At 65.8% G+C, this 115,343-nt stretch carries 89 protein-coding genes and 1 tRNA gene (2 of these 90 only partly in view); 27 read left to right on the top strand and 63 right to left on the bottom strand.

Translation table 11 applies throughout. The features are described 5' to 3' along the window. From ACYQ4W_RS13685 to ACYQ4W_RS13660, 6 genes are all read right to left on the bottom strand, one after another. Positions 1-887, bottom strand: partial view of a GAF domain-containing protein gene (locus ACYQ4W_RS13685; protein ID WP_459857675.1) — the beginning only. The gene continues 1,297 nt to the left of window position 1, outside the view; only the first 887 of its 2,184 coding nucleotides appear in the window; it begins with the start codon at positions 885-887; the stop codon falls past the left edge of the window. 187 nt (positions 888-1,074) lie between these two features. Beyond that, positions 1,075-2,214 carry a UDP-N-acetylglucosamine 2-epimerase gene (gene neuC, locus ACYQ4W_RS13680; protein ID WP_459857673.1) on the bottom strand — a complete coding sequence of 380 codons (1,140 nt, stop codon included), beginning with the start codon at positions 2,212-2,214 and terminating at the stop codon, positions 1,075-1,077. Further along, positions 2,204-3,247, bottom strand: a complete 1,044-nt coding sequence (locus ACYQ4W_RS13675; protein ID WP_459857671.1) for an N-acetylneuraminate synthase family protein — start codon at positions 3,245-3,247, stop codon at positions 2,204-2,206. The genes neuC and ACYQ4W_RS13675 overlap by 11 nt, the downstream gene beginning before the upstream one ends. Positions 3,248-3,372: 125 nt before the next feature. Then, a complete protein-coding gene (locus ACYQ4W_RS13670; RefSeq protein WP_459857668.1) occupies positions 3,373-4,764 on the bottom strand; it encodes a sigma-54-dependent transcriptional regulator in 1,392 nt (463 codons plus the stop codon). Positions 4,765-5,013: 249 nt separating this feature from the next. Further along, the gene (locus tag ACYQ4W_RS13665) at positions 5,014-7,491 is read right to left on the bottom strand and encodes a c-type heme family protein (protein WP_459857666.1); all 2,478 of its coding nucleotides are present in this window, start codon (positions 7,489-7,491) and stop codon (positions 5,014-5,016) included. A 189-nt stretch (positions 7,492-7,680) separates the two neighbouring features. Next, positions 7,681-8,997 carry a 4Fe-4S binding protein gene (locus tag ACYQ4W_RS13660; RefSeq protein WP_459857663.1) on the bottom strand — a complete coding sequence of 439 codons (1,317 nt, stop codon included), beginning with the start codon at positions 8,995-8,997 and terminating at the stop codon, positions 7,681-7,683. Between the two features lie 288 nt (positions 8,998-9,285). Here ACYQ4W_RS13660 and ACYQ4W_RS13655 point away from each other — a divergent pair, with 288 nt between their 5' ends. Beyond that, a complete protein-coding gene (locus ACYQ4W_RS13655) occupies positions 9,286-9,966 on the top strand; it encodes a Crp/Fnr family transcriptional regulator (protein WP_459857661.1) in 681 nt (226 codons plus the stop codon). A 94-nt stretch (positions 9,967-10,060) separates the two neighbouring features. Here ACYQ4W_RS13655 and ACYQ4W_RS13650 read toward each other — a convergent pair whose 3' ends face one another. Then, complete coding sequence (locus tag ACYQ4W_RS13650) at positions 10,061-10,252, bottom strand: ferredoxin (RefSeq protein WP_459857659.1); 192 nt, start codon at positions 10,250-10,252, stop codon at positions 10,061-10,063. A gap of 92 nt (positions 10,253-10,344) precedes the next feature. After that, the gene (locus tag ACYQ4W_RS13645) at positions 10,345-11,685 is read right to left on the bottom strand and encodes a peptidase U32 family protein (RefSeq protein ID WP_459857657.1); all 1,341 of its coding nucleotides are present in this window, start codon (positions 11,683-11,685) and stop codon (positions 10,345-10,347) included. Between the two features lie 162 nt (positions 11,686-11,847). Here ACYQ4W_RS13645 and ACYQ4W_RS13640 point away from each other — a divergent pair, with 162 nt between their 5' ends. Continuing rightward, entirely contained in the window at positions 11,848-13,575 is a 1,728-nt protein-coding gene (locus ACYQ4W_RS13640) for an N-acetylmuramoyl-L-alanine amidase (protein WP_459857654.1), read from the top strand. Between the two features lie 201 nt (positions 13,576-13,776). On the opposite strand, the gene ACYQ4W_RS13635 is transcribed toward ACYQ4W_RS13640, so the two are convergent. The 9 genes from ACYQ4W_RS13635 to hmcA all read right to left on the bottom strand — a co-directional run bounded on the left by ACYQ4W_RS13635 (position 13,777) and on the right by hmcA (position 23,342). After that, positions 13,777-14,271: a chemotaxis protein CheW gene (locus ACYQ4W_RS13635; protein WP_459857651.1), complete on the bottom strand. Its 495-nt coding sequence runs from the start codon at positions 14,269-14,271 to the stop codon at positions 13,777-13,779. A 32-nt stretch (positions 14,272-14,303) separates the two neighbouring features. Next, complete coding sequence (locus ACYQ4W_RS13630; protein WP_459857648.1) at positions 14,304-16,358, bottom strand: HAMP domain-containing methyl-accepting chemotaxis protein; 2,055 nt, start codon at positions 16,356-16,358, stop codon at positions 14,304-14,306. Positions 16,359-16,581: 223 nt separating this feature from the next. Then, complete coding sequence (locus tag ACYQ4W_RS13625) at positions 16,582-16,998, bottom strand: RrF2 family transcriptional regulator (RefSeq protein ID WP_459857645.1); 417 nt, start codon at positions 16,996-16,998, stop codon at positions 16,582-16,584. Between the two features lie 75 nt (positions 16,999-17,073). Further along, complete coding sequence (hmcF, locus tag ACYQ4W_RS13620) at positions 17,074-18,471, bottom strand: sulfate respiration complex iron-sulfur protein HmcF (protein WP_459857642.1); 1,398 nt, start codon at positions 18,469-18,471, stop codon at positions 17,074-17,076. Positions 18,472-18,514: 43 nt separating this feature from the next. After that, the gene (hmcE, locus tag ACYQ4W_RS13615; protein WP_459857640.1) at positions 18,515-19,195 is read right to left on the bottom strand and encodes a sulfate respiration complex protein HmcE; all 681 of its coding nucleotides are present in this window, start codon (positions 19,193-19,195) and stop codon (positions 18,515-18,517) included. Positions 19,196-19,198: 3 nt separating this feature from the next. Continuing rightward, positions 19,199-19,354, bottom strand: a complete 156-nt coding sequence (gene hmcD, locus ACYQ4W_RS13610; protein ID WP_459857638.1) for a sulfate respiration complex protein HmcD — start codon at positions 19,352-19,354, stop codon at positions 19,199-19,201. Between the two features lie 12 nt (positions 19,355-19,366). Then, entirely contained in the window at positions 19,367-20,536 is a 1,170-nt protein-coding gene (gene hmcC, locus ACYQ4W_RS13605; RefSeq protein WP_459857636.1) for a sulfate respiration complex protein HmcC, read from the bottom strand. Further along, positions 20,537-21,625 (bottom strand): sulfate respiration complex iron-sulfur protein HmcB, encoded by a 1,089-nt coding sequence (hmcB, locus tag ACYQ4W_RS13600; protein WP_459857633.1) that lies wholly within the window; start codon positions 21,623-21,625, stop codon positions 20,537-20,539. 31 nt (positions 21,626-21,656) lie between these two features. Then, complete coding sequence (hmcA, locus tag ACYQ4W_RS13595; protein ID WP_459857631.1) at positions 21,657-23,342, bottom strand: sulfate respiration complex hexadecaheme cytochrome HmcA; 1,686 nt, start codon at positions 23,340-23,342, stop codon at positions 21,657-21,659. Between the two features lie 387 nt (positions 23,343-23,729). On the opposite strand from hmcA, the gene hisI reads away from it, so the two are divergent. The 3 genes from hisI (at position 23,730) to ACYQ4W_RS13580 (ending at position 25,268) form a co-directional block, all read left to right on the top strand. After that, positions 23,730-24,107, top strand: a complete 378-nt coding sequence (gene hisI / locus ACYQ4W_RS13590; RefSeq protein ID WP_459857629.1) for a phosphoribosyl-AMP cyclohydrolase — start codon at positions 23,730-23,732, stop codon at positions 24,105-24,107. Continuing rightward, a complete protein-coding gene (gene hisG / locus ACYQ4W_RS13585; RefSeq protein WP_459857627.1) occupies positions 24,104-24,985 on the top strand; it encodes an ATP phosphoribosyltransferase in 882 nt (293 codons plus the stop codon). Before hisI ends, hisG begins: the two co-directional genes overlap by 4 nt. Positions 24,986-25,061: 76 nt before the next feature. Next, the gene (locus ACYQ4W_RS13580) at positions 25,062-25,268 is read left to right on the top strand and encodes a hypothetical protein (RefSeq protein ID WP_459857625.1); all 207 of its coding nucleotides are present in this window, start codon (positions 25,062-25,064) and stop codon (positions 25,266-25,268) included. On the opposite strand, the gene ACYQ4W_RS13575 is transcribed toward ACYQ4W_RS13580, so the two are convergent. The 4 genes from ACYQ4W_RS13575 to ACYQ4W_RS13560 form a co-directional block, all read right to left on the bottom strand. Then, complete coding sequence (locus tag ACYQ4W_RS13575) at positions 25,265-25,612, bottom strand: hypothetical protein (RefSeq protein WP_459857623.1); 348 nt, start codon at positions 25,610-25,612, stop codon at positions 25,265-25,267. The two genes, ACYQ4W_RS13580 and ACYQ4W_RS13575, sit on opposite strands and share 4 nt — an antisense overlap. 169 nt (positions 25,613-25,781) lie before the next feature. Further along, on the bottom strand, positions 25,782-26,339 hold the full coding sequence (locus ACYQ4W_RS13570; protein WP_459857621.1) for a DUF2087 domain-containing protein: 558 nt from the start codon (positions 26,337-26,339) through the stop codon (positions 25,782-25,784). Positions 26,340-26,579: 240 nt separating this feature from the next. Further along, complete coding sequence (gene pgeF, locus ACYQ4W_RS13565; protein ID WP_459857619.1) at positions 26,580-27,326, bottom strand: peptidoglycan editing factor PgeF; 747 nt, start codon at positions 27,324-27,326, stop codon at positions 26,580-26,582. Further along, a complete protein-coding gene (locus ACYQ4W_RS13560) occupies positions 27,314-27,856 on the bottom strand; it encodes a 5-formyltetrahydrofolate cyclo-ligase (RefSeq protein WP_459857616.1) in 543 nt (180 codons plus the stop codon). Before ACYQ4W_RS13560 ends, pgeF begins: the two co-directional genes overlap by 13 nt. 242 nt (positions 27,857-28,098) lie before the next feature. Here ACYQ4W_RS13560 and ACYQ4W_RS13555 point away from each other — a divergent pair, with 242 nt between their 5' ends. From ACYQ4W_RS13555 to ACYQ4W_RS13545, 3 genes are read left to right on the top strand one after another with little or no spacing between them, the layout of a single operon-like run. Then, positions 28,099-28,767, top strand: coding sequence for a metallophosphoesterase family protein (locus ACYQ4W_RS13555; RefSeq protein ID WP_459857614.1), 669 nt, complete (start codon positions 28,099-28,101; stop codon positions 28,765-28,767). Further along, entirely contained in the window at positions 28,767-29,246 is a 480-nt protein-coding gene (locus ACYQ4W_RS13550) for a 23S rRNA (pseudouridine(1915)-N(3))-methyltransferase RlmH (protein WP_459857612.1), read from the top strand. Before ACYQ4W_RS13555 ends, ACYQ4W_RS13550 begins: the two co-directional genes overlap by 1 nt. Before the next feature lie 29 nt (positions 29,247-29,275). Next, on the top strand, positions 29,276-29,488 hold the full coding sequence (locus ACYQ4W_RS13545) for a hypothetical protein (protein ID WP_459857610.1): 213 nt from the start codon (positions 29,276-29,278) through the stop codon (positions 29,486-29,488). On the opposite strand, the gene ACYQ4W_RS13540 is transcribed toward ACYQ4W_RS13545, so the two are convergent. Both ACYQ4W_RS13540 and ACYQ4W_RS13535 read right to left on the bottom strand, forming a co-directional pair. Continuing rightward, positions 29,413-30,174, bottom strand: a complete 762-nt coding sequence (locus ACYQ4W_RS13540) for a 16S rRNA (guanine(527)-N(7))-methyltransferase RsmG (RefSeq protein WP_459857608.1) — start codon at positions 30,172-30,174, stop codon at positions 29,413-29,415. The genes ACYQ4W_RS13545 and ACYQ4W_RS13540 overlap by 76 nt on opposite strands. A 171-nt stretch (positions 30,175-30,345) precedes the next feature. Continuing rightward, entirely contained in the window at positions 30,346-30,882 is a 537-nt protein-coding gene (locus tag ACYQ4W_RS13535) for a hypothetical protein (RefSeq protein WP_459857606.1), read from the bottom strand. Between the two features lie 334 nt (positions 30,883-31,216). Between ACYQ4W_RS13535 and ACYQ4W_RS13530 the strand changes: the two genes are divergently transcribed. Both ACYQ4W_RS13530 and ACYQ4W_RS13525 read left to right on the top strand, forming a co-directional pair. After that, on the top strand, positions 31,217-31,921 hold the full coding sequence (locus tag ACYQ4W_RS13530; RefSeq protein ID WP_459857604.1) for a nitrite/sulfite reductase domain-containing protein: 705 nt from the start codon (positions 31,217-31,219) through the stop codon (positions 31,919-31,921). 62 nt (positions 31,922-31,983) lie between these two features. After that, positions 31,984-32,382, top strand: coding sequence for a PEGA domain-containing protein (locus tag ACYQ4W_RS13525; RefSeq protein ID WP_459857602.1), 399 nt, complete (start codon positions 31,984-31,986; stop codon positions 32,380-32,382). Between the two features lie 83 nt (positions 32,383-32,465). On the opposite strand, the gene ACYQ4W_RS13520 is transcribed toward ACYQ4W_RS13525, so the two are convergent. Further along, a complete protein-coding gene (locus ACYQ4W_RS13520; protein WP_459857600.1) occupies positions 32,466-35,141 on the bottom strand; it encodes a glycosyltransferase in 2,676 nt (891 codons plus the stop codon). A 457-nt stretch (positions 35,142-35,598) separates the two neighbouring features. On the opposite strand from ACYQ4W_RS13520, the gene ACYQ4W_RS13515 reads away from it, so the two are divergent. Continuing rightward, positions 35,599-36,492 (top strand): hypothetical protein, encoded by an 894-nt coding sequence (locus tag ACYQ4W_RS13515; protein ID WP_459857598.1) that lies wholly within the window; start codon positions 35,599-35,601, stop codon positions 36,490-36,492. 90 nt (positions 36,493-36,582) lie between these two features. Here the strand turns inward: ACYQ4W_RS13515 and ACYQ4W_RS13510 are convergent, their stop codons facing one another. From ACYQ4W_RS13510 to ACYQ4W_RS13495, 4 genes are all read right to left on the bottom strand, one after another. Next, complete coding sequence (locus ACYQ4W_RS13510) at positions 36,583-37,719, bottom strand: glycosyltransferase family 2 protein (protein WP_459857595.1); 1,137 nt, start codon at positions 37,717-37,719, stop codon at positions 36,583-36,585. A gap of 139 nt (positions 37,720-37,858) precedes the next feature. Beyond that, positions 37,859-39,154, bottom strand: coding sequence for a pentapeptide repeat-containing protein (locus ACYQ4W_RS13505; protein ID WP_459857593.1), 1,296 nt, complete (start codon positions 39,152-39,154; stop codon positions 37,859-37,861). A 265-nt stretch (positions 39,155-39,419) separates the two neighbouring features. Beyond that, a complete protein-coding gene (locus tag ACYQ4W_RS13500) occupies positions 39,420-40,226 on the bottom strand; it encodes a hypothetical protein (protein ID WP_459857591.1) in 807 nt (268 codons plus the stop codon). Between the two features lie 10 nt (positions 40,227-40,236). Continuing rightward, positions 40,237-41,754, bottom strand: coding sequence for a hypothetical protein (locus ACYQ4W_RS13495; RefSeq protein WP_459857588.1), 1,518 nt, complete (start codon positions 41,752-41,754; stop codon positions 40,237-40,239). Between the two features lie 209 nt (positions 41,755-41,963). Here ACYQ4W_RS13495 and ftsE point away from each other — a divergent pair, with 209 nt between their 5' ends. From ftsE to ACYQ4W_RS13475, 4 genes are all read left to right on the top strand, one after another. Continuing rightward, the gene (gene ftsE, locus ACYQ4W_RS13490; RefSeq protein ID WP_459857586.1) at positions 41,964-42,683 is read left to right on the top strand and encodes a cell division ATP-binding protein FtsE; all 720 of its coding nucleotides are present in this window, start codon (positions 41,964-41,966) and stop codon (positions 42,681-42,683) included. After that, positions 42,680-43,693, top strand: a complete 1,014-nt coding sequence (locus ACYQ4W_RS13485) for a cell division protein FtsX (RefSeq protein WP_459857583.1) — start codon at positions 42,680-42,682, stop codon at positions 43,691-43,693. The genes ftsE and ACYQ4W_RS13485 overlap by 4 nt, the downstream gene beginning before the upstream one ends. A gap of 42 nt (positions 43,694-43,735) precedes the next feature. Then, a complete protein-coding gene (ilvD, locus tag ACYQ4W_RS13480; RefSeq protein ID WP_459858557.1) occupies positions 43,736-45,406 on the top strand; it encodes a dihydroxy-acid dehydratase in 1,671 nt (556 codons plus the stop codon). A gap of 176 nt (positions 45,407-45,582) precedes the next feature. Continuing rightward, positions 45,583-46,398 (top strand): O-methyltransferase, encoded by an 816-nt coding sequence (locus ACYQ4W_RS13475; RefSeq protein WP_459857581.1) that lies wholly within the window; start codon positions 45,583-45,585, stop codon positions 46,396-46,398. A 205-nt stretch (positions 46,399-46,603) separates the two neighbouring features. Here the strand turns inward: ACYQ4W_RS13475 and ACYQ4W_RS13470 are convergent, their stop codons facing one another. The 12 genes from ACYQ4W_RS13470 to ACYQ4W_RS13415 form a co-directional block, all read right to left on the bottom strand. Beyond that, positions 46,604-48,103 carry a sensor histidine kinase gene (locus ACYQ4W_RS13470; RefSeq protein ID WP_459857578.1) on the bottom strand — a complete coding sequence of 500 codons (1,500 nt, stop codon included), beginning with the start codon at positions 48,101-48,103 and terminating at the stop codon, positions 46,604-46,606. Continuing rightward, positions 48,096-48,914 (bottom strand): hypothetical protein, encoded by an 819-nt coding sequence (locus ACYQ4W_RS13465; protein ID WP_459857576.1) that lies wholly within the window; start codon positions 48,912-48,914, stop codon positions 48,096-48,098. Before ACYQ4W_RS13465 ends, ACYQ4W_RS13470 begins: the two co-directional genes overlap by 8 nt. Before the next feature lie 21 nt (positions 48,915-48,935). Then, complete coding sequence (locus ACYQ4W_RS13460; RefSeq protein WP_459857573.1) at positions 48,936-49,415, bottom strand: rubredoxin-like domain-containing protein; 480 nt, start codon at positions 49,413-49,415, stop codon at positions 48,936-48,938. Positions 49,416-49,417: 2 nt separating this feature from the next. Further along, positions 49,418-49,822, bottom strand: a complete 405-nt coding sequence (locus ACYQ4W_RS13455; protein ID WP_459857571.1) for a response regulator — start codon at positions 49,820-49,822, stop codon at positions 49,418-49,420. After that, positions 49,819-53,259 carry a PAS domain S-box protein gene (locus tag ACYQ4W_RS13450; RefSeq protein ID WP_459857569.1) on the bottom strand — a complete coding sequence of 1,147 codons (3,441 nt, stop codon included), beginning with the start codon at positions 53,257-53,259 and terminating at the stop codon, positions 49,819-49,821. The genes ACYQ4W_RS13455 and ACYQ4W_RS13450 overlap by 4 nt, the downstream gene beginning before the upstream one ends. 22 nt (positions 53,260-53,281) lie before the next feature. Beyond that, positions 53,282-53,647 carry a response regulator gene (locus ACYQ4W_RS13445; RefSeq protein WP_459857566.1) on the bottom strand — a complete coding sequence of 122 codons (366 nt, stop codon included), beginning with the start codon at positions 53,645-53,647 and terminating at the stop codon, positions 53,282-53,284. A gap of 154 nt (positions 53,648-53,801) precedes the next feature. Further along, a complete protein-coding gene (locus tag ACYQ4W_RS13440) occupies positions 53,802-55,238 on the bottom strand; it encodes a sigma-54-dependent transcriptional regulator (protein ID WP_459857562.1) in 1,437 nt (478 codons plus the stop codon). Positions 55,239-55,526: 288 nt separating this feature from the next. Continuing rightward, positions 55,527-56,636, bottom strand: coding sequence for a glycosyltransferase (locus tag ACYQ4W_RS13435; protein ID WP_459857559.1), 1,110 nt, complete (start codon positions 56,634-56,636; stop codon positions 55,527-55,529). Further along, the gene (locus ACYQ4W_RS13430) at positions 56,621-57,493 is read right to left on the bottom strand and encodes a class I SAM-dependent methyltransferase (RefSeq protein ID WP_459857557.1); all 873 of its coding nucleotides are present in this window, start codon (positions 57,491-57,493) and stop codon (positions 56,621-56,623) included. Before ACYQ4W_RS13430 ends, ACYQ4W_RS13435 begins: the two co-directional genes overlap by 16 nt. After that, a complete protein-coding gene (gene asnB / locus ACYQ4W_RS13425; protein WP_459857555.1) occupies positions 57,490-59,427 on the bottom strand; it encodes an asparagine synthase (glutamine-hydrolyzing) in 1,938 nt (645 codons plus the stop codon). The genes ACYQ4W_RS13430 and asnB overlap by 4 nt, the downstream gene beginning before the upstream one ends. Before the next feature lie 209 nt (positions 59,428-59,636). Further along, the gene (locus tag ACYQ4W_RS13420; protein WP_459857552.1) at positions 59,637-60,455 is read right to left on the bottom strand and encodes a class I SAM-dependent methyltransferase; all 819 of its coding nucleotides are present in this window, start codon (positions 60,453-60,455) and stop codon (positions 59,637-59,639) included. Further along, the gene (locus ACYQ4W_RS13415; RefSeq protein WP_459857550.1) at positions 60,452-62,206 is read right to left on the bottom strand and encodes a lipid II flippase MurJ; all 1,755 of its coding nucleotides are present in this window, start codon (positions 62,204-62,206) and stop codon (positions 60,452-60,454) included. Before ACYQ4W_RS13415 ends, ACYQ4W_RS13420 begins: the two co-directional genes overlap by 4 nt. A 181-nt stretch (positions 62,207-62,387) precedes the next feature. On the opposite strand from ACYQ4W_RS13415, the gene ACYQ4W_RS13410 reads away from it, so the two are divergent. Genes ACYQ4W_RS13410 through ACYQ4W_RS13400 form a run of 3 tightly spaced genes read left to right on the top strand, consistent with a single transcriptional unit; the run spans position 62,388 to position 65,187 of the window. Further along, positions 62,388-63,134, top strand: a complete 747-nt coding sequence (locus ACYQ4W_RS13410; RefSeq protein WP_459857548.1) for a (Fe-S)-binding protein — start codon at positions 62,388-62,390, stop codon at positions 63,132-63,134. Further along, a complete protein-coding gene (locus tag ACYQ4W_RS13405) occupies positions 63,125-64,522 on the top strand; it encodes a LutB/LldF family L-lactate oxidation iron-sulfur protein (protein WP_459857546.1) in 1,398 nt (465 codons plus the stop codon). The genes ACYQ4W_RS13410 and ACYQ4W_RS13405 overlap by 10 nt, the downstream gene beginning before the upstream one ends. Next, a complete protein-coding gene (locus ACYQ4W_RS13400) occupies positions 64,522-65,187 on the top strand; it encodes a LutC/YkgG family protein (protein ID WP_459857544.1) in 666 nt (221 codons plus the stop codon). Before ACYQ4W_RS13405 ends, ACYQ4W_RS13400 begins: the two co-directional genes overlap by 1 nt. Positions 65,188-65,418: 231 nt before the next feature. On the opposite strand, the gene ACYQ4W_RS13395 is transcribed toward ACYQ4W_RS13400, so the two are convergent. From ACYQ4W_RS13395 to ACYQ4W_RS13340, 12 genes are all read right to left on the bottom strand, one after another. Further along, positions 65,419-65,874, bottom strand: coding sequence for an RrF2 family transcriptional regulator (locus tag ACYQ4W_RS13395; protein WP_459857542.1), 456 nt, complete (start codon positions 65,872-65,874; stop codon positions 65,419-65,421). Between the two features lie 10 nt (positions 65,875-65,884). Further along, entirely contained in the window at positions 65,885-67,714 is a 1,830-nt protein-coding gene (gene metX, locus ACYQ4W_RS13390; RefSeq protein WP_459857539.1) for a homoserine O-acetyltransferase MetX, read from the bottom strand. Next, positions 67,711-69,072 carry an O-acetylhomoserine aminocarboxypropyltransferase/cysteine synthase family protein gene (locus ACYQ4W_RS13385; protein ID WP_459857537.1) on the bottom strand — a complete coding sequence of 454 codons (1,362 nt, stop codon included), beginning with the start codon at positions 69,070-69,072 and terminating at the stop codon, positions 67,711-67,713. The genes metX and ACYQ4W_RS13385 overlap by 4 nt, the downstream gene beginning before the upstream one ends. 264 nt (positions 69,073-69,336) lie before the next feature. Further along, positions 69,337-71,193, bottom strand: coding sequence for a bifunctional metallophosphatase/5'-nucleotidase (locus ACYQ4W_RS13380; protein WP_459857535.1), 1,857 nt, complete (start codon positions 71,191-71,193; stop codon positions 69,337-69,339). Positions 71,194-71,529: 336 nt separating this feature from the next. Continuing rightward, positions 71,530-71,943: a nucleoside 2-deoxyribosyltransferase gene (locus tag ACYQ4W_RS13375; protein ID WP_459857533.1), complete on the bottom strand. Its 414-nt coding sequence runs from the start codon at positions 71,941-71,943 to the stop codon at positions 71,530-71,532. Positions 71,944-72,159: 216 nt separating this feature from the next. After that, complete coding sequence (locus ACYQ4W_RS13370) at positions 72,160-75,225, bottom strand: AAA family ATPase (protein WP_459857531.1); 3,066 nt, start codon at positions 75,223-75,225, stop codon at positions 72,160-72,162. Beyond that, positions 75,222-76,442 carry an exonuclease SbcCD subunit D gene (locus tag ACYQ4W_RS13365; protein ID WP_459857529.1) on the bottom strand — a complete coding sequence of 407 codons (1,221 nt, stop codon included), beginning with the start codon at positions 76,440-76,442 and terminating at the stop codon, positions 75,222-75,224. Before ACYQ4W_RS13365 ends, ACYQ4W_RS13370 begins: the two co-directional genes overlap by 4 nt. A 246-nt stretch (positions 76,443-76,688) precedes the next feature. Continuing rightward, positions 76,689-77,795, bottom strand: coding sequence for an ankyrin repeat domain-containing protein (locus tag ACYQ4W_RS13360; RefSeq protein ID WP_459857527.1), 1,107 nt, complete (start codon positions 77,793-77,795; stop codon positions 76,689-76,691). Positions 77,796-77,833: 38 nt separating this feature from the next. Next, on the bottom strand, positions 77,834-78,847 hold the full coding sequence (locus ACYQ4W_RS13355; protein ID WP_459857524.1) for an ankyrin repeat domain-containing protein: 1,014 nt from the start codon (positions 78,845-78,847) through the stop codon (positions 77,834-77,836). 11 nt (positions 78,848-78,858) lie between these two features. Next, positions 78,859-80,595, bottom strand: coding sequence for an ankyrin repeat domain-containing protein (locus ACYQ4W_RS13350; RefSeq protein ID WP_459857521.1), 1,737 nt, complete (start codon positions 80,593-80,595; stop codon positions 78,859-78,861). A 151-nt stretch (positions 80,596-80,746) separates the two neighbouring features. After that, the gene (locus ACYQ4W_RS13345; RefSeq protein ID WP_459857518.1) at positions 80,747-84,487 is read right to left on the bottom strand and encodes an autotransporter outer membrane beta-barrel domain-containing protein; all 3,741 of its coding nucleotides are present in this window, start codon (positions 84,485-84,487) and stop codon (positions 80,747-80,749) included. Between the two features lie 363 nt (positions 84,488-84,850). Further along, on the bottom strand, positions 84,851-86,845 hold the full coding sequence (locus ACYQ4W_RS13340; RefSeq protein WP_459857515.1) for a beta strand repeat-containing protein: 1,995 nt from the start codon (positions 86,843-86,845) through the stop codon (positions 84,851-84,853). Between the two features lie 635 nt (positions 86,846-87,480). Here ACYQ4W_RS13340 and ACYQ4W_RS13335 point away from each other — a divergent pair. From ACYQ4W_RS13335 to ACYQ4W_RS13315, 5 genes are all read left to right on the top strand, one after another. Then, a complete protein-coding gene (locus tag ACYQ4W_RS13335; protein ID WP_459857512.1) occupies positions 87,481-88,905 on the top strand; it encodes a sigma-70 family RNA polymerase sigma factor in 1,425 nt (474 codons plus the stop codon). 125 nt (positions 88,906-89,030) lie between these two features. Next, positions 89,031-91,166 (top strand): molybdopterin-containing oxidoreductase family protein, encoded by a 2,136-nt coding sequence (locus tag ACYQ4W_RS13330; protein ID WP_459857510.1) that lies wholly within the window; start codon positions 89,031-89,033, stop codon positions 91,164-91,166. Between the two features lie 12 nt (positions 91,167-91,178). Then, a complete protein-coding gene (locus tag ACYQ4W_RS13325; RefSeq protein WP_459857508.1) occupies positions 91,179-91,730 on the top strand; it encodes a 4Fe-4S dicluster domain-containing protein in 552 nt (183 codons plus the stop codon). Positions 91,731-91,803: 73 nt separating this feature from the next. Beyond that, complete coding sequence (locus ACYQ4W_RS13320) at positions 91,804-92,574, top strand: HPP family protein (protein WP_459857505.1); 771 nt, start codon at positions 91,804-91,806, stop codon at positions 92,572-92,574. A gap of 430 nt (positions 92,575-93,004) precedes the next feature. Continuing rightward, the gene (locus ACYQ4W_RS13315) at positions 93,005-93,433 is read left to right on the top strand and encodes a response regulator (protein ID WP_459857503.1); all 429 of its coding nucleotides are present in this window, start codon (positions 93,005-93,007) and stop codon (positions 93,431-93,433) included. Here the strand turns inward: ACYQ4W_RS13315 and ACYQ4W_RS13310 are convergent. The 11 genes from ACYQ4W_RS13310 to ACYQ4W_RS13260 all read right to left on the bottom strand — a co-directional run bounded on the left by ACYQ4W_RS13310 (position 93,414) and on the right by ACYQ4W_RS13260 (position 107,495). Further along, positions 93,414-94,481 carry a hybrid sensor histidine kinase/response regulator gene (locus ACYQ4W_RS13310; RefSeq protein ID WP_459857501.1) on the bottom strand — a complete coding sequence of 356 codons (1,068 nt, stop codon included), beginning with the start codon at positions 94,479-94,481 and terminating at the stop codon, positions 93,414-93,416. The genes ACYQ4W_RS13315 and ACYQ4W_RS13310 overlap by 20 nt on opposite strands. Continuing rightward, positions 94,478-95,959: an adenylate/guanylate cyclase domain-containing protein gene (locus ACYQ4W_RS13305; RefSeq protein ID WP_459857499.1), complete on the bottom strand. Its 1,482-nt coding sequence runs from the start codon at positions 95,957-95,959 to the stop codon at positions 94,478-94,480. The genes ACYQ4W_RS13310 and ACYQ4W_RS13305 overlap by 4 nt, the downstream gene beginning before the upstream one ends. A 43-nt stretch (positions 95,960-96,002) precedes the next feature. Beyond that, positions 96,003-100,028, bottom strand: coding sequence for a response regulator (locus tag ACYQ4W_RS13300; protein WP_459857496.1), 4,026 nt, complete (start codon positions 100,026-100,028; stop codon positions 96,003-96,005). Positions 100,029-100,299: 271 nt separating this feature from the next. Further along, positions 100,300-100,375: transfer RNA gene (locus tag ACYQ4W_RS13295), tRNA-Phe, on the bottom strand. Positions 100,376-100,456: 81 nt separating this feature from the next. Then, positions 100,457-100,654: a flagellar biosynthesis anti-sigma factor FlgM gene (locus ACYQ4W_RS13290; protein ID WP_459857493.1), complete on the bottom strand. Its 198-nt coding sequence runs from the start codon at positions 100,652-100,654 to the stop codon at positions 100,457-100,459. A 464-nt stretch (positions 100,655-101,118) separates the two neighbouring features. After that, positions 101,119-101,769: a 3'-5' exonuclease gene (locus ACYQ4W_RS13285; RefSeq protein WP_459857490.1), complete on the bottom strand. Its 651-nt coding sequence runs from the start codon at positions 101,767-101,769 to the stop codon at positions 101,119-101,121. After that, positions 101,762-103,378 carry a peptide chain release factor 3 gene (locus ACYQ4W_RS13280; protein WP_459857488.1) on the bottom strand — a complete coding sequence of 539 codons (1,617 nt, stop codon included), beginning with the start codon at positions 103,376-103,378 and terminating at the stop codon, positions 101,762-101,764. Before ACYQ4W_RS13280 ends, ACYQ4W_RS13285 begins: the two co-directional genes overlap by 8 nt. A 129-nt stretch (positions 103,379-103,507) precedes the next feature. Continuing rightward, complete coding sequence (locus ACYQ4W_RS13275) at positions 103,508-104,098, bottom strand: epoxyqueuosine reductase QueH (protein WP_459857486.1); 591 nt, start codon at positions 104,096-104,098, stop codon at positions 103,508-103,510. Then, positions 104,095-104,310: a hypothetical protein gene (locus ACYQ4W_RS13270; protein ID WP_459857483.1), complete on the bottom strand. Its 216-nt coding sequence runs from the start codon at positions 104,308-104,310 to the stop codon at positions 104,095-104,097. The genes ACYQ4W_RS13275 and ACYQ4W_RS13270 overlap by 4 nt, the downstream gene beginning before the upstream one ends. A gap of 36 nt (positions 104,311-104,346) precedes the next feature. Beyond that, on the bottom strand, positions 104,347-105,789 hold the full coding sequence (locus ACYQ4W_RS13265; RefSeq protein ID WP_459858554.1) for an Rne/Rng family ribonuclease: 1,443 nt from the start codon (positions 105,787-105,789) through the stop codon (positions 104,347-104,349). Positions 105,790-106,496: 707 nt separating this feature from the next. Continuing rightward, entirely contained in the window at positions 106,497-107,495 is a 999-nt protein-coding gene (locus ACYQ4W_RS13260; protein WP_459857481.1) for a radical SAM protein, read from the bottom strand. Positions 107,496-107,608: 113 nt separating this feature from the next. On the opposite strand from ACYQ4W_RS13260, the gene ACYQ4W_RS13255 reads away from it, so the two are divergent. The 4 genes from ACYQ4W_RS13255 to exbB form a co-directional block, all read left to right on the top strand. Next, on the top strand, positions 107,609-108,502 hold the full coding sequence (locus tag ACYQ4W_RS13255; RefSeq protein WP_459857479.1) for a tRNA (adenine-N1)-methyltransferase: 894 nt from the start codon (positions 107,609-107,611) through the stop codon (positions 108,500-108,502). 815 nt (positions 108,503-109,317) lie between these two features. Beyond that, positions 109,318-113,130 carry a beta strand repeat-containing protein gene (locus ACYQ4W_RS13250; protein ID WP_459857477.1) on the top strand — a complete coding sequence of 1,271 codons (3,813 nt, stop codon included), beginning with the start codon at positions 109,318-109,320 and terminating at the stop codon, positions 113,128-113,130. Positions 113,131-113,241: 111 nt separating this feature from the next. After that, positions 113,242-114,963 (top strand): ShlB/FhaC/HecB family hemolysin secretion/activation protein, encoded by a 1,722-nt coding sequence (locus ACYQ4W_RS13245; RefSeq protein WP_459857475.1) that lies wholly within the window; start codon positions 113,242-113,244, stop codon positions 114,961-114,963. Between the two features lie 21 nt (positions 114,964-114,984). Then, positions 114,985-115,343, top strand: the 5' portion of a protein-coding gene (exbB, locus tag ACYQ4W_RS13240) for a TonB-system energizer ExbB (protein ID WP_459857472.1). Its footprint extends 70 nt past the window's final position; 359 of the gene's 429 nt are visible here — the first part of the coding sequence; the start codon lies at positions 114,985-114,987; the stop codon falls past the right edge of the window.

Raw genomic sequence — 115,343 nt, 5'->3', positions numbered from 1 at the left:
AAGGCGCTGCGCAGGGGTTCGGTGTATTGCGCCGGCAAACGCTGGCCCAGGGCGCCGCCCACTTGGGCCAAGAAGTCCGCGCTGGCCGGATTGGCGCTGACGAGAGCGCCCTCGGCCGTCACGCGCATGACCGGGTTCGGGTTCTCCTCCGGAAAGCGCGCCTGGCTCCTGGCCTCGCACTCGGCAACCCAGGCCTTGGCGTAGGTTTGCGCCAGGTTTTCCTGCATGTCGTTCACGGCCAGGCATAAAACGTCCAGCTCGTCGCCGGCCCATTTTTTGTCCAGCCGCAGCTTGGGCAGGCGCATTCCCGGCTGGGCCAGGTCCAAGGCCTGGAAGTGCCGGGCCGCAGCGGAAAGATGCCGGGAAACCATGCCCCGGGTGAGCAGGAACACGGCCAGCGAAACAAGCAGCACCAGCCCGGCGCTGAAGGCCAGGGAAACCAGAGCCACGTCCAGGGCCTGGCCGCGGGCCTTGGCCATGTCCACTTGGAGCAGCAGCTGGCCCACGCGCAGCACTTGGCCGTCCTGCCTGCGCACCAGCTCCGAGGTGCTCGTCAACGCGTCCGCGCTCTGGCGCGCGCCGCTTTCCACCACCACGCGGTCGTGCTCCAGCACCGCGGCGTAGCTGATGGCCGAGGTGCTGCGGATGCCCTGCAACTGCGACTCGAGGTGCTCGGCGTCGAACTCCCACAGGCTGTTCGCCAGCGTGGGGGCCATGGCCTGCTCGATGCCGGCCATGAGCTGGGCCGAAGAATTCAGGACCGCGCGGTACTCCCACCCGGCGCGCGCGCCGGCGAACAGCAGCATGGACAGCGCGCAGACCAGGAGGATGCGGCGCAGCAGGCGCAGGGAGAGGGGCGCGCCGATGTGCGGCGGCGAAGGGTTCACGGCCGTGCCCGGAGACCGGACCGCCCCGGACGCGCCGAAAGGGCCGGACAAGAACGGCGGCAAAGGGCCAGAAGCCGGGGAGAAACGGCCTTGGATGGGAGCATGGTCGTTGTATACCTGGGGATGCGGAGTTTGGGCAAGGTGTTTGGCTCCTTGCGCGCCGGAAAAGAATCTTGCGCCGCGCACGTCACGGCATGCAGATGTCCAAAAAGTGCTTTTGTCTGGAGCGGTTCCACAGCTCGGGCCGGCGCAGGTGGGCCATGAACAGCTCCACGCTGTTGCCGCGGCCGAAGTGGAAGCACGGCGCGCACTCCTCGAGCTCCCAGCAGTCGCGCGTGGCCTTGAGCACGGCGGCATGACAGTCGGGCACGTTCAGGATGGAGTCGTGCAGGAAGCGGCCCCGCTGGCGCGAGCCCACGTTGATGGTGCGCACGCCGTAGATGGGCGCCTCGCGCACGCCGGCGCTGGAGTTGCCGATGATGAAGCGCGCGTTCTGCATGAGCCGCAGGAAGAACTCGAAGCGCATGGACGGGAACATGCGGAAACGCGGGTTGCCCGCGAGCCTTTCGTAGGCCTTGTGAATATGCTCGCTGCCGGCGTCGTTGTTGGGCGCAATGACCACGTAGCTGTGCCCGGAGTCGAGCAGGGCCTGCACGAAGTCGTTGGCGCGCGCGGCCTGCAGCTCCGGCTCGGTGGTCACGGGATGGTACAGGGCCACGGCGTACTGCGGAAAGGCGATGTCGTAGCGCGCGCGCACGGCGTCCAGGTCCGGCAGATCCGGCGAGAGCATGATGTCGATGTCCGGCGAGCCGATGACGAACACGGCCTCCGGCTGCTCGCCCATCTGGATCAGGCGGTGGCTGGCTTCCTCGTTGGCCACGAAGTGCACGTGGGCCAGCTTGGTCACGCTGTGGCGGATCATCTCGTCGATGGTGCCGCTGCGCTCGCCGCCTTCTATGTGGGCCACAAGGATGTTGCGGAACGCGCCCACGATGGCCCCGGCCAGGGCCTCCAGGCGGTCGCCGTGCACCACGATCATGTCCGGCGGATTGTCGGCCACATAGCGGCCCAGGGCCTGCACCGTGTTCGCCAGCACCAGGTCCATGGCCTCGCCGCCAAGCTGGTTCATGGCCGTGAACACGTTGGTGAAGCCCTCGCGCTCGATTTGGCGGTAGGTGTTGCCGTACTTGGCGAGCAGATGCATGCCCGTGACGAAGATGCGGCACTCGAAGTCCTCGCTGGCCTCCACCGCGCGCATGAGCGGCTTCAGCTTGCCGAAGTCGGCCCGGGTGCCGGTGAGAAAGAGGACGTTCCGCTTAACCGGCATGGACCATGTCCCAGGCGAGCTGCGTGTTCACGTCGATGTCGCGCGCGGCGGTGCGGCCCAGCAGCGACTCGAAGTGCTCGGCCAGAATCTCGCCGGTGCCGGGGCGCTTGACCCACAGATTGGCCTTGGTGAAGGCCTCGCCTTTTTTCACCGGGGCGATGGTGACGCAGGAGGCGTAGGCGAAGTCGATGGTCACCTGTTCCTCGGGCAGCACGGCCTTGGTGCCGCCCAGGGCCTTGTGGATGAGTTTGGAGCCTTCGATGAGCTGACGCATCTCCTCCGGGTCCATGGAAAGCGAAACGTCCGGGCCGGGCCAGCTCTTGTCGGAGGTGTAGTGCCGCTCCAGCATGCTGGCGCCCAGGGCCGCCGCGCCCAGGCAGGGGTAGATGGTCAGGGTGTGGTCGGAGAGGCCCACCACGGCGTCGGGGAATTCGCGCATCAGCTGCTGCATGGCGCCCAGGCGCACCTTCTCCGGCGGGGTGGGGTACATGCTGGTGGTGTGCATGAGCCCGAAGGGCACCTTGCGCGCGCGCAGAATCTCCACGCTCTTGGCCACGCTCTCCATGCTGTTCATGCCGGTGGACAATATCACCGGCTTGCCGAAGCTGGCGATGTGGTCCACCAGCGGGTAGTTGTTGCACTCGCCGCTGCCGATCTTGTAGCCGCACACGCCCATGGCCTCCAAACGGTCGGCGGCGGCGCGGGAGAACGGCGTGGAAAGATAGATCATGCCCAGGCTCTCCACCAGGGCCATGAGCCTGCGCTCGTCGGCCTCGGAGAGCTGGCAGCGCTCCATGATCTCGTAGATGGAGACGTCGGCGTTGCCCGGAATGACCTTCTTGGCCTGCGGGCTCATCTCGTCCTCCACCACGTGGCACTGGAACTTCACGCACTCGCAGCCCACGGCTGCGGCGTCGCGCACCATGCGTTCGGCCTTGGCGAAGTCGCCTTCGTGGTTGATGCCTATTTCGGCGATGACGAGGGGAGGAAATTCCGGGCCGATGCGGCGTCCGGCCAAAGAGATCTCGGGCATGCGGGGCTCCTTTCGCGCTTCGATGAGCGTGGGCGGACGATAGTGAAAAGGTGGCGAAGAATCAAGGCGGCAGGCGCCCGAGGCGGCGGCGCAGGTTCCGGCGCGGAGCCCAGCCCGGCCCCCTCTCAGCCTTCCGCGCCGCCCGCGCCGATGCGCTTCAAAATCTTCTGCAAACTCACGCGCTCAATGCCGCTGATGCGCGCGGCCTCGGAGATGTTGCCGCCGGTGGTCTCCAGCACCTGCTCCACGTAGCGGCGGGTGAAGCTCTCCAGCACATGGGCCTTGGCGTCCTTGTAGGGGGCCAGGGGCTCCGGCTGCACGCAGCCGTTCTGGCCGGGCAGGCCGCCCTCGGCCTGGCGCAGGTGGTTCATCTCTATCTGCGCGCCGGGGCAGAACACGGCCAGCCTGCGCACGAAGTTCTGCAGCTCGCGCACGTTGCCGCGCCAGGGGCGCTCCGCCAGGCAGACCATGGCTTCCGGGCTCAGAGCCTTGGGGGCCAGGCGCATCTCATTGCACGCCTGGACGAGGAAATGCGCGGCCAGCAGGGGAATGTCCTCCCTGCGCTCGCGCAGGGGCGGCGGGGTGATGGTCAGCACGTTCAGGCGGTAGAAGAGGTCCTGGCGGAACTGCCCGCTGTTGATGCGCGCCTCCAGGTCCTGGTTGGTGCTGGCGAGGATGCGCACGTCCACCTTGATGGTGTCGCTGGAGCCCACGGGCCGCACCTCGCGCTCCTGCAGCACGCGCAGCAGCTTGGTCTGCACGGCCATGGGGATGTCGCCGATTTCGTCCAGCAGGATGCTGCCGCCGGAAGCCGAGACGAACAGGCCCCGCCGGGACTTTTCCGCGCCGGTGAAGGCGCCCTTCACGTGGCCGAAGAGCTCGCTTTCGAGCAAATGCTCGGGAATGGCCGGACAGTTCACGGTGACGAAGGGCTGGCCCACGCGCGGGCTCAAGCGGTGGATGCTGCCCGCCACAAGCTCCTTGCCCGTGCCGGACTCGCCCCGGATGAGCACGGTGTAGTCCGAGGCGGCCACGGCGGTCATGGATTCCTTGAGCCGCCGCATGGCCGGGCCTTCGCCCACCAGGGTGCGCGAGAGCTCGGAGCGGCTGGCGACCTCGCGCAGGCTGCGGTTCTCGCCCAGCAGGCGGTCGCGCTCCAGGCCCTTGGCCACGGCGCGGAACAGCTCGCCCCGCTCGATGGGCTTGGTGAGAAAATCATAGGCCCCGGCCTTGAGCGCGGCCACGGCGGACTCCACGCTGCCGTGCCCGGTGAGCATGATGACCGTGAGGTTGGGTTCCAGCTCCAGGGCCTGGCGCAGCAGTTCCTGGCCGTCCATGCCGGGCATGCGCAGGTCCGTGAGCATGAGCCCCACTGGCCCCGCGGCCAAGCGCTCCAGGGCTTCGGCCCCGTTCTTGGCCACAAGGGTCTCCACGTCCGGAAAGCCCGTGGCCACCAGCCGGGCCAAACCCAGGGCGAAATCCGGCTCGTCGTCCACCAGCAGAATGCGTTGCTTCATGATCTTGGCGCTCCTCTCTTGTCCGCTTCCGGTCCTGTCCGGCCCGCGCTCTTGTCTGGTCGTTCCGCTTGCCGCGGCGCTGTGCCGGCCCGCGCCTTCATGCTCCCTGCGCCCGATACTGGCCCCACGCCGGGGAAACAGACGGGCAGGCCTCTGGGCAGACCTATAGACAAACAGGCGGGCAGACAGGCGCGCGGCAAAGCGCGGAACACGGCCGGCAGCACCGGCAGCCCGGTCCGGCGCCCTGCGTCACTCCGCCGCATCGCGTCCTCCCCCAGGCGCGGCTTCTCCACCGGATTCGCCCGCTCGGTCTGCTCCGTCCGCTCCGGCGGGCTCTGCCAGGGGCAGCAGCACCCGGAAGACCGCGCCGCCGCCAGGGGCGTTCTCCACCTCCACGCTGCCGTCCAAATCGCGCACCAAGCTGTAGACCACAGCCAGACCGAGGCCCGTGCCCTTGCCCACCTCCTTGGTGGTAAAGAAGGGGTCGAACACGCGGTCCAGATGTTCCGGGGCTATGCCCGGCCCGTTGTCGGTTATGGTCAGCAGCGCGTGGCCCGGCTGCGCGGCGAGGCGCACCTGAACGCGGCCTTCCTCCCTGTTTTCCGCCCTGCTGTCCGGCCGGCCCGCCACCGCGTCCAGGGCGTTCATGACGAGATTGGTCAGGATGTGCTCCAAGGCGTCGGACCCGGCGCGCACCAGAGGCAGGCCGGGTTCGGCCTCCAAGGTCAGGCTCGCCGGGCTGCTCTTGCCGCGCGGCCGCAGCACCTCCACCGTCGCCGCGGCCACGGCGGCAAGGTCGCTCGGGCCGCTCTGCGCGGGCCTGGGCCGGGCGAAGTCGAGCAGGTCGCGCACCACGCGCCGGGCCTGGTCCGTGTGGCGGATGATGATCTCAAGGTCGGCCTGGGCCTGCGGCTCCGGCTGCGAGGCCTGCAGCAGCTCGGCGTAGCAGCGGATGACGCCCAGGGGGTTGTTGATCTCGTGCGCGAGGCCCGCGGCCAGCTGGCCCACGGCCACGATGCGCTCATTGCGGCGCATCTGGCCCTCCATGCGCCGCTCGGCGGTCACCTCGCGCAAAGAGGCCACATGCCGCCGCCCGCCGCCGGATTCGGCAACGGGGTACAGGCTGGCCTCGAAAATGCGCCCGTCGGGCAGTTCGAATTCGCCGCTGCCGCCGCTGGCGGCCACTTGGCCAAGCAGGGCGAGCAGACCGTGGAACCGTGCGCCGGGCTTGCCCGCGGCCAAACCGGCGGCCAGATCGCGGGCCGGGCTGTTGGCCAGCAGCACGGAGCCGCCCGCGTCGAGCAGCAAAAGCGGGTCGGCTATGCCCTCGAAAATGGACGAAAGCATGGCGTTCTGCCGCAGCAGGCTGTCCAGGGCCTCCAGGTTCTCCATGGCGATGCCCAGCTGCTGGCCGATGGCCCGGGCCAGGTCGGCCAGGCGGCCGCTGCTCTCCTGGTCCGCATCCCAGTAGAGGATGAGCAGGCCCCGGCTGGTGCCGGAGGTCTGCACCGGAATGAACCAGGCCTGGGGGGTCAGGCGCGGCTCCCCGGCGGAAACGAGATCGTGCCAGTCCTCGGGCAGGTCGATCCGCGCCTCCGGGTCCGGCCAGCTGGCGTAGTCCGTGGCCGCCAGCACGCAAACATACCCGGCGCGGCTGGCGCCGAAGCGCTGGGCCGTGAGCGAAAGGGCCGCGGGCAGCATCTGCTGCTTGGTCTGGCTCTCGTTCAGGCTGTTCAGCAGGGCCACGAACAAGGCCACGTCGGCGCGGCGCTCGTCGGCCAGACGGGTGATGGCCGCCGTGCGCGCCGCCACCTTGTCCTCCAGGGTCGCGGCGTACTCGGTGAGGTCGAGCCTGGCTTGGCGCAAGTGCGCCGCAAAGAGCTCAAAGCCGTGCAGAATACCCTCGATCTCGTCGTCGCGGTGCAGGGGCTCCTGGGCGTGCTTGGCCTCCTCGGGGAAGAAGCGGTGCATCATGCCCGTAACCCGGCGCAGGCTCTGCACCACCAGACGGTGGAAAAAGCCCTGGATGGTGAGGAACAGCACCAGGATGCCGGCGGCGAACAGCATGGCGAAGGAAAGGGTGGCCTCGCGGATGCCGCCCAGGTCGCGCTGCACCTTAAGCCGCACCAGGTCGATGCCCGCCAGATCGCCCACCTTGCGGCCAAAGCCGCGCGTGGCGCCGTAGCGCTCAATGAGTTCGCGCGGGGCCTCGGCCGGGTCGCCGTGGCAGTGCAGGCAGCCTTCGTCAAAACGCTGGGAGCGCACGGTGACGAAGTAGCGCTCGCCCTTGAACTCGGCGAACTCCTCCAGACGCGTCAAACCCGGGTCGGCTTCAAACCGCTCGATGTAGGCCCGCTCGCGCTCGTCGGCCTCGTAGTCCGGGTTGCGCGCGCCCACGCCCACGCGGCGATAGGTGAAGGCCTCGCGCGCGAGGTTCTGGTCGCTCATCACGCCGCGGGTGATGTAGGAGGTGCTCATGGCCTCCAGCACGAACTGGTCGTCGGGCAGCAGGCGGTACATGGCCGGGCGCAGGCTGGCGCGCACGTAGCCCTGGATGGCCTCCACCTGCGAGAGGATGAGCGCGGCCTTCTCCCGCGCCTCGCCCTCCATGAGCCGCTCCAGGTGCAGGTTGAGGGCCAGGGCGAAGAAGCCCACCATGAGGACCATGACCAGGCCGAGTCCGGCCAGGAACTTTGATTGCAGGCTGTGCGGCATGATGCTGCGCATGATGGCGGCCCCCGTGTTCGGGCCTGTGTACCCGGCCCGGGGCGGGATGGCAACGCCCGGCTGCACCCCTGCCTCCGGCGGGAAACGGCATGCCAACGCGAGGATGCACCTGGCTATGCTTCGGCATTGCGAGAAAACGGCGCAATGCGCCCGGCCCAGGGCACAGGCTGCGCGCGCCCCCGCAGGAAGTCAGATGCGGGCCACGCCCAGGAACACCGCGTGCAGCGCCGCGACCAGGGTGAGGAACAACGCGCGGGCGGCGGCGGGCGAAAGGCCGGGGAAGCGGTAGTGCATGGAGTCGTGCGGGCAGGCGCCCACGCAGTCGCCGCACAGGGTGCAGGACAGGCCCGGCCGCCCGGCCTCGATCTCCTGCGATGTGAGGGCGCTGTAGCGGCAGGCGCGCCGGCACGAGCCGCAGCGCGTGCAGGTGTCCAGGTTGATGCGCATGCGCCAGGGCATGAGCTTGCCCAGCACGTTGCCCACAAGGCCGATGGGGCAGAAGACCGTGCAATGGACCATGGCCCCGGCCCGGCGCGAGGCCAGCAGCATGCCCCCCACGCCCACGAGCCCGAAGCCCGCGGCCAACCACACCGCGGTCAGCACCGGCACGTTGAGCAGACGCAGGGCCAGGGCCCCGCCGCAGGCCAGGGTGAGAGTCCCCAGCCGCGCGCCGATGGTCCAGCGCCGCGAAAGCGCTTGCGGCGGCTTCGGCCTCAGGCGCGAGGCCATGTCGTCCCACGCGCCGATGTAGCACAGGTGGCTGCACCACGCGGGCCCCACGAGCAGCACGGTGGAGGCGAAGAGGATGGGCATGAACAGGCCGCCGCCCCGGAAGATCGGCCCGGCGAGGATGAGCGCGGGCACGGGCAAATGCAGCCGCCCGGTCATGAGCAGATCGGAAAAGCCCGCCAGCCCCAGGGCCAGCTGCCCGAAGAACAGCGCGGAGAACAAGGCCCAGATGCGCGGCCGCAACCGCTTGTGCGCGCGGGCGTCCAGGAGGCGGCCGGCGAGCCATGCGGCGTACACGCCAAGGCCCAGCATCTCCAGCCAGCCGGAGCCCGGCCAGAAGCGGTCCGCCAGCAGCACGGGCATGCTGGCCTTGGCGCGCGCAAGCGACAACACCCCCACGACCAGCAAAAACGCCGCGGCCTGAGGCAGTTCCGCCTCGCGGCCATGCGGAAACAGGCCACGGGCGCGCTTGCCCAGCAGCCACAGCCCGGCGGCCAGGCTTGTCGCGAATACGGCGGCAAGAATCAGCGCCAGACGCAGCCAGGGCTCGCCGAAGGCCATGCGCATCCTCACAAAATCCGCTCCCAAAACGACCCACTGCCCAGCGCCCAGCACAAGCACCGCTGCGGCCGCCAGCCGCGCCGCGCCCCTGCGCGTCAAGAGCGTCAAAGGCAGCAAAGCCAGGGCGGCGCACAGGGACCAGTCGCCGCGCCGCAAAGCGTGAGCGGCCAGGAGCACATGGCCCAGCACCACCAAGGTCAGCATCATCTGCGGCATGGGCAGGTCTCCTGTCGGCTTACTGGCAAAGGGTTTCGGGCGCTCATGCTTGAAAGGCTCAACATCTCTGGAGAAATCCCGCCCGCGCCTCACGTCGGCTTGTGTGGCGGCAGTCAAGTCGGCCAGGGCGTAAACGCGCCCTGCCCTGCTGCACCGGCAAAACCATGGCAAAACAGGCGGAGGAGCAATTTGTTGAGCCCGTTCTTGGAACAATCGGCTCACAGGCACTCTGCCCATTGTGCTCTCCCTCTTCCATGACTAAAGTCAAAGCCATGCACTGGAGGCCACATGGAAAAAGATAAGCTCGCCGCGTTGGGGAGCGTCAAACTGTTCGAAGGACTGCCCAGGGAACAGCTGGCAAGCCTCGCGGAAATCGCCGTGCTCAAACGCTTCAAGGCTGGAGACATCCTGTTCGAGGCCGGGCAGCCGGGCACGCATCTCTATGCCGTGGCTTCGGGCAAGGTGCGCGTGTTCCGGGCCGCGCCCTCCGGCAAGGAGCAGATTCTGCATGTCTTCGGCCCGGGCGAGGCCTTTGCCGAGGTGCCCGTCTTCGAGGGCAAGACCTATCCGGCCAGCGCGCAGGCGCTGGAAGACAGCCTCATGGTGAGCATTGCCCGCAAGGGATTTGTGGAGGTGCTGCGCCGCGAGCCGGAACTGGCCCTTGGCGTCATGGCGCTGCTGTCGGCCCGGCTGCGCTCGTTCGTGACGCAGATCGCCCAGCTGAGCCTCAAGGAAGTGCCGGAGCGGCTGGCGGGCTACCTGCTGCTGCTGCGCGCCACGCAAAACACGGACGAACTCACCCTGGACCTGCCCAAGGGGCAAATCGCCGCCTATCTGGGGACCATACCGGAGACCCTTTCGCGGGCGCTCAAGAAGCTCGCCGACCAAGGCCTGATAGAGATTTCGGGCAACCGCGTGCGTCTTGTGGATGCCGAGTCCCTGGCCCACTTGGCGGAGGCCGGCCGCTAAGCGGCGCGCAGCCCCATGCAAGAGCGGGCCAAAGGGGCGCGGCCGCCCTCCCCGCCTGCAACCGGCCGGGAGGCAGCCGCGCCGCCCTCAGCCGCTATTTCCAGGAAATGCAGGTGACCGGGCAGGCGTCGATGGCCGCCTGGATCTCGTCGTCCGAGGCGCCGGTGGGGTCCACGACCTTGGCCTTGCCGGAACCGGCGTCAAACTGGAAGACGCCGGGGGTCAACTCGCAACAGGTTTCGCAGCCAATGCATTCGTCTTCGTCAATCGTCACAGTGCCAGCCATATGATCCTCCATTTGATCTCACCGTATACCAGCCGCAGGTCGGTTGCCAAGGGGGGGGCGTGGAATGCCTCGCCCGGAAGCGCCGTGCTTTGCTACCGGGCGAACACGCCGGGGCGCAGGGCGGGGTGCGCGGCGTGCAGCACCAGCCGCATGCCGGGGTGGCCTTCCTCCACAGGCAGGCCGGGCAAGGCCGAGTCCGGCCCCTGCTCCAGGCGGTAGCCGCCGGGCGGCAGCACCGGGCGCGCAAAGCCCGGCGCAATCAGCGTCAACCCCTCGGGGCGTTTCGTGTCCAGCCGGCCCTTCAGCTCCACATGCCAGGCCGAGCCGTCGGCCTTGGCGGGCGCAAGCACGCGCAGCATGGGCAGATGGCGCTGGGCCAGCTGGTCCAGGCCGGGGATGGGCCGATGTGCGTTCGCCCCGAAAAGCCCGGCGGTCAACGAACGGGTGGCGGCGTGGCGCAGTTCGTCCAGAACCTCCCGCGGGCGGAAGCGCCCGGCCGCCAGCGAAGCCAGGGCGAAGCGCCAGGAATCGGCCACCACGGCCAGATAGGCGGAGCTGCGGGTGCGGCCCTCGATCTTGAGGGCGTCCACGCCCAGGCGCGCCAGCCAGGGCGCATACCACAGCAGGCAAAGGTCCTGGGGCGCAAAGAACTGGGTCCAGGGCGCCTCGCCCGGGGCGGCCGGATCGTCCGTCCACTGCTCCAGCACCTCCCAGGCCTCGGCACCGGCGCGTTTGCGCTCCTCCACCACGGCCCGCAAGCGGTACTCGTAGCGACAGGGATGCGCGCAGGCCCCCATGCAGGCGGTGCGCCCGGTTTCGCCCGGCTTGCGCTCCACCATGTGCACCGAGAGCCCGCAGCGGCCGGAAAGGGCCATGCACTGCGCGCCGTGGGCAAAAACCTCCAGCTCGAAGCCGGGCAAATGTTCGTCGCGCGCGCGCGCCAGGGCGGCCACCTCCCCCGCGGCGCACTCCCGCGCGAGGTTGGCCCGCGTTGCGCCCAAATTGCGCCAGAAGGCAAGGCCCTCGCTGTTGCGCGTGTTGGCCTGGGTGCTGATGTGCAGCGGCAGCCCGGGCGCGTGGCGCAGGGCCAGGCGCGCCACCCCGGCATCGGCTACGATCAGCCCGTCGGCCTGGGCCTGCACGGCCTGCTCCAAGCCCTGGCGCACCAGGGGCATGTCCTGTTCGCGCGGGCTGGCGTTGAGGCACACGTACACGCGCACGCCGCGCGCACGGGCCAGGGCCGTGGCCCGCGTCAGCCCCTCGCCGGCGAAGCCCGCCGCGCCGGCGCGCAGGTTGGGTCCGTCCGCGCCAAGGTACACGGCGTCCGCGCCGTAAAGCAGGGCTGTTTCCAGCGATTCCATGTCGCCGCAGGGCAAAAGCAGTTCGGGCATGCGCATCGACGCGTGGTAGCCTTTGAGAGCTTCGGCGGTCAAGATGTGGGCTTTTGGAAAACGGTTGAGGCTCTCTGGACTTTTTGTAGATTCTCGGCAATGATGACTGAGGCCAGAAGTGCGCGCCGTTTGCCGCGCCTGGGCCGGGGGACCATGGCGATACGGATGCATGCTTGCGCGGGGCGCACGGGGCGTAGAGCGGTCTTGTTTTTGCCGTTCTTGCTGCTGGCGCTGTGCCTGGCTTCCGGCGTCTCCCAGGCCGCAAAGGCCGCGCCCGCCAAAACCGCTGAAAATCCTGCCGATGCCCCGGTGCAACGCTTCCAAACCCTGCTGGCCCGCAAGAATCCTTCCAAAGAAGCCCTGCGCAAGCTGGAAACGGAACTGGAACAGGCCAGAAGCGCCAAGCCGGACGGCCTCAACGGCGCCAAGGCCACGTTCTTTCTGGCCCGGGTGCAGCAGGAGATCGCCAAGCGCTCCGGCCTCAAGGCCGACTGGTTCAAGGCCGCGGACACCTTCGGCACCTGTGCCGAGCGCTTCGCCAAGTATCAGCTCGCCCCCGACGCCCTGCTCCACCGCGGCACCATCCGCCTGCAGCGCCTCTCCGATCCGGACGGCGCCCAGGGCGATTTCATGACCCTGCGGCAGCTCTACCCCGCCTCGCCCCATGCGGCCACCGCCGCCAAAATGCTTGCGCGCATCCCCAAAACCGCAGGCCGAAGCGCAAAGAAACCCGATGCCGCGCCCGATCCCACGCCGGACCCGCCCGCCGCCGCGCGCAACGCCCCGGCGGAAAAGCCGCAGCTGCTTGAGGTGCGGCCCAAAAACAGCGGCGCCTCGGCCCGCGTGGTGCTCGACCTGGATTCCCGCGTGAAGTTCCGCTACCAAATTCTGGAGCACCGGGGCGCAAAGGGCTTGGCCGGGCGCATCTACATCGACCTCATGGGAGTGCGCCCCCGCGCCGGCCTCACCGACTCCATGCAGGTGGCGGGCGGCATCCTGAAGCACATCCGCGTTGCGCCCAAGGACCAGGACAGCACCCGGGTGGTCATGGACTTCGCCGAGCTGAAGGACTACCGCGTCACCGCCCTGGACAACCCCTTCCGCCTGGTCATCGACGCCTTCAGCTCCGCCGAGGCCAAGGCCGCCACGCCCGTGCCCGTGGCAGCGCCGGAAGACACGGTGCCGCAGGCCTTTGCCGCGCCCAAGGGCAACCGCAAAAAACTCGCGGCCGACCTTGTGGAGCAGCTTGGGCTCACCGTGCGCACCATAATGGTCGATGCCGGACACGGCGGAAAGGACCCCGGCGCGCGGGGCTTTGGCCTACAGGAAAAGGACGTGACCCTGCGCATGGCCCTCATCCTGGGCAAGATGCTCAAGCAGCGCGGCTACCGCGTGCTCTACACGCGCACCACCGACGACTTCCTGGCGCTGGAGGAGCGCACCTCCCTCGCCAACGCCAAGAAGGTCGACCTGTTCATCTCCGTGCACTGCAACGCCAGCACAGACCCCGGCATCAACGGCCTGGAGACCTACAGCCTCAACCTGGCCCGCACGCCCGACGCCGTGCGCGTGGCCGCGCGCGAAAATTCCGTCACCGACAAGAACATCAGCGATCTGCAGATGATCCTCACCGACCTCATGCTCACCTCCAAGATCAAGGAAAGCGTCGTGCTGGCGAGGGGGCTGCAGCGGCAGGGGCTTGCGGCCCTGCGCGACAAATGGTCCGTGACCGACCACGGCAACCGCGAAGCGCCCTTCTACGTGCTCATGGGGGCCAAAATGCCCTCCGCCCTGTTGGAAATGGGCTACATCACCAACAAGACCGAAGCCGCGCGGCTGAAGACCGACGTGTACCTGAAGATTCTGGCCAACGGCGTGGCCGACGGCATTGACGAATACAAGCAGCAGATCGAGCGCTACACGGGCAAATAGGGCGCAGCGCAAATGTGCCGCATGCGCACGCAAAAGGCCGGGCCGAACAGAGATGTTCAGCCCGGCCTTTTGCTTTCCATTGCGATGCGGCCCGGTCCTGCCCTCAGGAGGCAGTTGGCCACAAACCTCACGGATGCGCCCGCATTGCTCCCCTGAACGCTCCGCCGCAGACATCGGCCCTGCGCGCCGTCAGGCCACGGGCTATGCCGCGTCTTTCTGAGCCTCCCGCGCGAGGGCAAGCTCCGCAGCGGAGAAGATGCGCGCGATGTCCAGAATGATGATGAACACGTCGTCCTGCTTGCCGATGCCCTTGATGTAGTCCGTGCTGATGGACGTGCCCATGCGCGGCGCGGCCTCGATGCGGTCGGAGGGGAGTTCGAAGACCTCGCGCACGGAATCGACCATGCCGCCCATGATGATGCGGTCGCCCTCGAAGTCCACCTCGACGATGATGATGCAGGTGTCCACGGTGGCCGCGGCCTTGGGCATGCCGAATTTGAGCCGCAGGTCCATGACCGGCACGGCGTGGCCGCGCAGGTTGATGACCCCGCGCATGAAGTCCGGGGTGCGCGGGATCTTGGTGATGGACGTGAGCTCCAACACCTCGCGCACGCTGGCGATGTCCAGCGCAAAGACTTCTTTGCCCAGGGTGAAGGTCAAATGCTGGCTGGTTTCGATGGCGCTTTTCTCTGCCATAAGCGTCTCCTTGAGGCCGATGACGGCCGGGCCTAGAACTTCTCGAACTCGCCGTCGTCGCTGTCCGGGCTCAAATCAAGCTCGATGCCGCCGCTCTTTTTGGCGGACGGGGCAGCCGGCGCGGCAGGACGGGGAGCCGCCTGGGGCTTGGCCGCGGAGGGGCCGGCGGGCAGGGCCTTGGGCTTGCGCGGACGCAGGACCGTGCCGCCGCCATCGACGCGGAAGAAGCTCATGGTCTGCTGCAGCTGCTGCGCCTGGCTGGAAAGCTCCTCGCTGGTGGAGGCCATTTCCTCTGAGGCCGAGGCGTTCTGCTGGATGACCTGGTCGAGCTGCTGGATGGCCTTGTTGATCTGGTCGGCGCCGGAGTTCTGCTCGCCGGTGGCGGCGGCTATCTCCTGCACCAGTTCGGCCGTGCGCTGGATGTCCGGCACGAGCTTCATGAGCATCTCACCGGCCTTTTCAGACACGGAAACGGTGGAGCTTGAAAGCTCGCTGATCTCGCCCGCGGCGTTGCCGCTGCGCTCGGCCAGCTTGCGCACTTCCGCCGCCACGACGGCGAAGCCCTTGCCGTGCTCGCCCGCGCGGGCGGCCTCGATGGCGGCGTTCAGAGCCAGCAGGTTGGTCTGGCGCGCAATCTCCTCGATGATGGAGATCTTTTCGGCGATGTTCTTCATGGCCACCACAGCTTGGCCCACGGCCACGCCGCCCTCCTGGGCGTCCTTGGCGGCCTGCAGGGCTATGCGCTCGGTCTGCTGGGCGTTGTCGGCGTTCTGGCGGATGTTGGAGGCCATCTCCTCGATGCTGGAGGAGACCTCCTCAATGGCGGCGGCCTGTTCGGTGGCGCCCTGCGAAAGGGACTCGCTGGAGGCGGAAAGCTCCTCCGAGCCGGAGGCCACGTTGTCCGTGGCGCCGCGCACCTCGGCCACAACGCCGCGCAGCCTGCCCACCATGTCGTTCAGGGCCTGGGCCAGCACGCCTATCTCGTCCTTCTGCTCAATGTTCAAATGTCCGGTGAAGTCGCCCTCGGCCATGCGCTTGGCGAAGTCCACGCCGAGCATGACCGGACGGGTGATGCCGCGCGTGAGGAAGGCCGCGACCACGAGGGAAAGCACCAGGGCGATGATGAGCCCGGTGATGAGGACGACGGATGCCGCGGACAGGGACGAGGCGGCCTGCGCGGAGCCTTCCTTGGTTTCCTTCACGCCCGCTTCGGAGGCCTGGCGCGCCAGGGCGTTGGCCTCGTTGCCAAGGTCGCGGCGCTTGACGGCCAAGGCGTCGGAGGCATCGCTCAACTTCAGATATTCTTCCATGGCCGCGCGGTAGGCGTTGCCGGATGTCTTTATCTCTTCAAGATTCTTAAGATTCGCTTCCGTATGGATGGTGGGTCTTACTTTTTCCAGCAACTTGGCTATTTCATCAAAGTTCTTAACGGCTTCCATGGCGAACTTGCTGTCGCGCGTGGCCTGGGACTTGAAGTTGGCAATGCGCACCGCGTTGCCCAACTGCGTGACGGCGTTGATCGCCGCGACCTTCTCGGTGCGCTCGCGGAGCTTCTTGCCGTCAACCTTGCCGGAAAGCTCTGCACTCAGCTGCTTGTTCTGATTATCGGCAAACGATTCGCAAGACTTGCCGAACTCTGCGGCAGCGGCGACCATGGTCTCCATGTTCTTGTCTTTGGTGGTGTCCATGTCTTTGGCCTGCTGGCACAGGGTGCGGTATTCCGCCACCTTGGCCTGGGCCTTCACGACAATGTCCTTGAGCTTGGTCAGGTCGGGGTGCTTCTGCACCAGCGCGGCGGCATCGGCCAAGGCCTTGTCGACCTCATTGAGGCTTGCGATGCCTTCGTTGTAGGATGCTTCGGTGCCGGTGTACTGAAAGGCGCGCATGGCGAGCATGGCCTGCAGAACGTTGCGCTCAACGCGCACCGCGGTATCAACCTGGGGCGCGATCTTCGTCTCCAGGTTGTCGGCCACGGCGCCGACGTGTTTCATGTTGTACACGGCCACGCCGCCAAGCAGCATGGAGATAAGAATGAGGACACCGAATCCGCCGCCGATTTTTGTTCCCAACTTGAGATTTTTGAGCATGGAGCCCCCCTGGAGAGTCCGCAAGGCTGAGCCAAAGCGGCGTCGGTGATCATTTGGTGTTCAAGCCCAATATTCAATGCTGACGCGTCGCGTGACTACGGAGTTCTCGCGTCCGCAGTAATCGCAAAGAACCATATCGGTATTCACCTGAGCATGCTTTAGCCCATGCGGACACAAGGCACAAGATGCCCGAACGGAAAATAGGTAGAAGACTGGGGAAAGATCAGCCGAAGGGCTTGAGCAGGCTTTGGAGGGTATAGGCGTCCAGGGCGTCGAACATGGCCTTGTTGGCCTGCTCCCAAACGTCTTTGGTGGGGCAGTTTGCAAGCCGGCTGCAGGAGGCGCAGGTGTCTTTGCTGAGGGAGCAGCCCTTGAGCACAACCCATTCCTCCAGGGCGCGCACAATGTCGCCCACGGTGATGCTGGCCGCCGGCTTGGCGAGCACATGGCCGCCCTTGGGCCCGCGCTTGCTCAGCACCAGTCCGGCTTTCTTCAGCCGCCGGATGAGCTTTTCCATGTACTTCTCGCTGATGCCAGTGCGGGCGGCGATTTCAGACACGGACACGGGGCCGTCATGGTAGTTCTCGGCGATGTCGATGAGCATTCGTGTGCCATAACGGCTCTTTGTGCTCAGGCGCATGGACTCTCCGAGTTGCGGGATTGGCAGGATTAAGGGGGCGGACGGCGCTTGGGTCCGTCCGCCCCCGAGAGGAAGCTATTCTTCTTCTTCCTTGGGCTTCAAGTGCTCGGGCACAATCAGCATGCCGGCAACGAGCGGCTTGAGGAAGCTCCACTTGATGCCGATCTTGAACTCTTCCTCAAGGTCGCGGATGGCGTCCCAGCAATTGTGGCAGGGCGCCAGGACCAGCTTGGCGCCGGTGGCCAGAATCTGGTCGCGCTTCATCATGAGGGCGCGGTTTCTTTGCTTGCGGAACCGGCCGATGCCGTTGAAGCCGCCGCCGCCGCCGCAACAGAAGTTGTGCTCCTTGTTGGGGCTCATTTCCACAAAGTAGCCGGGCTCGACGATGTAGCTCACGATCTCGCGGGTGATTTCCTTCAAGCCGTAGTTGCGGATGTAGTTGCAGGAGTCCTGCAGGGTCACCAGCTGCTTGATGCGCTTGGCCGGGTCGATCTTGAGCTTGCCCAGGCGCAGGGCCTCGGCCAGCCACTCCACATAGTGCAGGTAGGGCTTGGGCGGCAAGCCGTCGGGACGGCCGGCCCAGTAGGGACCCTCGATGACGGTGGCGCGGTGGGCGTGGCCGCACTCGGTGCCGACGCAACGCTTGGGGTTCAAGCGCTCGATGGCGGAGTACACGTGCTTCACCTGCAGGGTGCAGGCTTCCCAGTCGCCGGCGAACATGGACAGGCTGGTCTGCTCCCAGCCGGAGCTGGGCACGGTCCAGTTTTCGCCCGCAACGTGGAACAGCACCGCCGCCTCGGAGATGTCCTCCGGGTAGTGCTTGGGCTCGCGGGCGTTCACCGTGTACATGATGTCCGCGTTTTCCTTGTCGATGGGGATTTCAAGGCCGGGCCACTCGTCCTGGGCCTCTTCGGCCATCCAGTCGCAGGTCTCGGTCCAGTCCTCGTCGGTGACGTTCATCTGCGCCTTGTACACGCGGTGCATGCCGGCGCCGATCTTGAGCTCCCAGGGCACAAAGCCTTGGGAGTGCAGCAGGCCGCGCAGGTAGCTGAACATGACGCCCATGTCGATGCCGTAGGGGCAGTACTGGCCGCAGCGGTTGCAGCAGGTGCACTGGCTCCAGGCCACTTCCATGGCGTTGCGCATGAAGGCGTTGTCGACATCGCCGTTCTTCTTCACCATTTCGCCCAGGGTGGACTGGATCTTGTACGCCGGAACCTGCTTGGGGTCGCGGTTGTTGCACAGGTACAAGAAGCACGAGTCCGCGCAGAGGCCGCAGTGGGCGCACATGTCGAGCCAGGTCTGCGTGCGCGATTTGCAGGTGTTTTTGATGGACGCGGCGAGCTTGGGAACGTCGACGTCCAGTTCTTCCATTTCAGCGTAGTATTGCTTGCCGCCCTTGTCCGCCAGAAGAGCCTCAAGGGCTTCCTGGGTGTTGACGGGCGTCCTGTTGCAGAACTTACCTTCGGGCATTGCTTTCGTCTCCTTGACTGCTTTGCGGGCTGGCGGCGGTTGCCTACCAGGCCATGTTCGTGCCCTTCATGCCGCCGCGCTTGATGCCGTAGTCCATGCCCAGCTGACCGCGCGAGAGGAAGAAGCCCACCACGTGGAACAGCTTGGTGAAGGGCACGGCCAGCAGCATGAGCTCGCCGGTCAGGATGTGCGCGTAGAGCCAGAACTGGTAGTCGCCGCCGAGCTGGTGCACGGCCATGAAGCCCGTGAAGAACGGCGCGGCGGTGATGAGCAGCAGCACATAGTCGTACAGGCTGGTGATGATGCGCACCTCGGGCAGGGCGATGCGCCGCACGAGGATGAACAGCGCCGCGCACAGCATGCCGACGGTGAGCGTGTCGGCCGCCCACATGGGCAGCGTGAGCCAGCCGAGGCCGAAGCGCATTTTGAAGATCACCGCATGGCCCAGAAGGAACAGCGGGGTCACCACAATGCCGATGTGGAACACGAAGAACAGGATGGTGAAGATCGGCTTCACCTTCCAGCCCTGGGAGCCGAAGGGCACGATCCAGGCGGCGATGCTGCGCACCGCGCCGCGGACGCCGTAAGCCGTCTGCGTGCCGTAGGCCACGCGGTCAAGCTTCCAGTCCAGGCCTTTGATGTAGGTGTAGACGCGCCAGGCAAGGCCGCCCACAAACACCGCAAAGGTCAGCCACAAAAGAGGTCCGGTGATAATCTGGTACATGGGCTACTCCTTGTCGTGCTCAGGAAACTTGTGAATTTCCTCGTCACGCGAGGTCATGAATGCCCAGAGGCCCCAGAAGCCAACCACGAACAGACCCATCAGGATGTAGGTGATGCTCTTGGTGTGCAGCATGAAATCGTGCAAAACGTAGTATTCCATGATGGACCTCCTTTAGTGGGCGTCCTTGTATTCGGGGTGCTCGAAGAAGATGGGCATGCGGCTGACGATGAAACGGTACACGGTCACGCCCACGGTCACCACGAAAATGGAGAACATGATCTCCAGGATGCTGGGGAAGTAGCGCTGGTCAGCGGGCAGCTGCCAGTTGAACGCAATCATCGAGACATTGAAGCGGTTCAAGATGATGCCGATAACGGTGACCGCGGCGGCCCACTTGATGAGCTTGATGTTCTTTTCACGGCTGCCGATGGCGTACATGAGGCAGGGCGCCAGCACGAAGCCCACGACCTCGACCAGCCACCAGGCGCCCCAGCCGGAGGCCAGGTAATGCCAGTTGTTGTCGTAGGCCACGGCCACCAGCTTGACGCAGAAGTAGGCCGCCAGGGCGATGGAGGCGCCGCGGGCAAAGCCCAGGATCACGCCCTCATGCTCGTCCAGGTGCGTCTGGTCCATCATGTGGTGCCAGGGCTTGTGGGCCAGGGTGCCCTCGAAGATGACCATGGACAGGCCGGCAGGGATGCTCGACACGAAGAAGAGGATCGCCAGGTACGGGCTGTACCACAGGGGGTGCATCTTGGACGGCACCGCGATGTACAGCGCGCCCAGCGAGCTCTGGTGCAGGGTGGACAGGATGACGCCGAAGACCGTGAGGGCCAGGGTCAGCTTGTGGATCTTGTTGCGCAGGTTCTTCATGCCCAGCCACTCGAACATGGCGGGCGAGAACTCGATGGCCAGGACCGTGACGTACAGGAACACGCACAGGCCCACTTCATACAGCAGCGACGTGGTGCCGGGCTGCAGGAAGATGGGGTACACGAGGCGGTACGGACGGCCGACGTCGTAGTGCAGGGCGAAGACGACCAGCGCGTAGCCCAAGAAGGCCGTCAGAATGGCCGGGCGCACAGCGGAATGGTATTTCTTGAGCCCGAAGATGTAGCAGGCGGAGCTGGTGGTGTAGCCGCCGGCGGCCAAGGCGACGCCGCACAGCAGGTCGAAGCCGATCCAGATGCCCCAGGGGTTGTTCTGGTCGAGGTTGGTGACGGCGCCCAGGCCTTTGGTGAAGCGCAGCACGGTGATCACCAGGCCCACGGCCAGGATGATCGCGGTGATGATGTTCGCCGGGGTCCAGATGGAGCTGGAACTCGTGTTTTCCGTTGACATCTAGGCCCCCTTCCCTTCGCTATCGTCGGGAGTGTCAGTATTCGCGGCGGCCTCAGCTTCCTTGCGGGCGTTCTCCGCCTCTTCCAAGGCGCGCTTCACTTCGCGCTCAATGGCCTGGGTCTTGTCGCGCTCGGCGCCCTCCATGGCCTTGGCCAGCTTGGCGTCGGCCTCGGCCTTGGTGGCGGCCTTGGCGGCCTTCACAGCGGCCTTCTGCTCTTCCTCGGCCACTTTCTCCTTGCGCTTGTTGATGGCCCAGACGCCGCCGAGGAGGGCGGGCCACAGGGCCGCAACCATGGGCACGACCGAGAGCGGGCCGGCGGTCATGGCGGGCACGCTGGTGTTGCCCAGGTCCTCGCGCATTCCGATGGTCGAGAAGCTCTCGCCGGAGAGGTACAGCCAGTTGGTGCCGCCCATCTCCTTTTCGCCGTAGATGTGGTTCACGTAGCGGCCGGGATTCCTGCGCATGCGCTCCCGGGCGATCTCGATCAGGTCGTCGCGCTTGCCGTAGGTGAGGGCCTCTTTGGGGCAGGCGCCCACGCAGCCGGGCATGGTGATCTCGCCCTTCTGGATCTGGTCGTGGCACATGGTGCACTTCATGACGCGCGGGGTAAGCGGGTCATTGTACTCGTACGCCGGAATGCTGAACGGGCAGGCCACCATGCAATAGCGGCAGCCCACGCACACGCTGGCGTCGTAGGTCACCGAGCCGTCGGGGTTCTTCTTGAAGGCCTGAACGAAACAGACCGAGGCGCAGGCGGGCTCCATGCAGTGGTTGCACTGCGTCTTGCGGAACACCGGACCTTTCTTGCCCTGGTACTTGTTCACCACGGTATAGGACTTCTCGTCCGTGCGGCGCTCCTTGTCGAGAACCGTGAGGTCGTCGAAAGGCTTGGCCGGGGCCGGGAGTTTGTTGACCTTGTTGCAGCCTGCCTCGCATTTGCGGCAGCCGATGCAGCGGGTGGCGTCGAAAAGGACGCCCTTCGCATCGGGGTAGCCGTCAAAGCTTTTCGTAGCGGCTTGCGCCTTCGTGCCCAGGGTTGCCGTGATCCCCGCGGCGCCCAGCAAGCCGAGAAACTGTCTTCTCTTCATGGACGTGCTCCTTATTATGCCGGGGACCGGCCTACTTCTTCTTTTCCTTGTGGCAGCCCACACAATCCGTATTCAGGGGCTTCTTCAGCGCCATAGCCTTGTGGCAGCCCATGCACTGGCCGTGGTAGGCGGCCTTGAGACCCGGACGGCCGGGCGTCTTGGCGTCAAAGGGCTGGCTGTGACAATTCGAGCACTTGGGCGGCTTCTTGGCGCCGGGCTGGCCATGGTGGTGGCAGGCCTGGCACAGGGTGCCGGGGTCAGAGTGGAACACGCCGGACATCTTGGAGTCCTTGATGTTCTCCACAAGCTTCATGACGATCTTGCGGTGCGGCATCTCAGAGGCTTCGTACTCGTTCACCAGGCCTTTGATGACGACCTTCTCGGGAATGTCCTCGGCGCTGAAGACATCGGCCTTGTCGGCGCGGTCCTTCAGCAGGGTCGCGGCGGCGGCGGCCTTCTCCTCGGGCTTCATGTTCCAGTAGGCCGGCATCTGGCCCGGCTCGGCCGGAACGGAGAGTTTGCCCTGGATGTGGCACTTCTTGCACTCGGCCGTGGCCGGAGTCTTGCGCGCCTTGATCATGTCGTGGCAGCCCGCGCACTTGGCCTCGGTCTTCTTGGTGTTGTGGCAGCCAACGCAGCTCTGCTGCGCGGTGGCGCGGTGCATGGCCTGCTCAAGCGGAACGAACCCGCCGTCCTTGGAGCCGGCAACGGTGTGGCACTTGTTGCAGGCCTGAATGCCCTTGTGGTGGCAGGTGCGGCAGGACTCGACGTTCTTTTCGTGCAGCTTGTGGTTGAACACCGCCGGGCTCATGGCCAGGGGCTTCATGCCTTCCACAGGCTTCTCGATGCTCATGAGGGTCAGCTCGGGCTGGTTGCGGCGGATGAGCTTGGCGCCCTCCGGAGCCTTGGCCACGGCTTCCTTGTTCTTGAGCGCGATCTTTTCCTGGGCTTCCTTGCTGTGGCAGCCGGCGCACTGCACGGGGCCGGTCTCCTTGACGCCCTTGAGGGCCAGGGAGCGGTGGCAGCTCACACAAGCGGTGTGCGAGGCCTCGGCCATGCTGCGCGACTCCTTGCTGGACTTCTCCAGGTGGCACACGCGGCAGGAGCCTTCCTTGCCCTTGGCGTAGAAGGTCTTCTTGGTTTCCTTATTGAACTCGTGGTGGCAGCGGTCGCAGTTGTCCTTGGCCACTTCACCGGATTCGCTCTTGAGACCGGAAGGAATCTCCTTGGTCTCCGTGTGGCGGAAGTGCAGTGCGTTGGTGAAGCCCGCGGGCTGCTTGGCGGAGACGATCTTGCTCTTGGCGTCATGGCAGGAGCGGCAGTCGCCGTCCTGGGGACCGGTCTTCTCCCCCTTCTTGGCCATGTCGGCGTGGCACCCTATGCAGTTCTGGTGATAGATCGTCTTGACCTCAGCCTGCGTGGTGTCCTTTTCGCGCTTGAACTTCACAACGAGCTGACCGTCTTTCTCCAGGTGGCAGGCCTTGCAGTCCTTGCCAGCCTTTTCCAGGGCAGCCGTGTGCTTGTCGTGCAAGAACGTGACGGGCGGCAGCTCCAGCCGGCCCAGGGACTTCATGGCGTCAATCTTCACCACGTCCGCCCTGGCGGCTGCGTTTGCCTGCGCCTCCCCGACCCCCTGCGCCTCAAGGCTCAGGATGGAGACCACGGCCAGGACGAACAGGGTCCCGGCGCTCAGCAGCAGCACTCTTCCTTTTTCCATGTTGTTGTTCCTTGCCTCGTACGTTTGAGAGGGTTTGCAGCAACCTATAAAACTCTAGCCGTGCGCGACCCCAAAAGCAGGTCGACGCGGCATTTCCGCCAGAAAGGTAGGGAATATTGTCTTCCCCGTGACTACCGAATTCCGTCAACCGAGTCAAGGCGTCCGCCTGAAATTTCCGCATTTTGTATGAAATAAATCCCCTTCTGAACCATGCGGTTACAATCAAATCTGGGCATTGTGATATTCGGCACGCAAGATTCCCCACCAAAAAATCGGATTTAAACGGCGGCCCCGCCGCGTTGGACAACGCCAGGGGGATTGCGTATACCCGCTCTCGCTGCGCGACGGGTGAGCGCCTGCGCGCAGACGATTTGACGTGAGGTTTGCATGCTCCGACCTGATTTTGCAAAATGCGGCGGCCTGGTGCCGGTCATCGCCCAAGAGGCGCAGACCGGAGAGGTGCTCATGCTTGCCTACATGAACGAGGCGGCCTGGGACAAAACGCTCGAAACCGGCGAGGTCCATTATTATAGCCGTAGCCGCAACACGCTGTGGCACAAGGGCGGCACCTCGGGCCACGTGCAGAAGGTCCATACCATCCGCCTGGACTGCGACGCCGACACGGTGCTGGTTCAGGTGACCCAACTGGGCGGGGCGGCTTGCCACACGGGCCGCAAAAGCTGTTTCTACCGCGAACTCTGCGGCGACACCGAACGCGAGTGCTCGCCGATGGTATTTGACCCCAAGGAGGTCTACGGAAAATGAGCGATTGCAAAAAATTGAAGCTTGGCATTCCCAAGGGTTCCCTCCAGGACGCCACCATCAAGCTTTTTGAAAAGAGCGGCTGGAAAATCCGTCTGCACTCCCGCAACTACTTTCCCGAGATCGACGACGACGACATCGCCTGCAGCATGTGCCGCGCCCAGGAAATGAGCATCTACGTCGAGCAGGGCGTGCTCGACTGCGGCCTCACCGGCAAGGACTGGATTCTGGAGAACAACTCCGACGTGGTGGTCGTTTCCGACCTGGTCTACTCCAAGGTGAGCAACCGTCCCGCGCGCTGGGTGCTGGCCGTCGGCGGCGACTCCCCCTACACCAAGCCCGAGGACCTGGCGGGCAAGAAGATCGCCACCGAGCTGGTGAACTTCACCAAGAACTACTTCGCCGAGCGCAACATTCCTGTCGAGGTGGCCTTCTCCTGGGGCGCCACCGAGGCCAAGATCGTCGAGGGCCTGTGCGACGCCATTGTGGAAGTGACCGAGACCGGCACCACCATCCGCGCCCACGGCCTCAAGATCATCAAGGACCTGCTCTTGACCAACACCCGGCTCATCGCCAACAAAAAGGCCTGGGAAGATCCGTTCAAGCGCTCCAAGATAGAGAAGATGAACCTGCTGCTGCAGGGCGCCCTCAAGGCCGAGCGCATGGTCGGCCTCAAGATGAACATGCCCAAGGCCAAGATGGACGAGGCGGCCAAGGTGCTGCCGAGCCTCACCTCGCCCACGGTCAGCGCCCTTTCCGACGAGGCCTGGCTCTCGGTGGAAATCGTCGTGGACGAGAGCATCGTCCGCGACCTCATCCCCGAGCTCAAGGCCCTCGGCGCCGAGGGCATCATCGAATACCCGCTGAACAAGGTCATTTAGCACGCAAAAGGGGCGTTCCTCATGCCGAGGGACGCCCCTTCTTTTTCAACCGCAAGCCGCCACCGGGGGTGACCACGTGTTCTCCAAGGCCGCTCTTCTCATCGCCGTGGCCCTGGTGCTGCTGGGCTATCGCTGGGGCAAGCGCAAGGCCGCGCCGCCGCCGCCCCAGGTGGTGCTGCAGCCCGCCGCCGCGCCGCAAAAAAGCTGGCTCTCGGTGCGGGTGCTGCTCATCATCGTCATCATCCTGCTGTGCTTCGCCATTTTGACGAGCCTGCAGCGCTAGCAATCCCCTTCCACAAGCCCGCATAGCTTCACCGCCACAACCTTGAGGCGGATGCCGTTGGCCTCGCGGATTGAGCCCTTGGCCCGAAAGCCCTCTTCCGTCGCCTCCGTGACCTCCATATCCAGATTGATGGCTGAAAGCGGCCCGAAAGACGGATACTTCTCGCCCTGCACATGGCGGATCTCAAGGGTCAGCAGGGCGCCCACGCCGTTGCCCTGCTTCCTTCCGCGAAAGACATGCGTCTCGTTGGCTCCGTGCACGCCGCAGGCATCCAGCACAGCGATGGACTCGCCCATGGTGGCGAGACTGGACTGAAACGTCACATGAAAAACACCTTCAAGCATGGGGGGCTCCTCGCAACCAAGATTGATGAACCCTATAGCATGGAACGTTTGCATAGGGGAATACGTGCGGGGGTTCTTTTCCACGCCGGCGGCAAATCAGCCCTGATCCAGGCAACGCAAAAAGGGCCGGAGATCGCTCCCCGGCCCTGGTTTCACATGGCGGCGGGAATCAGGCCCGCCGGGCGCGCAAAAGCTCAAGCAGGGCCAAGGCCTCCGCAGTGGGCTGCGCCTCCACGCGCCGGTACTCGCGCCCGTCCGGGGTGCGGGTCATCAGCCCCGTGTCGCACATGCCGCGCCGCAGCAGGGCGTTGTCGCCGAAGGTGTGCAGGGCGTTCAGCACATCCTTGAGCTCCGCCTCCGTGAACACGCGGCGGGCGGGCACCCTGGACCAGACCACCCACAGGCAGGCGGACTCCAGTCCCCGACGCGAGGGCCAGCGCGCAAGCCGCCCCTCGGCGTCGAACAGGCGCAGCAAACGGCGCAGACGGTTGGCGTCCACCGGCGCGGACGGCGGTGTTGGAGCGGGCGCGGCCAGGCGGGCCATGGCCTCGCGCTGGGCGCGCAGATGCTGGAAGTTGCGGTAGCCCGAGGAGCGCGCCAGCATGTTCAGCAGCTCCAGGTGGCTCGGCGTGCGCCGGCCTTCGGCATACTGGTCGGACAGCTGGCCGGAAAGGGCGCGGGCAAAGGCGGAGATGTCCTCCGCGTGCAGGGGCAGGGGCGTTCTCATGATGCAAACCTCACTGACGTGCCTCTCCAGGGAAAGGAGCGCCGGTGGTCGCCGTCTTCCGGCTCGGCACGCGGATGAGGTGTCGAGGGATGTGGATGCGTGGCAGGTTTAGCTCCCCGGAATGGGGCGGCGACGCCTGGGTGAACTGCCGACCAGCCTTCTTTTAACGCAAGCCGGTCCGGTGCGCAACATGCCCAGGGGCGCGTCACGCGGGGGCCGGGCACGGTCAAGCGGGCAGGGCTACTCCAGCCAGATGAGCGACATCATGCGGCCGGTGGTGCGCGCCGCGCGGAACGAGAAGAAATCCTCCGGGTTCGACTGCGTGCAGCGGTCGATGCCGAAGATGCGCGCCGGGGCGAGCCCGGCCGCCTCCAGCTGAGTGCGCGTGAGACGCCAGAGGTCCACGGTCTCCTGCCGGCGGTCGAAAAACGGCATGAACGCCTCGCCGAACTCCGCGGCGAAGTTGGTGAACTGCGCGCGGGCAGGCCCGAGGCTGGGGCCGCGCACGGCGTACAGCTCCTCTGCGCGGCAGCCGTAGCGGGCGCACAGACGGGCCACGGCGCTTCCGGGCAGGTTCGCGACATTGCCGCGCCAGCCCACGTGCAGGGCGGCCACAAAGCGGCCGGACTCGTGCGCCAGGAGCACGGGCTGGCAGTCCGCGGTCTTGATGACCAGGGCCAGGCCGGGCGCGGCCGTGGCCTGCGCGTCGCCCTCCAGGGCCGAGGCCCGGTCGAAAGGCGTGGGCGCGGGGTCGAGGTGCAGGGTGTCGCCGTGCACCTGCTTGAGCTCGCACCATTGGCGCAGGCCGAGCTGCGCCGCCAGGGCGTTGCGGTTCGCGGCCACGCGGGCTGGGTCGTCGCCCACGTCGAAGGACAGGTTGGCGCCGTCATAGGGCGGCTCGCTTACGCCGCCGCGCCGGGTGGTGAAGGCGCAGGAGACCCCGGCCAGGCCTGGGAAGCGGAAGGGGACGACCCCTAGCGGAACCATTTCAGCTCGCGTTCGGTGCACACGGCCTGCACGGGCTCGTCCCAGGCGTTGGTCGGCAGCACGTCCAGCCGCTGAAAGTCATAGCACAGGCCGATGGTCACGGCCTCGTCCATCTCCGGCTTGGCCAGCAGGCGGTCATAGTAGCCGCCGCCAAAGCCCAGCCGGTAGCCGTGGGAGTCGAAAGCCACGGCGGGCACGAGCACGAGGTCGGGCACAAAGGGCTCCCCGGAGTCCTCGCAGGTGGCGCAGCACGCGGCCGGTTCCATGATGTTGAAGGACCCCTCGGCCAGGTCTTCCTCGCTGCCGCAGGCGCAAAGGTCCATGAACCCGGGCTGGTCCGGCCGACAGCGCGGCAAAAGGGCAATGGCCCCGCGCTCCCACAGCTCGGTCAGCAGCGGCCGGGTGTCGATCTCGTTTTTGATTGGCCAGTACAGCAGCACGGACCAGGCGTTCTTCCACTCGGCCAGGGAGCGGATGCGCTCCGCCACGGCCAGGCTCGCCTTCTTCACCTCGTCGGGGGCAAGCGCCATGCGCTGCTCCACCAACATCTTGCGCAACTTGTCTTTTTCCAAACTCGCATCACTCATGAGACCCCCTCGAAATGCCGGTATACGGGCACCCCCCGCGCCCTTTGCACCGCGATTTTGTGTATGCTATGACCGCGCCGATTGGAAGTGAAAAATATCCGCCCAGGCGGGTGGGGAATAATGCCCGGCAGCATCCTTTCTCCGTCTGCGGCGGGGCGATGCGCCAACCGAGGGGAGGACGCGCAATGTACTGGATCGTTGTGGGCGACGTGCACGAAAGCGTCGAGTTGTTCGAGCGCATTCCCGGCGTGGCCGGGGCCGAGGCGCTCATCGTCTCCGGCGACTTGACCAACCGGGGCGGCCCGGCAAATGCGGACAGCGTGCTCCAGGCGGCCCGGCGCGCCAATGCCCGCGTGCTGGCCCAGGTGGGCAACATGGACCTCCCGGCCGTGACGGAGCACTTCGCCGCCAAGGGCGTGAACATCCACCGCGAGGCGCTCACCCTGGCCCCCGGCCTGGCTCTCATGGGCGTGGGCTATTCCACCCGCACCCCCTTCGACACCCCAAGCGAGACAAGCGAGGAGGAGATGGCCGTGTGGCTCGCCGAAACCCACGCCCGGGCCAAGGCTCTGGCTGGCCCGCAGGGGCATGTCCTGGCCATCATCCACAACGCCCCCCACGGGACGCGCCTGGACCAGCTGGCTGGCGGCGCGCATGTGGGCAGCACCGCCGTGCGCGCCTTTCTGGACAGCGCCCAGCCGGAGGTCTGCGTCTGCGGGCACATCCACGAGGGCCAGGGCGAGGAGCAGCTGGGCCAGTGCCATGTGCTCAATCCCGGCCTGCTGGCCGATGGCGGCTTTGTGCGCGTGGACCTGGAGAACGGGCGGCTTTCCGCCAAGCTGGGGCGCATTTAGTGGCCGCGGGACTGGGCTGCCTTTTTGTGGGCAAGTGCCGCGAGGCCTGCCTGCGCGACGCCGCGGAGCTGTATGCGGCAAAACTGGGGCACCTGGCCCGGTGCGAGGTGCTCACGGTCAAGGACGCCCCTGCCGCCCTGCCTCCGGCGGAAAAGTCGCTGCGCGAGGGCCGCGACCTTTTGGCCAAGCTGCCCCCAAGCGCGGTGCCGGTGATTTTGGACGAGCGCGGCGAGAACTGGTCAAGCCGTGAGCTGGCCGCCAGGCTCAAGGCCTGGGAGGATGCGGCGCGCACGCCCTGGTTTCTGGTGGGCGGGGCCTTCGGTCTGTCCGACGAGGTGCGCGCCCGCGCCAAGTCCGGCGGAGCGCTGTTCTCCCTGGGGCGCATCACCCTGCCGCACGAGCTGTGCCGCGTGGTGCTTCTTGAGCAGCTTTACCGCGCCGCCAGCATCAACAAGGGCCTGCCTTACCACCACGACTGAACACGCGCGCACGCCGCAAGGACACGCATATGCTCGACACGGCCTATTTGGACAAGATCGCGGAGTACTTCGCCTCCGGCGATTTGGCCTTCGACTTTGAAAACGGGGACGACGCCCGCAAGCAGAATATTCTGGAATATTTGGAAAAGCTTATGGACCTCGCGGATCAGGCCGACGAGCTGGCCACGAAGCTCATCTTCAAGGGCGGCATGCTGGGCGCGCTGACAAGCGCCCAAAAATAGCGCGGCCGCGACTCGGCCTGATACTCCTGGCTGTCCACCAGGCGGAAGGCCACCCCCTCCGGCAGGCTGGCCGCCAAATCCTGCGCCATGTTCTCCGGCGGCGGCTCGTTGGCCAGAATGACCAGCACTCCGGCCTCGCGCAGCAGCCCGGCAGCCAAGGGCAGCAGCTGCCGCCAGGGCATGAAGGCCCGGCTGAGCACGAGGTCGGCGTTGTGCGCGCCAAGCCCGAGCCCGGGCAGGGCCGCAAGGGTGGTCTCGGCCCGGCCGTGCAGCACCTTGGTGCGCGGCAGCTTGAGCGCGCCCACGGCCTGGGACAGAAAAATCGCCCGCTTCTCGCGCAGCTCCACCAGCACATAGTCGCCGTTTTGCCACACCACGCGCAGGGGAATGCCCGGCAGGCCAGCGCCAGCGCCCAGGTCCAGGGTCAGCGGGGCATCGGGCAGGTCCAGGCGCGCCAAGAACGCCGCCAGATGCAGGCTGTCCGCGGTCAGGTCGCGGAACACGCCCGGCCAGTCGGCGCGGCCCACCAGGTTCATGGCCCGGTTCCACTTCAATAAGAGGGTAAGGTACTGCGAAAGCCCCTGGGCCTGGTCCGGCGTCAGCTTGAAGCCCGCGCGGCGGGCCTCGCCGGAGACTTCACCGGGGGCCGGGGCATAGGGTTTCGGCTCTGGGCGTTTGTGGGACATGGGCGGGTTGTAGCTGGCCTGGGGCGGCGCGGCAAGTGGCTTTGCGCAGGCGGCGCGGCGCAGCGGTCAGGCCTCGCGCAATGGCGGGCGCCAGGGGCGAAGGGCTTGCCGCCGGACACAGCGCGGGCAAGACGCGCGCTGCGGAGGCGTTCCCGGCCCCGAACCGGACGGCTAGCTCTTTTTCACGGCCTCGGCGATCTTCTCCTTGACCAGGCTGTTCACTTCCTTGAACACGCTGGGGCTCAGGTTGCTTGAAAGGTAGCTTGAAGCCAGGCTGGAGCTGCTGGACGAGCCGTAGCCGCGCAGGGCGCTGGACGTGCTGGACGTGGTCACCGAACTCAGGCTGCCCGTTGTGGAGGCATTGGAGAACTTCCCGGCCAAGTTGTTCAGCTGGTACTTCTCCGTGGCGTCGGTGGCGTCATCGGCGGCCTCGTGCAGGCTGGCGGCGATGTCGCTGGTGGCCTCCTTGAAGGCCTCCGGATCCTGCTTCTGCAATTTCGAAAGGGAGCTCAGCAGCGTCGCCGCCGTGGAAATGCTGGTTCCGGAAGTGCTGGTCGTGGTGTCGTCGCCGGTGTTGTTCACGGGCGTAAAACCCGACGAGGACTTTGCTGACGACAGGGATGTGGTCAAAACGTCCGTGGAGTTGTCCACGTCGATGTAATTCAGCACGGATTTCAAATTGCTGTTGCCAAGAATGCCGATGGTCATGGTCCGCCTCCTGGATGACTCTGCCGCCGCTGGGCTTGCCGTGCGAGAGGAGCAACTTCCGCGCCAGGACGAAGGTGGAACAGACAGCCGGCCGCCCAGCGGGGCCCGGCTCCGGCGCTTCACGGCCGGAAAGCGCCACAGGGCCTCGCTTCTTCGTCCTCAAGACAGCCAGGCAGCACGGAAGGCGGAATTCGGAAGGCCCGGCGGTGCGCCCAAAATTTTGGCATTTTTTTCCGCCCTCGCGCCCGGCGGCTGACGCAAGTCAAGGTGCCGGCACCAGAGCTGGAGTATGTTCTCTTGCCAACAGCGCACACACCAGCCAGGAGCCCAGCCCATGAACGAGCAGAACACCACGCAGGCGTCCGCAGACGCCAGCACCCGGCACGCGCACGACACCTTTGCCGTCGTGCCCCGACCGCCCTCGGGCGTCATCTCCGCGGAGCAGTTGGAGACCCTGGCGCAAACCATCCGCCGGTACGGCATCCCCTTTGCCCGCATCACCTCGGGCCAGCGCATCGCCCTTGTGGGCATCAAACCCCAGGACCTGCCCGCCGTGCGCGCGGCTTTGGGCATCGCCGCCGAGGAAGCCGACCACGGAGGGCCCTCCGTGCAGGCCTGCCCCGGCGCAACGGGTTGTCCCAACGGCTTGCAGGACACCCAAAGCTTGGCCACGCGCCTGGACGGCCTGCTTGCCGGACAACATAACGGCACCGACCTGCCTGCCCGCGTGCGGGTGGGCGTGTCCGGCTGCCCCCGCTGCTGCGGCGAGTCCTACGTGCGCGACATCGGCCTTGTGGGCCGCAAGAACGGCTGGACCGTGATCTTCGGCGGCAACGCGGGCGGCAAGCCGCGCGTGGGCGACGAGCTGGCCAGCGGTCTTGCCACGGAGGAAGCCCTGGACCTTGTGGCCCGGGCCTTGGCCCACTACGCGGCCACGGCGAAAAAGCGCCAGCGCACGGCGCGCTATGTGGAGGCCTGCGGCATTGAGAGCCTGCGCGAAGCCCTCGGTCTGGCACCACAGTCCGCGCCAGAGGCTTGAACGCGGCGGCGCTTGCGGGTATCCTCCGGCATCCGCCAACCTTCAGCCACCGAGGAGTACCCATGCGCAAGCTTCCCGCTTTGCTGCTCGCCTTTGCCGTCACGGCTTCGGGCTGCGCCCTGAAGCAGAACGTTCCCGTGAGCACCGACCCGAGCGGCGCGTCCGTCTACCTGGACGGCAAGCTCGTGTGCGCCGCAACCCCGTGCAGCGTGGAGGCCGCCACCGACCAGGGGCATCTCGTCACCATCATCAAGGACGGCTACCGCCAGCGCGACATCCCGCTCAAGCTGACGCAAGGGCCGCGCGGCGGCAGCGCCCTCTCCCCGGACGTGGTGACCCTGAAGCTCTCCCGCCCGGGCGAGCTCGACGTGCGCGATCCGGACAACGTGGTCGACACCGCCGTGGGCATGGGCATGGAGATGCTCAAGCGCGTGCTGGAGGAACAGCAGCAGGACAAGTAGGCCGGCGCCCCGGCGGGCAAACAAAGCGGCCCGGTTCCCCTCGCAGGGAGCCGGGCCGCTTGGCGTTGTAGGGATGCTTGGGCCTAAACCTTGTTCTTGCGCGACTCCATGGGGATGGAAACGGCGGCGGCGGAAGCGCCCGTGCCGAGGGAAGCCACCTGGCAGGCGTTGGCGCAGGCGGTGCGGCGGCTCACGCCGGGCACCAGGTTCGGCATCACGGAGAGCAGCGACAGGCACAGGGCCGCAAGGTACGGCGCGCTCTGCACCAGCAGAATCACCGCCCAGGTGACGATGTCCGGGTTCTCGGTGCCGTAGCGGGCAAGCACGGCTCCGGCGGCCACCCACAGCAGGGCCAGGATGATGAGCTCTTCGCGGGCCATCATCAGGCCGCGCACCACGGCGCAGCGCTCCTCGCACTTGGGCGTGCGCAGGAAGGGCTTCTTGGAGGTGCAAAGCCCCTGGACCATGGCCTTGGCGATGGTGTGCGTGAGCGCCAGGCCGGCAATGGCCGCGCCGATGCGCTCCCACAGGCCGCACTTCACGCGGGTCTTGTACAGCCACATGAAGTGGAACAGCTTGAACAGGAAGGCGCCCAGCGGCGGCAGCAGGAAGATGGACAGCGGCGTGCCGAAGAAGCGCGGCAGGGTCAGCATGCCCAGGCTCCAGAACAGGCTCACCACCAAGACGGCGATCTGCGTGGCGTCGGCGAACCAGGGCAGCCAGCCGGCGATGAAGTGGTACTTCTGGCCGTTGTCCAGGCTGGAGGTCTTGTTCCAGGGCAGCAGCATGCGCCAGTGGCGCTTCAGAATCTGCACCGCGCCGTAAGCCCAGCGGAAGCGCTGGCTCTTGAAGCCGGAGTATGAGTCTGGGGTCAGGCCCTGGCCGAAGCTCTCGGGCACGTAGACGGCCTGGTAGCCGCGCTCGAACACGCGCAGACCGAGCTCCGCGTCCTCGCAGATGCACCATTCGCCCCAGCCGCCGACCTCGTCCATGACGCTCTTGCGGATCATGGTCATGGTGCCGTGCTGGATGATGGCGTTGCGCTCGTTTCTGTGCACCATGCCGATGCGGAAGAAGCCGTCGTATTCCCAGGCGCACACGGTCTTGTACGGGTCGCCTTCCCACTCGCGGTGGTCCTGCGGCGACTGCACGATGGCCACGTCCGGCTTGTCGAAGTACGGAGTCAGGGAGCGCAGCCAAGAGGGCCGCACCTGGTAGTCGGAGTCCACAACGGCCACCACGCGGGCGTCGCTGGCGGTCTCCTTCAGGGCGAAGTTCAGCGCGCCGGCCTTGTAGCCGGGCCACTCCTCAAGGTGGAAGAAGCGGAAGCGCTCGCCAAGCTTGGCGCAATGCTCCTCAAGGGGCTTCCACAGGGCCGGGTCGTGGGTGTTGTTGTCCACGAGCAGCACTTCAAAGTTCGGGTAGTCCAAAGCGGCCAGGGAGTTCATGGTGGCGATGACCATGTCTGGCGGCTCTTTGCAGCAGGCGACGTGGATGGAGACCTTGGGCAGGCCCTCGTCCGAGTCGTGGCGCAGGGGGTAGAAGCGGCGCTTCAAGCCCTCGGGCCAGAGCATCTCGCTCATTTCAAAGCCGTTGATGAGCACCACGGCGAGCAGGCCGATCTGCATGGGCAAAAGGAAGCCCCAGGCCAGAGTCTCGGCCGGCAGGAATTCAATGGTGATGGGCGTGAAGGCGATCCACACCAGCGAGCTGGTCACGGTCTGCAAAAGCAGGGAGAAGAACAGCTTGCCCTGGAAAGGCTGGTCCTTGCGGCGGTACAGGAAGTACAGCATGGGGATGAGGCAGAGCAGCGAAACGCCCCACTGCACGGGCCACAGGCTGTCCTCAAGAATGGTGCCCACCAGGGGAATCTTGTTGTCGCGGTCGACGGTCCAAATGCCCCAGTGCGCGCCCACAACGCCTTCCAGCGGGCGCTTCCACGGCTGGTCAAAGGCTTCCATGACGCAGTAGTCGATGTTCTGCTGCTGGGCCAGGTTCATGAACTGGCGCAAAAACTTGGCTTCGTTGGCGATGCTCGCCTTGGCCTTGCCCCAGCGTTCGCCGTTGCTCGGCCAGCCTATTTCAGCCACCAGCACGTGCTTGTTCGGGAAGCGCTCCACAACCTGATGATAGCGCTTCATGCTCCACTCGATGGCCTTGTCCTCGGGAATGCGTTCCCAGTAGGGCAGGATGTGGATGGCGATGAAGTCGACGCTGTCGGCCAGCTCCGGGTGGTTGATCCACACGTGCCAGGGCTCTGCGGTGCTCACCTGGACGTTGGGGGCGGCTTCCTTCACGCGGCGGATGTAGGCGGCCAGCTCCGCGGGCTTGAAGTCGCCGCGCAGGATGGATTCGTTGCCCACGATGGCGCGGGTGATGTTCTTGTGTTCAACAAGGTTCTTGGTCAGACCGGCTATTTCCGCCTCGTTGCGCTTCAAGCGCTTGTCGAGCCACGCGCCGGCGATGACGGGCATGCCGTACTTCTCGGCGATGCCGGGAATGGCCTCCATGCCCTCAGTGGACGAGTAGGTGCGGATGGCGCCGGTCTTGCCCTTGAGGAAAGCCACGTCCTGGTCGATTTGCGCGGCCGTGGGGAACTTGTTGACGAGGGGGTCCTGGTCGGCCCGGTAGGGGCTGAAGGACACGGCTTTCACCTGCCCGGTGAAGTCGAGCTGCGGATCTGCCGGACGGTTGAACCAGGCCCAAAGGCCCAAGTTGACCGCCATGACGATGAGCACGATGAGTGCGTTCTTGCGCATAGTGCCGCCCACTCCAGGATGGCGCATGGTCGATTACATTGTCTGCCGCTCAGGCGGCGCTGGTCGATTGGAAAACCCACCCATAAAAACAGCGGCCTGACGCCGCTTGCAACACGTCTGGCCGATGCGGGGAAGCCCATACTCCAGCCGGACCCTTGAGGCAACCGCCCCGCTGTTCCGGCCTGGTGCGCAAGAGGCAATAGTGTACCATTTGTGCGCACTCGGACCATTCCCGGCACCCGCGTCAACGCGCCTGCCCTTATTGAGCAAAGCCCGTGCCATGTTTTAAACGCATGAATTTCAACGAGATTACAAAAAGGTTACGAAAATCTCATGTTTCTTGTGTGTAATATTTGCGCACTTGCCGACAAGGGCGGTCCGGCAGGCGCCTCCACTGCCCGACGCAGCGCTTCCCTCTTGCCGCAAAATGAGGCAGAAGAGGGCTTGCGGAGGCAGTATGACTCTGGAGTTCCTGCTCTGGGCGGCGCTTCTTGCGCTGGCGGCTTTGGCCGGGCTGGGCGCGGCCTGGTGGGGACGAACGCGCTTTGTGCGCGGCCGCCGCGCCATGCTTGCCGTGGGCGCCTTCCTGCTGGTCGGCCTTGCGGGCGGCTACGTGGCCCATGGCCCCGTGGCGGAGACCATCTCCCGGCACAGGCTGGCCGCGGCCACCCTCCGCGCCGATGAAATCTTCCACACCGACGGATTGTTGCGCGCCCTGGCCCAGGCCGAGCCCGAGCAGGCCGGCGTTTTGCACGCGCGCTTGGCCATGGCGCTGGCCAGCGCCACTGAGGCCGAGGCCGCGCCGGTTGAGCAGCGTCTGCGCGCCGAGGCCCTGCACGAGGCCCTGGCCGCGGCCTTCGCCCGGCTGCCCAACGCCTCGGACGAGGCCGCCGCGCGCCTGGCCCAGGCCCTGTTGAACGCCCTGCAGGCCCTGCAAAAAACGGACGCCCTGCTGTGCCTCGGCTTGCTGCATCCGGCCTCGCAGACCGACGCAGCCCTCACCGACAACGCCCTGGCGCGCCTGGAGGGCAGTGTGCGCAAAGATTTGGAGTCGGCCCTGGCGCTCACCCTGGCCAGCAGCGTCATCCGCCCGCACTCCGCGCCCTTGCCCGGCAAGACCGACGCCGCCCTTGCGGACATGTTTGCCGAGAACCTGCCTGAATTCCAAAGAGTATATGGCGACGCCAAACAGGTGAACGCGCTGTTCGAGGCCCTGGCCGAGCCGGAGCACGCCCGGGCCATAGCGCCCGATGTTCTGAGCGCCTTTGCCCAGGACCTTTTGCGCGCACTTTTGCGCATGCCCCCGGAAGTGCGCGGGCCCGGCCTGCGGCGGCTTTTGGGCACGGGATGACAAGACAGGCCGGCGGCTCCGCTCCCACCCGGACGGCCATCTCATTCGGCAGGGCGCGGGCCTTTCCCGCAGTGCGGAGCCCGCGCTGGCCTAGATGGTCCAGAGCGCTCCCAGACGCTTGCGCGCCAGCGCCTCCAATTTGGCATGAAGGGACCTGGCCTTGTGCGAACGAGGCGAGAACACGGCTTTAATTCTCCGCCGATATGTGTGCCACCAGCTCAGCTTGTTCACGGAGGCCGGTGTTACTTGACCGTGGCGGGCCAGCTCCATGCGGATCGCCTGCACATTCCCGCTGAGGAACGCGAGCCCCAGCGACTGCAATTCCGGGCTATGCCGCAGCTCCGGCCCGCAGAACTCCGGCCCGAGCCAGTCGGTCGAAATGCCTTGAAAAAGCTCCTGTCCCAACTGCGCGACGCGCTCCTCCCAATGGGGCTCGCACCCCAGAATCCGCGGCATTATGTTCTTGATGTCGCGCAGATAATTCTCGGAGAGATATCTCACGAGCGGCTTTATTTGACCTGCGTTCACCAGGATATCTTTGACCAGCGCGTAGTGCGCAAGCTCGTGCTCAATCTCCGTCTCCAGGCAGGAGTCCATGCCCTTATGCTCCTGCCGAAAATAATACATGAACGACGGACACTGCGAGAAATTCCCCACGCGGCAAAGCAAATCGTACATGACCACGATGTCTTGCCCGAGCTTGAGGGGCGGGTGGATGATGTTCTGGCCGTTGAGGAACTCGGTGTTGATGATCCAGCGCCAGAGGACCTTGGACTTCCAGTACTGCGGATTGCCGAAGGTGGTGCGCGAAGCAGAGGGGTGATAGAAATAGCGGCGTGTATTGAAGGTCTTGCAGGAGAATACCACAGCGTTGCCGCACACCATGTTCACATGGTCGCGCTCCGCCACGCCGAGCATGTCGCTGGCGGCGTTTGGGTCCAAAAAATCGTCGGCGTCCAGCCACATCAAATAACGCCCGCGGCTGAGCGACTGTCCCACCTGACGGGTGCGGCCCAGGCCCATGTTCTCCTGATGGTGCACGCGCACGCGGCCATCGGCCTTGACGTAAGCCTCGGCGATTTCGGCCGTGTTGTCCTTTGAGCCATCGTTCACGATGACCACTTCAATATTCGCCCGACTCTGCCAAAGGCAGGACTCAACGGCGTATGGAAGCCAACGCGCCATGTTGTAGGCTGGAATAATGACCGTAAGATCTGGCTCTCGCAAAGCTCCCCCCGCGATGATTGCTCATTGCGCCGCGCCTGCCGCAGCATAAAAACGAAGGGATACGTGCTAGCGATAATTGGCCAGAGTTGCAACCAGTTTAAAACATTCTCGGGATACGCGGAGGCTTGCGGTGCCCAAGTCAGCGCCGGAAACGGTTGCGCACGGCCAGGGCGAAGAGGGTGAACTGCACGGCGATGAGCAGTTGCCACACCCCGCGCCCCACCTTCACCCAGCCGTCGCCGGGAATGTCCTTGGCAAAGGGGATGGTGGCCATGGTGGCGTTGGCGGCCGTTGCACCTGCGAGCGTGCTCCAGTCCATCGGCTGCGGCGTGGCGTTCAGCGCAAACGACAGCCCGACCAGCGCCAGCAGCCACACCCCTGCCCGCACGGCGCGTTCGCCGAAACCGCTGGTGGCCCAGTACCACCACGTGAGGGAACGCAGCATTATCGGTGTGATTAATTTATATTTCAAGCAGCAGCGTCGCAGAAAGCTTCTTTTTCTCCCTTCTTTGTATTTTAGAAGCAAAGAAATTATATATAGTTTGCCATTCTGCTGAGCTAAGGTCATCGATTTTTCTTGATAGTGCCAATGTGAAACCATTGTCTGATCATGCTCTTCCACAGCACGTTGTTTCAAAGACCTATAAAGTTCTTCACAAACCTTTGCCGCACTGGTAGTTATAATATCATAATATCCAACTCCCAAGTGCTGTGGCCAATAGCATTGAAGAAAAGAGAATAAATGAAGTTCACCAGATGTAATAATAATCTTTTCAAGAGATTTTTCCGAAATAAACCGCATTTGTATAGATCTGTCTTTTGCATGACATTCGCTAAATTGTACACAGTCTTTAAATACAGATCTAACAAATAGCACTGATTTTTTGAATGTTGTTCTCGTAAACAACACTATATCTTTGAATATTGTTCTTCCGAACACAACATTACCAACAAATATTGCGTTCTCAAATAAAGCGATGCTGCTGAATGTTACCCAAATAAAGGAAGCCTCACCGTTGAACGTAGCCCAAGACATATCCAATGGTGGCAAAGGCTCGTAATAGTATTTATGTGGAAAAGAAATATCTCCAGGAAAAACGGTGCCGGAGAGGAGGCACGCCGCATCACTGCCTCCCGCAGCAATCCTATCTTTTGTGTCATCGATACGTAAAAATACTAGCTCGTTAAATTCGCTTGTCGTGTACTTTTCTTGTCCAACGGTTCTCTTCCACTTTTGCTCACCAGGCGCATGAAAAACACAATATTCTTTCCCGTCCGCCGGGTCCGTCCAAACGACCTCCTGCGGGTCCGCCCACTGATACTTCTCACACTTACAGCACCCCATACGCCCTCCTTCTTCCAGCCTCATCCTATCCACTACCCAATACGCCCCGGCCTGCAAAGCCCAAAGCGCCGGACCGAACATGTCCGCCAAGAGCCTGCCGGAATTTCAGAGGGGAAGACGGCGATGCCAACAGAGGAGCCCGCTGTTCGAGGCCCTGGCCGAGCCGAAGCACGCCCGGGCCATGGCGCCCGATGTTCAGAGCGCCCTTGCCCAGGACCTTTTGCGCGCACTTTCGCCCATGCCCCCGCAAGTGCGCGGCCCCGGTCTGCGGCGGGGCGCGGGGCTTTGGGGCGCGGGGGAACGGCGATACCGCCGATAGGAACTCTCCCAATCCCCCAGGGCCGCGAGGCGGGAGCTAAATCTCCGTGAACGTGGCGTTGGCCCCGCGCTCCTCGAACAGCGCCCGCCAGAACGCCATATGCCCCGCCCCCTGCCGTTCCGCATTCTGCGGACGCCGGATGTACAGCACGGACACGTCCACGCCGCCGATGTTTGTCGGCCGCACGGCCTCGTAATACGGCCAGGTGCGGAAGGTTTGGAAGCTCACGGCGTGGCGGCGGCTGTACTGATTCAACCCCCGCGTGTGCTGGAGCATGTCCGAGATGACAAGAAGCCGCTTGCCCTTGGGCGGATTTTCGCCCTCGCCGCTGAAGGCCTGCGAGCAGACCGAGGAGATGGCCTCCAGCACGCCCGAGGTGTCGCTGCCCTCTGCCCGCTGCGCCTCTGCCGCGGCGGCCAGCACCTTGTCGCGGAAGTTCTCGCGCCAAAGCGCCTTGGCCACGCTTTGGGTAACGAAAAACGCGGGCCGCTCCGAGCCGTCGCCCGGGTTGCAGATGGTGAACTTGGAGGCGCCCACCTGCCCCTTGGCCAGCAGAAACACCTCCACACGCCCCTTGGGCGGCACCGCGTTCAGCACGCTTTCCAGCTCCTTGCGCACGCGGCCTTGCTGCGACTCGGAAAGCGGATCCGTCACGTCCAGCAGCACCGCCGTCACCGAGCTTGGCGCACCCGCGCACATCGTCTGCGCGTCCACCGGATCCGGGTCGTTTGGCGCAAAGCGGTAGACCAGAACGCCCGCCGCCAGAAACAGTCCAATGACCACCATCAGCGGGCTCGCAACCCATTTCATCTTGGGCTTGCGCCGCATCGGCCGGCCAGGCATCGGCATCTCCTCATCCCTCCTCGGCATATCGCGCGCCGTCTGCCTGCGGTGCGCTGCGGTGGCGACTCTTCCCACAGTCCTCCTGCGGCTGAATATCGACGGGAGTGCAATCCGCCAGCGCATCCTGGGCAGCTTGATGTTCATCGTGCAGGTCCTTCAGGCTGGCATCGAAGCGGGCGCAGGCGTCCGCCTCGATCGCCTTGAGTTCGGGTTCGGCCTTGGTCGTGGCGCTGATGTTTTCCAGGCTCGCCGGAACAAGGTTTTCCTTGTTGTCGAAGTAGCACGGCTTCGGCGCGGTCCTGTTGGAGCTGATGTTCGTCTGCCGGTAGTGCCCGAGCACGGCGTTCAACGTCTCCTCAAGCCCCTGGATGTACTGGCGGTAGCGCGTCTGCAGGTCGTGCATCTTCTTCACGGTGCTGCGGTACTCGGAGACATTGCGCCGGATGGCGTCGCGCGTTTCCTCAAGCTCCCGGACGGACGACTCGAACGTGACGGCGAGGTGGCGGCTCCACTGGCTTTTGCCCACCAGCAGCTCCTCGTGCGTGTTGTTGTACATGCGGGTCTGGTCGGCGTATTCCGGGTAGGGCTCGTCCCAACGGAACCCGCTCCACACCGCGCCCGCGCTGCAGATGATGCCGAGGCAGAACAGCACGAAGCTGGAGACGTCGCCCAGATCAAAGGGCTGGGCCATGAGCCGCCGGAACGCGCCGACGGCCGCTTCGCGGGCCAGGGTCGCCAGGCCTTCGCCCAGCAGCGTGCGCATGTGGGCCACGCCGAGGTTGACGCACAAGAGGCCGCCCACGGCCAGCAGAATGCCAAGCGACGCGGCGACCTTTTTCCCGGTGTCCACATGCATGAGGTAAGGCAGGCCGATGAAGCCGATGAAAAAGCCGAGGCACAGGTTGACCAGGGCGATGGTTCCGGCGATGCTCAAGCCCTCGAACAAGCCGCCGGCGAGCTTCTGGCTAATGTAGATGGAGTTGATGACCATCTCCACGCCGAGGATCGCCAGCAGCACCGCCAGCTTGGTCGTGCTCTCCCGGTTGTCCAGGTTCGCGTCCGGGCCACGACGGTGCGTCTCGCGAAAGGCCTGGAGCGCGGTATAGCCCCGGCACATCTTGTTGAACAGGTCGGTGACGCCGACAATGGCGTCGCGGCGGCGGCGCTGCAGGTTCGCCCTGGCGCTTGCGCCCTTGACCGACACGTCCGAGGGCACAAGCGCCTCGTCCAGGTTGTTCAGATGCTGCCGGTGGCTCTGGTAGACCTCGTTGTACGAGCGCAGGGCCGCCGCCTCCGCCTGCTGGACATGACCGCACACCTGCTTCTCCACGGTGCTGGGCTCCGTGGCGTTTTCAGGCGGGCGGTTCGCGTCGCCCGCCACACGGGCCATGCTCGAAACGTGGTATTCGTCGATGAGGTCCTGCGGCGTCACGGTTTCAAATTCCAGCTCCCGCAGCTCCACAACCTCGCCTTGCTGTTGCTGTCGGCCCTCGCTTCTTGCCCAGAACAAAAAGAAACTCTTGCCCATGACGCCCCCCTTGGCAGTCGCAGTGATGATGCGGCGTCTTCCGCCCACAGGGGCCAAGATCCGGCCCGGCCTCAACCGTGAAATGCATACCGCATCGCAACTAGCGTACAACAATTTTAATTTCAAGCAGTCTATATTGCGCGGAACGGAATTTCCTCCCGGCCCGGCCCTCTTCCAAACCGCGAAGCTTTGGCGTAGGGGAAACGGATATGGTACATCTCGATCACGTATCTTGCGTTTTCGGCGGCGTGCAGGCCTTAAACGACATTTCGCTCCACGTGGAGCGCGGGGAATTCGTGTTTCTGACCGGCCCCTCCGGCGCGGGCAAAACCACCCTTCTGCGCGTGCTCTACGGCGACATAAAGCCCAAGGCCGGCTCGGCCACCGTTGCGGGCGTCGATCTCATGCGGCTGCGCTCCTCCGGCCTGCCCGCGCTGCGGCGCAAGGTGGCCGTGGTGTTCCAAGACTTCAAGGTCCTGCCGGAGCGCACCGTGTTCGAAAACATCGCCATCGCCCTTGAGGTGCGCGGCGTGCCCAAAAGCAGCATCGACCGCCGTGTGCGCGCCGTCATCCGCGCCCTCGACCTTGAGGAGCGCTCCTATGCGCCCTGCCGCGAGCTTTCCGGCGGCGAGCAGCAGCGCGTGGCCATCGCCCGCAGCATGGTGGTGAACCCGGAGCTGATTCTGGCCGACGAGCCCACCGGCAACCTGGACGCGGACCTCTCGCGCCACCTCATCGAATTATTCAAGCAGTTCAACACCTACGGCACCACCATCATCATGGCCACACACAACCGCGACGTGCTCTCCTGGGCGCCGGAGGCGCGCCAAGTGCACCTTGTGCGCGGGCAGATAACCCTGCCCACGGCCGAGGTGCTGAGCGGGGCCGAATGCGTTGCCGGCCTTGTGTCCAAACGGAGGGGCGCATGAGCACGGGCAAACTTATGGCGCGCGGCGTGGCCGACATGCGCCGCTTTCCGCTGCCGCAGCTGTGCACGCTCATCACCGTTTGCATGGTGGCGCTCCTGGCGGCAACCGGCCTTTTGATCCTGCACAACGTGCAGCAGGAAGTGCTGAAGACCCAGGCCCAGGCGCGGTTTCAAATCTACTGGAGCGCCAGCTCCAACATGACCGACGTGGAAGCCCAGTGGGCGGACCTGAAGCGCGTGCCCGGCGTGGCCGAGATGTCGACCTTCACCCCGCGCGCGGCCATGGCCGAGCTCATGCGCGGACTTTCCGCCGCGACGCCGGCCGCCCCGGCAAAGCCGGTCCCGACCGCCAAGGCGGACAGCACGGCCAACGCCACTGCGGCAAACGCCAACGCCACAGCCAACGCCACGGCCGCCCCGGCAGATCCCGGGCCCATGCTGCCCGCCTCCGCGCCGGACGACTTCGCCTGGCTGGAAGGCGAGAACATCCTGCCGCCCACGGCCCTGCTCAGTTTCGACATCCCCGCGGGCGAGGCGCCGGAACCCTGGATGGGCCGCATGTACGCGCGTCTGCGCGGGCTGCCCGGTGTGGAGCGCGTGACCTACAACGCCGCGCAGCTCTCCCTGGCCACGGGCTGGATAGCCCTCATCCAGCAGGCCGCCTGGCCCGCCCTGGGCTTCTTCGCCCTGGTGGTGGCCCTGGTGGTGGGCAATACCCTCAAACTCATGATGCTGGCCCGCCGCGACGAGGTGGAGATATTGTCCCTCGTGGGCGCCAAGCCCTGGTTCATTCGCGCCCCGCTCTTCGCCAACGGCGTGGTGCAGGGCTTTGTGGGCAGCGTGCTGGCCCTGGTGTGCCTGAAGTTTCTGCAGGCCTGGCTGCGCAGCGTGCTCGACGTGCCGCCGCTGTTCCTGAAGGTCGAATTTCTGCCCGCATGGCAGTGCTTTTCCCTGGTCTTCGCCACCACCTGCGTGGCGGGCCTGGCCGCGTTCGTCGCTGCAAGAAAATAATTCCCCCCCAACAGGAGACATCCCATGTCCGTCACCAAGAAGATGACCGCCCGCAGCTCCAAAATGACCAGCGGCATGGAAAAGGCCCCGCACCGTTCGCTGCTGTCCGCCCTGGGCATGACACGCGAGGAAATGCGCCGCCCGCTCATCGGCATCGCCAACGCCGCCAACGAGATCATTCCCGGCCACATCCACCTGGACAAGATCGTGCAGGCGGTGAAGGACGGCGTGCGCATGGCCGGCGGCACCCCCATGGAGTTCCCCACCATCGGCGTGTGCGACGGCCTGGCCATGAACCACGAGGGCATGCACTTCTCCCTGCCCAGCCGCGAGCTCATCGCCGACTCCGTCGAGATCATGGCCACGGCCCATCCCTTTGACGCCCTGGTGCTGGTGCCCAACTGCGACAAGGTCGTGCCAGGCATGCTCATGGCCGCGCTGCGGCTCAACATCCCCACCATCGTCGTCTCCGGCGGGCCCATGCTCGCGGGCGAGGTGCGCGGCAAGCGCGTGGACCTCATCACCGTGTTCGAGGCCGTGGGCAAGGTCAAACTGGGCAAGATGGACGAGTCCGAGCTGCAGGAGCTGGAAGAAGGCGCCTGCCCCGGCTGCGGCTCCTGCTCCGGCATGTTCACGGCCAACTCCATGAACTGCCTCTCCGAGACCATCGGCCTGGCCCTGCCCGGCAACGGCACCATCCCGGCCGTCTCCGCCGCGCGCATCCGCCTGGCCAAGCAGGCCGGCATGCAGATCATGGAGCTGCTCAAGAAGAATATCCGCCCGCGCGACATCGTGACCGAAAAGAGCGTGAAGAACGCCGTGCGCATGGACATGGCCCTGGGCTGCTCCACCAACACCGTGCTGCACCTGCCCGCCATCTTCCGCGAGGCCGGGCTGCCCCTCACCCTGACCATCTTCGACGAAGTGAGCCGCACCACGCCGAACCTCTGCCGCCTGGCCCCGGCCGGGCCGGACTACATCCAGGACCTGAACGCCGCGGGCGGCATTCCCGGCGTCATGTCCGAGCTGAACAAGGCCGGGCTCATCGAAACCGGCGCCCTGACCTGCACCGGCAAGACCGTGGGCGAAAACCTCGCCGAACTCAAAGCCGCCGTGCGCGACTACAACATCGTGCGCCCCATCGACTCCCCCTACGCCCAGCAGGGTGGCATCGCCGTGCTCTTCGGCAACCTGGCCCCCCTCGGCGCGGTGGTGAAGCAAAGCGCCGTGGCGCCGGAGATGATGCAGCGCAAGGCCAAGGCGCGCCCCTTCGACTCCGAGGCCGAGGCCTTCGAGGCCATCATCGGCGGGGCCATCAAGCCCGGCGACGCCGTGGTCATCCGCTACGAAGGCCCCAAGGGCGGCCCCGGCATGCGCGAAATGCTCTCTCCCACCAGCACCATCATGGGCATGGGCCTTGGCGAATCCGTCGCCCTCATCACCGACGGCCGCTTCTCCGGCGGCTCGCGCGGGGCGGCCATCGGCCACGTCTCGCCGGAGGCCGCCAGCGGGGGCCTCATCGGACTCGTGCAGGACGGCGACATCATCGAAATCGACATCCCTGGCCGCAAGCTGAACCTGCTGGTCGACGAGGCCATTCTGGCCGAGCGAAAGGCGAAGTTCCGCCCCAAGCGCAAGACCATCAAATCGCCCTTCCTGAAGCGCTACGTGAAGCACGTGACCAGCGCCGCCCAGGGCGCCGTGCTGGAGTAGCATCGGGGCAGGGGCCACCCCTGCCCCGATGTCGAAGACTTAATGGCTTGCCATAAGTCTTGCATCAAGCGAACTCCAAGCACCTCAAGCCTCTGGCAGTTATCGTGAGCGGGCGAGCCAAGCCTGTTCGAAGGTGAATTATCACATCCGCTCATAATGCTAACGAGGTAGTTCATATGCTGGACATCGTCTCTGCAGGAGAATCCGCACTCGCATCCTTTGAGACGATCTGCGATGGTTCGCTCTTTGATCTCAAAGGGGTTCTCCCCTCAGAAATGCTCTTCCTTTGCGCAATCGTCCGGGAGCTTGAGGCCGATTCCGTGGTGGAATCAGGAAGAGCGAGAGGGGTCAGCACGGCGCTCATCTCGTCTTTTTTTGCAAACAGCGGCATTGATATCTACAGCATCGAGAATACGAAATATTCTCTCGACTCAAAAATTGCCGAGGCCCGATTAAAAGACTTCAAGAACTTGCACTTGCTCTACGGTGATGCTTTCGTTCGTTTGCCGAGGATTGTTCAACGCCTAAAAGCCCCTGTTGTTTTCATCGATGGCCCTAAAGGTGAAAAAGCTGTTTTCCTCTGTGCATACTTATTAAAAGAATTTAAAAACATTAAAGCTGTGTTGATTCATGATTGCTACAGAGGCTCTGTGGAGCGTTCACTCATCAGCACATTCCTCCCGAATGCCATCTCTTCAGATGACCCCAGTTTTGTAAATCGTTTTAGGCATCTGGACACGGCTTGCTGGGAGAAGGTTCATGCTCTTGGCGATGTCTCCACTGCTCCATACATTCAAAATGGCAAAGCGGTTGAATCTTATGGGCACACCATATCTGCCATAATAAATGATGATTCAACGCATATGCAGTGCGAGAATCTATTCCAGGAACTAAATGTCGACGCGAAGGATTTCGATATTGGCTTTTTCGGCGGGCTGTTGCGAGAAGTGAAGACGTATTTGCCACGCAGGTCATACTTTCAAGCGATATAGAACCGGAATGCTGAGGAAGGGAGAGCGCACCGCGTCAGTCTCCCTTACGGCCGCCCCCCTTGGCGGGTATCATCGTCTCAAGGGTGCAGGTGCAGTAGGCCTTTCTTGTTCGTTCCGTGCCCCCCGTGGCGGCGGCGACGGCTGCATATGCCCTCCTCGACACTTTTGCGCTCACACATAACGACTGGCGCGAAGACCGCCGGGCTCAGCACGAGCGCGTGTCTTCCAGCAGCGGCTTGTCATTCTCCAGCGGCAAAATGATGAAGAAGTTGTTGCCCAGCGGCTCAGCCTCGTAGCCCACCTGCCCGCCATGCAGGGCCACCACCTGGCGCACAAAGGCCAGGCCCTGGCCGGTGCCGTGTTCCTGCCCGGTGGTGCTGGCGCGGAAGCCCGGCCGGAACAGCTGGCCGCGCTCGTTCTCCGGTATCACGGGGCCGGTGGTGAAGACGTTCAGCTTCACCCCGTCGCGTCCGGGGCCGAAGACATCGGGCTGCACGGCCCAACCATAGGCCATGAATTTTTTGGACAGGCCGTCCGGCCCGGTGACGGCCCGCGTGTACTTGACGGCGTTGGAAAAGAGGTTGGCGTACACCTGGGCCACAAGCCCCAGGTCGGCCATGAGCATCACGGGCTTGTCCGGAATGCCGCCCATGGAAAGGTCGATGGCCACGCCCCGGTCGCTGAGCCGCGGGCGGAAGCGCTCCACTTGCGGGTCCACCACCTGCTGGCGCAGATTCACCAGGCGCTTCTCCAGCACATAGCGGCCTTCCTCAAAGTGTCGGCGGCGCAGCAGGGTCTCCAGAAACAGGCTGGTCTGCTCGTAGTGCCGGTTGATCTCCTCGTACTGCGAGCGCATGCGGGTCTGCAGCACGTCGAGCTCCAGCAGAAATTGGCGCGGCGTGTCCAGGGGCGCCTCCAGAATGAGCCGCTCCAGGGCGGAGATGGACCCGCGCAGCCGGTTGAAGAACAGCTTGAAGGTCATGTTGGGCACAATGACGTTGTGGCCGATGTCGGACACGAGATTCTGAATGAAGGTGAGATGCTCGCGGTTCTTGGCCCGGGCCATGCGGTTGTGCATCTGGTAGCCCACGCGCCCGGCGAACTTTTCGTAGAACAACTGGTGCTTGGCCGAAAGAGAAGCCCCCCCGACAACCTCCACCCAGCCGATGATGCCGTGCTCCAGAGGAAAGCCCATGAGTTCGGCGGTGTCCTTGCGGCCCTTGATGGGCGCGTAGAAATGGGCGCCCAGCGTGGCGGAAACGGGCGGAAGCGCCTCGGACGGCTGTTCACGAGGGAGGCTGAGGCTGCGCGCCAGCCGCCAGGAGTTCTCGGATGTGCGCAGGTACACGCGCACTTCCTGATGGAAGAAGATCATGGGCAGCAGCACGCAGATGGTCAGCAGATCCCGGCGGGAGTCATACTCCTGGGCCAGGTCGAAGAAGGCGTTGAGCATGCGCTGCTCGTCGAGGTTGAAGCCGTAGCCCTCGGCGTCCTCGATCTTCTGGTGCACGCGCTGCTCCAGGGCGCGCAGGCGCACGTGGTCGTTCTCCAGGCATTGGGCCGGGTCCGGCGGCAGGGCCTGCGCGGCGGCAGGACCAGGAGCCTGCGGGAAATCAGGCGAAGCAGTGGGCGCGCCCGTCTGCTCGTCCGGGGCCGGAGGTCCGCCCCGCCCCACGGCGGATTCGTCTTGACGCTCGTCAGACATGGCGACCTCCGTTGGCGTCCGGCCGGGCGGCATGCACGTCCCGTACGCCGAGCACCTGGCGTTCAATGTCGAGTTCGGGGTGGGCCTCGCCACGCGGGGCAAGCCGCCAAATCCAGCTCTCCCCGGTCAGGTCCGGCCGCACACCGTACAGCAGGTCATCCTCATACTGCGCCACGCCCCCGGCCAGGCCGCGCTCCGTCGTGTCCGCCACCAGGCAGACCGGGCACGGCAGCGCCGCCAGAGCGTCCAGGTGCGCGCGCACCAGTGCGGCGCCATAAGCCTTGCGCCGCTCCGGATCCAAGTCCGGGCACGTGCGCTCCATGACGGCCAGGGGCGCCAGGGGCAGTTGGGAAAGCACGTTGGCGGAATAGGCGAAATCCGGCCCAGCCTGACCCAGGGTCAGATCCGGCACGGGAAGGTCCGCAGGTTCGGCGGGCGGCGCGGCATGCAGCACCCCGGTCATGTCGGCGTGGAGCAAGGACACGTTGCCCAGGGCCTTGGCCAAGCGCACGGTGCGCGGCAAAAAGGCCATGTCCGCCAGCACCACGCGCCCGAACAAGGCCGCGAGCCGCTCCAGGGGCACGTCGTTCAATATGCCGCCGCCGTAGACCAGGGCCGTGCGCCGCGCTTGCGGGGAGGTGGCCTCGGCCGCGTGGAGGCACAAGCCCCTGGCGCGCTCCAAATGTCCGGCCCAGGCCTGGCGCTGCCGCCGGTGCCTGGCCCAAATGCCCACAAGCTCGGTCAAATGGCCGTGGGGATTCGGCTCGCCGCCAAGGCGGGCGCGGGCGTAGTGCAGGGCCTCGAACAGCATGGCGCTCCGGCTTCCTCGTCCTCAGGCCTGCACGGGCACGAACTTTTCTGGCAGGGCCTGGCACACCGGGCAGCGTCCGGGGTCGGCCCCGGCATGGATGTGCCCGCAAATGGCGCACACGTAATACGTGGTCTCGCCCTTGACGCTGGCTTCATGCACGGCCAGGTGGCTGGCCAGGGCGCGGGCCATCTGCACCAAAAGCGCGCCTGCGGCGCGGTCGCCCTCGGCCTGGGCCAGCACGGTCCAGGGCAGGGTCTCCACGGCCATTTCACGCGACTCCTGCAAGGCCTCGGCCAGATTTTCGGCCGTGATGCCGATGCGCCCGCGCAGCAAAAGCAGGGCCTTTTTCGCCTGCACCTCCTGCCCCTGGGCCAAGGCCAGAAACAGGGCCTGGGAGGGATCTTTGTCCTGTGCGGCCTTTTGGGCGCGCACGCGGTTTTTCGCTGCCGCTATGGATTGGCGCACAAAGGCGTCGGCCAAGGGTTCTATGTCTGACTGCATGGCTATGGCTCCTGCCTGGGGGGTTGGGAGCACGCGCGCTGGCCAAGGGCTTGGCGCACGGCTTCAAGCATTTCGGCCCGGGTGAAGGGCTTGCGCAACACGGCGCGGGCCCCCAGCCGTCTGGCCGTCTCCAAATAAATGTCCGGGCCGACGCGGCCGCCGCCCGAGACCACAAGGGCCTGCGCCCTGGGTGCCAAATTCCGCAGCTTCAGCAGCACCTCGAACCCGTCCACGCCGGGCATGACCACATCGGTGATGACCAGATCCGGGTCGAGCCGGGCCACCTGCTCCAGCGCCTGCTGGCCGCCGTCGGCGGGGACGACGTGGTAGCCGTCCTGCTCAAGCATGCGACACATCAATTCGCGCACGTCGCCGTCGTCGTCAACCACAAGAATGCATTGGGTCATGCTTCCCCTCCGGTTCTCGGGGCCAGGGCCTGGCGCACGGCCAGGGCCAGCTCGCCCGTGGAAAAAGGCTTGGGCAGAAGGCGGACCGCGCCGAGGGAATCCAGACGGTCCGGGGGGATGGTTCTGCTGAAGCCGGTGATGAGCACAACAGGCAGGTCCGGGCAGGCCGGGCGCAGGCCCTCGGCAAGTTGCAAGCCGGTGAGCCGGGGCATGTTCATGTCGGTGATGACGAGGTCGAAGGCGCGCGGGTCGTCCAGAAGGGTGCGCAGGGCCGCCTCGGGCGAACCCTCCGTGGCCACCCGGTAGCCCAGGGGGGTAAGGGCCTGGCGGCCAAGCTCCAGCATGTCCGGCTCGTCGTCCACAAGCAGAATGCGCTCCTGCCCGCGCAGGTCGCCCGGCAGGGGCTTGCGGGGCTGGTCCTCGCCCCCGGCCTGGGTGGGCAAAAGAATCTGGAAGCGCGCGCCGTGTCCGGGCTCGCCCTCCGCCCACACGGCGCCGCCAAGGCTGGTCACTATGCCGTGGACCACGGCCAGGCCCAGGCCCGTGCCCTCGCCCGGGCCCTTGGTGGTGAAGAACGGATCGAAGATGCGCCCCAGGTGCTCGGGGCTTATGCCGGGCCCCTGGTCCTCCACGAGCAGCGTGATGTACTCGCCCGGCGGCAGCCGGTACCGGGCGGCCAGCTCCGCGGGCAGGGGCGCGGCGCTTGTGCGCACCAGAAGCCGCCCGCCGTTGCCGGCCATGGCCTGGGCCGCGTTGGTGCACAGGTTCATGACGATCTGGTGGATCTGCGAGGGATCGGCCAGGACGACGGCCCCGGCGCAAAGCTCGCTTTGGATGTCGATGTTCTTGGCCAGGGAGGCCTCCAGCAGCTTAAGGGCCTCGGCCACCACGGCGTCGACGCGCAGGTGCCGCAGTTTGTGTTCGCTGCGGCGGCTGAAGGAGAGGATTTGGCGCACCAGCTCGCGGGCGCGCAGACTGGCGCCCAGCACGCGGTCCAGGCAGCCGCGCCCGCGCGACTCCGCCGGCAGGTCGTCCAGGGCCAGTTCGGTGAAGCCCATTATGGACGCCAGCAGGTTGTTGAAGTCGTGGGCGATGCCGCCGGCCAGGGTGCCCAGGGCTTCCATCTTTTGGGCCTGCCAAAGCTGATGCTCAAGCATCCGTTTTTCGGTCACGTCGCGGCACACGGCCACATAGCTCATCAGCCTGTCGGCGCGGCTGCGGATGGACGACACCGTGAACTCCACCTCCGCCGGGGTGCCGCCGGGCCGGGTGAACACGCAGGTGCCCCGCCAGATGCCCTCCTGTCCCTCGCCCTGTATGGCGGAGCTGTGGTGGTCCAGCACGCAGATGTCCAGGTCGAACACGGACTGGCCCTTGAGCAGCGCGCCGGCGCGCGTCAGCCCGGTCATGCGCTCGAAGGAGGGGTTGGCGTACAAGATGGCCCCGGACTCGTCCGCGATGAGCACGCCTTCCGCGGTCTGCTCGATGGCCCGGTGCAGGCGGCGCAGTTCGGCCTCGGCCTGCTTCTGCTCGGTGATGTCGATGCCGTAGGCGATGGTCCCGGTGACGGCGTCGCCCTGGCGCGTCAGGCTGATCTGCCAGGAGACGTGGCGCAGGCGGCCGTCCTTGGTGCGCAGCACGCCCTCGCGCTGGCGGGGCAGCGCCGCGCGCCCGGCCATGAAGTCGCGGTAGAGGGAGGTGGCCGGCCCGGCCAGATGCTCGGGCTGCATGCAGGCGAACCACTCGCGGCCCTGCACCTCCTCACGCTGGAAGCCGGTGATGCGCTCCGCCGCGGCGTTGAACAGGATCACGCGGCCTTCGGTGTCGAGCCCCACCAGAATGGCGTTGGCGCCTTCCACAAGGCTTTCCGCGTAGTCCCGGGCCTGGCGGATGGTCTCCGCGTCGCGGTGGGCCTGGAGCACGCGCCACAGCTCCACCAAAAAGAGCTGCAATTGGCGGGTGTCGTTCTCGTCGTAGGGAGCGCTTTTGTTGGCCACGCAAAAAACGGCCACAACCTCGTCGTCCACCACCATGGGCACGGACATGACCCGCCGCAGGGGCACGTGGTCCGGCGGCAAGCCCTTGCCGCGCTCGCAGGAGGCGTAGTCGTTCTCCACCAAGGGAGCCTTGGTGCGGACGCAATCGGCCCAAAGCCCGGCTTCGGCAACGGGATAGGGTGGTCTTGGCGGCTCCACCAAGAGGGGTTTGCCATGCGCCGACCACTGGGCGTTCTTCAGGTCCACCGAGCCATTCTCGATGAAGACCAAAAACCCCCTCTCGCTGCCGGTCAGGCGCACGCCCTCGTCCAGGGCAAAGCTGGTGAGCCCGGGCGTGTCCGCCGCCTCCATGTGCGTCAGGGTGAACAGGGCCTCCATGCGGTCCTGGGTCAGGCGCAGCTCGGCCAGGGCGTGGTCGCGCGCGTTCAGCGCGGTCAAAAGCTTGCGGTTCATGCGCCAAAGCGAAACATAGCGCCACAACAGCAACGAACCGCCCAAAAGCACGAACAGCCCGCCCACAAGCCACAGGGCCGTGGGCGAAAGCAGCGGCGGCGCGGGCTCCTCGTGCCAGGCCTTATACAGGGAGTGGAACTCCGGCGTGTCGCGGTATTCGCTCAAGGCCGCGTCCAGCCGGGCAAGGATGTCCGGGCGGCCGGGCGTGACCGCGAAGGAGCGGCTGACCTCGAACAACGGTTTTTCGCTGCGCGCAAGCTTGTGCGAAAGCCCCGCGGCGCTGGCCGTGAAGTCCACCAGCGGGCTTTGAAACACCAGCGCGTCCGACTCGCCGGAAACCAGGTCGAACAGGGCCTGCGACAAGGACTGGGACTTCAGCACCACAATGTCCGGGTCCTGGCCCAATATGTCCATAGGAATGCTGGAGGCGAGCACGGAGACCCGTGCGCCCTTCAAGGCCGCCAGGTTCTCGCGCCGGGGGCTGTGGGCGCGGGTGTAGATGTGCACCGGCTGGGTTTCTATGGGGCGGGAAAAGAGAAAATGCTGGCCGCGTTCTTCGCTGACGCCCATGCCGGGCAGCACCTGGGCCACACCCTGGTCCAGCAGGCGGCGGGCCTCCTGCGGATTGGCGGCGACGACGACCCGCACCCGGTAGCCCGCATGGCCCGCCACCTGGCGCAGCACTTCCACGGCGAACCCGGTGGGGGTTCCGTCCGGCGCGGTGAAGTAGAGCGGCGGCAGACTGGCCGGCACCACGGCCACCAGTTCGTCCGCGGCTTGCGGGCCGGGCGTCTTCGTCGCGGCGCGGGCCAGGCCGTGCTGGCACAAGCAGGCCGCCGCCAGCAGAAGCCCGGCCAACAGCCAGGCGCCGGGCGCAAGACTTCCGCGCCGTGGGCAAAAGCCCGCCCGGCTCCACGGCCGGGTCCACGATCGGGTCCACGATCGGGTCCGGCCAAAGCCCTGGCGCATGGCCAAGAGGTGTCGCATGGACGCCGCCTTGTCCGGAGGCCTATTCCAAGGCCCGCTTCACATAATCCTCCAACACCACCCGGTCCACGGGCTTGGGCATGAACCACGTGGCGCCGATGCCCAGCAGACCGGAAATCTCGCTCACGCCGATGAAGGCGGACATGACCACAACAGGCATGTCACGGAAGCGCTCGTCCGCGCGCATGGTGCGGATCAAGGTCGTGCCGTCCATCCCAGGCATCATGATGTCGGTGATGAGCATGGCGAAACGGTTTTCGGCGTTCAAGGCCTCCCAGGCGTGGCGGCCGTTGGGGCTCACCACGGCGCAGTGGCCCATGCGCTCCACGATGGCGGAAACAAAGCGTTGGGAAATGGGATCGTCTTCGGCAATGAGGACTTTGGCCATTATGCTCCCTCCAGTCGGCGGGCGGTCATGACCTTTAGTCCCTTGGGCCCGCGCAACATCGCTTATAATCAAATTCCGTTCCAAACGCCGCAACACTGCACAGAGCAACAACCACGGTCCCTTCGCCCGGCCGGCCCCCCCTGCGGGAGGAAGCTTATTCCGGAATTTCCGGAGTCGCGTCGCCGCCGCGCCGGCCCCGCACCAGGCCGTGCTTGCCCAGCAGCTCATAAAGCCTTGCGGACTTGAGCCCGGAGAGCTCCGAGGCCAAGGCGGCATCCCCGCCGGCAAAGGCCATGAGCGCCACAAAATAGTCCTTCTCCGCCTTTTCCAGAATTCCGGCCCGGTGAACGCGCCAGGGCCGTATGCCGCCAAGGGTGGAAACCAGGGGAACCGGCTCGGCGAACGCGCGCGAGGCCACCCGCCCGCGCATGAGGCGAACGCGCAGCTCCAGCGGCAAATGCTGGGGCAGCAGAACCCGCTCGCCGTGGGCCGAAACAAGGCTCATGTCCACGGTTTGCAGAAACTCGCGCACGTTGCCCGGCCAGTGGTGCGAGAGCAGCAGCTCCAGGTACTCCGGGCTGGGCGTGGGGCTTGCGCTGCCGCTGCGCGTGGCGTGGTTGGCCAGCCGCCAGTCGAGCAGGGCCTGGATGTCGCCGTCGCGCTCGCGCAGGGGCGGCAGCTCCAGGCAAAAGGCGCCCAGCCGGTACAGCAAGTCCTGGCGGAACTCGCCCCGTTCGGCCATGGCCGCCAAATCGCGATTGGTGGCGGCCACCAGGCGGAAGTCGCTTTTGCGCACCTGGCCGCCGCCGACTGGCCGGTAGCTGCGCTCTTGCAGCACGCGCAGAAACTTCGCCTGCACGCCCAGGGGCAGTTCGCCCACCTCGTCCAGAAACAACGTGCCGCCGTCCGCCTGCTCGATGAGCCCGGTCTGCTTGCGGTCCGCGCCGGTGAAGGAGCCGCGCTCGTGGCCGAAGAGCACGCTCTCGGCCAGGGTTCCGGGCAAGGTCGTGCAGTCCACCACGACAAAGGGGCTTTGCGGCCGGCTGCCGCTGGCATGGATGGCCCGGGCGAAGATTTCCTTGCCGGTGCCGGTTTCGCCGGTGATGAACACGTCCACGCCGCTGGCCGCGGCCATGCCCGCCTGCGAAAGGCAGGCCGCCAGGCGCGGGCTTTTGCCCACGATGCCGGAGGTTTCCGGCAGGGCGGGAATGCGGTGCCGGCGCTTCTCCGTCCGGTAGGACAGGGCGCGCAGCATGGGCAGGGTCATGCGGTCCACGGAGGCCGGCTTTTCGATGTAGTCCCAGGCGCCGCAGCGCAGGGCCAGCTCCGCGCCGTCCGGGTCGCCCTGGCCGGTGACGATGATGACCTCCGGCGGGTCCTGGCTGGCGCGCAGTTCTTCCAGCGCCTCTATGCCAGAGCCGTCGGGCAGGCGCACGTCAAGATACACCACGTCCACATCCTGCCCGGCAAGGGCGCGGCGGGCCTGGGCCAGGCTTCCGGCCCCAACGGCCGTGTGGCCGTGCCGCTCGACCGAGGTGCAGAGCAGCTCGCGGAACAGATCGTCGTCATCCACCACAAGCACGGTGGCCATGGTCTTTTTCCCCCTGTCCCGAATTCTGATAAAACCAGAACGATTCTGGTTTAAGCATACTGCAAGGGCATTTTTTTGACCAGCCCAAAGCGGCAAAAACGACCCATTTTTCCGTAATTAGCCAGAATGGTTATGCTTGACTTGTTTGGTACGGATATTGTTTAAATCGCACCGTGCGCCGGGCGGCAACGTTCCCGGCGGCCGCGTCGGTTGGACCGACGTGTCTGCCGGGCAGGTGGGGGGCCTGCCCGGCTCTTTTTTTGTCCTCGCCCCAGCCTACGAAAATCCTCACAATTCCCGCAGCAAAGCTTCCGTGGCCGCCACCATGCGCGCGGCGGAAAACTCCGTCACGATGCGTTGGCGGCAGGACTCGCCCGTGGCGTCGCCCTCCTGCGCCGTGCGCGCAAGCAAGGCCGCAAGCCCATCGGCCAGTCCTTCGGCATCGCCCGGCCGCGCCACAACGCCTGTTCCGCCCAGCACCAGCGCCGCATCGCCCACGTCCGTGGCCACACAGGGCACGCCGCAGGCCATGGCCTCGCCAAGCACGTTGGGGAAGCCCTCGCCCGACGCCGAGCTGAGGCAGACGCAATCAAGGGCGTTGTAGACCGCAGCCATGTCCGTCTGCTCGCCAGCCCACGCCAGCCGCCCGGCAAGCCCCAGGGACTCGGCCTTGCCCCGCAGCGCGTCGGCGTAGGCGGCCGGGCCAGCGCCGACGCACACGAAGCGCGCCTCGGGCCGCTGCATTGCCAGCCGGGTCGCGGCCTCCAAAAACACGCCATGGTCCTTCATGGGATCAAGCCGGGCCACGAGCCCGATGAGCCGATGTCCTTCGCTCGCGCCCCAGGCCTTGCGCAGCGCAGCGCCCAAGGTTTTGTCCGGGCGGTAGCGCTCCGTGTCGATGCCGTTTGGCACCACCACCGCGCGCGCGGCGGCAAAGCCGCGCCCCAGGCAGTGGCGCAGCCCGGCGCGGGAGTTGGCGATGACGAGCCCGGCGCGGCGGGAGAGCCGGGCCTCCAGCGCCAGCAGCAGCCTTGCTGCGGGATCAAGCCCGGCCACGTTTGTGGCGCGCACGCCCAGCGCAAGCCGCACGGCAGGAAAGAACGGCGCCAGCAGCCCGCCAAGCACGCAGCAACTGGGCAGAAAGGCGTAATGGACCTGCGGGGCCGCGCGCCGCAGCAGCCCGGCAAGGGCCAGGGCCACGCGGGGGCTGTCCCAGCGCGAGGTCTTGTTCAGCTCCACCAGACGGGCCTGGCCAAGGGACGCGGCAAGGGAGCCGCCCCGGCCAAGGGTCACGGCCAGCACCTCGTGCCCGCGCGCCGCCAGCCCGGAGGCCAGCGCCGCGAACTGACGCTCGGCCCCGCCCGCGGCCAGGCTGGGTATGCTCAGCAGTATGCGCATGGCTCCGGTCCCTGGGGCTCGGTGGGGCCAACGCGCTCGAACACGAACTCGTTGCAGCCGGACTTGCCGCCCACGGTGCGCAGGGTGCGCAGCGCAAACCCGCGCGCCCGGCAAAAGTCGAACACCTGTTCCGGCGTGCTCGTCTCAAAGGGCCAGCCGCCCACCCAGTCCCGCACGTCGTGCCAAAAGTTCATGCCGCGTGGCAGGCCGGCGGTTTTGTGCCGGGCCAGGGGATTGCGCCCGCGCAGCGCATCGGCCAGGGCCAGGGCCGCGCCCACGCCCAGGGCGTATGCCGGGGCGATGAGCCAGTCTCCGGCCCGGGGCCAGCGGCAGGCCATGCGCTTCATGGTCCGGTGCAAGGGCGTGAAGAACGGCTGATGGTTGTACAGGGCCACGGCCAAGAGCCCGCCCGGAGCCACCAGCCGGGCCGCGTTGTCCACAGCCGCCCACTGGTCGCCGGTATGGTGCAGCACGCCCCAGGAGTAGACCACGTCGAACGTGCCCAGCTCCGCCAAGAACGCCCTGTCCAGCACCGAGCCGCGCAGCACGGTCCATTCCGCATCGCCGGGGCGGAAGGTCTGGCGCAGGCCCTCGGTGCAGGCCACGCTGTCCGGGTCATAGTCGCAAGAAACCACAACAGCCCCCAACGACCGCGCCGCCAGGGAGAACAACCCGGAGCCGGAGCCCATGTCCAGCAGGCGCAGGCCGCAGAGGTCGTCGCGTCCCAGCAGCCCGCGCAGCGATTCCACGGCCTGCCGCAGGCGCTCCGGGTTCAGCCGGGACAGAAAGGCCCGCCAGTTGGCCCCGAAGCCAAAGCGCTCCCCGGCCCGCAGCTCGTCGTCCCAGGAGGGCGTCATGGCGCGGCCTCGCCGGTCGCGGAGACCTCGGCCTCATGCCCCAGCCAGGCCTGGAACATGAGCACGTCCCACAGGCAGTGGCACCAGTTGTCCTCGCCCGCCAGATACTCGCGCCACATGCGCGCCACGAAGTCCGCATCGAGAATGCCCTGCCTGCGCAAGGCCGCGGGAGAGAGCAAGTCCGCCGCCCAGGGCTTGAGCCCGCCCCGGAGCCATGCGGCCAGGGGCACGCCGAAGCCCATCTTGGGCCTGTCCACAAGGACCGTGGGCACGTGGCGGTAAAGCACCCGGCGCAGCAGCCATTTGCTTTGCCCCTGGCGCACCTTGAGGTGCATGGGCGTGCGCGCGGCATACTCCACCACGCGGTGGTCCAAAAGCGGCGTGCGCGCTTCCAGGCCAACGGCCATGCTGGCGCGGTCCACCTTGGTCAGGATGTCGTCGGGCAGGTAGTTCAAAATGTCCGCAAGGCTCATCCAGGCGCGGCGGGCGTCCGGCGTGTCGCCCAGGGGGCGCAGCAGCGCGGCGGCGTAGCCCGGCTCGCGCGCGCCCGGCACCAGCGCGCCCGGATCCTTCACGTGCGAGACGAAGTGCCGGTACAAGGCCTCGAAGCCGTCCACGCCCAGGGCGTCGAGCCGCCAGCGCAGCTTGTGCCCGCGCGGCAGCAGGCCCCACAGGGCCTTGGGCGGCAGGCGCAGCAGGGCGTATGCGGCGCGGCGCAAGGGCCCGGGCACGGCGGAAAGCAGCCGGTGCGCCCGCAGGCTCCAGGGATAGCGCTCGTAACCGGAGAACAGCTCGTCGCCGCCGTCGCCGGAAAGGGCCACGGTGACGTGCTCCCGCGTCAGCCGGCAAAGAATGGCCGTGGGAATCTGCGAGGAATCGGCAAAGGGCTCGTCCCACAGGCGCGGCATGTCCGGCACCATGCCCAGCATGTCGCTTGCGGTCACGATCAGCTCCGTGTGCGCGCAGCCCAGGTGCCGGGCCACGGCGCGGGCATGGGGCGCCTCGTTGAAGGCCGCCTCCGCAAAGCCGATGGAAAAGGTGCGCACCGGTTGTGCGCTCTGCTTCTGCATCAGCGCGGCCACCAGGCTGGAGTCCACCCCGCCGGACAGGAACGCGCCAAGGGGCACGTCGGCCAGCATGCGCAGGCCCACGGCGTCGGTGAGCAATCGCTCCAGGGCGTCCGTGGCCTCGCCCTCGTCGGCGGTGTACGGCTCGGCAAAGCCCTGCCGCCAGACGGCCTCGGCGTCCCAATAGCGCGTGCGCGTTTCGCCGCCGGGGCCAAAGGCGACGATCTCGCCCGGCAGTATTTTTTGCGCCTGGGCGTAAATGCTGTGCGGGGCCGGAATGTAGTTGTGCCGGAAAAACAGGGCCAGGGCGTCGCGGTCCAGGCCCGCGTCGAAGCCGGGGTGCCGCCGCAGGGCCTTGAGCTCCGATCCGAACAGGACGCCGCCGCCATTGCCGCCGCTTGCGCCGCTGTTGAAGCGGCCAAAATACAGGGGCTTGACGCCCAGGCGGTCGCGCGCCAGCGCGAGGCTGCGCTCCCTGCGGTCCCACAAGGCCAGGGCGAACATGCCCACGCAGCGCGAAAGCGCGCGCGCAAGCCCCCACTGCTCAATGGCCGCGAGCAGCACCTCCGTGTCCGAGCCGCCCCGGAAGGTGTGGCCGAGGGGGGCCAGTTCCTGGCGCAGGCGGGCGAAGTTGAACACCTCTCCGTTGTAGGAAAGCACGAAGCGGCCGGAGGCGGAGACCATGGGCTGGCGTCCCAGGGGCGAGAGGTCGAGGATGGACAGCCGCCGGTGCCCCAGGCCGATGCCCGCCTCCGCGTCGGTCCACAGGCCGGCGTCGTCCGGGCCGCGATGAGCCAGGGAGGCGTTCATGGCCGCCAGGGGCGAGAGGTCGCCGCCGGGCGCGTATATTCCGCAAATGCCGCACATGCCCCGCGTCTCCTGCTGGTTATTCGCCCCGGGCCGGGCGCTTTGGAGTCTCACACAGGACGGGCGCGTTCTCAAGGCCGAAACGCGCGCCGGCCGTCATGCCCCGGCCCATCGTTCCTGGTCGTATCGTCCCGACCCATTGCCCAAATCCCATCATGCCTGGCCGCATCATCCGAGGTTCATTGTCCGGGCCCCATTGCCGCCCGCGCCTAACCGGCCTTGCGCGCCACGCAATACGCCACAGGGGAGGTCAGGCCGTTGGGCAGTTCGTCCTTGCACAGCCGCTCCAGCAGCCACACGCCCATGGACGAGCCGGCCAGCAGCCAGGTGAGCAGCCGGTGGCCCACGGGCCGCGAAGCCCAGCGGGAAAGGTTGACCACGCCAAGGTTCAGGGTGCCCAGGTGTCCCCAGGCCAGGGGCTTCAGCCCGCTTTCGCGATGGGCGCGGGCAAGGTCCTCGGGCGTCAGCGGCACATGCAGATCAAAGGTGCGCTTGTCCGCCACGCGTTGCAGCAGACCGGTGAGCCCGCGCATGTTCGGCGCCAGGGTCAGCACCAGCCCGCCCGGCTTGGCCAGCCAGGCCAGGCGCTCCACCACGCCGCGCGTGGGGCTGAAGTGCTCCACCAGGCCCTGGCTGAACACCACATCCGCAGAGCCTTGCAGCTCCGGCGGCAGGGCGAAGAGATCGGCCCGCAGGATGCTCCCGGCGACCCCGGCCTTTTGCAGCACGGCCTTGGCCAGGCCGCAGCCCTGCTCGGAATAGTCCAGGCCCATGACGCGGTAGCCGAAGCGCCGGGCGAACACCGGCAGCCAGGCCGAAGCCCCGCAGCCCGCCTCAAGAAAGATCTGGCCCGGCCGCGCCTGGGGCAGATGCTCCTGGAAGAACCGGCCCAGGCGCAGGTTCACGTGGTTGCGCAGGCTGGCGTCGTCCAGGTCCACCGGCTCCGGGGCCTCGCGCAGCCACACGTCCCGCCAATAGTCCGCACCGGCCTTGTCGTGCGTCGCGTTGCGCTCCGGCTCGCGCTTCATGCCGCGCCTCCACCTTGCCGCGCCCGGAACTGGCGGCGCAGGGCCAAAAGGGAAATACCCGCGCAGAGCGCGAACATGAGCGTTGAGGACACGGCGATGCCCGCCACGCCCATGACCCGGCTCAGGCCATAGCTGGTGCAGGCGTTGACCGCCACCAGCCCGGCCTGGAGCAGCAGCAGGAAGCGGAAGCGCGCCAAGGCCTGGAGCATGCGCTGGGTGACGATGCACAGCAGGTAGAACGGCAGCTGCGCGAAGTAGCAGGCCTGCACCACGGACACGAGCCCGGCCGCCTGGGCGTCGAAGCGCCCGCGCTGGAACAGCAGCGCCACAAGCAGCGGCGAGGCCAAGGCTCCGGCCACGGCCAGGGGCGCGCACACCAGCAGCAAACGCTTGACCACGCCGCGGCTGGCGCGGGCCAGCTCCCCGGCCGGAGCGCGGTGCGCCAGGCTGGTGAAGTAGGGCAGCAGCACGGTGGAGAGCGTCAGCCCCAGCAGGGTGACGAAGCCCGAGGGCAGCTTCCAGGCGTAGCTCAAGGTCGAAACCGCGCCTTCGCCCAGGGTGGAGGCGATGGCGTTGTCGATGAACGAGGACAGGGCCAGGGTGCTTGCGCCCAGGGCCAGCAGGGACCAGTCGCGCAGCAGGGGCCGCAGCGGGGCGGGCGGCGGCTGCGAGGACGGCAACAGGGAAATGGCCGCAGGCGTCACGCGGCGGCCTGCGACAGCGCATGGCGGGCTGTCCGGCAAAGCATCGGCCCCGCCGGAGAAATCTGCCGCTTCAGAAGCATGCAGCAGGCCTGGCGCGCCGCCATCTTTTGCAGCGGCGCAGTGGCCGAGGCCGTGGTCAACGCGGTGTCCGAGGCCGTGCCCGTCGCTGTGGCTGTCGCTATGGTCGATGCTGTGGTCGAGGCTGTTTTCGTCGCAGCACCCGGCCGCGCCAGGACGCTCCGGCCTTTGCTCCGCTGACGCCGTCGCGTTGCCGGGCACGCCGCAGCTGCCTCCGAACCAGGCCCGGCGCAGCAACGCCAACAGCATGCAGAACTCCAGCGCCGCGCCCGCGTCCACGCCCGCCACCAGGGCGTTGACGCCCAAAGCGCCGTGCGCCAGGGCGATGACCAGGACGGTCGTCAATAAGCTCAGAGTGGCGGCCAGTGCCGGACCCTTGAACCCGCCGCGGTAGTTCACGCTGGCCGCCAGAGTCTGCGACAGGCTGCCCAGCACGAACACGGGCAGCAGCGCGGTCTGCATGGCCTTGACCAGGGCCAGGCGCTCCGGCTCCAGGGACGGGGCCAGCACGCGCAGGGCCTGCACCGGCAGCAGGGCCAGAACCAGAGCCGTGGCGAGCACCAGCAGCGCCTGGGCCAGCAGTGCGCGCCCGAGCAGGCGTCGCGCAGGGCCGTGGTCCACGCGCCGCGTCTGCGCATCATGCTGTTTCACGTTTTGTTTCGCCGCGTCAGAATCCAGGCCCTGCGGTTGGCTACCCGCCACACTCTCGCGAGCCGAGCTCTTGCCCAGGGCCGGAATGAGCGCCGAGGCGAAGGAGGCCCCGAACATGTTCACTAAAAGCGAAGGGAGGAGAAAGGCCAGCACGTAGGCGTCAAGCAGCCCGCCCACGCCGAAGAGCGCGGCCACGAGCATCTCCTTGCCCAGGGCCACGGCCCGGCCCGCGCCGCTGAACAGGAACACGGTCAGGGTGTCGCGCGCAAGGCGCGAGGCGAACTCCGCGCGCAGCGTGCGCACAAATCCGCGGCTCACGGCAGCTCCGTGCGGGCAAGGGCGCGGCCCGCGCCGCGCACGACGAAAAGATGCGTCCGCGTGCTCATGCCATGTGGTACGGGAATTCCACCAGGACTTCAACGCCGGCCAGGCTCGGCAGGCCGGGCAAAGCCGCGGCCGCACCCTTGCCAGCCGCCGCGACCGGGCGTAAGGCCTGCCCATGCGAGCACATCTGTTCATCCCCTGTCTGGTGGAGGACTGCCACCCCGAGGCCGCCGAGGCCGTGGTGGAGGTTCTCGAACACCTGAATGTCGAGGCGCATCATCCCGCGGGCCAAACCTGCTGCGGCCAGCTGGCCTACAAGACCGGCGACCTCAAGAACGCGCGCGCCCTTGCGCTGCGGTATCTGGACATCTTCGCGGAGCCCGGCCCGGTGGTCTGCCCGTCCGGCTCCTGCGTCAAGATGGTCCGCACCTATCCGGCGCTTTTCGCCCCCGGCACAAGCGAGCACGCCCGCGCCCTGGACCTGGCCGCGCGGACCTTCGAGTTCTGCGAATTCGTCGTGGGCCTGCCCGGCGCGGACAAGCTCGGCGCGCACCTCAAGACCCGCGCCTGCTATCACGGGTCGTGCCAGTTGCAGGGCCAGACGCAGAATGGCGCCGAGGCCCCGCGCACGCTGCTGCGCGCCGTGCGCGGCCTGACCCTTGTGGAGGCCGAGCGGGCCGACCGCTGCTGCGGCTTCGGCGGCATCTTCAGCCTACAGTTCACCTCCGTCTCAGAGGCGCTGGTGGAGGACAAGTGCCGCGAGATTCTGGCCCTGGAGCCGGAGATCCTGGTCAGCGCCGAGCCCAGCTGCCTCATGAACATCAGCGGCCACCTGGCGCGGCTGGGCAAGCCCCTGCCCGCCCTGCACGTGGCTCAGGTGCTCGCGGCCGGACTGAAGAAGGAGACCCCGCCGTGGAAGTGAACACCAAGAATTTTCGACCCTTGAGCGCGCGCGCCTGCCGCGACGCCAACCTGCGCGCCGTGCTGGACCACGCCACCCGGCACTTCCAGAACATCCGCAAGGCCTCCATGGATGTTTTCGCCGGGCGCGAGGACCACTTCGCCAGGGCCAGGGCCGCGCGCCTCACCGCCCTTTCGCGCCTGCCGGACCTGCTGGAGGAGCTGGAGAAAAACGCCACCGCCGCCGGAACGACCGTCCATTGGGCGAAGGACGCGGCCGAGGCCCGCGCCATCATCACGAACATCGCCAAAGAGGCGGGGGCCCGGGTCATCGTCAAGGGCAAGAGCATGATCACCGAGGAGATCGGCCTGAACCCCGCCCTGGAGGCCGCCGGCGCCGAGGTGTGGGAGACCGACCTGGGCGAGTTCATCGTGCAATTGGCGGAGGAGCCGCCCTCGCACATCATCGCGCCCGCGCTGCACAAGTCCCGGCAAGACGTGGTGAAGCTCTTCGCCGAGAAGCTGAACCTGCACGGCGAGAGCATTCCCGAACTGACCATGCTGGCCCGCCAGGCCCTGCGCGAAAAATTCCTGGCCGCGGACATGGGCATAACCGGCGCCAACATGGCCGTGGCCGCAACAGGCAGCGTCGTGCTGGTGGAGAACGAGGGCAACATCCGCATGAGCACCACCTGCCCGCGCGTGCATGTAGCCGTCATGAGTCTGGAAAAGGTCGTGGCCGACATGGACGCCGTGGCCGACGTGCTGCGCGTGCTGCCCAGAAGCACCACGGGCCAGAAGATGTCCTCCTACGTGTCCGTGCTCACCGGGCCGCGCCAGCCGGGCGAGACCGACGGCGCACAGGAGACGCACCTGGTGATTCTGGACAACGGCCGTTCCAAGATTTTGGCCGACCCCGTGCTGCGCGAGGCTCTGGCCTGCATCCGCTGCGGGGCCTGCCTCAACGTCTGCCCGGTCTATCAGACCATCGGCGGGCACGCCTACGGCTGGATCTACCCCGGCCCCATCGGCACGCTGCTGTCCTCGCTGCTTTTGCCCCACACGGAAACGCGCGACCTGCCCTTCGGCTGCACCTTGTGCGGCGCGTGCAAGCGCACCTGCCCGCTGTCCATTGACCACCCGAAGCTGATGATGGCCCTGCGCGAACGCGTGGCCGCCAGAAAGACGAACCATATGGGCGCGGCGCACGCGCTGCTGGCCCGGCACCCCCTGGCCTACCGCTTCGCCGTGGGCGCCGCGCGCGCCGTGGACCCCCAGCTGGACCTTCTGCCCCGCCTGCCCGGACTGCCCGGCCTTTCGGAGTTCGTGGACTCGCGCCATCCGCCGGAGCTGAAGAAATCCTTCACCGCCCGCCGCCGCAAGGCCCAGGCCAAAAAGGAGCGTTCCTGATGACCGCCGCCGCCAGCAACAACGCCCGCGCAGCCATCCTCGCCACCCTGCGCCAAGGCTTGTCCGACGCGCCCTTCAGCGTGCCCGCACCGCCTGCCCGGCCCGCCTCGGTCCCTGTCGGCGCGGACGCCTGGGAACGGCTGGCCGCCGTGCTGGAGCCCCTGGGCGTGCGCCTGCGCCTGGCGGGCACCCGCGCCGAGGCCTGCGAACACGCGGCCGACATCGCCCGCGAACGCCAGGCCCGCACCTACGTCCGCTGGGACGCGGCCCTCGACGGCCTCGGCCTGGACGAAGCCCTGAGCGGATTGACCCGCGTGGCGCCAGGCCCCTGCAAGGACCTGGGCCAGGTGGACCTGGGGCTCGCCCTGGCCCACGGCGCCCTCCTGGAATCGGGCAGCATGGTCCTTGTGGCCGCGCCCGGCCGCCCCCGCGCGGCTTCGCTGCTGCCGCCCGCAAGCGTCATCCTGGTGCCCAAGGCCGCGCTGCTGCCCGATGTCTCGCAGGTGCCGGCGCTGTTTGCCCGGCATGGCGCGGACGGACAGCTTCCCTCCTGCCTGAACCTCGTCACCGGCCCCTCCAGCACGGCGGACATCGAGCTGGTGCTCGTGCGCGGCGTGCACGGCCCCGGCACCCTGGACATCATCGGCCTGGACTGGGACGAATAGCCTTTCCGCCCCCGCAAACCAAAGCGCCCCTGCCCACGTTGATGGACAGGGGCGCTTTGGCGTTGGCGCTTGTTGCGGCCGCCCGCAGGCTGCGCCGGGCAGGCAATCCAAGCTCCGCCATGAAGCCGCATCAGGCCTGGCAGCCAGACCGGGCAGTCGAGACTGCCAGATCAAGTAGCCAGGGCAGGTGCCAGCGCCGGCTGGCGACCCCGGCTCGGCCGCGAGGACGCATCAGGCCTGGCGTGGCTGCCCGTCCGGAAAGAAGCGCCGCTCCCGCGCCACAAGCTCGCTCAAGGTTATGGAGTTGTAGACGCCCTCCAGCGCGGCGCGGGCTTCGTCCCAAACGCTTTGGAACACGCAGCAGCCCTTGAGCGGACACGGCTGCGGCGACTTTTCCCGGCAGTCCACCGGCGTCATGGGGCCGTTGTAGAAGCTCACTATCTGCCCCACGGTGACCTCGCTGCCGGGCCGGGCCAAGAAAAAACCGCCGGCCTTGCCCCGCCGCGAGTCCACGAACCCGGCCTGGCGCAGCTCCAATAAGATGCCGTCCAAAAAGCGCTTGGGAATGGCCTGGGACCGGGCGATCTCGCCGGAGGCCAGCACAGGGTCGTCAGGGTTCAGCTCGGCCTTGCGGGCCAGCTCGAACAGGGCGCGCAGGGCGTACTGACAACGTTGGGTGAGCTGCATGGCGGGCCTCCTAGCCTTTTCCTGAAGCGGCACGCTGGAGCAGGCAGATGGCCATGTCCGCGCGGGTGTTGTAGTCCGCGTTCACCTGCTCGCCCGTGGCCGTGTCCACGGCGATGCGCTGCAGCACCACGATGCCGAGGTCGCGGCACAGGGCCTCGAAGTCCTTGATGCTGAAGAAGCGTATGGACGGCGAGGACCACCAGGGGAAGGGCAGGCCCTCGGTCACCGGCGAGGTGCCCTGCTCCGCCAGTTGGCGCACGGCCTCGGCATAGGCGAAGTTGGGGAAGCTGACGACGCCGGTCTTGCCCACGCGCAGCATCTCCTTGAGCACAAGATCCGGCCGGCGCATGGCCTGCAGGGTCTGGCTCAGCACCACCACGTCGAATTGGCCGTCGGCGAAAACGCCCAGGCCCTTGTCCAGGTCGCGCTGCACCACGCGCAAGCCCTGCGCAACGCAGTCCACAATGGACTGCGGGTGCAGCTCCAGGCCGAGCAGCGTTCCGCTGCCGCGCCGCCGCAGCTGCGAAAGCAGCTGCCCCGAGCCGCAGCCCAGGTCCAGCACGCTCGCCCCCGGGGCCACAAGCTCGGAGATCCGCGCCAGGTCAAGACGGTTGTGGAAGAAGATGCTGCGGACGTTGGTCTCCTGGGCGCAGGCCGTTGCCCCAGCGGCCTGGTCCGGGGCGCAGCCGCTGCCGCCGTTGTCCAAAAAGCCCTTGATGAGCGGGCCGTACACCGGCAAGTCGTTTTCCAGCAGGAAGGCGTCGTGGCCGCAGTCGCTGTCCACCTCAAGGGCGCTCACGTCCTTGCCCGCGGCCATGAGGGCGTCGACCATGCTGCGGCTGTGCGCCGGGGGGAACAGCCAGTCCGTGCGGAAGCTGGCCACCAGCACGCGGCTTTCGATGCGCGCGAGGGCGGCCTCCAGGCTGTCGTAGTCGCGCCCGAGGTTGAACTGGTCCATGGCCAGGGAGAGCGCAACATAGCTGTTGGCGTCGAAGCGCTCCACAAAGCGCCCGCCCTGGTAGGCGAGGTAGGAGCCCACGCTGAACTCCTTCTCGTAGGCGTAGGCCACGTCGCGCGGGTGCTCGCGGTCCGGGTCGAACTTGCGCGACATGGTGCGGTCGGACAGGTACGTCACGTGCCCGATCATGCGCGCAATGGCCAGGCCGTCGTCGGGCTTGCGGTCCTGATCGTAGTATTGCCCGTTGTTGTAGTTGGGGTCCTTGAAGATGGCGTTGCGGCCCACGATGTCGAAGGCCAGGGCCTGGCTGGAGAGCCGGTGCGTGGTGGCCAAAAGCACGGCCGAACCCACGCGCTCCGGGTGCCGCACGGCCCAGGTGAGCGCCATCATGCCGCCCATGGACCCGCCGATGACGGCGTACAACTTGGCCACGCCCAAATGGTCGAGCAGACGCCGCTGCACCTCCACCATGTCCTCGATGGCGATGCGCGGGAAGTCGCCACCATAGGGGCGGCCCGTCTGCGGATCAAGGCTGGCCGGTCCGGTGGTGCCCCGGCAGCCGCCCAGCACGTTGGCGCAGATGACGAAGTGGCGGTCCGTGTCCACGGCCTTGCCCGGACCGACGACGATGTCCCACCAGCCCGGCGCGTCGTCTTCATCGTGCCGCGCCACGTGCGAATCGCCCGAGAGGGCGTGGCAGACATACACCGCGTTGTCGCGCGCGGCGTTGAGCTCTCCGTAGGTCTCGTAGCAGACCGTGACCTCGGGCAGCACGCCGCCCAGGCGCAGGCGCAACGGCCCGGCAAGGGTCACGCTCTTGGCGTGGGGCAGGTCGCCCGCGCCCCTGGCGGCGTCGCTGGAGCCGAAGTCCGGGTCGCTCACCGGGCCTCCTTGCCTGCGTTGCCGCACGCGCCGCCGCAATCCACGGCCTTGCGCAGGGCCTGGTCCAAGTCGGCCAGAATGTCCTCCAGATCCTCCAGGCCAACGCTCAGGCGGATGAACTCCGGCGTGACCCCGGCGGCCAGCTGCTCCTCTGCGGACAGCTGCTGGTGGGTGGTGGTGGCGGGCTGGATGACCAGGGTCTTGGCGTCGCCGATGTTCGCCAGGTGCTTGGCCAGGCGCACGTTGTCGATGAAGATGCGGCCGGACTCCTTGCCGCCCCCGGGCCCTGACGATTTGAAGCCGAAGCCCATGATGGCCCCGGCGCCCTTGGGCAGGTACTTTTGCGCGTTGGCGTGGTCCGGGTGTCCGGGCAGGCCGGGATAGTTCACCCAGGCCACGGCCGGGTGCGCCGAAAGCCACTTGGCCACGGCCAGGGCGTTTTCGCAGTGGCGGGGCATGCGCAGGTGCAGGGTCTCCAGTCCCAGCAGGAACAGGAAGGCCGCGAAGGGGCTCATGCAGGCGCCGGTGTCGCGCAGGTGGTGGGTGCGCATGTGGACGATGTAGGCCAGGTTGCCCAGGGGCTTGAGGGCCTCCGTGAACACCAGGCCGTGGTAGGAGGGGTCCGGCGCGGCGAAGTCCGGCCAGCGCGCGGGGTCCGCCGCCCAGTCGAAGGTGCCCAGATCCACGACCGCGCCGCCCACATGCACGCCGTGCCCGCCGATGAACTTGGTGGTGGAGTAGACAACGATGTCCACGCCGTGCTCCACGGGCCGGAGCAGCATGGGCGTGGTCACGGTGTTGTCCATGATGACCGGGATGCCGAGCTTGTGCGCGGCCTCGGTGATGGCGCGGAAGTCGGGCACGTCGTTCTTCGGGTTGCCCACGCTTTCCAGGTAGACGCAGCGGGTGTTGCCGTCCGCCAGGGCGGCTATCTGCTCCGGCTTCGAGGTATCGAAGAACCGCGCCTCGATGCCGTATTTCTTGAAGGTTTGGCCGAACAGGGTCGTGGTGCCGCCGTACAGGCTCTTGGAGGTCAGGAAATTCTGCCCCGCATGGGTCAGGGTGAGCACCGCGGCGCTGATGGCCGCCTGCCCGCTGGCGAAGCACAGCGCGCCAACGCCGCCTTCCAGCGCCGCCAGGCGTTTTTCCAGCACGTCCGTGGTGGGGTTGGTCAAGCGGGAGTAAATGTTGCCCGGCTCTTTGAGGGCGAAGAGATCGGCGGCATGCTCCGTGCTGGTGAAGTTGTACGACGCCGTGGCGTAAATGGGCACAGCGCAGGCATGGGTGGCGGAATCGTCGCCCTGTCCGGCGTGCAGCGCCAATGTCCCAAGCCCCTTGATTTTCAGCTGTTCTGCCATCTCAATACTCCTTTGGTTCGCGCACATAAACACTACCAATTTGATGCATTTATTCCCGCCGGCAGCGTCTGTCAACGCGAATTATTCCTGCTCCGCGCACAGGGCGGGCAGCGTCCGCACATGCCACGCCCTGCCGCGGCAAGAAGGGTCCAAGGCCTGAGCCGAAGCGAGGGAGGGCGGATGCCTTCTTGCGGCCAAGCGCGCCGGCAAACAGCAGGGCGCAGCCTCGGCCACTCCCAACGCCAGCGGTCCGGGCCAGGGACCTCAGGCCGCGTTGGCAGCAGAGCGCCAAGCCAGCTCGCGGGCGGGCAAATCCCGCCACCCCTGCCGCGGCTCCAACGCGGAGCGCACCCGGCCCTTTGTTTTGTACGTGGCGGGTTCGGTCACATTGATGACCACGCGCGGCCCGGCCAGGGTGTCGGCCGGGGGAGCCACGGCGCCAAGCTTGGCCAGGTGCTCTGCCAAAACATCGTGCTCCAGAAATCCCGTGTCCACGCGCCCGGCGGTGAGCTTCTTCAACATATCCAGGCCATCGCCGCCGCCGGCCAAAAAGTTGTTGGTCACCAGCCGGTAGGTGGCGTGGGGGTCAAGGGGCGCAAGGGTTCCATCGGCCATGCGCAAAGAAAGGCCGTCCACGCGCTGGCCCGCGGGCCGCAGGGGATGGATGACATAGACGAAGCCGGCCGGATGGAGCACCGGCATGCGGCGCAGATCACCCTGGTGCGGCCGCACGGCGATGCGGAACTCCACGGCCTGCTCCAGCGCCTCCTTGAGCTGCGCGCCGGTTATGTCCAGCGCCACCAGCGTGTTGCCGAAAGGCGCCACGCCCATGACCATGCCCAGGGTCAGCTCTCCGGCAAAGAGGTCGCGGCGCACTCCGCCGGCGCCCACCAGGGCGATTTGCGCGCCCGGCACCTTGGCCAGGTAGGCGTCGGCCAGCAGCGGGCCGGGGTCCGTGGCCGTGCCCCGGATGAGATCGACCGTGGCGCGCGCGCCGATGGGCGCGTTCTGCATGGCCGCCACCTTGGCCGCATAGGGCGCAAGCTTTTGCAGCATGGCCGGGTCCTCGGCATAGATTTTCGCCACGCCCGAGGCCTTGAGCCGGGCCAGAATCTCCGCCTGTTCCGGAGAATTCTTGTCCACGGCCGCAGTCCCCATGCGGAAGCTGTCGCCGGACAGCAGGGTCGGCGCGGCGGTGAACCCGGCCACATGCCCCCCGGCGTCGAAACGCACCGTGAGCACGCCCAGCTCCTCGCCCCACTTCCAGGCCTGGACCACAAGCACGGGGCCATCCGGTCCCAGCACCCGCGTGGGGTAGGGCCCGGCCGGGACCAGACCCAGGCCGCCCAGGGCCGCCGCGTCGCCAAGCAACGTGTGGCTGTGCCCGCCCACAATGACGTCGATGCCGGGCACGTTGCGCGCCAGCTCCAGGTCCGCCTCGTAGCCGTTGTGAGAGAGCACAACAATCTTGTTGATGTTCTGCGCCTTCAGCTCGCGCACCAGCACGGCCAGAACCGACGCGGGCTCGCTGAAGCGCACGCGCCCCACGTCCCTGGTCATCAGCGGCGTGGCTGGCGTGGTGGAGCCGATGATGGCCACGCGCTCGGCCCCGAACCGGCGCACCACGTAGGGCAGCACCCGGCCCTTGAGCGCGGGTTCGGCCGAGACATCGAGATTGGCCGAGAGGATGGGGAAGCGGGCCGCCGCCAGCATGCGGCCCAGGCTGGCCGGGCCCTTGTCGAATTCATGGTTGCCCAGGGCCATGGCGTCGATGCCCAGGGCATTCAGAAAGTCGAACTCGGCCGCGCCCTCGAACACGTTGAAGTACAGGGTGCCCTGCACGGCGTCGCCGGCGTGGAGCGTCAACACGTTGGCCTCGCGCGCGCGGATGTCGTCCAGGGCGGTTTTGAGCCGGGCCATGCCGCCCAGTTTGGCGCGGAAGACTTGACTGCCCGCGTCCATGGGCAGGGTCAGGTTCTCGGCGGCGGGCTCCAGGGCGGAATGGGTGTCGTTCACGTGGGCGATGGTCAGGGTCAACGGCTGTGGCGCACGGCCAGCGCAGGCCGCAAGGGCGAGGGCGAGGCAGAGGGCGGCGAAGGGGCGAAACCGGGACAAGCGCATAGGCGTGCTCCTTGGCATGCGGAAGTGTGGCGCGGCAGGGCGCGAAAGGCGGCAACGGCGCAGGGTGGGAGCTCCGTCGCTGCGCTGAGGCACGCGGCTCCGGGTTCTCCGACGCCGTCGAGCGGGGAAAGGTCTGCACGGCCTACAGCTTGTGGCTTAAACCAATACCGCGCAAATTTATAGATGCCGCGCCAGAGGCTTCCGCACGCGGCGCGCAGCCGCGACGGAACGTGCGGCCCCTTTGAAACGACAAAGGCCGCCCAAGGAAGCGGCCTGTCGCGTGCGCTGTGTGTTCCGCAAGCCCCGCCGCGGCATGCGCCGTGGAGGCGGTCTAACCTAGCGTTTCAGAGCGGAGAGCAAGTCGGAGACCGAGCGGGACACGGTGACGCAGGAGGCCTCGACCATGGCGTTGACCACGGAGTGGGGCGTGTCTCCGGACTGGCGCGAGTCCGTGCGGATGCCGTGCACAGGCTTGCCCTTGGCGTGGGCGTAGCCGATCTCCCAGGCCGTGCCGTCGTCCACCTGGGTGCCGTCGATCCAGGCCACCACGAGGGACGACTTGTCCAGGGCCTCGCGGCAGCGCTCCATGATGCGCCGGGGCGCGATGGGCCCCCAATTGGAGATCTGGCCGTCCTTGAAAAGCTCAAAGGGCCAGCACACCTCATAACCATGCTCCAGCAGCGAAGCTTTGACGCTCCGAAGCCAGGACTGTTCCGCCTGCGTGAAGAGTGGACCTGCGAGATATATCATGGCGTCATGGTAGCCAAAAACGGCCGGAAAGAAAAGACGCCAACCCAGCCAAAGCTCCCGGCGCGCCACCGGGAAACGGCCTCGTATGGCCGGGAAACCCCGCTGGGACTCAATCCCCGCCACGCGGCACTGGTGCGAAAAATTCTCGCCGCATCCGCAAGGCCGCGCTGCCCCGGAAACCAACCCCGGCCATGGGGCGCAGCGGGGAGCCACGCCTCAGCAGTTCACCTGCCTGATGGTGCTTCCGGCCTTGGAGGGCAGCACGTCGATGCGCGCGTCGATGCGCTCCTTGAGCTCGCCCACGTGGGAGATGATGCCGATGAGCCGGCCCGCGTCGTTCAGTTCCATCAGGGTGTTCAGGGCGTCCTCCAGGGTCTCGCCGTCCAGGGAGCCGAAGCCCTCGTCGATGAAGATGCAGTCCAGGCGCCGCCCGCCCTGCTGGGCCATGACCACGTCGGACAGGCCGAGGGCCAGGGCCAGGGCGGCCAGGAAGGACTCGCCGCCGGAAAGGGTCGAGGCCGGGCGCGTTTCGCCGATGAAGGCGTCGGTCACGTCCAGGTCCAGGCCGCCGGTGCTCCGGCCGTCGCGGGCCGCGTCCGCCCGCACCAGGTGATAGCGCCCCCGGCTCATGCGCGAGAGCCGCTCCGAGGCGGCGCGGGCCACTTCCTCGAACAGCGCGGCCAAAACATAGCGCTGCAGGGTCATGCGCAGGGGGTTGTCGCCCCCGGCCAGCTTGGCCAGCCTGCCAACGACGGCATAGCTGGCCTCCAGCTCCTTGCTGCGCGCCGCTTTTTCGCCAATGGCCCGCAACGCCTCCAGCAGGCCCTCCTGCTGGGTGCCCAGCTCGCCGAGGTCGTGGTTCAGACGGTCCACAACCGCAGCCGCCGCCTGCTGCGCCGCCACGATCCCGGCCAGATCCGGCCGCATCTTCTCCGCGCAGGCGGCCTCGGCCCGGGCGGACCTGTCCTTGGCCGCGGCCAGGGACTCATGGAACGTCGCCACCTCCTGGCGCAGGGACTCCGCCTTGGCGCGGGGCAGCTTGGCCTCGCGGTACTCCTCGGACGTCAGGAAGCCATCGGTGAGCAGCCGCAGGTCAAAGGTCCGGCGCTGCTCCGCCAATTGCAGGGCCGCCGCCTGCGCCACCTGCGACAGGCTCTCGCGCTGGCCCTGGCGCGTGCCCAGCTGCGACTCCAGTCCGGTGAGCGCCTGCTGCGCCGCCTGAAAGTTCCGCTCCGCAACGGGAATCAACCGCGCCAGCTCCTCCAGCCGGAGCCGCACGCCCGCCGCGTCGGCATCGCCCGCGCCGGACTCGGCCCGGGTCACAAGGGCCTGCGCCTGCGCCTGCGCCGCGGCCGCGCCTGCCCGCGCCCGCTCTGCCGCCGCCTGCCGCTCCAAAAGCTCCCGCCGCGTTGCGGCAAGGGTCTCGCGCTCCTGCTTGCAGCGGCCAAGCTGCTCACCCTGCGCAGTCGCAAGAGCGAGCGCGGCTTTGGCCTGCCGCACCCTTGCGGCGAGGTCCGCCGCAGGGGTCTGGGCCTCCTCGCCCAGGGCGGCGCGGCAATGCTCCAGGCCGCCCGCAAGCCCGGCGAGCCCGGCGCGCGCTTCCTCCGCAATCTTGCGGGCCTTATCCAGGTCCAGTTCGGCAATGCCTTCCTGGCGCTCGGCCCGGTCCAGGTCCTCGGCCGCGGGAACATTTTCGGCGTTCGCCGCCGGGTGCGCCCCCTGGTACGGATGGTCCGTGGCGCCGCACACCGGGCAAGGCTCGCCCTCGGCCAGACCCGCCGCCAAAAGCAGCGCCTGCCCGTCCAGCAGGGCCTGCTGCATGTCCTGGCGCGTCTCTCTGGCTGTGGCGTAATCCTCCTCGTACTGCGCCACCTGTTCCTCAGCCGCTTCCAGCTCCGCTTGCGCCTTGGCCTGGCCGCGCAGCAGCTTTTCCAACTGCGTGCGCAGCTGCGCCAGACCTTCCAGGCGCTTGATGTCCATGTCCAGCCGGGCCACGTCTCCCGCCTGCAGCGACAGGCTCTCGATCTCCGCCGAGAGTTCCGCCAGGCGCTGGTCGCTGGCTGCGAGCAGGGCCGCGGCCTGCTCCACCTGGACCCGGGCCCTGCCCTCGTCCGCCACGGCCTGAGCCAGGGTCTTTCGCGCGGCGTCGCGCTCCTGCAAAAGCTGCAGCTGCGCCGAAAGGCGCTCCTGCTCGGCCGCGTACGCCGGGGTCTTGTCCCGCTCCTGGCTGGCCAGCTCCAGCGCAGCCTGGGCCTGGGCCTTCTGGCCGGCCAAGGTCTCGATGGACACGGCCAGGGCGCGCAGCTCGGCCTCGCTGTCCTTGGCAGCCTGCTCGCCCCGCAAAATGGCCGCCTCAAGATCCGCGTGCTCCAGAGCCTTGAAGGCGCGCTCCGCCCGGCGGGCCTGGGCGTCCATGGCGGCGGATCCGGCCCGCAGCCGCTCCAGCGCCGCGCCAGCCTGTTCGCGCTCCGCAAAGTCCTTGTCCACGGCCTGGGCCTGGGCGGCGGCGGCCTGGGCGGCGGCCAGGCGCAGGCGCGCGCCGGAAAGTTCGGCCTGGCGCTCCTGCCGCAGGGCCTTGGCCTCGGCCAGGCGCGACTCCAAGTCCTCCACGCCGGCCGCGCCCTTGGCCGAGAGGATGGCCTCCATGCCGGTGCGCAGGGCGGTGAGCTGGTCAAACAGCGCGGTGCGGCGGCGCTTCAGGGCCTCCTCGGCCAGTTTGTACTTCTCGGTGCCGAAGAGCTTCTGCAGGATCTTCTCCTTCTCGTCGCTCTTGGCCAGCAGCAGCCGCCGGAACTCGCCCTGGGGCAGCACCATCACCTGGCGGAACTGCTCGCAGGTGAAGCCCACAAGCTCCTCCACGCGGGCGTCCACCTCGCCCACCTTGGACAGCCGCTCGCCCAGCACCTGGCCTTCGGCGTCCACCTCGTAGAACTCCACGCGGTGCTGGCGCTCCACGGTCTTGCCACGCGAATGCACGAACTGCGTGGGCTTGCGCTCGATGAAGAAGCGACGCGCCCCGATCTGGAAACGCAGGCCCACCGAGCATTCGGCCTCCGGCCTGGCCCACTGGGAGCGCAGAAAACGGTCGTTCTGCTTCTCCCGCGCCTCGCCGCTGGCCTTGCCGTAAAGGGCGAAGCACAGGCCGTCCAGAAGCGAGGTTTTGCCCGCGCCCGTGGGCCCGTTGATGAGCAGGAAGGGGTTGGTGCCGGTGCGGGTGAAGTCCACGGACTGCTCTCCGGCAAAGGGGCCAAAGGCCCGCAGGATCAGGATCAGCGGCTTCACGATAGCACCTGCCTGTCCGCCTGCCCAGCCGTTTCCGGCTGGCTGGCCGTATTGGCGGGGCTTGCCAGGTTCGCGGGCTCCGCGCCCTCGGCCTGGAGCATCTCCTCCACCACGGCGCGCAGCACGTCCTCCTCGCCGGGGTCCAGTTCGGCGTCGGTCACGTGGCGGAAAAAGGCCCGGGCGATCTCCCACTCGGTCTTGCCGCGCACCTCGATGCCGCCAGCCCCGTCCTCGCCCTGCCCGGCCGCCTGATACGCCGCGCGGCTGATGTTCAGCACATTGGGGTAGGCGTCGCGCAGCTTGGACGCGTAGTCGAAGAGCGCGCCCTTGTCCGTCAGCTCGATCCACAGGTAGTCGTCCCTGCCCGCGTCGGCCGCGGCCGCGGCCAGCAGCGCGTCCAGCTCGCCGGAGATCCGGCGCATGTCGTGCCGGGGCGAGAGCGGCAGCAGCTCCCGCTTGAAGCTCCCGTCGGCCGCGAGGTCGTACAGCGCGGCGCTTTTGACGTGCCCGGCCTCGGAAAAGGAATACTTGAGGGGGCTGCCCGCATAGAACACGGTCTCGGCCACCTTTTGCGGCCGGTGCAGGTGCCCCAGCAACGAGAGGCTGAAGCGCCCGAAGTGCGCGGGCTCCACATGGCACGACCCGCCGATGGACAGGGGGCGTTCGGAGTCGCAGGCATCGCCGCCAAGGGTAAAGCAATGGGCCAGGCACACGCTGCGGCCCGCGCATTCCGGCAGCCCGGACATGACGCGGCCCAGGGCCTCGTTGAAATCGCCCGTGGCCAGGTCGTCCTCGGCGCGCTTGAGCATCACCGGGGTCACGTACGGCAGGGGGAAAAACGTGACCGGGCCATGGGCGTCGTCCAGCGTCACAGGGACTATATCTCCCGGCAGACCGGGCGCGATGAACAGGCCCCGGCCGCTCAAGAGCTTGCTGCCGAAGGAGAGGCGCTCCGGGCTGTCGTGGTTGCCGGGGGTGAGCACCACGCGCACGCCGAGGTCGAGCACCAGGCGGGACAGGAAGCCGTCCATGAGCTGCGTGGCGGCCACGGGAGGAATGGCGCGGTCGTACACGTCGCCGCTGATGGCCACGACGTCGACGCGGCTCTCGCGGACCATCGCCAGGACCTGCTCCAGCACGTGGGCCTGATCGTCGGTCATGGCGACCTCGTGGACCAGCTTGCCCAAGTGCAGATCGGCCAAGTGGAGAATGCGCAAAGGGGAGGCTCCTTCTCAAGATCGTGGCGGCCGAAAGTGGCCCGAAGCGAGCCTAACCGACCACAGGGGCCTGTTGCAATCGATTGCGCGGACCCGCCCCGGCGTTCCTCCCTGTGCGCGGGTCTAGTTCTTCGGCAGTGCGGTCAGCCCCTTCTTCATGACGACCTGACGCATGACTGCCCAGAGTGTCGGTGGAACTCTCCACCACGCGAACACTCCTCTTCAAAATCACTTGATGTGCTCAAGCTAGAAACGAAAAAGCTCTTTCAGCTTAAATCGTTGACGCCAATTGTCTTGCTCCTTCGGTTTCAAGTAATCCACCGGCGTCGTATCAAGGATACTTGGACGAACAATAGGAGCACACCCAGCCGGGCTACACTTTTTATAATCTGTTGAAATATCGAAATGTACTCCATGCTTTTCCAAGAAATCAACACATCTCCAAAAATACATGTATTGTTTGTCGTTACTATTTCTTGGGAGATTGTCCCTATGTATTTTATTTTGCATTTTATCAACTAAACTTTTTATATATCCATTCCCTGAGTGGGTATAATCAACTCCCTTTTCAAGCATGAACAAAACAAGTTCATAATTCACGTTATTTGCTGCTTCATGAATTAGCGAGTACGTAGCCGTGAGATCATCAATTCGATAATCAATTTGTGCACCTGCGTTGTACAATACAATAAAGGCCTCTTGCTGATCTGTTGCTAAAGCTTCACTGATTGGACGTCCGGTAACCGGGAACTGGAGGTTTGGATTGCCTTTGCCTATCTCAAGGCACATTCTCAAATACTCAGGTCCAATCCGATATGTGTTTCTTGTCACATAATGCAGGAGCGAGTACGGCGACTTTCGCTCTCCAACCGGCGAGGAGTTATCAATCCATACCCTGTTGGGGTCGGCCCCACGTTCCAGCAGGCGGCGAAACCCCCTCTCGTTGGGATGTATGACCACCCACACTGGGACAGTCCAACCATACACACCAGAGGCATTCGGGTCCGCTCCGGCGTCGATCAACTGGTCGATTTTCTGGACATCACCTTTTCCTGCGGCCGTAGCCAAAGCTTGCGCCTGTGGATTTCCAGGGAACAACTCGAAAACGTCCCAGTCTGTAAGTAGCCTCTTGTTACGTAAATACTTGGCTTCAGAGCTGTCGAGCTTGTCAAACAGGACATCGTATTCCGTGCGTGCGCAGCCGCAGAAGAGAAGCGCGGCGAACAGCAAGGCAAAGACGGGGAGCAGTTGACGCATGAACCTTTCCTTTAGTTCATAGGCAGGACGGTCAGCCCCTTCTTCATGACGACCTGGTGCATGACTGCCCAGAGTGTCGGTGGAACTCTCCACCACGCGAACACTCCTCTTCAAAATCACTTGATGTGCTCAGTTTAGAAACGGAAAAGCTCTTTCAGCTGAAATCTGTGACGCCAATCGTCTTGATCCTCTACCTTCTTTAGGTAATCCACCGGTGTCGTAGCAAGGACACTTGGGCGAACAATAGGAGCACATCCTCCCGGGCTACACTTCTTATAATCTGTTGAAATATCAAAAGGCACACCGTGTTTTTCTAAATAATCAACACATCTCCAAAAATACATATATTGGTTGTTATTAGTAGATCTCGGAAGAGAGAACCTATGTATCTCTGATTGCATAAGATCTAATAAGTTTTTTGTATAACCATTTCCAGAATGTGTATAGTCAACTCCTCTTTCTAGCATAAACAAAACAAGCTCATAATTCTCAATAGTTGCTGCCGCTTGAATTAGTGAGTACGTCGCAGTTAAGTCATCAATGCGATAATCAATTTGTGCGCCGGCGTTGTAGAGTACAGCAAAAGCCTCTCGCTGATCAGTACCCAAAGCAAAACTGATTGGACGTCCGGTAACCGGGAGTTGAAGGTTTGGATCCCCTTTACCTATCTCAAGACACATTTTCAAATACTCAGGCCCAATCCGATATGAATATTCTGTCACATAATGCAGAAGTGAACTCGGCAAACAACGATTCTCAACCGGTGAGGAATCATCAACCCACACGCGATTAGGGTCTGCCCCACGCTCCAGCAGTCGGCGGAACCCCTTCTCGTTGGGATGTAACACCAACCACGCCGGGACAGTCTGGCCGTATACCCCAGAGGCATTCGGGTCCGCTCCAGCGTCTATCAACTGGTCGATTTTCTGGACATCACCTTTTCCTGCGGCCGTAGCCAAAGCTTGCGCCTGTGGATTTCCAGGGAACAACTCGGAAACGTCCCAGTCTGTAAGTAGCCTCTTGTTACGTAAATACTTGGCTTCAGAGCTGTCGAGCTTGTCAAACAGGACATCGTATTCCGTGCGTGCGCAGCCGCAGAAGAGAAGCGCGACGAACAGCAAGGCAAAGACGGGGAGCAGTTGACGCATGGACCTTTCCTTTAGTTCATAGGCAGGACGGTCAGCCCCTTCTTCATGACGACCTGGCGCATTCCGGCAAGGGCCTTGGCGCGGTAGGCGTTGGCCGTGGTGGCGTCGATGGAGCGCCATGTCTCGCGGACCGTCACGATGGTGTCCAGGAACCGGCCGATGTACACGACGCCTTCCGGGCCAGAGGCGTCCGCGCTGGCGAAGTGCAGAATCTGGTGGTCTTGCGTGCTCTCTTCGGTGACGATGGTCGCGTTTTTGCCGAGGCCCTTGCGCATCGTCTCCAGCGCCATGCGCGCGGCTTGGTCGAGGCTCGTGCCCGGCGTGTAGGTCGTCATGACGGTGTAGACGGATTTCCAGTCGCTCTCGGTCTGGTTCTGCGGCAGGTAGTCGAGGATGATCGTCCCGGCCTTTTGCTGCTGCCGAATCTGCACGTTCTCGTGGGTCTCCGGCGTGTCCGCCCAGACGGGCAGCGGATAGGTCAGGTCCACCTGCTGCATCAGCATGTTGATGTTCTTCGGCAGTGCGGCAGCTTGCCCCGCCGCGGTATTCAGCGATTCCGGCGGGGTGGTGTCCAGCACGGCGGGCGGCGAGTAAATGCCATAATGGAATGTCATGCCACGCTCCTCAAGGAACTTTACACAACGCCAAAACCACATGTATTGTGTATCTGTTTTATCTCCTGCAAAGCCGCGATCGATATCTGACTGTATGCTTGTGTGCATATCTATGCCATGGCCCCTTAGAGATGTATAATGAACACCTTTGTGAAGCATGAATAGCAAAATGTCATAATGACAAAACACTGATGCTTTATCTGCAAGAGAATCTGTACTGTATGGATCTCGTATCTTGTAGTCAAGTTCTGCTCCGGCATTATAGAGCACCCAAAATGCTTGCGGACTGTAATTCCGAACACCTACAACGATTGGCCGTTCTCTATGATCCGGTGGTTCAAGGTTCGGATTCCCTTTCCCAATCTCCAGGCACATTTTAAGATAGTCTGTTCCGAGCTTTTCAGTTAGTGCGACTGCCAAATGCAAGAGTGATGACTGGGCCCTGTCCTTATCATACCAGATTTTGTTCGGGTCGGCCCCGCGCTCAAGCAAGCGCCGGAACCCGGCCTTGTTCGGGTGGTACAGCACCCAACCGGGCACGGTCATACCATATGTGCCAACGGCGTTCGGGTCGGCCCCTGCGTCGATCAGCCGGTCGATTTCCTTAATGTCGCCTTTGCTGGCCGCCTTGACCAACGCCTGCGCTTGCGCGTTGTCCGGATACATCTCCGCAGGGCTCATATAAATCGCCGGCGTCGGGCCCTTGGGTGCCTGCTCCGCCGCACGCTCAAGTCTGGCGATGTCAGGGTCTGAGCTATAGAATGTGCATGCGGATACCAGCAACGCGGCGAGCAGCAAGGCAAAGACGGGGAGCAGTTGACGCATGGGGGGGTCCTTCTCGTGGTGGCGTGGCGCTTCCGTTGCCGGGCAAAGCCCGTGCAACGTCCAGGGCTTGCGGAATTCCGGCGAACACGCCGCGCCCGCAGCCAGCGGCACGAATTTGATTTTCTCTGCGGATGAGTAGCAGTGCCGATGATGATAGCCAAGCCTATAGCCGCGCGCTATCGACACTGCAAAAATGTCGATGCCGGACAGCAAGGCGACACGCCCGCGTAGACGCAACGCCGCAGGCTGGTCCGTGCCCTGGCGGCATGTGGAAACGGGATTGGCAATCGGCAGGACGTTCATGACCATAAGCCCGGCCCAGCGTTCCAAACCCTACCCCACTATCAGGCGATGGGGCTGGAATCCGTTCGCAATCTCGACCCCGACACTGTGCGCGAACGAATCGTCTGCTCGCATTTTCAAGACGTGCCGATAGCCGGGCGGCCCACTCGATGCGCTCTCAAAACGCCACGTTCACGCCGACCATGACGGAATGCGCCTGGTGGCGTTCGCCGGAGACTTCACCATTGTACTTGGCAAAGTAGGCGAAGCGGCCCTCTGGCTTGTAGGTGACACCGGCGCCGAGCAGAATGGCGTCGGCGTCGGCCGCGTTGGTGAGCCCATTGAAGGAAATCCCCGGCGCTCCCTCGAAGGAAGCCCGGATGTTGCGCGAGCCGTCCCAAAATTCGTGGGCCCAGCGCAGGGAGAACTCCGTGGAGATTCTGGCTCCGGGGTCGGCGTCGTGCTCGGAGTGCAGGCGCAGGCCCAATGTGGACTTGAGGGAATAGGCGGTGTCCTCGGCCACGGAAAGGTTGAGCGCGTCCGCCCCGTTCTCGGTGAAGCTCGAATTGGTGATGCGCGCGGTCTGCAGCCCGGCCACGGGGCCGGCCCACACGCCTGGCCGCAATTCGTAGTCCCGGCCCACGTCGATGCCCGTTCCAAGGGTATAGGTGATGGGATGCCCGGTGGCCGTCACCGTGCTGGTGCCGAAGTCCACCCTGCGGCGCATGGTGTTGTAGGCCAGTCCCGCCTGCACATTGGCCACCCCGTAGTACCCGCCCTCGGCATACATGCCGAACGCGCCAGCCACGAAATGGTCGATGTCGGCGGTGGAGGACGAGTTCAGGAAGTCCAGCGCGGAGTGGGCATAGCCCAGCTGCACGGCCATGCCGAAGCGCTCGTCCATGGGGATGAGCACCCCGCCCGTCAGGCCGTATGTCAGCCCCTTATACCCGGTGGCGTCGTCGCCTGCCGCTTGCCGCGTGTAGGTGCCGATGGGCACGAGGTACATGTTCTGGTCGGGCGCGTGCAGCAGGTTCACGGGCTCAAGCCCCAGCGGCCCGGCCGCCATGATCCGGTCCGAGGCGGCGAATTTGGCGGCGGCGGAAACGTTGGCTCCACCGGTAAGCCCCGTGAAATCAGCCAGCGCCAGGTCCCAGCCCGGCGCGTTGGTCCTGGCCTGCCCGGCGGCCAGAAGCTGGCTGTTGGCCGCGTTGGAGAACAAGCGCATGGAGGAAAGGGAAGTCCGGCCCATGGCGCCATAGGCGGCCGGTCCCAACTGGTCCAGCATGCTCGCGCTCTTGCTCGACGAGGCGAAATCCACCAGGGCGAGGGCGTTTTGCATGGAGGCGCCGGGCGAAACCGCGGCGAGATCCAAAGCCTGCCCCACGTTGTAGCCGTTGCGGGTGCTCGACGCCGAGGTGTAGCCGTTGCGGCTCAACACCAATTTATACGCCGTGGCCGTCTCGGCGAGGGTGAAGTTGAGGAAGGTGCTGCCGGTTATGGACACTGTGTCGAAGGAGCCGGTAATGCCGCCCGCGGCCTTCAAAAACGTATAGCTCTGGCCGTTGGAGTAATAGCCTGGGGTCAGCGAGGCCGCCACAGACAGTCCGCTGCCGGAGTTCAGGGTGGCCGTGCCGGAGACATCCAGCAGGCTGCACCCCGTGTTGCTCAAGCTTATGTTCAGGGTGGAGCCGGAGGTCTGGGTGTAGTTGCCCGTTACCGTCAGCGTGCCGCCGGTGTTGCCCGGCGAGACCGTGCCGCTGTTGGTCACGTCGCCCACGATGGTTCCCGCGCCGGAGAGGGTCGCCCCGCCGGCCACGCCGACAGTGGGCGAGGTGAGGGTGGCGTTCACGGCGAGGGTGCCGCTGTTCACCGTGGTCGCGCCCGTGGAGCCAAGGTCCATGTTCTGGCTCAGCGTCCAGGTTCCGCTGCCGGACTTGGTCAGCCGCTCGAAGTTGGCGATGGAATAGCCGCTGAAGTCGCCCGCGCCGGTCAGGGCGATGGTGTCGGTGCCGGTGCCGCCGTCCATAAGCCCGCTGATGGTGACGTTCGAGCTGTTGAAGGTCACCGTGTCGTTGCCGCCGGAAAGGTCCACCTTGCCCAGCAGCTTCGCCCCGCTCAAAAGCGTTATATTGTCCACGCCGCTTGTGTCGCTCCAGGTGTCGTAGTCCTGGCTGTAAGACTTGTTCAGGATGGCGTACGCCCAGCCGGAGGGCGATGCGTTCGTGGCGCTCACCGTGCCGGAGATGGTCATGTCGGAACCGGAGGTGGCCACGATGCCCGCGGCCGTGCCACCGCCGCTTGCCGTGGCGCTGATGGTGCCGGAGATGGTGCCGGTGGTCAGGCTCCCGCTGGAATAGATGCCGTAGGCGTTGCCGCCGCTGCCGGAGGCGGTGGCGCTCACCGTGCCGGAGATGGCGCCGGTGGTGACCGGGGCGCCGATGGAATACAGACCGGCCGCGTACGGCCTGTAGCCGCTGGCCTCGTCGCCCGTGGAGGTGGCGCTCACCGTGCCGGAAATGTTGCCGGTGGTGAGCGAGCCGGAGCTGCCGGCGTAGATGGCCACTGCCCTGCCGATGCAGTTGAGGGCGCCGCAGGTGTAGTACCCGCTGCCGGAGGAGCTGGCGCTCACGCTGCCCGTGATGTTACCGATGTTGGCGGCCGTGGAGCCGCCGTCATACAGCCCATACGCGCGCGGGCCGCTGGCGCTGATGCCGCCGGAGATGTCGCCCAGGGTCAGGCCGCCCGGAGCATACACGCCATAGGCGAGTCCGCTGGTCGAAGTGGCGGTGAGGGTGCCGGAGATGTTCCCGGCGGTTATGCCCTGCGCGACCTCGTACAGCGCCGAAGCCGTGCCTGCGGAGCTTGTGGCGGTGACGGAGCCCGAGATGCCCTGGCCGATGCTGAGCGCCTTGGCCGCGTAGATGCCGTAGGCATCGCCTGCGCCCGCCTGCGCGCGTATGGCCCCGGCGATGTCGGCGCCCGTGATGGTGACGGTTCCGCCGGAGATGGCGTAGGCCGAGCCGGTTCCCGCGGCCGTGGCGGAGATGACGCCCGTGCTGCTGAGCCCGCCGTCCAGACTGCTTGCGTATGTGGTGTTGCCGAACAGGCCGTAAGCCGAACCGTTGCCGGCCGAGGTGGCGGAAACCGTGCCCGAAATGCCCCCGCTGATGGAGAGCCCGCTGCCGTTCGCATCAATGGCGTAGGCCGAGCCGGAAGCGCCCGTGGAGGTGGCGGAAACCGTGCCCGAAATGCCCCCGCTGATGGCTATGCCCGTGGGATAGCTGGCCCCCAAGGCTCCGGTGTAGATGCCGTACGTCGAGCCGCTCGACGCGGCGGCGGTGACGGACCCGGCGATGCCGTCGGTGATGATGATGTTCTTGCTTCCGTCGTAGATGGCGTATGCCGTGCCGCTGGTGGCGCTGGCGCCCACGGACCCGGAGATGCCGCCGATGGTGATGACGGCGGCCGAGCCATAGATGCCATAGGCCGTGCCGGAGGAAACGTTGGACGTGGCCGTGGCGGAGCCGGAAATGCCGTTGGTGACGGTCAGGCCCGTGCTGCCATAAATGGCGTAGGCGTATCTCGCGGTCACGTTGACGGCGCTGGACAGCCTGTCCAGGGTCAGCGATCCGGCGTCATAGATGCCTCGAGTGAGGCCGAGGCCGGTGTTCGTAAGGGTGACATTGGGCAGGGCTCCTGTAACCGACGCCCCGGAGGCGAACTGCAGCCCGGCGATGGAGCTCGCGGTGGCCGCGGCGTAGCTGACCGTGACGCCTGCCGCGTTGGCGAAGGTGACGCCCTTGCCCGAAGGCAGCGCGCTGGTGAGCGTGATGGTGCTCCCCGCGAGGCTGCCGTCAAAGCTGATGGTGTCGCCCGCAGCGGCGTTGGTCAGGGCGTACCGCAGCGTGCCTGCCACGGCTGTGTCCGCCGTGGAGGTGACGGCATACGTGGCGGCCGAGGCAGCCGGCCCCCCCAGGGCCAGGGGCAAGACCAGGGCGAGCAGAAACGCGAGCGCCCAAATTCTTGGTCCGCGTCGCGCGCCTGCCCTGTCCGACCTGTCCGTCCTCTTTTTGAACCCGTCCTGCATGGAGCCTCAAATGTGCTGTCCCGGGGGGGAGGCCTTGCACTGTCGCACCAACGGCACGAGTCCGTTGCCTGCACATCGGCGCGGCGAAGCGCGCCCGTCTGCGCCGCTGCCGATCAAACCCGGCGTGCGCCACGGACCAAACCGCGCACGCCGCTGACGAAATTCCAGGTGCCGCGCGCCGCGGCCCGGGTTCTAGGTGTTGAGCGTCAACGTGACGCGCCCCGCCTCATGCACGAGGGTGGCCTGCCATGCTCCGCCGACGACGCTCACGGAGGCGAAGTCTCCGCTGAAGCCGCCCGTGGCCGTGAGTATGGCCATGCTCACACCTGCGGCCGTAAATCCGGCATCCACATCGATTTCCAGCACGCCGTCCAGGGCGGCGGCGCCCGTTACGCTGACGGAGCTGAATCCTGCGTCGCTCACGGCGAGGCGCAGGGTCCCGTCGGCGGTCAGCGTCAGGCTGCCGTTCACGGCCAGGGCCGTGGGCGCCAGCACGCCGGCATTGGCGAGGGAGCCCGTCACCGTGCCGGAGCCGCTGAACGTGGCCGCGCCCTCTATCTCTGTGCTCGCGGCGGAGAGGCCAGCGGCCAGGCGCAGCTCGCCCTCGCTGACGGTCGCATGGCCTGCGGGAACGAGGTTCAAGTCCGCCTGCAGATCCAGAATCCCGTCGCCCAGCTTCTGGAAGGTGGTGAAGTTGGTGATGGCGGAGGCGATGACCGCGGCGGCCTGGACGATGAGGACGCTGGAACCGCTGCTACTGCAGGTGACGCTGCCGTCAAGGACCACGTCGCTGCCGACGAAGGCGAGGGTGTTGTCGCCCCCGGCGAGGTCCACCTTGCCCGTAAGGCGCGCGCCGTCGAGCAGCACCACGGTGTTGCCTACCTCGCCCGCAACCCAGTCGCTGCCGTCCCAATAGCCGCTGCGCAGGGCGTAGCCCTCGCCTTCGCCGGAGGTGTCCACTCCGGAAAGCGTGCCCGAGATGTTGATGTTCATGCCGCCGCCGCCGGCAAGGGCGATGCTCAGCCCGCCGCCACGGGTGGCTATGGAGCCGCTGAAGGCGTCCAGGGTGAGGGCTCCCGCACAGTGGCAGCCAAAGGCCTCGGCTGCGCCTGTGGTCGTGATGGTTCCGGCCAGCGCGCCGCCCATGGTCAGCGCGCCGAAGCAAAAGAGACCCATGACCACGTCGTCGCTGGAGACGGACGTGATGCTCCCCGAGGCGGCCAAGCCGGACATGGAAAGATTGCCGATGCTGAGGACGCCGCAGTTGGCCCCCGCGCCGGTGGCTTTGATGGAGCCGGAGAGCGCGCCCATGCCGAGGGTGCCCTCGGAGGCCAAGCCGGTGCAGCCGTTGCCGACAACCGTGACCTCGCCCGTCATGTCCCCCAGGCTGAGCGTTGCGCCGCACGCGCCAATGGCGTTGCCGCCCGCCGTGACGCTGACCGTGCCGGAAAGGGCGCCCATGCTCAGCGGACAGCTTTCCGCCAGGAGGCCGTAGCCGTCGCCGCCGGCCGTGACGGTGACCGCGCCGGAAAGTTCACGCAGGGTGATCAGCGTCTCGGAGTAGAGACCGCAGGCGTCGCTGGCGTCGGCCGTGGCGCGTATGGTTCCGGGGATGTTCCCTGCGCTCAGTCCTCCGTAGGCCCCGATGCTGTTGGCCGGGCCGTGGCTGTTGGCTGCGGTCACCGACCCCGTGATGTTTCCGATGGTCAGAAGGTTCGGCAGTTCGATGCCGGCCGCCTCGGTGTCCGATCCTGTGGCCGTGGCGCTCACGGACCCCGCGAAATCGCCCAGGGTCAGGTCGCCCAGGCAGGAGATGCCCTTGACGTAGGCCCCGTCGGCGGTGCTTGCGCTGATGACGGCGCCCGGCAGCGCGCCGCTGATGGTCGTGTCCGCCTTGATCGCCAGACCGCGGGCCAGGGTGTCGGCTCCGGTGCGGCTGAGCGTGATCCCCGCCGCGTTGGCGATGGTCACGGCGTTGAGCTCTGGCAGGTCGCTGGCCAGGGCGATAGTCCCGGCAAGCCCCTGGGCGAAGGTGATCTGATCGCCCGCAACAGCGCTGGCCGCAGCCTCGCGCAGCGATCCCGAGCCGGCGTCGTTCAGGGTGTTCACCACATGGCTGGTACCGGCCGAATTGGCCCGGGCCTTGATGAGCGTGGGCGCGTTCTTTCCGCTAAGGTGGCTCCGCATACGGTATTCTCCTGGTGTTGCTTTTAGGGGCCGACGGAGACGCGGGCCATGTTGCCCGCGTTGCTTTATTTCCCAGCGCTTGTGCCTATGGCGACTTTCCTGGTGCGCGTATGATTGAGAGAATAGACAAGAGTGACGGGCGTCAAAGACATTCCACGTGAATTGACGTGAAAATTGAAATATCGTCTGTTATTCTAGATGATAACCACAAGAAACGCACAACCTTCTTCCAACGGGCGAGTGGCCGACAAGGAACCTGTTCCCCAGGGCCGTCATTCTCTGCGCTGGGTGCCCGGTTCCGCGCGGGGCTGAAAGGAAAACGGGACCGCAAGGCACAGAGGGACGAGACCGCCCGCCTGACTCCGCGGCTTCGCGCGCCATGTCCAGATCGAGCCGGTGGAAGAGGCTGCCGGCGGCTGCGTGAGAACAGCGCCGGCAGCGCCCCGACACCACTGCAAGCGGCCGGATGCCATGGCAAAGATTTTCACAGGCAAGTGCTGCGACGAGAACTGCCCGTTGCATGGTCGCAGCAAGGTCAGGGTGCCGGCGATGTCGGCCTAACTTGTCGATTATGTTAATTAAAACATATTGACGAACCGGCAAATGATGCTAACATTCACACTAAGTCTTCAAAAATGGCGCAGATGGAAGGCGGTGCCCAAGTGATTGCCCGCATCCCGCTGAATTCGCTTGTCGACAGTGCGCTTACAGGGAACGGCGGCGCATGGCGCCAGTTGGTGGGCCGTTTGTCCCCCTGGGCCTTGCGTTTCGCCCGGCGCAGGTTGCCGCGCGGCCTTGAGCCGGAAGACGCGGTGCAGGAGGCCTTTCTCACCGCCTACCAAAAGCTCCCAGATCTGCGCGCGCCCGAGGCCTTGCCGGCCTGGTTCGCGGCCATCCTCGGCTCGCATTGCCTGCGCCTGATCATGGACCGGGCGCCGGAGAGTTCGCTGGAGCAGCTGGCGGAGTCGGGGCTCCTGCCCCCAGCTCTGGACCAGGGCCCGGAGGATGCCCTGTGCTCTCTGCAATTCCTCGCCGCCTTCGACGCCGCGCTGGAAGCCCTGCCCATGCACCTGCGCGATGTATGCCGCCTGCACTACCGCCGGGGGCTCTCCGTGCCCGAGGTCGCCCTTGCCTGCGCCATGCCGGAAGGCACGGTCAAGAAGCGGTTGTTCATGGCACGGCCCCGGTTGCAGGAGCATTTGGCGCGCTTCCGCAGCGAGGGCTTGTTCCGGGTGGGCTTCATGCCCGTCTCCGACCACCTGCTGGCCATGTGCGCCGACCGTCTGAACCAGGGCCGAAACCTGCCGCTCTTGTCGCGCCGCTATCTTTCCTGGGGCGCCCTCGCCGCCGACCTGACCCGCGGCCGGTTGGACGCGGCCTTCATCATGGCCCCGTTGGCCTTAAGCCTGCGGCAGGCCGGCACGCCGCTTCTCTACGTCATGGACGGGCACCATGACGGCAGCGCGCTGTTCGTCTCGCACAGCGCCCAGCGCCCCAGAATGCTGGGTGTGCCGGGCGAGCGCTCCACCCACCGCGTGCTGCTGCACCTGCTGAAGGAGGAGCTGCCCGATCTTGCCAACCTGCCCACCCAGGTGGTGAACCCCTCCTGCGTGCCGCTGCAGCTCCGGCAGAACAGCATCGGCGGTTTTTTCTGCGCCGAGCCCTGGAGCGCCAAGTGCGCCAGCCAAGGTTTGGGCCAGCTCCGGCTTCGCTCGCGCGACATCCTTCCCGGCCATCTTTGCTGCATCCTGGCCGTGCGCCGCGAGTTCGCAGAAAGCCGCTCCGAAGTGGTGACCGGCTACCTGCGCCTGCTTCTCGCCTCCCGCGACCGCGTGCGCCGCGACCTTGAGTTTGCGGCCCACGTGCTGGCCGCCGGCACCGGCAGCGAGCCGGGTCTGGCCCGGCTGGTGCTGGTGGATTCCGTGAGCTTCGACGACCTGGCCCCGGATCTGTCCCGCATGACCTCCTTCCTGCATTTGGCCCAAGAGGCAGGCGTGCTCTCCGGGCCTTGCACCCTGGCCGGATTCGCCTGCCCGGAGCTGCTGGCCGCCTCAGCCTGAATCACGAATCATGCAACTTTCGCGTCAATTCCGGGAACTCTTTTCCATGCCCCGCGCTCTCCTGTCATGGGGACACCTGCGGGCGTCCGCGCCCGCGTTCCACACCAAGAACGGAGGACTGCACTATGCATGAGGGCAAATGGATTCCCACGGTCTGCTATCAGTGCAAGGCGGAATGCGCCATCCTGGCCCGTGTGGAAAACGGCATGGTCAAGGAGGTCAAGGGCAATCCGCGCGCGCGCGGCAAGATGTGCGTCAAGGGCATGGCCGGCATCACAACGCTCTATTCCCAGGAGCGCCTGAAGAAGCCGCTCAAGCGCGTGGGCGAGCGCGGCGAGGGCAAGTTCAAGGAAATCGGCTGGGACGAGGCCCTGGACATCATGGAGAAGAAGCTGCGCGAGCTGATCAAGCGCGGCGAAGGCCACAAGTTCACCTACTCCATGTTCCCGCACTCCACCACGGACCCCAAGTGGCGCTTCGTCAACGCCGTGGGCGGGTTCATCTCCACCGGCCTGCCGCACTGCGACTCGGCCAAGATCATGGCCCACCTGCACACCTTCGGCTGCTTTCCCAACCACCACATCGCGCCCATGTACTACACGGTGCCGAGGGGCGGCATCATGATCCTGGCCGGCCGCCACCCCTTCGGCTGTCTGGACGATGCCTGCGTCCCGCGCGACATCCTGAACGCCAAGGAGCGCGGAGCCAAACTCATCGTCATCGACCCCGTCTTCCGCACCGAGGCCGCCAAGGCCGACTGGTGGATCCCCATCAAGCCCGGCGGCGACGCGGCCCTGTTCCTGGGCATGGCCAGCCACATGCTCAAGAAGGGCATTCACAACAAGGCCTTCTGCGACAAGTGGGTGCGCGAGGGCGACATGGACAAGCTGAAGGCGTTTCTGAAGGACAAGACCCCGGAGGCCATGAGCAGGATCTGCGAGGTCCCGGCCAAGGACATCGTCAAGCTGGCCGAAATGTGCGCCAAGGCGCCCAGCGTCAGCGTCGACGCCTTCAAGTCCATCATGTACGGCAACGCCATGGACTGGGGCCACGCCTGGTCCATCCTGCTGGTCATCACCGGCAACCTGGACAATCCCGGCGGCCAGCCCATGCCGGAGATCGCGCCCATGGCCCCGGTGAAGCCGGTGCCGCCCGCGCCGAACCTGAAGGAACTGGGCTACCACCGCACTGGCCCCAACCGCGGCAAGTTCGACCACTACACCTTCATACTGGAGCCCACCTGGTACGCGGCCCAGGCCATCAAGGAAGGAAACCTCAAGGTCTTCTTCGCCTCGGAGTGCAACCCGGCGCTGAGCGAGATGGGCTCCGGCGAGTGGCGCAAGGCCATGACCCTGAAGGACAAGAAGGGCGACTACGCGCTGGAGCTCTTCGTGGTCACCGAGATACTGCCCTCGGAGACCATGAAGTGGGCCGACCTTGTGCTGCCGGACCAGACCAACTTCGAGCGCTGGGAGCTTCTGTACATGCCCTGGTGGTACAACTTCGGCCACACGGCCGCGGTGTGCCAGCCCGTGGTGGCTCCCATCGGCGAGTCGCGCCACGCCAACCGCGTCATGATCGAACTCGGCAAGCGCATGTTCCCGGAGTTCTTCGCCTTCAAGGATGATGTGGAGTACTACGACATCGAGCTTTCAGGCGTTGGCATGAGCATGCAAAAGGTGCTGGCGGGCGGCGCGCTGTGGTCGCCGGGCACTGTGGGCTTCCGCAAGTACGAGGACGCGGGCAAGTTCAACACCCCCAGCGGCAAGATCGAGCTGGAGTGGCGGATGTACAAGGACATAGGCCAGCACTGGCCAAGCCCCGAGTTGCCGCTCGAGTTTCGCCGCGACGAGGACAAGTTCCCGTTCATCCTGGTCAATTTCCGCACCATCTTCCTCAACAACACCGGAGCCTGGTCGCAGAACAACGCCCAGTTGCGCGACAGCGTCTCCGGCATCGACGAGAACCCTGTGCTGCTGAACCCCCTGGACGGGACAAAGCTCGGCGTAAGCGACGGGGCCATGGTGACGGTGGAGTCCGGCACGGGCAAGGTGCGCGTTCCGGTGCGCCTCACCGAAAAGATCAAGCCCGGTTGCGCGGGCCTCATCCACGGCTTCGGCCAAACCATGGGCAAGGTAGCCTCGCCCGGGAAGTGGGTGGGCGACAACGAACTCATCGCGGACGCCGGCTCCCATCTGGACGAACAAGATCTGCGCGGCGGCGAGGCCCACGTCTCCACCCGTGTCCGGATCAGCAAGTAAAGGAGGGCGGACATGAAACAACTGAGCATAATGGTGGACCTGGACCGCTGCATAGGCTGCAAGACCTGCATTGTGGCCTGCCGCAACCACCATGGCCTGGTGGACCACGAGAAGTCCATGCCCGGCACCATGGCCCACTACCTGCGCGTGGAAAGCGAGCTGACCGGCACCTACCCGGACCTCAAGGAGGACTACTGGGTGGTCATGTGCCAGCACTGCAAGAAGCCGCCCTGCATCAAGGCCTGCGATGCCGGGGCCATCGCCAAGGATGTGCAGACCGGCATCGTCATGATCGACAAGGACAAGTGCACCGGGGCCAGAAAGTGCATCGAGAAGTGTCCATACGGCGTCATCCAGTTCGACGCGGCGGGCAAGTTCGCGCACAAGTGCGACCTCTGCCACGACCGGGTCATTCACGGCATGGAGCCGGTCTGCGTGGAGATTTGCCTGGCCGACGCCCTTTCCTTCGGCGAGAAGGAGATCCTGCTCATGCAGGCGGAGGCCAAGGGCAAGAAGGTGGTCAGAAAGAAGAGCACCCAGTCCATCCTCTACGTGAAGAGCTGAGCCTGACATCGGGCCGGGCGGCCCCTCTGGGGGCTGCCCGGCCTCACCACGGCCCGGCCCCCCGGAGGGCGCCATGATCCACATACGGCTCATCGCTCCGTGCAGCCGCGAATTCCAGCCGGACGTGTACCGCCCGGGGGTGATCTCCCTCACGCGCATCCTGTGGGGCTCGCTGGGCGGCGGGCTTTCCCTGGCGGTCCTCTGCCTCGTATCCACCGCCAGCGGGGTGGGCGTTTTGTATCCGCCGTTGGCCGCCACGTGCTTCATCGGGGCCTCCTGTCCGCACCTGCGCGTGGCCCGCCCACGGCAGGTCGTGGTGGGGCACCTTGTCTCAAGCGCGGCAGGGCTCGCGGCCATCGCCCTGGGCAATGCCTTCTTCGAGCCCCAGCAGGCCCTGGCCCTGCCACTCAAGCTCGGCCTGGCGGTAGGGCTGGCCACCGTGCTCATGCAGCTTTTCGATGCCGATCACCCGCCCGCCGCCGCCACTGCGGCGATACCGGTGCTCCTGCCCTTGCCGGTCGCACCGCTGCTCCTGCCCCTGCACATGGCCTGGGGCGGCATGGTGGCCTCGCTGGGGCTACTGGCCTGGAACCGCCTGTGGTTCGATTTCCCGCCGCCCGAGGCCGAGGGCTGCACGCCCTGCCTGAGGCTCCGGCAAGGCCGCCTGGAGGCGCTGGGGTTGGGCTTCTGCGCGTTGGGGACTTTCGGCATGGCCCTGCGGCCGCTGTCGGAGTCTGCCTATCTTGGCGGAGTTATCGCCATGGCCCTGGGAGGGCTGGAGCTGCTTTTCCAGCACTTCGCCGCGGCCAAGGTGGTGGCGGTTGAGGCGTTGAACCGGGAGTAGCCGGATGATGCCTTCCAGGCAGACAAGCGGGCATGCTTGCGTGCATGGCAAAGACGAACCATCCTGGTGGCAGTGATCCGCAGTGCGCGGGCGATGTCTCTTCCAACCTCTTGGGGCGATTCGGGGTGAGCGAAACCGAATCGAAATTTTCCTCATTCTGCATGGTTTCATTTTTTTGAAGCAGGTCAGCCAAGAGCCCCCAAAAACTGCCTTCACCCCTTGTGATCGCTGCCGGCGCTTTCATTTGCCTGCCGGATTGCATACAAAGCAGCCATGACATCAAAATGAGCCTTGTCAGGACCGCCGGGAACAAGAGAGGCCCCGGGGCACGAACAATCCGGCGACGGCTCAACGGGACTCTTGGCGCGCTTGCCGAGGACGCCGGGCGACCCCAGCCTCTTGTGCGCAAAACCCTTTTGAGTGGAGCATTATGGCCATCGACACCAGCATCAACATTCTCATCGTGGACGACTATCAGTCCATGCGCCGCACCATAGCGGACATCCTGCGCCACCTGGGATTCCGCAACCTGTTCTACGCCGAGGACGGCAAGCAGGCCTTGCGGCGGCTGGACGAAACGCAGATCGGCCTCGTGATCCTGGACTGGGACATGCCGGTGATGACCGGCATTGAAGTGCTGCGGCAGATGCGCGCCAGCACGTTGTGGAAGAATCTGCCGGTGATCATGGTCACCGCCGTGGCCGCACGCGACAACGTGCTGGAGGCCATCGACTCCGGCGTGACGAACTACATCGTCAAGCCATTCACCCCGCAAACGCTGGACAAGAAGCTCAAGCAGGTGCTGGATAAACTGGCGGAGACGGCTGAGCCCGTGCCCTTCAAGCCGCCGGCAGCGTAACCGTCACGGCGGTACCCGCCGCCTCGTCGGTGCGCATGGCTATGTCGCCGCCGTGGGCCAAGGCGATGAGCCGAGCCGAGTAGGTGCCAAGGCCCGTGCCGCGTGTCTTGCCGCTGGTGGCATACTTTTCGAAAAAGCGCTCGCGCATGTCCAGGGGCACGGCCCCGTGGTTGCGCACCTCGATGCTGACGCCGCTCCCCCCGCGCAAAAGCTCCATCTGAAGCGCGCCTCCCTCCGGCGAGGCCTCCACCGCGTTGGTGATGAGGTTGCCCAGCATGGAGTGGCAGAGCAACTCCTCGCCCTGTGCGGAAAATTCCTCCTCCTGGCTTGCGGGCCTGCCCCCAACCAGCAATGCAACCGCCAGCCTGCGGGTGGCGATGGCGTCCTCCAATCCACCTAATATCTTGCGCACCACAGCCAGCAGGTCGAATTCTTCCTGGTGCAGCTGGTATTCGCCGCATTCCATTCGGTATAGCGCCGTGGTCAGGTTGATCATGGACAAGAGCGTGTAGCCGGAGTCCTCGATGCGCCGGAGCATGTCGCGCTGCGGCTCCTCAAGGTTCGCATCCATGAGCAAGAGCTGCGGCAGGCTGATGATGGTGGTCAGCGGGCTCTTGAGGTCATGGATCATGATGCGCTCCACGTCCTGCTTCATGCGGATGGCCTCGCGCAGGGCCAGGTGGTTCTTGATGCGCGCCAGGGCGATGGCGGGGTTGAAGGGCTTGGTGATGTAGTCGATGGCCCCGAGGTCCAGTCCCCTCGCCTCGTCCTCCGCGTCTGCCAGCGAGGTGACGAAGATCACCGGAATTTCCTCGGTGCGCTCGTCAGCCTTGAGCCTGCGGCAGACCTCGTAGCCGTCCATCTCCGGCATCATCACATCAAGCAGGATCAGGTCCGGCACGGGCTCGGCCAGGGCGATGGAAAGGGCCTGCGCCCCGCTGGTGGCCAGGGCAAGTTCGTAGTCGGCCCTGAGCGCGTTGGCCAAGAGCTTCAGGTTGGCCGGGGCATCGTCCACGGCCAGGATTTTTGCCTTCCTGCGCATCGTCATCCGTTCGCTCCAGCCTGGGCTGTCAGTTGAGCCAAGAGCGCGCGCACCGGCACAATGCCCGCGTACACGTCCTGCCGGGTCACCACCACAGGGTCGAGCTCCTGCCCGGTGGCGCGGCCCGCGGCCTTGCGCGCGGCCAGGAGGGACTGGGCCGTGGCCTCCACCACAAGCAACTGGGACTGCATGATTTCACGCACATGACGATCCCGCCAGGAGGATTCGGTGGCGCTGGTACCGCGCAGGGCCATGAGTGCGGCGTTTTTGACCAGGCCCACGGGCACCTCGTCCTCCAGCACCACAGCCACGGCAAAAGGATCGTTTCCGAAGCGGCCGGCCAGATCGCACAGCAGGGTGTCCGGACTTACGGGCTCCGAGGCCTCCAGCAGGCGCCCCACGGATTCAGGGGCGTCCTCGGTGGCGGCGTTGGCGGCGAAGTCCACTGCCTCGTAGGTCATCAGCGGGTAGGGAATGCCTTTGAGCTGCAGCGGGGTCTTGCGCACGCAGTGGATCTTGTCCTTCACCAGTCCGTAGGTTTCATGGGAGAGGAGAATCTGGCCGGGCGCGGCTGCGGTCTCCAGCCGTGCGGCGATGTTCACCTGGCTGCCGATGATGGTGTAGTCGATGCGCTCCGCGCTGCCGAAGTTGCCCACGGTGCAGTAGCCGCTGTTGATGCCGATGCGCACCTGAAAGGGCGTCTCGATGCCGCGCGCGTACCACTGCTTGCGCAGTTCGATGAGGGCCTCGCGCATTTCCATGGCCATGGAGACGCAGGCCACGGCGTCCTCTTTCTCGCCCCTGCTCGTGGGGTCGCCGAAGAAGATGAGGATGGCGTCGCCGATGAACTTGTCGATGGTGCCGCCGTACTTGATGCAGATCTTGGACATGGCCTCCAGATAGCTGTTCAAGAGCGAGGATATCTCCTCGGCCTCCATGCGCTCCGTGGTGGCGGTGAAGCCCACGATGTCCGAGAAGAAGATGGTCAGCTTCTTGCGCCGGGACTCCACCGTGGCCTGGGTGCGGCCCTCGAAGATCGCCTGATAGACCTGGGGGGAGAGATACTTGGACAGCTTGCCCGAGAGGGCTTGCAGCTCCTGCGACTTCATCCGCAGGCCCACGGCGGAGCGCACGCGGCTTTTGACTATGGGAGGGCTCACGGGCTTGGTGACATAGTCCACGGCGCCGAACTCGAAGCCCTTGGCCTCGTCGTCCACCTCGTGCATGGCCGTGACGAAGATGACCGGGATGTCGCGGGTCCGCTCGTCGGCCTTGAGGCGGCGGCAGACCTCGTAGCCGTCCATCTCCGGCATCATCACGTCCAACAGCACAAGGTCGGGCCGGGAGTCTGCGGCGAAAGCCAGCTCCAAAGCCGCCTGGCCGCTGGTGGCCACGCTGAGGTCGTAGTCCTCTCGCAAGAGGTCAGAGAGCACCTTGATGTTGGCCGGGGTGTCGTCCACAATGAGGATTCTAGGATTGCTCATAAGCTCCGTTGCTCTCGTGTCGGTTCAGCCATGCCCGGGCCGGCTAGCCAAGGGCGATGTCCAGGGCTCGGGCCAGGGCGTCCAGTGCGGCCAGGGCTCCCTTGAAGTCGAACATGTCCAGGGCCTCGGCGATCTGCGCGGCCTCCGACCCACCGGAGCCGCCCAAGGCGGCCTTGAGCCTTTCCAGGGTCGCCTCGGCGTCGGGATTGTTCTTCTTCAGCATTTCGGACAGCTCGCGGGCGCTTGCCTCCGCCGCGGGGCGGTCCATCTCCCGCCCGGCGCTGGCCTTGGCTGCCTGCAGGGCCTCGGCGGCGGCCTCTTCCGCCATAGGCCTCAAGCCTGCGATGACCTCGGCCAGGCGCTCGGCCACGGGAGCGGACAAGGTGCTTATCTTCGCCATGTCCTCTGCTTTCAGGGCGGCGTCGAGGTCCGTTGCCGCCAGATGCAGGGGCATGGCCCCGATGTTGCCCGCCACGCCCTTCAAGGTGTGGGCCAGGCGCTTGGCGTCATCCAGTCGGTTTTCGTTCACGGCGGTGGTGATGCCGGTCATAGCGCTCGTGTAGTCACGCTGGAAGTCCAACAGGAGCTTGCGATACAGCTTGGCGTTTCCCGCCACGCGTTTGAGCCCAAGGGCAGCGTCGATGCCTGGCAAGTCGCCGGGGACAACAGCGGGAGCCTCCTGTGGGGCGTCAGCGGGCAGGAGAGTATGGTCATTGACGCGAGGCTTGATCCACTTCGCCAGCGTGGTGAAGAGCGCGTCCGGATCGATGGGCTTGGTGACGTGATCGACCATGCCCCCGGCCAGACTCTTGTCTCGGTCCCCGGCCATGGCGTGGGCGGTCATGGCGATGATCGGCAGGTCCGCATGCTTCGGGTCGGCGCGCAGAATCGCCGTGGCCTGGAAGCCGTCCATCCTGGGCATCTGGATGTCCATGAGGATGGCGTCGTAACTGCCCGCCTGGGCCATCTCCACGGCCTCCTTGCCATTGTTCGCGATGTCGACAATAAGTCCGACGGATTCCAGCAACTCGCAGGCCACTTGCTGGTTGATCTCGTTGTCCTCGGCCAGGAGCACGCGCGCGCCCCGGATGCCGGCCAGGGCCTCGGTCTGCTCCTGCCTGGGCTTGAGCGGCCGGACCTCCTTGTCCACAGTGCGGCCGAAGACGTCCATGATGGTGTTCAGAAGCACGGACTGGTTCACCGGCTTGATGAGGAAGCCTTCCAGCCCGGCCTCGCTCGCCTGCTGCATGATCTCCTCGCGGCCGTAGGCCGTGACCATGATCACCGTGGGAATCTTGGAGAGCTTGGCGTCGTGCTTGATGCGCGTGGAGGCCTCGATGCCGTCCATGCCGGGCATCTTCCAGTCCATGAGCACGAGGTCGTAGGCCTCGCCCCGCTCCGCCGCGAGTTCGAGCTCCACAATGGCCGCCTGGCCGGATTCCGCCTCGCCTGGCCGGAAGGTCATGGCCGTCAGCGCCTCGGTGAGGATTTCGCGGCTGGTGGCGGAGTCGTCCACCACGAGCACGCGCAGGCCGCGCATGTCGCCCACGCTCTTGGCGCGGCGTTCCCGCGCCTCCTTCTGCAGGCCGAAGGTGGCGGTGAAGATGAAGGTGCTGCCCACCCCCGGCTCGCTCTCCACCCAGATCTTGCCGCCCATCATCTCCACCAGGCGCTTGCTGATGGACAGCCCGAGGCCCGTGCCGCCGAACCTGCGTGTGGTCGAGCTGTCGGCCTGGGTGAAGGCCTGAAACAGCTTGGCGGCCTGTTCCCGGGTCATGCCGATGCCGGTGTCGCGCACGCTGAAGCGCAGGGTGGCCTTGTCCTCCTGCAGTTCCACGAGCTCAACCCGCGCCACGATCTCGCCGGACTCCGTGAATTTGATGGAATTGCCGGCCAGGTTGATAAGGATCTGGCCAAGGCGCAGCGGGTCGCCCACCAGGGACTGCGGCACGTCGGGCTCGGTGCGCAGCAGCACCTCCAGGCCCTTTTCCTCGGCCTTGACGCTGATGAGGTTGGACAGGTTCTCGAGCACGTCCTCCAGGTGGAACTCCACCTCCTCCATGTCCATGCGCCCGGCCTCAATCTTGGAGAAGTCGAGGATGTCGTTCAGGATGCGCAAGAGCGCCTTGGCCGAGCCATCGATTTTCTTCAGGTAGTCGCGCTGCTTGGGGGTCAGGTCGGTCTGCAGGGCCAAGTGGGCCATGCCAATGACCGCGTTCATGGGCGTGCGGATCTCGTGGCTCATGTTGGCCAAGAAGTCGCTCTTGGCGCGGGTGGCTTCCTCGGCGGCTTCTTTCGCCTGGAGGATGGCCTGCTCGGCCAATTTCTGCTCCGTGATGTCCGAGAAGGTGATGACCGCGCCCACGAGCTTGTCGCCGCGCAACATGGGCGCGCCGGAGTAAGACACGTCAAAGCTGCTGCCGTCCTTGCGCCAGAACACTTCCGTTGCGCAGGTGATGGCTTCATGGTGTTCCAGGGCGCGCCGCAAGGTGCATTTTGCCACCGGGTAGGGCGTGCCGTCGGGGTGGGTGTGATGCATGAGCTCGTGGTTGTGCTGACCCAAAAGCTCGTCCGGGCTGTTGTAGCCCAGCAGGCGCACGGCGGCCGGATTGACGAAGGTGATGCGCCCGTCCGCGTCGATGCCGTAGATGCCCTCGGTGACGGATTCGAGCAGCATGCGGCTGCGCTCTTCGGCCGCTTCCAACTCCTCCTTGCGCACCCTGATCTGCATTTCCGAGACCGCCAGCTGCTCCGCCTGGGCCTGGGTCTCCTCAAGGAGCCGCCGCGTTTCCATGTTCTTGTGCAGAATCTCCAGCCGGACGCCGACCAGCGGCAGGAGCGCGTCGAGCAGGGCGCGCTGGCCCTCGCTCAGGGGCGCCATGGTCGCCAGGTCGATGACCGCGACCACGCGGCCTTGGCTCAAAACCGGGAAAATCGAGGAACGTTTGGGCACGATGCGGCCCACCGCCGAAGAGACGGTGAGCTCCTCCGGCTCCAACTCGACTTCGCAAGGGTGCGAGTCCAGGGCGCACTGCCCCACGAGCCCCTCGCCCAGGGCATAGGACCGCGCGGCGCCGGCGCCTTCCAGGGCGAACCCGCCGACCTGCACCAGCCGTGAGGAATCGTGCTCGCGCAGGTAGAGCGCACCGCGCAGCATGCCCACTGATTCGGACAGCTTCGAGAACAGCCGCGAGGCGAAAGCGGCATGGTCTTCGACCTCCTGCAGGGACTCCGCAACTCCCGCTGTCTCCTCCTTGACCCAGGACTGGACCTCCCGCTCGCGAGCCACCTGCTGCAGTGCGTGCAGGGCGCGGCTGATCTCGCCCACCTCGTTGGTCCGCTCCTGGAAGGGCACCAGCCTGATGAGGCTGCCCTCGGCAATGCCCTTGATGCAGTCCCGTAGCGTCAGGATGACCTTTACCACCTCAAAATGGGCGACGAAGAACGCCAGACCGAGGGACATGGCCAAGCCGATAAGCGCCACGGTCCAGGTGACGGAGACGGCGTGGCGCGTCTGTTCCGAAATTTTGTCAGACTCCTTGTCGATTTCCGCAAAGAGCTGATCGGTCAGCGCCTTTGTGGAATCCTGGATGAGCTTGAATCGTGGCGCAACTTTGGCGTGCACGGCCTGGACAGCCTTGGCGTCTTCGTTGCGCAGGGCAACGGCCCGGACTTGGTTCACCTCCTCCATGTACTGGTTGAACCGCTCCGACAGGCCGTCAATGCGGGTTTTGTCCTGCGGGCTATGCTGCTTGGCCTCCTCCAACCGTCCGTAATATCCCCTGACAGACCCCTCCAACTCGGTGCCGGTCTTGGCCAGCTCCTCTGGATCCTGCTCAACGATGAGCTCATACAGCTGTTGCTGGATGAAGATGAGACGCTGGTTGGAACGCGCCAGGGCCACGGCGGCCTTGGCCTTGCCCGCAAGCAGCTCATTGTAGCGTGTGTCGATGCGCTCCATCTCCTGCGAGAAGAACCACAGGGCGGACATGACCATGATCCCCAACGGAGCCAGGGCCAGGAGGAGTTTTGTGCGTGTGGTGAAATTCGACAGCCAGGAAATGCGCATTGCATCCTCCATCCTGTTCGTTGCGGCGAGACGGCGCTGGGGGAGAGCTGCGCCATATATACTACGCATAGTGATAGGCCAAGTTCCTGCCATGGCGCAATAGCCGGATTCCAGGTGTGGCGCTGTCAAGAGGTGGAGGCAGAGAGACGAAGCGGCAAGGTCAACTTTCAATCTCCAAATCCGCTTCGGGCAAAGGTTGCCCAGGATTGCACAAAACCACCGCACCAACGAAAAGCCCCTTACAACTTTCGTCGTAAGGGGCTGATCTTTCTGGTGCCGAGGGAGAGAATTGAACTCCCCACACGGGGATTTTCAGTCCCCTGCTCTACCAACTGAGCTACCTCGGCAAACGTGAGAAAGCTCAACTACCCGAAGTGCGCGCCTCTTGGCAAGCGAAAAATGCGCTCTGGCGGCAGAAGTTCGCCAATCTAGAGATTGCGGACGATCATGTTCGCCAGAGAGCGCGCCAGGTCTCGGACATCGGGACGGTACACGCCGCTGCGTATCTGGTTCTTCAACTTGTCGAGATACTCCACACGCTCCAGTTCGTCGGGCTGTGCGCAGGCGGCCTCCGCCATTTGCAGCCTTGTGCGGGGCTTGGCCGCGCCAGCTGTCTGCTCGGTCATTGTGTCTCCTCCCTTCTTGGCTCTCTGCACTGCGCGCGGCGTTGGTCGGTCGAGCTTGTGCGCGCAGACGAAACAGGCAGGGGCGGAAGGCCGCGGTGGGTGGGCTTGCGCCCCTGCCCGATAGCGGCGAAGTCCCTTTCGCCCATCTTCACGGCCGCCCTGATCCTGGGCTGCCGGCAGCGGAACCGGTCGGTCGGTGCCGTTGCTGGCATCTTATCGGCGTTCCGGGCAGCGTGGATTAGCCCAAGCTTCGCACAATTAATAATTCCTCGCCTTATCCATATAACTCAGAATGATAGACCTACAGCTCTTGGCTATGCGAACGATTTAGACGCGCAGGCGCGGCAAACCAACGCAATGCTCACCCGCCGCAACCCGGAACAAAGCGGAAGGGCCTGGGACGCCGCAGCATCCCAAGCCCTTCCGCTTGCGGGGCCAAGTGGCGCCCCGAGGATGTTTTCCGCTTACAGCGCGCCCAGCTCCACAAAGCGCAGGTACAGCTCGCGGCTGATCCAGGCGTCGGTGGCGGCGTAGACGATCTGCTTGGTGGAAAGGGCCTCGCGCGCCCAGTTGGAGCACTGCGCGCCCTTGCTGATGCGCACGCCCATGAGGTTGGCGGAGAGGTTGCGCAAGCCGTGGGTCATCATGCCGAGTTTCTTCGCCACCTCGCCCAGGTCGACGAACTGGCGCTCGGTGAACTCGAAGTGCTGCTTCAGCCCCTTCAGGTCGTCGCGCACGGACACGCCGCTTTTTATGCTGTGCCGAGAGGCGAGCAGCTCGGCCAGCACGGCCTTGTCCGCCAACTTGGCCAGCTGGAAGATGTACACGTCCTTGTGCCCGGCCAGCTGGAGCAGCGCCGGGGGAGGAATCTGGCCCTTCTTGAAGATGGGCCGGGTCTCGGTGTCAAAGCCCAGCAGCTCTTCCTCGTGCAGCACTTTCATGGCCTGGTGCAGCTGGCGGTCGCACTCCACAAGGATGATCTTGCCCACAAAGGCGGTGAGGGGCAGCAGGCCTATTTCTTCGGAGGTGAAGGCGCGGCGGTGCTCTTCGGGCATTTCCGCGCCCTCGCGCACCGGGGCCAGGGGCTTCAGGAGAGCGGGGTCTGTTTTACTCATTTTCACGGATGGTGTTGAAGCTTATGTCGGACCATTTTTCCTGGGTGTCCTCCAGCCGCCACTGGCTGGGGGCCAGATAGGCCAGATTGTCCTCGGCGTCTTTCGCCAGGGAGTTGTGCATGGCCCGTTCGAAGTCGGCAAGCTTGCGCTTGTCGTCACAGGCGATGAACCGCGCACAGGTGTACTGCACGGGCTCGTAGAGCGCCTCCACGCCGTATTCGTCCTTCAGCCGCGCCATGATGACGTCGAACTGCAGCACGCCCACGGCGCCGAGGATGTAGTCGTTGCCCTGCAAGGGGCGAAACACCTGCACGGCGCCTTCCTCGGCCAGCTGGCCCAGGCCCTTTTGCAGCTGCTTGGCCTTGAGCGGGCTCTTCAGGATGACGCGGCGGAAGTGCTCCGGCGCGAAATTGGGAATGCCCGTGAATTTGAGCGGCTCCTTCTCGGTGAAGGTGTCGCCGATCTTGATGGTGCCATGGTTGTGCAGGCCGATGATGTCGCCGGGCCAGGCCTCGTCCACGTTGCTGCGGTCCTGGGCCATGAAGATGGTGGCGTTGGCGATGGTCACGTCTTTGCCGATGCGGTGGTGGCGCAGCTTCATGCCGCGCTGAAAACGCCCGGAGCAGATGCGCAGGAACGCGATGCGGTCGCGGTGGGCCGGGTCCATGTTCGCCTGGATCTTGAACACCACGCCGCTGAAGTCCGGCTCCGTGGGTTCAACCTCGCGCGTTTCCGGCGCGGTGGTTATGGCCACGCGCGGGCGCGGGGCCGGGGCCAGCTCGACAAAGGCGTTCAGCAGTTCCTGCACGCCGAAGTTGTTGATGGCGCTGCCGAAGAACACCGGGGTCTGCTTGCCCGCCAGGTAGCGTTCGCGGTCAAAGGGGTAGCCCGCGCCCTCCACCAGCTCCATGTCGCGGCGCAGGTCGGCCGCCTGCTCGCCCAAAAGCTCGTCGAGCCGCGGGTCGTTCAGGCCCTTGATGACGAGGCCTTCCTGAATCTTGCCGCCGTGCGTGGCGGAGAACAGGTGCAGCTCGTTCTTCAGAATGTTCCAGGTGCCCTTGAAGCTTTTGCCCATGCCGATGGGCCAGGTCATGGCCGCGCACTCTATGCCCAGGCTCTCCTCGATGTCGGAGAGCAGCTCGAGCGGTTCGCGTCCTTCGCGGTCCATCTTGTTGATGAAGGTGATGATGGGCGTGTCGCGCAGGCGGCACACGTCCATGAGCTTTCGGGTCTGCGTCTCCACGCCCTTGGCCGAGTCGATGACCATGACCGCGGAGTCCACGGCGGTGAGCACGCGGTAGGTGTCCTCGGAAAAGTCCTGGTGGCCCGGGGTGTCCAGCAGGTTGACCGCGTAGTCGCGGTAGTCGAACTGCATCACCGAGCTGGTGACGGAGATGCCGCGCTCGCGCTCCATGGCCATCCAGTCGCTGGTGGCATAGCGCGCGGCCTTGCGGGCCTTGACCGTGCCGGCCATTTGGATGGCGCCGCCGAAGAGCAGCAGCTTTTCCGTCAGCGTGGTCTTGCCGGCGTCCGGGTGGCTGATGATGCCGAAAGTGCGGCGACGGCCGACTTCACGCGCCAAATCTTTAGCAAATTGGGGATCTGTCACAGGTGCTCCAAAAAAGGGGCGGCGGACGAAAATACGTTCCGCCGCATGGAAAATCGCGGCACTTTCCCTCAGATATGCCCAAAGGTCAAGTGCGGCAGGGAACCGAGGCAAGCGCCCCGGCAAAGGCGCTTACAGGGCGATCTGCTTGCGGTAGCGGTCGTGCTCGCTCAGCACGCAGCCGCAGTATTGCTGCCGGTAGACGCCCCACTCCTTGGACAGGCGGATGCCCTCCTGCCAGCCGGGCCGGAAGTCTTCGCCCAGAAAGGCGAGCCCGGCGCCCGCGTGCCGCGCCCCGGCGTCGAGGATGGCCTGGTGGTTCTGGTACTTGCTGTAGAGCAGGGTGGTGCTGTAGCGCGCAAAGCCGAGGCTTCGGGCCAGGCTTGCGGCCCGCTCCAGGCGGATGTCGTAGCACAGGGGGCAGCGCAGGGCCATGTCGGCCATGCCCGCGCCCAGGGCGGCTATCCTCTCCAGCCAGGGACCGGGAAAAGCGGCGGCCTCATCGTCCTGGTCCGCCAAAATGACCGGCGCGCCCAGCTTTTCCGCCACGGCCAGCAGCCCCTCGCGGCGACGCAGATACTCGGACAGGGGGTGGATGTTCGGATTGTAGAAATACAGCGTGGGCGCAAGGCCCATGTCGCGCAGGCGCATGAGGGACGTTATGCTGCACGGACCGCAGCAGGCGTGCAGCAAAATCGCGTTTTCAGACGGGGTGGTGTTCATGGCGTTGGCTTTGTCGGTATGGTGGATTGCGCTTCCGGGGACGCTGGCGGCGGGCCGGGCATGCCTTCCGGCGGGCGCTCCCGGCCAGGCTCCCCGGAGGACAGGGCCTCGGAGAGCTTGCGGATGTCCGGCGAGCGCGGCGCAAGGAGCTTGAGCACCCGGGCCAGGCCCCAAAGGGCCACAAAAAACAGCAGGGTGGCCAGGGCTTCCACGATTCCTTCCCTTGCCGCCAGCCTGTGCCGCAGCCGCTACGGCAGCTTGGGGTCGACGACGATCTCCACGCGGCAATCCACGCGCGCGCCCATTTCGGTGAGCAGCTCGCGCTTGTTGTTCAGCATGTAGATGGCCAGCTCCTGCCCCACGGGCACCTGCAACGGGCTGGGGCAATTGGGGCGGCGCAGCAGGCGGTGGATGGTCTTCATGGCCTGCAGGGCCTGCCATTCCAGATTGCGGCGTATGCCCGTGCCGCCGCAGCAGGGGCAGGGTTCGGTGGAGACGCTGATGGCCGAGGAGCCCAGGCGCTGGCGCACCAGCTCCATGAGTCCGAAGGGCGAAATGCCGGACACGTCGGTGCGGGCGCGGTCGCTTTTGAGCGCCTGGCGCATGACCTTTTCCACCTCGCGCAGGTGCTTGTTGTCCTTCATTTCGATGTAGTCGATGATGATCTGGCCGCCGATGTCGCGCAGGCGCAGCTGGCGGGCGATCTCCTGGGCGGCTTCGGTGTTGGTCTTGAGCGCCATTTTGGCGAAACTCTGCTCGCCGCCGATCTTGCCGGAGTTGATGTCCACGCTGGTGAGCGCCTCGGTGTGGTCGAACACCAGCCGCCCGCCGGAGGGCAGGGTGACCTCGCGGGAGTAGATCTGCTCCACCTGCTTGGTGAGGCCGAAGCGCTCCCACAGGGTGCGCTCGTGCTCGGCGTGGACCTTGACCATGTTCGGGCTCTTGGGAAAGGCCAGCGACACGTACTCGCGAATCTGCTCGGCGGTGTCGGGGTCGTCCACCCACACCTCGGAGACGTCCGGGGTCAGGTAGTCGCGCGCGGCGCGCACGGAAAGCTCCATCTCCTTGTAGACCAGGGAGGGCGCCTTTTCGGTCTGCACCTTTTTGCGGATGTCGCCCCAGAGGCGGTGCAGGTACTTGTAGTCGCGCATGAGCTCGGTCTTGGCCCGGCCGATGCCCGCCGTGCGCACGATGAGCCCCACGCCCTCGGGCGGGGAAATCTGGTCGATGACGCCCTTGAGGCGCTCGCGCTCTTTTTCGTCCTCGATCTTGCGGCTGACGCCCTGCTGGTCGCGGCCGAGGGTGTAGACGAAATAGCGTCCCGGCAGGGACAGATAGCTGGTGACGAACGCGCCCTTCTTGCCCGTGGGCTCCTTCACCACCTGGACAAGGACCTCCTGGCCGGGCCGCAGCACCTTCTGCATCAGCGGAAAGCGCGCGCCCTTCTTGAGCGGGTAGGAGCCCTGGTAGTATTCCGGGTGCACTTCGTCGATCTGCAAAAATCCGTTGCGCTCGGCCCCGTAGTTGATGAAGGCGGCCTGGAGCGCGGAGTCGATGTTGTGGATGTAGCCTTTGTAGATGTTGCCCTTGGTTTTGGCCTGGTGCATCATCTCCACGTAATATTCCTGCACCGCGCCGTCCTCGGTGAGCACCACCTCGACCAGCTCGCCGGGCAGCACGCCGATGAACATCTTCTTGCGCTTCTTCTTGCAGTCCTTGCCGGAGGCCGGGGCGTCGTCGCCCTGGTCCTCGCAGTATTCGGAAACGAGCCCCTCGGCGTCGTCATCCATGGCGTCCAGGGCGTCGGCCTGCCCGGCGGCGGCAGGGGCGACGGCGTCCGGCTGGGCCTTGGCCTTGCCGGAACGGCGGCCGCGGCTGCGGGAGCGGCCCTTGGGCTTCGCGTCCTGGGTGTCTGCTTCGGGCTGGGCTGCTTCGGGCTGGCTGGATTGCGCTTGTTCAAACGCGGGCTGGGCGTCAAAACCGGAGTCCTGGCCGATGCCGTAGGCGGCGTCGACGGCCTGGGCCTCGCCGCCGGCCTGGGCGGCGGGACGGTTTCCGGACTGTCTCGAAGCCTGGACGGAGGTCTGGGCTGACGGCTGATCGGAACCCTGCTCGGAAGCCTGGCCCGCGGGCTTGTCCTTGCGCCTGCGGCCACGGCCGCCGCGGCGCCCACGCGAGCGCTTGGCCGGTTTGCCGTCCGCGCCTGTTTCGGCGCCTGCCTGTGCTTCTCTCTGGGAATCGGCCGGAGCGGCCTGCGGGGCATCTGCCTGGCCCGAAGGCCGGTCGTCGTTCGCGTCAGTCATGAAAGATCCTCGATCCTAAGAAAATTAAAGAAATTTGGTCTGCGCGCACAATGCGGCAGCAGGTCCATCCGGGGGAGCGGCCCGCAGCGCGGCGCCTAGCCGCGCGCTTGGTAGAAGACGATGCCGTCCGCGCCGTCCCGGCGGACTTCTTCCACCAGGCCCTGCGTCAGGAGTTCGGACAAGGCGCGCTCCACTTCGCCGGTGGATGCAAAAAGCGCGCTCGCGAGCTGCGCTGCTGTCTGCGGCCTGCGCGCCAATGATGCCACTATGCGCGCGCGGACCTCGTCTTGGGCCATGCCCCCCGACTGTTCTTGCCTCTTTTCCGCGCGTCCTGCAAGTGCGGTGCGGCCGCTGGCCGCCTCTCCGGCCATGGCGCCCAGACGTTCGCGCCAACGCGCCAGCGTCTGCGTGTCTACAGGCCGGGCCCAGGCCTCGGTGCCGGGACGCGAAAGGGTCACCACGTCCACGCGGTCGGGCCGCAGATTGCCGCAGTATTCCGCCAGGGCCTCGAAATTCCGCGCCGTGTCGTTGACGCCCGCCACCAGCAGCACTTCCAGGTAAAGCCTGGCCCCGCTCTCCAGGCGGAAGGCCGCGATGCCCTCGGCAATGGCCCGCGGGTCCAGCGCCTTGTGGCCCCGGTTCACGCGGGCGAATTCCTCCGGCACCAGCGAGTCCAGGCTGGGCAGAACCATGTCGGCCTGGGCCAGCTCGGCGCGCACGGCCGGGTCGGGCATAAGGCTTGCGTTGGTGAGCACGGCTACGGGCACGCCGGGCAAAATCGCCCGCGCCCCGGCGATGATCGCCGGCATGTCGCTGTTGAGGGTGGGCTCGCCCATGCCGCCCAAGGTCACCACGTCCGGCAGGGGCTCGCCGCGCCGGACCCGGTCGGCCTCCCAGGCGCGCAACTCCGCAAGCAGCGTTTCCGCTGCCACATACGGCGCGCGGGTCATGGTCAGCCGCGTCAGCGGCCCGGCCTCGCAGTACACGCAGTTCATGGAGCAAATGCGCACGCCGAGAAGGTCGAGCCCAAGGGAACGGCCCAACCGCCCGGACAGCACCGGGCCGAACACATAGCGAAACGTCTCCCGCTCCATCTCCGCTCCCTTGCCGCGTCCGCGTGCGGCTTGACGCCGGGCGGCGCGCCCTGTAGGCCCTGGTCAACGCATACGGCGGGGCCTTTCCGCTCCCGCATCCACTCGGAGGAATCATGATCGAAGCCGGACAGCTTGTGCTGGTCATCAGCCCCAAGGGCAAACGCTTTATACAAGCCATGGATCCCGCCAAGGAGATCCACACCCATGACGGCCGCATCCTCATGTCCGACATCTCGGAAGCGGGCTTCGGCGGCATTGCGCGCTCGCATTTGGGCCACCCGTACCGCGTGCTCAAGCCCACGGTGTACGAACTCATCAAGGGCGTCAAGCGCCAGACCCAGATCATGTACCCCAAGGAGATCGGCTACCTGCTGCTCAAGCTGGGCGTCACCCCGGGCAGCCGCGTCATCGAGACCGGCACCGGTTCGGCCGGGCTCACCCTGGCGCTGGCCACCTATGTGGGCGACACCGGCATGGTCTACACCTACGAGCGCCGCGAGGAATTCTACAAGCTCGCGCAGAAGAACCTCGCCCGCGTGGGCCTGTCGCACCGCGTCACCCAGCATCTGGCCGACATCGAAGAAACCGGCTTTGAGCAGACCGATGCCGACGCCCTTTTCCTCGACGTGCGCGTGCCCCAGGACTGCCTGCACCACATTCCCAAGGCCGTGCGCCCCGGAGCCATGTGCGGCTTCCTGCTGCCCACCTGCAATCAGGTGAGCGACCTGCTGCGCGGCCTGGAGCAAGGCCCCTTCACCGAGCTCGAAGCCCTCGAGATTCTGGTGCGCCGCTACAAGACCGTGCCCGACCGCCTGCGCCCCGAAGACCGCATGGTCGCCCACACGGGTTTTTTGGTGTTCGCGCGGTGCATGGAGAATCCGGAGCCCTTCACCCGCCCGGCCAAGGCGCCCGTGGGCGAAGCCGATCCCGACCTCGGCCCGGAGACGGACGGCCCGCTGGGCAGGGAATCAGACGGCGGCGAAGAAGACACCGAGGCCACGGAGTAGGCGAACGCCGCTCGGTTCCCCCGGCTGCTTCCCTCTCGCACCCGGTTCCCGGTTGCGCCTTGACCGCACCGCCAGCCAGCCTTTCTTTCCTTTCCGCGCAAAAGCGCCAGAGCCACACCCGGCCCTGGCGCTTTTGCATTTCCCCCTCTCCTTGCCCGCCGCCCCGCAATGCCTGTCCGCCGGGCCTGCCGGTCCGGCTTTGCGGACCAGGAGGCCCGGCGCATGGGGAGTCCAGAGGGCGAATGCCCTCTGGCGGGGAGCGAAAAAGAAATATCTTACCCCCAATGACCGCGCGTCTTGACGCGCCGTAGTGCCAGCATGTGCGACGGCGAGGGGGAGCGCCGACTTTCGCTCAGGCTCGGGGGATATACAAATGACGCTTACTCAACAGGGGAGATCCTTTGGCTTGAGGTGAGCCGAACCAAAACGAGGATGCTCGCACCGTGAAAGGTCCGGTTTCAAGTGGCAGGGCACTCTGCCGGATCATGGCCAAACATGTGGGGGGGGCGCCGTGCGTTCTGGCGCAACACCCGAGCATCCGGCAAGGGCTAAAACAGCACATTTGCCAAAATTGCACATTTGAAATTTTGCAGCCCTGGGGGTTTGAGGATGGCCCGCCAAGGCGAGAAGCAGCCTGCAATATAATACTCAACATTCTCCTTACTTGGCCTTTGAGGTCTCTGGGGCCGGATCTTTGCAGCCTCCCCCTTCCGGCTGTCACGATTAGTAAAAAATACAGCATATTGACATTTGTGGCAAAATCATGGCTATTCTGGCAACTCATATTTCGCCACCTGCATGCAAGGAGTTGTGCCATGAATATCCTGCCCCCCACAGGATCGTTCAGGCTTTTTCGTACCGTCGAAATTGTCCTGAGCTATTTCCTCATCTTTTCTCTTCTCTGCCCTTGGTCCGCGGTGGCTGCGCCCACTGGCGGCCAGGTGGTCAGCGGCTCCGCCACCATCAGCCAGAGCGGAACCACCACCAACATCAACCAGAGCACCAACACCGCCATCATCAACTGGCTGGGCTTCTCCATCGGCTCCACCGAGACGGTGAACTTCTACCAGCCGAGTTCATCGGCAATGACCCTCAACCGGGTCATCGGCAATGAGAAGAGCATCATCTCCGGCGCACTGAACGCCAACGGCAAGGTCTACATCGTCAACGCCAACGGCATACTGTTCAACTCCAGCGCCAGCGTGAACACAGGCGGGCTCGTGGCCTCCACCCTTGGCATCACCGACGCCAATTTCAACGCCGGGAATTTCGTGTTCCAGGGCAACGGCCAGATGGGCCAGGTCATCAACCTGGGCGTCATCAAGGCCACGGGCAGCGGAAGCACCGGCGGCTACGTGGCGCTGCTGGGCGACCAGGCCATCAACGAGGGAGTGATCATTGCCGACAAAGGCACGGTCTCCCTCAATGGCGCGCAAAAGGTGACGCTGAATTTCAACGGCGACTCCCTGGTCAGCGTGACCTTGGACGAGGGCTCGCTCAACGCTCTGGTGGAATCCAAAAACGCCATCATCGCCGATGGCGGCAAGGTCATCCTCACCGCCAAGGCCGCCAACGAACTGGTGGCCTCGCAGGTGAACGTGAGCGGCATCGTGCAGGCCCGTACCCTGGCCGACCTGACCGGCGGCATCGAGGTGTATGCCCACGGCGGCACGGCGAACGTCTCCGGTACGCTGGACGCCTCCGCCCCGAACGGCGGCAATGGCGGCACCATCGAAACCAGCGGCAGCACCGTGAAGATCGCCGACAGCGCGGTCATAACCACCTACGCACCTTACGGAAAGACCGGCACCTGGCTCCTCGACCCCGTGGACTTCACCATCGCGGCCTCTGGTGGAGATATCACCGGCGCGGCCCTGGGCAACCTGCTGCGCACCAACAACGTCACCATCCTGTCCAGCCAGGGCGCCAGCGGCACCAACGGCGACATCAACGTCAACGACTCCGTCACCTGGGCGGACTACCTGCTGACCCTGAACGCCTTCCGGAACATCAACATCAACGGCGTGCTCTCGCCCTCGGGCGCAAGCGGCGGCCTCAGCCTCATCGCCGGAAACGACATCTTCTTCAATTCCGCGCTGGCCCTGGGGGCAAGCAGCCTCACCGCCACGGCGGGCGGCAAGATCAACCTCGCCGCCCCCCTGAGCTGGACAGGCGGCCAGACGGTGGCCCTAACCGCCGCGAACAATCTGAACCTTTACGGTACCATCACCGGCAACGGCGGTACGCTGAACCTGACCTCCACAGGCGGCGACATTTTGTTCGACGGCATCACCTCGCTGGGGGCCACCACGCTCAATGCCGTCGCCACCGCTGGCAACGTGAACCTGAACGCGGCGCTGACCTGGACCGGCGACACCACCGCCACTCTCACCGCCGGTCAGGCCATCAACATCAACGCCCCGCTCACCGCCACGGGAACCAACGCCCACCTGGCGATGAACTACGGCACGGACTACAATATCCTCACCAAGGCCAGCTACGCGGGGCCGGTGTTGAACGCCGACGGCACTGCCGTGGCGCAGATCGCGCCGGTTGGCGCGGTGTACGGCTCGGTCACGCTTTCCGGCGCAAATTCCGCTCTGACAATGAACGGGCAAAGCTACACGCTCCTGCGAAGCCTGGCCGACTTCAACAATCTGAGCTCCCTGGTTTCCGGCGGGCACTACGCCCTGGCCAACGACATCGACTTCTCCGGCACGGACTTCACGAGCTTCAGCAAGACCGGCTACTTCGGCGGCAGAACGTCACTCTCCTACACTTACGGGGGCCTGCTCATCGGCTATCTGTCGGATGCGACCCTGGCAGGGCTCGGCCACAGCCTGAACAATATCACCGTGGGCAGCGCCAGCTCACCCGTGGCCATCGCCAAGGCTTACAACGGCATCATCGGAATCATCGGCGGCACAAGCGTCGTGCGCGACCTCGGCATCGACAACCTCAACATTCATGCCACGTCATACTACACATCGAACACGGTTCGCACGCCCACCATTTCTTACATCGGCGGGCTTGCGGGCTATGCGCTGGGCACGGCCACCGCAAGCCCCACCATCAAGTACGTGTACACCGACGGACAGATGACGACGACACAAGGCGCGGGATACGGCATCAGCAACGCTGGCTTGGTCGGCTTTGCCCTCTACACGGCATTTGACCACGACGCCGCCAATGTGGACATCCATTCTTATGGCAACGCGAGCGGGTTCGCCAATACTCTCATGTACGGAACCCTTTCCAACTCGGACGCGACCGGCGACGTAACCTCCGCCGGCGGCGGAGCATTCGGGTTCGCCTCCAGCGTCACCGACACGGGCGTCAGCTATGTGTATGCGACCGGAGACGCCACGAGCCCAAGCACGTCTTCGAGCGGGGCTGGACTGTTCGGCGAGTACGACACGTACTCCAAAACTGGGAGCGTCAAGTACTCCTTCGCCACGGGCAAAGTGTACGGCGGCTATAACCTCGGCGGCCTTATCGGCACAGTGCGGACCAGCAATGGTTATGCCCTCAACCTGGACCACGTGTACGCCACCGGCGACGTGACGGGATACACGGCCAGCGGCACCGACGCCGGCATTGGCGGGCTCATCGGCTACGCTTACCTGCAGAGCGGAAACCTCAACGTGAGCAACGCATTCGCCAAGGGCAACGTCTCGCTCGTTCTCGCCTCCACGGACACGCACAGCTCCTACTTCACTGGCGTTGGCGGGCTCATCGGCTTCCAGGAAACCTATTCGTCCTCACATAGCGCCTTGAACCTCAGCAACTCCTTCGCCTCGGGCGATGTCACCGCCGCCCAGAGCTGGTACGTGGGCGGCCTCGCCGGTTGGCTCAGCTCCGCCAACATCTCCAATTCCTACGCCGCTGGCGATGTCGTCGGCTACAACAACGCGGGCGGTTTGGTCGGCTCCTTTTACACAGGAACCATAAGCAATGTGTACTCCACCGGTTCGGTGACAGGATTGAAGGACGCGACGGCGCTCGGCACGGCCAACGGCGCCTTCATCGGCGCAGGCACCGACATCACGGCGACCGGGAATAACTACTACAGCTTGGACGTTTCCGGCAGCGCCAGCACCAACTCTCTCGGCAACGCCGCCTACTCCTCCCTTGGCGGCACGGGCAGCGTGACGGGCCTGAGCAACACGCAGGGCCTTGGCGGCACTGTGCCCAACACCTCGGCCATCACCGGCTCCAACCCCGGCCAGGAGGCCGCGGCCACGGCCGCCAGCGCCACCTCAAGCGCGGCGGCGACAGCGTCTTCGGCCATCTCTGCCGTGAACCAGCGGGTCCAGGCCGCGCAACAGTCGACCATGACCCAAGCCACGCAGGCGGCCAGCGGGCAGCAGGCCAGCGCCGTGGAGACCCCGGCCGCCGTGGCCCAGGCGGTGGCCACCCCGTCGCAGCAGGTGTCCCTGGCCGACGCCATCCGCGACTTCGGGAGCCTGGGTGGCAGCGGCGGCGGCGGTTCCTTCCGGGCTGGGGTGAAGACCATTTCGGCCGACGGCGTGACCTACACCGTGGAGGAGGACGGCCCGACCGGCGCGGCTGGCGCGGGCAGCGGCAACAGCGCGCCCCTGAATCAGAACGCTCAGCCCGCCCAGTAGGCCCGTAAGCCGTCCGTCATGACTGAAGCCGCCGCCAGAGAAACCAACCGCGCCGACGCAAGGCGCTGCCCTTCCGCGCCGGAATGCCCGCGCGTCACGCCAGGAGAGACCATGGAGCCTACCTTCCCCCCACGCACGTTCCACTCCACACCCCGCCGCTTCTTCGCGGGAGCCGCCCTCGCCGCCCTGGCGCTGTGCTTCCCTGCGCTCCCCGCCGCCAATGCGGCCTCCCCGCAGGTGCCCAACATCGGCACAGTCATGCAGGATGCCCAAACCGCGCGCCCCGCGCCCCCGCCATTGCGGGAGGACACGGACATTGTGAAGAAGCAGGACTTGGAAACGCAAGGGGACCAGAGCGGGCCGACGATTGCCGTGCGCGAATTCAAGCTCGAAAACGTTGAATACCTGCCCGAGGCAGAGATCCAGAAGGTCCTGGAGCCGTTCAAAGGCCGCAGCCTGACCATGAAGCAGCTGGACGAGGCCACCAAGGCCGTGGGCGAGCTGTATCAGCGGAAGGGCTATGCGGCGGTCAAGGCCTACCTGCCCAAGCAGTCCGTCACCGATGGCGTGGTGGTCATCCGGGTGCTCATCGGCAAGTACACCGCGCCCACGTCGGAAAACCAATCTCTGGTCCGGGACTCGCTCATCAACGCAAGCCTCAAGGACAGCCTGAAGGAAGGCGCGCCCGTGCGCAGCGCGGACCTGGAGCGGGCGGTGCTGCTCATCAGCGACATGCCCGGTGCGGGCATGCCCACGCTGAACATCGGGCCCGGGCAAACGCCTGGCACCACAGACGTGTTCACCCAAGTGCCGAAGGGCAAGGAGTACGGCGGCTACTTCCTGGCCGACAACGCGGGCTCACGCTACACCGGCCGCCTGCGGTACTCCGCCGGGGCCGAGATGGCCTCGCCCTTCGGCATCGCCGACAAGCTCTCCGTCTCCGGCATGACCACGGAAACCGGGGGGCTGACAAGCTATGCGCTCAACTACGGCTTTCCGCTGACGCCAAGCGGCTTGCGCCTCAACCTCGGCTATACGCACACGGCCTACGAGTTGGGGGACGCCTTCAAGGATATCGACGCCAGCGGCACGGCGGACGTGTACCAGGGAACCTTCAGCTACCCGGTCATCCGCTCGGCCTCGCGGAACCTGTACCTTAATCTGGATATTGCGCACAAAGAGATGTCGGACAAGTACGGCGCCTTCGATGAGGACAAGCACCATTACACCACCCTCGGCAAGCTCGGCCTGGTGCACGAATCCTGGGGATCGATCTTCGGAAAGTCTCTCTACACGCGCATCGGCGGAACAGTGACGTACGGCGACTTCACCCTCGGCCTAGCCGAGGACGACGCCAGGCACGTTGGCGGCTCGTTTGCCTACGCCTCCATGGAATTCATGGCCAGCCTCACGCTGACGGACAACTGGTCCTTCGCCCTTTCAGGCAGCGGCCAGCAAACCTTCGACAAGAACCTGGACTCCAGCGAACAGTTCATCGTCACCGGCGCCAGGGGAGTGAAGGCCTACCGCGAGACCATCAGCGGTGACAACGGCTATCTGCTGAACGGGGAGTTGAAGTACAAGCTCCCTTCCATCGCCAAGTACGAGCATGCGCTCGGCGGCTTTGTGGACAATGGCGGCTGGAATTACGCGAAGACCCCTTTCCCGTCCCCGCATGAGGGCAGCATGTCGGACGCCGGCGTCGGCTACTACATGAGCTATGGGACCTTCTCCGGCAAGGTGCAGGTGGTGCAGAGCCTGGGCAAATACCCCGTTGGCCTGAACCTGGAGTCGCAGCCAGCGGTCTGCGCCTCGTTCATGTTCACAATCTAACCAGAGGAAAGAAGGGACAATATGGGCATGGGATGGCTCGATGGCCTCATCGATTACGGCGTTATGGGGCTGCTTTGCCTACTAAGCGTTCTGGTGCTTGGCATCAGTATTGAGCGCATTTCGTTCTTCCGTGGCGTGGACGTGAAGCCCGTGACGAACAAGAAGGCGCTGGAACTGGAATTGAGCAAGCGGCTGCATGTGCTGGGCACGGTGGCGAGCGCGGCTCCTTACCTTGGGCTTTTGGGCACGGTGCTTGGGATCATGCTGACCTTTTACAACATGGGTCTGGACAAGTCCTTCGACTCCGGCAAGATCATGGTCGGGCTGTCCCTGGCCCTCAAAGCCACGGCCGTAGGGCTCGTGGTGGCGCTCATGACCGT

The organism is Humidesulfovibrio idahonensis, from assembly GCF_054657715.1.
The sequence above is the reverse complement of the archived record's forward strand: the minus strand, read 5'-3'. Positions and strand labels throughout refer to the sequence as shown.

Excerpts from the sequence above, each read along its gene's own strand:
- ACYQ4W_RS13450 (WP_459857569.1), bottom strand. The coding sequence starts at position 53,259 with ATGCGACACCTCTTGGCCATGCGCCAGGGCTTTGGCCGGACCCGATCG.
- ACYQ4W_RS13300 (WP_459857496.1), bottom strand. The coding sequence starts at position 100,028 with ATGCGCATTTCCTGGCTGTCGAATTTCACCACACGCACAAAACTCCTC.
- ACYQ4W_RS13495 (WP_459857588.1), bottom strand. The coding sequence starts at position 41,754 with ATGGGCAAGAGTTTCTTTTTGTTCTGGGCAAGAAGCGAGGGCCGACAG.
- ACYQ4W_RS13335 (WP_459857512.1), top strand. The coding sequence starts at position 87,481 with ATGGCGCAGATGGAAGGCGGTGCCCAAGTGATTGCCCGCATCCCGCTG.
- ilvD (WP_459858557.1), top strand. The coding sequence starts at position 43,736 with ATGACCGCCCGCAGCTCCAAAATGACCAGCGGCATGGAAAAGGCCCCG.
- ACYQ4W_RS13340 (WP_459857515.1), bottom strand. The coding sequence starts at position 86,845 with ATGCGGAGCCACCTTAGCGGAAAGAACGCGCCCACGCTCATCAAGGCC.
- ACYQ4W_RS13375 (WP_459857533.1), bottom strand. The coding sequence starts at position 71,943 with ATGATATATCTCGCAGGTCCACTCTTCACGCAGGCGGAACAGTCCTGG.
- hmcA (WP_459857631.1), bottom strand. The coding sequence starts at position 23,342 with ATGGAAAAAGGAAGAGTGCTGCTGCTGAGCGCCGGGACCCTGTTCGTC.
- ACYQ4W_RS13575 (WP_459857623.1), bottom strand. The coding sequence starts at position 25,612 with ATGCTTGAAGGTGTTTTTCATGTGACGTTTCAGTCCAGTCTCGCCACC.
- ACYQ4W_RS13560 (WP_459857616.1), bottom strand. The coding sequence starts at position 27,856 with ATGGCGCTTGCCCCCGACGAGGTGAAGAAGGCGAGCCTGGCCGTGGCG.
- pgeF (WP_459857619.1), bottom strand. The coding sequence starts at position 27,326 with ATGGTTCCGCTAGGGGTCGTCCCCTTCCGCTTCCCAGGCCTGGCCGGG.
- ACYQ4W_RS13320 (WP_459857505.1), top strand. The coding sequence starts at position 91,804 with ATGATCCACATACGGCTCATCGCTCCGTGCAGCCGCGAATTCCAGCCG.
- ACYQ4W_RS13520 (WP_459857600.1), bottom strand. The coding sequence starts at position 35,141 with ATGCGCAAGAACGCACTCATCGTGCTCATCGTCATGGCGGTCAACTTG.
- ACYQ4W_RS13245 (WP_459857475.1), top strand. The coding sequence starts at position 113,242 with ATGGAGCCTACCTTCCCCCCACGCACGTTCCACTCCACACCCCGCCGC.
- ACYQ4W_RS13410 (WP_459857548.1), top strand. The coding sequence starts at position 62,388 with ATGCGAGCACATCTGTTCATCCCCTGTCTGGTGGAGGACTGCCACCCC.
- neuC (WP_459857673.1), bottom strand. The coding sequence starts at position 2,214 with ATGCCGGTTAAGCGGAACGTCCTCTTTCTCACCGGCACCCGGGCCGAC.
- hisI (WP_459857629.1), top strand. The coding sequence starts at position 23,730 with ATGCTCCGACCTGATTTTGCAAAATGCGGCGGCCTGGTGCCGGTCATC.
- ACYQ4W_RS13290 (WP_459857493.1), bottom strand. The coding sequence starts at position 100,654 with ATGACCGAGCAGACAGCTGGCGCGGCCAAGCCCCGCACAAGGCTGCAA.
- ACYQ4W_RS13545 (WP_459857610.1), top strand. The coding sequence starts at position 29,276 with ATGCTCGACACGGCCTATTTGGACAAGATCGCGGAGTACTTCGCCTCC.
- ACYQ4W_RS13675 (WP_459857671.1), bottom strand. The coding sequence starts at position 3,247 with ATGCCCGAGATCTCTTTGGCCGGACGCCGCATCGGCCCGGAATTTCCT.
- hmcF (WP_459857642.1), bottom strand. The coding sequence starts at position 18,471 with ATGCCCGAAGGTAAGTTCTGCAACAGGACGCCCGTCAACACCCAGGAA.
- ACYQ4W_RS13630 (WP_459857648.1), bottom strand. The coding sequence starts at position 16,358 with ATGCTCAAAAATCTCAAGTTGGGAACAAAAATCGGCGGCGGATTCGGT.
- ACYQ4W_RS13380 (WP_459857535.1), bottom strand. The coding sequence starts at position 71,193 with ATGCGCTTGTCCCGGTTTCGCCCCTTCGCCGCCCTCTGCCTCGCCCTC.
- hmcC (WP_459857636.1), bottom strand. The coding sequence starts at position 20,536 with ATGTCAACGGAAAACACGAGTTCCAGCTCCATCTGGACCCCGGCGAAC.
- ACYQ4W_RS13400 (WP_459857544.1), top strand. The coding sequence starts at position 64,522 with ATGACCGCCGCCGCCAGCAACAACGCCCGCGCAGCCATCCTCGCCACC.
- ACYQ4W_RS13470 (WP_459857578.1), bottom strand. The coding sequence starts at position 48,103 with ATGTCTGACGAGCGTCAAGACGAATCCGCCGTGGGGCGGGGCGGACCT.
- ACYQ4W_RS13385 (WP_459857537.1), bottom strand. The coding sequence starts at position 69,072 with ATGGCAGAACAGCTGAAAATCAAGGGGCTTGGGACATTGGCGCTGCAC.
- ACYQ4W_RS13275 (WP_459857486.1), bottom strand. The coding sequence starts at position 104,098 with ATGAACACCACCCCGTCTGAAAACGCGATTTTGCTGCACGCCTGCTGC.
- asnB (WP_459857555.1), bottom strand. The coding sequence starts at position 59,427 with ATGTGCGGCATTTGCGGAATATACGCGCCCGGCGGCGACCTCTCGCCC.
- ACYQ4W_RS13255 (WP_459857479.1), top strand. The coding sequence starts at position 107,609 with ATGATCGAAGCCGGACAGCTTGTGCTGGTCATCAGCCCCAAGGGCAAA.
- ACYQ4W_RS13305 (WP_459857499.1), bottom strand. The coding sequence starts at position 95,959 with ATGAGCAATCCTAGAATCCTCATTGTGGACGACACCCCGGCCAACATC.
- ACYQ4W_RS13650 (WP_459857659.1), bottom strand. The coding sequence starts at position 10,252 with ATGGCTGGCACTGTGACGATTGACGAAGACGAATGCATTGGCTGCGAA.
- ACYQ4W_RS13475 (WP_459857581.1), top strand. The coding sequence starts at position 45,583 with ATGCTGGACATCGTCTCTGCAGGAGAATCCGCACTCGCATCCTTTGAG.
- ACYQ4W_RS13315 (WP_459857503.1), top strand. The coding sequence starts at position 93,005 with ATGGCCATCGACACCAGCATCAACATTCTCATCGTGGACGACTATCAG.
- ACYQ4W_RS13500 (WP_459857591.1), bottom strand. The coding sequence starts at position 40,226 with ATGCCTGGCCGGCCGATGCGGCGCAAGCCCAAGATGAAATGGGTTGCG.
- ACYQ4W_RS13440 (WP_459857562.1), bottom strand. The coding sequence starts at position 55,238 with ATGGCCACCGTGCTTGTGGTGGATGACGACGATCTGTTCCGCGAGCTG.
- hmcD (WP_459857638.1), bottom strand. The coding sequence starts at position 19,354 with ATGGAATACTACGTTTTGCACGATTTCATGCTGCACACCAAGAGCATC.
- ACYQ4W_RS13515 (WP_459857598.1), top strand. The coding sequence starts at position 35,599 with ATGACTCTGGAGTTCCTGCTCTGGGCGGCGCTTCTTGCGCTGGCGGCT.
- ACYQ4W_RS13625 (WP_459857645.1), bottom strand. The coding sequence starts at position 16,998 with ATGCGCCTGAGCACAAAGAGCCGTTATGGCACACGAATGCTCATCGAC.
- ACYQ4W_RS13285 (WP_459857490.1), bottom strand. The coding sequence starts at position 101,769 with ATGAGTAAAACAGACCCCGCTCTCCTGAAGCCCCTGGCCCCGGTGCGC.
- ACYQ4W_RS13555 (WP_459857614.1), top strand. The coding sequence starts at position 28,099 with ATGTACTGGATCGTTGTGGGCGACGTGCACGAAAGCGTCGAGTTGTTC.
- ACYQ4W_RS13570 (WP_459857621.1), bottom strand. The coding sequence starts at position 26,339 with ATGAGAACGCCCCTGCCCCTGCACGCGGAGGACATCTCCGCCTTTGCC.
- ACYQ4W_RS13655 (WP_459857661.1), top strand. The coding sequence starts at position 9,286 with ATGGAAAAAGATAAGCTCGCCGCGTTGGGGAGCGTCAAACTGTTCGAA.
- ACYQ4W_RS13325 (WP_459857508.1), top strand. The coding sequence starts at position 91,179 with ATGAAACAACTGAGCATAATGGTGGACCTGGACCGCTGCATAGGCTGC.
- ACYQ4W_RS13250 (WP_459857477.1), top strand. The coding sequence starts at position 109,318 with ATGAATATCCTGCCCCCCACAGGATCGTTCAGGCTTTTTCGTACCGTC.
- ACYQ4W_RS13485 (WP_459857583.1), top strand. The coding sequence starts at position 42,680 with ATGAGCACGGGCAAACTTATGGCGCGCGGCGTGGCCGACATGCGCCGC.
- ACYQ4W_RS13530 (WP_459857604.1), top strand. The coding sequence starts at position 31,217 with ATGAACGAGCAGAACACCACGCAGGCGTCCGCAGACGCCAGCACCCGG.
- ACYQ4W_RS13355 (WP_459857524.1), bottom strand. The coding sequence starts at position 78,847 with ATGCGTCAACTGCTCCCCGTCTTTGCCTTGCTGTTCGTCGCGCTTCTC.
- ACYQ4W_RS13665 (WP_459857666.1), bottom strand. The coding sequence starts at position 7,491 with ATGCGCAGCATCATGCCGCACAGCCTGCAATCAAAGTTCCTGGCCGGA.
- hmcB (WP_459857633.1), bottom strand. The coding sequence starts at position 21,625 with ATGAAGAGAAGACAGTTTCTCGGCTTGCTGGGCGCCGCGGGGATCACG.
- ACYQ4W_RS13635 (WP_459857651.1), bottom strand. The coding sequence starts at position 14,271 with ATGGCAGAGAAAAGCGCCATCGAAACCAGCCAGCATTTGACCTTCACC.
- ACYQ4W_RS13465 (WP_459857576.1), bottom strand. The coding sequence starts at position 48,914 with ATGCTGTTCGAGGCCCTGCACTACGCCCGCGCCCGCCTTGGCGGCGAG.
- ACYQ4W_RS13660 (WP_459857663.1), bottom strand. The coding sequence starts at position 8,997 with ATGCCGCAGATGATGCTGACCTTGGTGGTGCTGGGCCATGTGCTCCTG.
- ACYQ4W_RS13310 (WP_459857501.1), bottom strand. The coding sequence starts at position 94,481 with ATGACGATGCGCAGGAAGGCAAAAATCCTGGCCGTGGACGATGCCCCG.
- hmcE (WP_459857640.1), bottom strand. The coding sequence starts at position 19,195 with ATGTACCAGATTATCACCGGACCTCTTTTGTGGCTGACCTTTGCGGTG.
- ACYQ4W_RS13525 (WP_459857602.1), top strand. The coding sequence starts at position 31,984 with ATGCGCAAGCTTCCCGCTTTGCTGCTCGCCTTTGCCGTCACGGCTTCG.
- hisG (WP_459857627.1), top strand. The coding sequence starts at position 24,104 with ATGAGCGATTGCAAAAAATTGAAGCTTGGCATTCCCAAGGGTTCCCTC.
- ACYQ4W_RS13535 (WP_459857606.1), bottom strand. The coding sequence starts at position 30,882 with ATGACCATCGGCATTCTTGGCAACAGCAATTTGAAATCCGTGCTGAAT.
- ACYQ4W_RS13540 (WP_459857608.1), bottom strand. The coding sequence starts at position 30,174 with ATGTCCCACAAACGCCCAGAGCCGAAACCCTATGCCCCGGCCCCCGGT.
- ACYQ4W_RS13430 (WP_459857557.1), bottom strand. The coding sequence starts at position 57,493 with ATGACGCCCTCCTGGGACGACGAGCTGCGGGCCGGGGAGCGCTTTGGC.
- ACYQ4W_RS13265 (WP_459858554.1), bottom strand. The coding sequence starts at position 105,789 with ATGTTCATCGGCGTGCTGCCCGGCGAGCTGGTCGAGGTGGTGCTCACC.
- ACYQ4W_RS13350 (WP_459857521.1), bottom strand. The coding sequence starts at position 80,595 with ATGGTCATGAACGTCCTGCCGATTGCCAATCCCGTTTCCACATGCCGC.
- ACYQ4W_RS13395 (WP_459857542.1), bottom strand. The coding sequence starts at position 65,874 with ATGCAGCTCACCCAACGTTGTCAGTACGCCCTGCGCGCCCTGTTCGAG.
- ACYQ4W_RS13670 (WP_459857668.1), bottom strand. The coding sequence starts at position 4,764 with ATGAAGCAACGCATTCTGCTGGTGGACGACGAGCCGGATTTCGCCCTG.
- ACYQ4W_RS13445 (WP_459857566.1), bottom strand. The coding sequence starts at position 53,647 with ATGGCCAAAGTCCTCATTGCCGAAGACGATCCCATTTCCCAACGCTTT.
- ACYQ4W_RS13460 (WP_459857573.1), bottom strand. The coding sequence starts at position 49,415 with ATGCAGTCAGACATAGAACCCTTGGCCGACGCCTTTGTGCGCCAATCC.
- ACYQ4W_RS13260 (WP_459857481.1), bottom strand. The coding sequence starts at position 107,495 with ATGGAGCGGGAGACGTTTCGCTATGTGTTCGGCCCGGTGCTGTCCGGG.
- ACYQ4W_RS13455 (WP_459857571.1), bottom strand. The coding sequence starts at position 49,822 with ATGACCCAATGCATTCTTGTGGTTGACGACGACGGCGACGTGCGCGAA.
- ACYQ4W_RS13420 (WP_459857552.1), bottom strand. The coding sequence starts at position 60,455 with ATGAAGCGCGAGCCGGAGCGCAACGCGACGCACGACAAGGCCGGTGCG.
- ftsE (WP_459857586.1), top strand. The coding sequence starts at position 41,964 with ATGGTACATCTCGATCACGTATCTTGCGTTTTCGGCGGCGTGCAGGCC.
- ACYQ4W_RS13435 (WP_459857559.1), bottom strand. The coding sequence starts at position 56,636 with ATGCGCATACTGCTGAGCATACCCAGCCTGGCCGCGGGCGGGGCCGAG.
- ACYQ4W_RS13330 (WP_459857510.1), top strand. The coding sequence starts at position 89,031 with ATGCATGAGGGCAAATGGATTCCCACGGTCTGCTATCAGTGCAAGGCG.